Genomic DNA, 115,343 nt, shown 5'->3' with positions numbered 1-115,343 from the left:
CTTTTGCTTTTCATCTTCTGCTGATCTAATCTTCGAAAAAATAAAAACAAAGTGACCGGGAAGATCGGCGGAGGAATTCAATGAGATCGACTGCAATGGGTGCACCGGATCTGGTTGCACCATCACCTGCATCGCAACCGGATGGTAAGCCAGGGCCGGAATTCGGGCCGTGGCTGGAAAAGGCATCGATCCTGATCGTCGATGACGAGCCGGGCATGCGCAATTTCCTTGTCCGTACATTGGGGCCGCGCGCCAAGCGGGTGGAAGAAGCCGCCGATTGCGAAGAAGCGACCAAGCTTCTTGATCAGCATCATTTCGACGTCGTGATCCTTGATAACATCATGCCGGGCAAGTCCGGGGTTGAGTGGTTGACCGAGCAGCGCGAGATCGGCTTTTTTTCCGATGCCATCCTGATGACGGCCTATGCCGATCTGGATACCGCGATCAAGGCATTGCGTGCCGGGGCGGTTGATTTTGTCCTTAAACCGTTTCGATCCAACCAGATTTTGAATGCGGTGGCGCGCTGCCTTGACCGGATGCGGTTGCGGCGTGAAAACCATGTTTTGCGCCATGAATTGCGCGCAACGTCCGATCACGTCCTGTTACGCGACAAGCTGATTGGCTATTCAGCGCAAATCCAGGAAATCCGCGAAACCATTGCACGGGTGGCCCCCCTTCCGACATCAATCCTGATTTCCGGTGAAAGCGGCACGGGCAAGGAGGTTACCGCACGGTCATTACATGCGTTATCTGACCGGGCCGAAAAACCGTTCGTGCCGATCAATTGTGCCGCCATTCCGTCCGAGATGATAGAGGCCGAATTGTTCGGGCACCTGAAAGGGGCCTTTACCGGGGCGCAAACCACGCGCGACGGGCTTTTCATGCATGCGCAGGGTGGTACCCTGTTTCTCGACGAGGTCGGGGAATTGTCACTGGCGACGCAAAGCAAGCTTTTGCGCGCGATTGAAAGCCGCCGGATCCGCCCGGTGGGATCGGAGCGCGAGGCACCGGTCGATCTGCGGTTTATTTTTGCCACCAATGCCGATCTTGAGGCAGAGGTCGAAGCGGGCCGTTTCCGTGCCGATCTGTTTTACCGGATCAATGTCATGCATATCGCGATGCCGCCCCTGCGCGAGCGCGGGGATGACGTGCTTGAACTCGCCAGCCTGTTTATGAGCAAGCTGTCCAAGCAGCTTGGGGTGCCGCAAGTCGCGATGGATGGGGCGGTGCGTGCCGGATTGACGCGATATGACTGGCCCGGCAATGTGCGCGAATTGCGCAACCTTGTAGAACGCACCCTGATCCTTGGGCGGTTTCCGGTGGAATTCCGGGACGAGCAAGCCGGGATGGATGGCCATACCGATCAGGACGAGACGCTGGAGGAAATGGAACGGCGTCACATCATGGCGATGGTGCACAAGACCGGCGGCAATCGCAATGAAGCCGCGCGGCGTCTGGGGATATCGCGCAAGACGATTGACCGCAAATTTGCCGATTGGGCCGATTGATGCCGTGGCGGAGCCGCCGTACCAAACGCACCCGGTCCGTGCGATTCAAACTGCTGGCGATTGCGTTATTGCCGACACTGGTCATTTTGCCATTGCTTCTTGGCGTGATGATGGTGCGCTGGAACAGCAAGTTTGACGCGCTTTTGACATCGAAGGTCAATGGTGATCTGACGATTGCCCATCAATATTTTACCCATATTCTGGAAACCACTGGCGAGCAGATCGAGGCGCTTGGCCAGTCGGTGACATTTCGCGATGTGCTGGCATCGGGGGATCGGGCGCGGATTGATGATCTGTTGGCCACAAAGCAGGCCGAGCTTGGCCTTGATTTCCTGTATATCGCCAATCGGCAGGGGCTTGTATCGGGGGCGGCACCAAGGCAGGCCAACCCGCGGCTTGATGCAGACTGGCCGGTGATTTCAACCGCCCTTTCGGGGGCGTCCTTGACCGGGGTGGATATATTCGAGAATGCCGATCTGGCGGCGATTTCGCCCGGTCTGGCGGCGCGTGCAAGGCTTGATCTGGTACCAACACCCAATGCGGTGCCAACCACGCGCGATGCGGAAACGCGCGGCATGGTGGTGCATTCGGGAAGCCATGTATCCCTGCCGATGGAGGGTGCAGAAGGGATAGACGGCGCACTGGTTGGCGGCATATTGTTGAACCAGAACCTTGTCTTTATCGATACGATCAATGATCTGGTTTACCGCAAAGGCAGTCTTCCCGAAGGCAGCCAGGGCACGGCGACCCTGTTTCTCGACGATGTGCGGATCAGCACCAATGTGCGGCTGTTTGAAGGGCGGCGCGCGCTTGGCACACGGGTATCGGCGGCAGTGCGCCAGAATGTTCTGGAAGACGGCAAGGTGTGGCTTGATAGCGCGTTTGTCGTCAATGACTGGTATATTTCAGCCTATGAGCCAATTACCGACAGTTTTGGCAAGCGGGTCGGGATGCTGTATGTCGGGTTCCTTGAAGCGCCGTTTGCCCAGACGAAATATGAAAGCCTGCTGATTATCATTGCGGCGTTTCTGTTTGTCGCGACGCTGAGTGTTCCGATCTTCCTGCGGTGGGCGCGTGGCATTTTCAAGCCGCTTGAACGCATGACCCAGACGATTGCCCGGGTAGAAAGCGGCGACTTTGGCGCGCGGACCCATATCGATCAGGTGCAGGATGAAATATCGCTGGTGGCGGAACATCTTGATGATCTGCTTGATCAGGTGCAGGAACGTGACAAACGTTTGCGCGCCTGGAACGAGGAACTGAATGCGCGTGTCGATGCGCGTACCAGCGAACTTCGCGAAGCCAACCGCCAGCTTGAAGCGACAACCAAGCAATTGATCATGTCCGAAAAACTGGCGGCAATTGGCGAAATCACGGCTGGCGTCGCGCATGAGATCAACAATCCGGTCGCTGTGCTTCAGGGGAACCTTGATGTGGTGCGGGATCTGCTGGGTGAAAATGTGCGGCTGGCGGAAACCGAATTCCGTTTGATTGACGAACAGGTCAGCCGCATCAATCTGATTGTCACCAAGCTTCTTCAATTTGCCAAACCCGAAGAATATGCCGGATTTGTCGAGCGCCATTCGCCGGGCGAGGTGATTGGTGATTGCCTGCCACTGGTGCAGCACTTGTTGAACAAGGCCGATATCGAGGTATCACGCAAAAGTCTGGCCACGCGGCTTATCCTGATGAACCGGACGGAATTGCAGCAGGTGCTGGTCAATCTGATGGTCAATGCGCTGCATGCGATGCCCGACAGTGGTACGTTAACCCTGATTGACGAGGATTTTGACCAGAAAGGAAAACCCGGCATTCGCATTTCGATCCGCGATACGGGTACGGGCATGTCGCCCGAAATACTGGGCCGTATTTTCGATCCGTTCTACACGACCAAGCGCCGTGAAGGTACGGGGTTGGGGTTGTCGATCAGTAAAACCCTGATTGACCGACAGGGCGGAACCATGACGGTTGAAAGCGAACCAGGCAAAGGAACGTTATTCACCATCTGGTTGCCCGAGGCGGACTGATTATCCTGTCAGGGATTGGACATTTTGTCCGGATGGTGCATTGCACAGTAAAAATTTGTTGGACATTTTGTCCATGCGCGTGCGCCGCAATATTATGATTGTCTTTCCAAAACTTCCAGAAAATCAGGCAACAGACTGAATGGCATAGCAATTGCGACGCTGTGTTTTCCGGGTCTTGCCGATATGGCCATGCAGCATTCATCCGAAATTGGGGGGATGGGGCCACCGGATGAACATAATGCCGGGAGGAAAAACACAAATGTTTGATCGCCTTAAAAAAGAACATATCGTCGCAGGGGACGATTTCAACCGCTGGAAAGTCCCGCCAGCATCCATTGCCATCCATCTTTGCATCGGCTCGGTCTATGCCTGGTCGATTTTCAACCCGCCTTTGGTCAAGGAATTTGGCGTTGTTGCCGCAAGTTCCGGTGATTGGGGGCTGCAATCTGTCGTCTGGATTTTCTCGGTTGCGATTGTCTGCCTTGGTCTTGCGGCGGCATTCGGTGGCAAGTGGCTTGAAGAAGTCGGTCCACGTATGGTTGGCGTTGTTGCTGCCTGCTGCTGGGGCGGGGGCTTCATTATTGGTGGTCTTGGCATTGCCAGCCATCAGCTTTGGCTGGTTTATCTTGGTTACGGTGTGATTGGCGGGGCCGGTCTTGGTCTTGGCTATGTATCGCCGGTTTCAACGCTGATCCGCTGGTTCCCGGACCGGCGCGGTATGGCAACCGGTATGGCCATCATGGGCTTTGGCGGCGGGGCGATGATCGCAACACCGATCAAGGAAGGTTTGCTTTCATTCTTCTATAAGGTGCCGGAATATCTTGGCCCGGAAAGTGCTGTTAACCTGGTGACCGAAGGCGGCAAACGCATGGCCGAAGTCGGTGGCCAGATGGTCGAAGTCGTGATCGCAGGTGCGGCCCAGGTGGCATCGGCGCCGGTTCCGATCGAGGAAGGTGTTTATGTTGCGGGGACCGGTAATACTGGTGCATCGGCAACCTTCATCACGCTTGGTGTGGCTTATTTCATTGTCATGATCATTGCGGCATTCTCGTATCGTGTCCCGCGTGAAGGCTGGCTGCCGGCAGGCTGGACACCGCCAACGGGCGAAGAAGCCTCCAAGCGGATGATCACCCAGAAAAACGTCCATATCGATCAGGCACTTAAAACCCCGCAATTCTACATGCTGTGGATCGTTCTGTGCTTTAACGTGACGGCGGGTATCGGGGTGATTGGTGTTGCCAAAACCATGATGACGGAAATCTTTGGCAGCACGCTGCCGCTGATTGTCAATTCCGGTTTTGCTGCGACCTATGTCTTCATGATTTCGGTCTTTAACATGTGCGGCCGCTTCTTCTGGGCATCGACCTCGGACTATATCGGGCGGAAGAACACCTATTACTGCTTCTTCATTCTTGGCATCATCCTTTATCTGTCGATCCCGTATGCTGCGGGACAGGTCAGTGTGAACCCGGTCGTGACGTGGCTTGTGATGTTCTATGGCGCAACCATGATCATCTTCACCATGTATGGCGGTGGTTTTGCGACCATTCCGGCCTATCTTGCTGATGTTTTCGGTACCAAATATGTCGGTGGCATCCATGGCCGTCTTCTGACCGCATGGAGTGTTGCAGGCGTGCTGGGGCCGGTTGCCATCACCCAGTTGCGTCAGACCTCGGTCGGGAACTCGGTCAAGGAACTGGCAGCCAAGATTGATCCGGCAGCGTTTCAGGCAAAGTTCGGTGCCGGTATGGATCAGCTTGATCAGCTGATTGCTGCCAAAACCGTTACCATTGGCCGTCTGATGGAAATCGCCCCTGCCGGGACGGTTGATCCGACGCCGAGCCTTTATAACACCACCATGTATGCCATGGCGGCCCTGCTGGTGATTGGCCTGATTGCCAACGCACTGGTCAAGCCGATCCATGACAAGCATTACATGGAAACCACGGCCGAGCCTGCAAAGCCGACACCGTCAGGCCGCGAGGCAACGTCCGAAGCGTAGTGTACCGAACCCCGGAGCCGGTCGGCTTAACCCCGACCGGCGCCAAAGGGTCCGGGTATGTCTGTCCCCGGACCCGCCTGGACATGAAAGTGCATCAATGTCATGTCCGGTCCTGTTGCAGGATTAACCCTTCGGTATTTATGGCCTTTCGGGTTATCCTGCGATCAGGACATCCGCCCCGTAAATGGTGTCCATCAATCACATAAAGTGCGCCACCATATGGGGGTAACTCCGAAAGGCGCCGGATACGCCATGATCGACAAACTCGAAATGTTTATGGTGCTTGCCCGCGAGCAGCATTTTGGTCACGCCGCCGAGGAATGCGGGGTGACACAGCCAACCCTTTCCAGTGCCCTGCGCCAGCTTGAAGATCATTTGGGGGTGGTGCTTGTGCGGCGCGGCTCACGGTATCAGGGGTTAACGCCCGAAGGTGAACGGGTTCTGGAATGGGCGCGCCATATTGTCGGCAGTTCGCGGTCGATGCGCGATGAAATGCGCGCCATGCGGTTCGGTTTGACCGGACAGGTGCAGATTGCGGTGATCCCTACGGCACTTTCGATGGTGCATGAATTGACGACCCCGTTTCGCGAAAAGCATCCGGATGTGACCTTTGCGGTATTGTCGCGGACATCGACTGAAATACAGGCGTTGCTTGATAACCTTCAAATCGATGTCGGCATTACCTATCTGGATAATGAACCGCTTGGTCGGGTGACATCAATCCCGCTTTATTATGAACGCTATCACCTTGTGACGTCGAATTTCGATGATATCGGGGACCGCGAAAGCATCACCTGGCGGGAGGCGGCAGAGTTTCCGTTATGTTTGCTGACACCCGATATGCAGAACCGGCGGATTATCAATCAGCACCTGACCGAGGCAGGCGCGCGCGTTAGTCCGACGCTTGAAAGTGATTCGATGATTGCCCTGTTTACCCACGTTCATACGGGGAACTGGGCCAGCATCATGCCGGTCAAGATGGTCAAGGAATTCAGCATGCGTGATCGGGTCAAATCGATCCCGATTGTCGATCCCGATGCATCGCATCTGGTGGGCATGATTGCGGCGAAGCGCGAGCCAGCGACACCGGTTGTGTCCGCATTGCTGAAAGAGGCCAAACAGATTTCAGAACTTGAACTGGCCTGATAGCGGCTTGATAGGTTTTCGCTATCGCGTAACGGGATGCCTTTATTGAACCGGCGGCGGCAATCACCGACACTGGCTGGAATAACAAATAATTCAATAGACTGCTAAGTGAGAGAGGCTTGCATGTCTTTAACCGAGACGACCGAGGAAATATCCATCCGCGTCGGCACCATCTGTGATGGGCTGTCCGGACTTGAAGGCCCGCTTTTGCCGATCCTGCATGAGGTGCAGGAAGAATTCGGCTTTATTCCCGAAGGCGCGCTTCAGACCATTGCCAAAAAACTGAACCTTAGCCGGGCAGAAGTTCACGGGGTTGCCAGTTTCTATCATGACTTCCGGGAAGAAAAGCCGGGCAAACATGTGATCAAAATCTGCCGTGCCGAAGCCTGTCAGGCGATGGGGGCCGATGATGTCGGTGACCATGCGCGGCGCAAACTGAAAGTCGACTGGTCGGAAACGACCAGCGACAAGAATGTGACGCTGGAGCCGGTCTTCTGCCTTGGGCTTTGTGCCTGCGCACCGGCGGCCATGGTTGATGGCAAGGTTGTCGGCCGGGTAAACAAGGATCGTCTTGATCGCATCCTGAGCGAGGTGGGATCATGACAGTCAAGATTTACGTCCCGCTTGATTCCGGTTCTGTTGCCCTTGGTGCGGACGACGTGGCAAAGGCGATTTCCGCCGAAGCGATCAAACGCGGTGAAGATGTCCAGATCGTGCGTAACGGTTCGTTTGGCATGTACTGGCTGGAGCCGATGGTCGAGGTCGAAACATCGCGCGGGCGTCTGGCTTATGGCCCAATTGCGGTCGAGGATGTCGACAGCCTGTTTGACGCCGGTTTCCTGAACGGTAGTGATCATAAACGTTTCCTTGGCCACACGCAGGATATCCCGTTCCTGAAGGCGCAGACGCGCCTGACCTTCCAGCGGTGCGGCATTATTGATCCCGTGTCGCTTGACGACTATCGTGCCAATGACGGACTCAAGGGGCTTGAAAATGCCCTTGGGATGACGTCCGAGGATATCGTCAAGGCGGTTACGGATTCAGGCCTTCGCGGTCGCGGTGGTGCCGGTTTCCCGACGGGTATCAAATGGAATACCGTGCGTCAGGCGCCTGGTGATCAGAAATACATCGTCTGTAATGCCGACGAAGGCGACAGCGGCACGTTTGCTGATCGCATGATCATGGAGGGCGAGCCGTTTGTCCTGATCGAAGGGATGATCATTGCCGGTCTCGCGACCGGGGCGACCAAGGGATATGTCTATACCCGGTCGGAATATCCCGATGCGATACGCATCATGAACGAAGCGATAGAAGTCGCACGAGCAAACAAACTGCTGGGGCCCAAGGTTCTGGGATCGGATTACGCGTTCGACATGGAAGTCCGCATGGGGGCGGGGGCCTATGTCTGCGGCGAGGAAACCTCGCTTTTGAACAGCATGGAAGGCAAGCGGGGCGTTGTTCGCGCCAAGCCACCCCTTCCGGCCCTTGAGGGCTTTATGGGGCGTCCGACGGTTGTTAACAACGTTATCTCGTTGTGCTCGGTGCCGGTGATCCTTGAAAAGGGTGCGGAATATTACCGTGATTTCGGCATGGGCCGGTCGCGCGGGACCATTCCGATCCAGATCGCGGGCAATGTCAAACATGGCGGCCTTTATGAAACGGCCTTTGGCCTGACACTTGGTGAAATCGTTGATCAGATCGGCGGTGGCACGGCAAGCGGCCGCCCGGTCAAGGCGGTTCAGGTCGGTGGTCCGCTGGGCGCGTATTTCCCGCGCGACCTGTTTGACACGCCATTTGACTACGAGGCATTCGCCAAGGCGGATGGTCTGATCGGTCATGCCGGTGTCGTCGTGTTTGACGCCAGTGTCGACATGATGAAACAGGCCCGTTTTGCCATGGAATTCTGTGCGATTGAATCGTGTGGCAAATGCACGCCATGCCGCATCGGGTCAACACGCGGCACCGAAGTTGTCGACAAGATCGCACGCGGTGAAGATCCCGAAATGCAGAAGGAACTTCTGGCCGATCTGTGTGAAACGATGAAGTTCGGGTCGCTATGCGCGCTGGGCGGGTTCACCCCCTATCCGGTGATGAGCGCACTGACCCATTTCCCTGATGATTTCAAGCCCCATGCGCTTGATATAGCCGCGGAGTGAGAACGATGTCCTTGGTAAAAGAAGTCGACTACGGAACCCCCGCCGCCAAATCCGAAAAGACCGTGACGATCAATGTTGACGGATTTGATGTGACCGTGCCCGAAGGCACGTCGATCATGCGGGCCTCGATGGAGGCGGGTATTCAGGTACCGAAACTGTGCGCGACTGACATGGTCGATGCGTTTGGTTCGTGCCGCCTGTGTCTGGTCGAAATCGAAGGTCGCAACGGCACCCCGTCATCCTGCACGACCCCGGTCGCGGATGGCATGGTGGTCCATACCCAGACCGAACGGCTCAAGAAAATCCGCAAAGGTGTTATGGAACTTTATATTTCCGATCACCCGCTGGATTGCCTGACCTGTGCGGCGAATGGCGATTGTGAATTGCAGGATATGGCCGGTGCGGTTGGCCTGCGCGATGTGCGTTATGGTTATGATGGGGGCAACCACGTCAAGACCCGCCAGAATGGCGAAGAAAACCCGCGTTACATGGCCAAAGACGAGAGCAACCCGTATTTCACCTATGACCCATCGAAATGTATCGTCTGTTCACGTTGTGTGCGGGCATGCGAGGAAGTGCAGGGAACGTTTGCCCTGACGATTGAGGGACGCGGTTTTGAAAGCCGGGTGTCGCCGGGCATGCATGAAAACTTCCTGGATTCAGAATGCGTGTCGTGCGGTGCCTGTGTTCAGGCCTGCCCGACGGCGACGCTTCAGGAAAAATCGGTAATCGAAATCGGTCAGCCGGAACATTCGGTCGTGACCACATGTGCCTATTGCGGGGTTGGCTGTTCGTTCAAGGCGGAAATGCGTGGTGATGAACTGGTGCGCATGGTGCCTTATAAGGATGGCAAGGCCAATCGCGGGCATTCATGTGTCAAGGGACGGTTTGCCTATGGCTATGCCAGCCACAAGGACCGTATCCTCAACCCGATGATCCGAGAAAACACATCCGATCCGTGGCGCGAAGTCAGTTGGGAAGAAGCCCTTCGTTACACCGCCGATAAATTCCGTTCCATTCAGGAAAAATACGGCAAGGCCGCGATTGGCGGGATCACGTCATCGCGCTGCACGAACGAGGAAACCTTCCTTGTGCAGAAGCTGATCCGTGCCGGGTTTGGCAATAACAACGTTGATACCTGTGCACGTGTCTGCCATTCGCCCACCGGTTATGGCCTTAAGACCACATTCGGCACATCGGCCGGGACGCAGGATTTTGACAGTGTCGAGCACACAGATGTCGTGATCCTGATCGGGGCCAACCCGACGGACGGGCACCCTGTTTTTGCATCGCGCCTCAAAAAGCGGTTGCGTCAGGGGGCGGAACTGATCGTCATCGACCCGCGTCGTATTGATCTGGTGCGCACGCCGCATATCAAGGCCGCAGCCCATCTGGCATTGCGTCCGGGCACCAATGTTGCGGTTCTGACATCGCTTGCACATGTGATCGTGACCGAAGGCCTGTTTGACGAGGCGTTCATTCGCGAACGGTGCGATTGGGACGAGTTCCAGGATTGGGCAGCGTTTGTATCCGATCCGCAAAACAGCCCGGAAGAAGTCGAACGCCAGTCCGGCGTTCCAGCAGAAACCCTTCGGAAGGCAGCGCGTATTTTTGCCCGCGGCGGCAATGGTGCGATTTATTATGGACTTGGCGTGACCGAGCACAGCCAGGGGTCGACCACCGTGATGGCAATTGCCAACCTTGCGATGGCGACGGGCAATATCGGGCGTCCGGGCGTGGGGGTTAACCCGCTTCGCGGGCAGAATAATGTGCAGGGTTCGTGCGATATGGGATCGTTCCCGCACGAACTGCCGGGCTATCGTCATATTGCCGATGATGCGACGCGTGATGTGTTTGAAAAAATCTGGGGCGTCAAACTGGATGACGAACCGGGTCTTCGCATTCCAAACATGCTTGATGCTGCCGTCGAAGGCACATTCAAGGGTATCTATATTCAGGGTGAAGACATCCTGCAATCGGACCCGGATACCAAACATGTTGCCTCCGGTCTTGCCGCGATGGAATGCGTTGTGGTCCATGACCTGTTTTTGAACGAAACGGCAAATCATGCGCATGTGTTCCTGCCCGGTTCGACCTTCCTTGAGAAGGATGGGACATTTACCAATGCCGAACGTCGTATCAACCGTGTTCGCAAGGTGATGAGCCCGAAAAACGGCTTTGCCGACTGGGAAGTTACGCAAAACCTTGCCCGTGCGATGGGACTTGATTGGAACTATACCCATCCGTCGCAGGTGATGGATGAAATCGCACGGACCACACCAAGCTTCGCCGGGGTCAGTTATGACCTTCTGGAACGCGAGGGTTCTATACAGTGGCCGTGCAACGAGAAGGCCCCGCTGGGCACCCCGGTCATGCATATCGATGGCTTCGTGCGCGGCAAGGGCAAGTTTGTTGTGACCGAATATGTCGCAACCGATGAACGTACCGGTCCGCGCTTCCCGCTGTTGCTGACGACGGGACGTATTCTTTCGCAATACAATGTCGGGGCGCAGACCCGTCGGACGGCCAACAGCGCATGGCATAAGGAAGACCTGCTTGAAATCCATCCCCATGATGCCGAACAGCGGGGCATTCGTGAAGGGGACTGGATCCGTCTGGCATCGCGGTCGGGTGAAACGTCGCTTCGCGCGACGATCACGGACCGTGTTGCCCCCGGTGTGGTTTATACGACCTTCCACCATCCGGGCACGCAGGCCAACGTGATCACCACCGATTATACCGACTGGGCAACCAACTGCCCGGAATACAAGGTTACCGCCGTTCAGGTTACGCCCAGCAACGGGCCGACCGAATGGCAGGTGGAATATGACAAGCAGGCCGAACAGGCGCGCCGGATCCTTCCGCGTGTTAATGCGGCCGAATAGGTGCGAAACATTGCCCGGCTTCATGATAGGATATCATCATGAAACCGGGCGTTTTCGTCCGTAAATCAAGAATTCTGGCGGGAGTTTAAACGCCAATGGCACCTGACAAACTCGTCTATATGGCCAATCAGATCGCGACTTTTTTCAAATCCAAACCCCATGCCGAAGGCGTGGCTGGTGTGGCAGGGCATATCAGCGATTTCTGGGAACCACGGATGCGCAAGCAGCTTTTTGACATGATTGAAAGCGGTCATGAGGGCTTTCACCCGCTGGTGATCGAAGCTGCACCATCGATCCGCAAGGTCAAGCAACCAGCGTGACAGCAGAAATGACATCAGCAAACCGCATCATTGATGGTCGTGACCATGACCCGGCGCGTGCCGTTGTGCGCGGCGATGGCGGTGATGATGCGCCGATTATTCTGCAGCCAGAAATTCCGGCTGCCCTGACATTCAACGGTAAATCTCATGCCGTGATGATGGTATCACCCCACGATCTTGAAGATTTCATGATCGGTTTTGCCCTGTCCGAAGGCATAGCAGATCATGTCGGGCAGATCAGTTTGCGCGATGTGCGCAAAACCCTGCAGGGATATGTGATTGAGGCCGATCTGGATGAAGACATCCTTGACCGGCTTGAAGTCCGTCAGCGCACGCTTGAAGGGCGTTCGGGCTGCGGGCTTTGCGGGGTGCAGTCACTTGATGCGGTTGCGATGGACAAGATCGGCACCGTCGTGCCGGGTAATATGCCGCAGGATGTTGTTTTGCGCGCGATTGATGCTCTTCCCGATCATCAGACACGCAACCGCGAAGGTGGTGGGCTTTTGCATGCCAGTGCCTTTGTTGATGCGACCGGTGTCATTCGCATCGTTCGCGAGGATATCGGACGGCATAATGCACTGGACAAGGTTTTGGGGGCAGTGGCCCGTGAAGGCCTTGATAAAACGGGTGGGTTTATCCTGATGACCAGCCGCTGTTCTTATGAAATCGTCACCAAAACCGTGCAATGCGGGGTGGGCGGGCTTGTAACCCTTTCGGGGCCGACATTAACCGCGGTCAATCTGGCGCGGCAGGCGGGATTGACGATGATTTGCCGCGAACGGCGTGGGTTGTTCCGGCGTTTTGCCTGAACCCGATCGGTGCGCCGGATCAGTTAGACGGGATCAGGCCGAGGCGCGCGGAATGATCTGGAAACCGACATCAATGCTTCTGCTTGGTAATTCCTGATTGCCGATCCGGGCGACAAGGGCGTTGGCAGCCTGTGCGCCCAGATGTTTGCGATCGATATCGACCGTGGTCAGGGCCGGAAGGGTGAAGGCCGAAAAATCCTGATTGCCAAAGCCCATTACGGCAATATCGCCGGGGACGGATATGCCGCGTGACTGTGCCTCGATCAGAACCCCATGCGCCAGAAGATCCGAACTGCACATCACCAGACCATTACGAAAACCACCGTCAATTGCGCGTGCCAGTCCGTTGCGGCCACGTTCGATGGTTGCACCGCTTTCAAAACAGACAGCACCCGGTGTTGTGCCGGTCAGTTTTCCGAAACGGGTGCAGAATGCGTCCTTGCGGCGGAGGGCGCGTTCATCGCCCGCCGATACAGCGATGGCATTGCGATAGCCGCGTTCAAACGCGAATTGCGCCATCTCTTCGCCAGCCCGGATATGGGAAAAGCCGATACAGACATCAATCGGGGATTCCGTTGTATCCCACACTTCGATGACCGGGATGCCAGCCCCCAGCAACATCCGTTTGCAGCCTGATGAATGGTGGATACCAGTCAAAAGAATGCCATCGGGGCGGCGGCTGAGCATCGTTGTTAGAACAGCCTGTTCTTCTTCCTGTGAAAAGCCGGTTTCGGCCATAAGAACGTGGTAGCCCGACCCGCGAATGACATCGATGAAATTCTGCATCAGGTCGGAATAGATGACATTGGTAATCGATGGCACAAGGGCCGCGATCAACTGGCTGCGTTTGGATGCCAGGGCACCGGCCACCATGTTGGGAACATAGCCGGTCAGCTCAATCGCATCCTGAATGCGTTTAAGCGTGTTTGCCGAGACCTTTTTCGGATCATTCAGGGCACGCGAAACCGTCACCTGCGAAACACCAGCCAGCCGTCCCACAGTTTCCATGGTGACCGTGCCGGATTTCAGATCGCCATTTTTCAGGACGTCATTATGTTTCGGTACATTAAGCAAATCGGTTTCTCGTGACAGGTCAATCCGTTACGGATCATTCCGGATATCGGATCGGGGGAGCCCCGAATTCAAACATTACATAAGGCATTCATCGGGGGCAAGCCAGCCGTCCGTCAGCAAAGGCGACAGACGGCTGTGCTGGTGGTTAGCGCATTTTTTTGGTTTTGCGCGATACCATGATCGAAAAGCTGATCGACAGGGTAATCAGTACCCAAAGCAGAACCGCGATCCAGCTTTTGGTAAAGAAGATCGACAATGTGCCAAAAGACTCAAGGCTTTTGACGAAATAGATTTCTGCCGACGGGCCAAGAATGAAGCCGATGATAAAGGGTGCGATTTCAAGGCCGATTTTGTGTGCCAGATAACCAAACAGCCCAAAGATCAGTAGCGTCCAGACATCGAACATCACCCCGTAATTGATCGTATAGGCACCCACCACGCACATCATCAGGATGATCGGAAACAGGATGTTTTTCGGAACCGATACCACCTTGGCGATATGGCGGATGGCAAAGATCATTACGAGGAACATGACAAGGTTTGCCACCAGCATGGCGATGATCATTGCATCCCACGTCACCGGATTATTGCCGATAAAAAGCGGGCCGACCTGAATGCCCTGCAGGGTGAAGGCCCCGATCAGGATGGCTGTGGTTGAATCGCCCGGAATACCAAGTGACAGTAACGGCACCAGTGCCCCGCCGGTCAGGCCGTTATTGGCGCTTTCCGATGCAATCACACCGGCCGGTTCACCCTTGCCAAAACGTTCGGGATGGCGTGAAAAGTTCTTTTCCTGACTGTATGCTAGGATCGAAGCCGCACTGCCGCCGACACCGGGCAGAATGCCGACAAACGTACCAATCCCCGAAGACCGGATCAGATTGACGATTTGACCCTTGAAAACCGACAATCTGAACGGTTTGCCCTTGGCGATTTTTACACCCGAAAGTCCCTGTCCTTCGGGCATGCCGTTTTCGGCTTCGATCAGGATTGTTGCCAGACCGAACAGGCCTATCAGAACCGGCAAAAGTGAAAAGCCGCTTTCAAGGTAATATTCAAGAAATTCCGGGACGAGACGCAATTCGCCGTTACCGCCACGCGAAATGTCATAGGCACCGATCAGGCTGATGAAGATGCCCAGAACGCCGCTGAAGATGCCGACCAGAAGGCTGCTGCTGAGTGCTGCCATGACGGTAAGGGCGAAGAAGATGATCAGGAATTTTTCGATATAGGAAAACTTGATCGCGAAATCGGCAAGTGCCGGCGCAAACAGATAAAGTGCGGCGAGGCTGATCAGGCCGCCAATGACGGACGAGATGATGCCGATCTTGAGCGCATTTTCACCTTCACCGGCCATCGTCATCGGATAACCGTCAAGCGTAGTCGTGATCGATGAAGGAGTACCAGGGATATTGAGCAGGATCGCCGGGACAAGCCCGCCGGAAATTCCCCCGACATAAAGGCCAAGCAAAAGTGCCAGACCGTTTTCAAGCCCCAATGAATAGGTCAGCGGCAAACAGACTGCAACCGCCATGGTCGCTGTCATGCCGGGGATCGCGCCAAAGATGATGCCGATCACCGTGCCAACGGCAACAAGCGTAAAGAACAGCGGTGTCAGGATGGAAAGAAGATCCATGATAAATCTCTTGGGTCAATCCGCGCCTTGGTTCAGGACCTATGGCAGCGAGATATTGAAAAGTTCGGACAGGATGTACCAGACAAGGCTCGGCGCGATGATCGCATTCAGTCCCGCGATCAAAAGCTGTTTGCGCCCGCGTTCGTGCAGATACAGCACGCTCATGCCAAACAGATACGGGATCGAGCATAGGTAAAATCCAAGGCCGGTATTGGGAAACAGGTCACCAACCGCAGGCATCGCCAGAAAATAGACGACGGTTCCGGCAATCGTTCCGAAAAACCGCATATGGTCTATGCCAACCGGCCACCAAGGGCCATTGCCAACCGCGGCCAGCATGGTCTTGCCGCGCGTCACAAGGATGGCAACAAAAAGGATACCTAGGATGACGGCAATGATGGTCGGGAAAACGGTGTGTGATGTATCGAAATTGATCGACACACCAAGCAGGGAGTCTTGGGACATGGGACGCCTCCTTATTTCGCCTGTCTTTCCATCCATGTTGGGACAGCTGCGGCAAAATGCGAAATTCCGATCGGGTTCGGTGTTTCTGGCCGGGCAGGGCAGGCGAAACCGGCCCGAAACAATGTCCGGGCCGGATAATGGTCTTAGTTCGTGGCGATTGCGTCGATGATGTGACGGTAATCTTCACGCTTTGCCTTCAGATATTCCGTGGCTTCTGCCGACGGTTTGAAGTTCGGGATAAAGAAGGATGCCTTTTGGGTTTCCTGAATCTCGCCCGCAGCAAAGATTTCGGTCAGTGCCTTGTCGATCGTGGCAATCTGTTCCGGATCCATGTCCTTGTTGAACAGCAGGAAGAATTCCTTGTCGAAGGTGAAATCCTTTTTGCCATCCATGGTGACGCTGACATTCGGGGTGGTGAATGCCAGAAGTTCGTCACGCGTGGTGTCGCCCATGCCTTCCGGGTTTGCCTGTGCGATGGTTTCCTCGCGGGCGGTTAGCCAGATGAAGCGCATGGCTTTCTGGTCGTCTTCCGGAAGCTGGGTGAACTGTTCGTTGGCCTGGACCGAGCCATTGATCACGTCAGCCTGACCATCAAACAGCAGCTGGTTTTTATCGGCCTGCGAACCGGTATTGACCGGAACGATGTTTTCCTCGGCACCCGGATGCTGGATTTTCACGGCGTTCTTAAGTGCCGAGAAACCGATTTCCGAAACGCCACCGGCCTGAATGGCAACGCGGACACGCTGTCCGGCGGAGGCAGCGGCAATCACGTCTTCCATGGATTGCAGCGGCGAATTTTTAGCAACGAGATACGCATTGCCCGGGTTGATTGCGACGGTCGGGCCGACCTTGAAGTTTTCAAAGATGTCGTCGTAACCGCGAACGCCATACAGATGCGCAAGATAGGATTGATCATGGAAAATCATGATCGTGGTGCCGCGACTGTCACGTTCCAGCGCCTTGAAAGCTTCGCTGGCGCCGACCGCGTCAACCTTGACATTGATATCGAGTTTTTTGGAAAGCGCTTCGGCGATGATCGCGCTGTTCTGATAGGTGTCGCCACCGGTCGATTTGGAACCGATTACCATGCGGACATTGCCTGGCAGTTCCGATGCGCTGGCGAGAATCGGTGTTGCAACCATGGCAGCCAAACCGGCTGCGGTTGCTAGGGTTTTGAAAAGTCCGGTCATTGTTTCCTCCCGAATGACACGTTCCTGATCGTGGGCTCCTTGCCCGTAACAGCCCGGTCGGGGTGGTTCCCGAGGGCAGCACTTTGCTTGTTCTTGTTATTGTCACCTGTAATTTTTCAGGCAATATGAAAGCGCATACATAATTTCATACAAGTCGATTTAACTTCTGTCAATCCCGGAATGTTTGGTCTTTTTCTCTAAGCTTCATCTGGTGAAATACCTGTAAGATAACTTGACAACGGTCTTGTGTATGCGCATACATTGAATCATAAAGGAAATCGCATTGTCCTGTCGGTTCTGCATGTGCATAGTCAACTGACAGGGTGGATACACGGGAGGAACGCCATGTCCGAAAAACAAAAAAAATCTGCCGAAGATCTCAGAAGCGCGCGCTGGTTTGCGCCCGACGACTTGCGTTCGTTCGGGCATCGTTCGCGCCTGATGCAGATGGGCCTTGATCCGGAAGACTGGACCGGTCGTCCGGTTATCGGAATTCTGAATACCTGGTCGGAATTGAACCCGTGCCACGCGCATTTCCGCGAACGTTCCGGTGATGTCAAAAAGGGCGTGCATCAGGCGGGTGGTTTCCCGGTCGAGCTTCCGGCGATTTCGGTTGATGAATCTTTCACCAAGCCGACCTCGATGCTGTATCGCAACCTGCTGGCGATGGAGACGGAAGAAATGATCCGCTCCCACCCGCTGGATGGTGTGGTTCTGATGGGCGGTTGCGATAAAACCACGCCGGGTCTTGTCATGGGGGCGATTTCCGCCGGTGTGCCGATGATCTATCTTCCGGCTGGCCCGATGCTGCGCGGCAACTATGCCGGTAAAATCCTTGGTTCCGGGTCGGATGCCTGGAAATACTGGGATGAACGCCGTGCGGGTAACATCAGTGACGAGGAATGGGTGGGGGTCGAAGGCGGCATTGCACGTTCCTATGGTCACTGCATGACCATGGGCACCGCATCGACCATGACTGCGATTGCCGAAGCCATGGGGCTTTGCCTTCCCGGCGCATCGTCGATCCCGGCACCGGATGCCGGTCATATCCGCATGTCGACCCAGTGTGGCCGTCGCATCGTCGATATGGTCTGGGAAGATCTGACGCCCGAAAAAATCGTCACCCCGGCATCGGTTCGTAACTCTGCCGTCGTTGCCATGGCGACCGGCTGTTCGACCAATGCGGTGGTGCATCTTCTGGCGATGGCGCGCCGGGCCAGCATCAAGCTTGATCTTGATGATCTTGACGCACTTGGCCGCACCACGCCGCTGATTGCCAATATCCGCCCATCGGGCAAGGGCGATTACCTGATGGAAGATTTCTTCTATGCTGGTGGTTTGCGCGCGCTGATGGCGGAACTTGGTGACAAGCTTGACACAAGTGTTACGACGGTTACCGGCAGGACTCTCGGCGAAACGCTTGAGGGTGCGACTGTCTATAATGACGATGTCATTCGTCCGCTGTCCAACCCGGTCTATCACGAAGGATCACTTGCGGTTCTGCGTGGCAATCTGTGCCCGGACGGGGCGGTGATCAAACCGGCCGCCTGTGATGAACGGTTCCGCAATCATCAGGGTCCTGCCTTGGTGTTTGACAGCTATCCGGAAATGAAAAAGGCGGTTGATGATGAAAATCTCGATATCACGCCCGACCATGTGATGGTTCTGCGCAATGCCGGGCCGCTTGGCGGGCCAGGTTTCCCCGAGTGGGGGATGCTGCCAATTCCCAAGGCGCTGATCAAGCAGGGGCATCGCGACATGCTGCGCATTTCGGATGCCCGTATGTCGGGCACGTCTTATGGGGCCTGTGTGCTTCATGTTGCACCTGAAAGCTATATCGGCGGGCCGCTGGCACTTTTGAAAACCGGCGATATCGTCAAGCTTGATCTTGATAACCGTCGTCTGGACATGCTGGTGGATGAAGATGAACTCGAACGTCGTCGTGCGGCATGGCAAAAGCCCGAGGATCGCTATCAGCGCGGTTATGGCTGGATGTTTGGCAAGCACGTCACCCAGGCAAACGAAGGTTGCGATTTCGACTTCCTATCGCCCGATTTCGGCAAAACCGCGGGCGAGCCGGATATCTTCTGATCCGGTGATGATCGACTGATGACAAACAGGTGGCGCACCCATCGCGCCATCACCAACAGAATTCAGGGACTTTGACCAATGGCACTTTCCAAAGCCGATTTGCGTGGCGTGCTGTCCGGTATTTCCGGCATTCTTGTGACGCCTTATGATGAAAACGGCGATGTCGCGCCGAAAAAGCTTTCGCCGATTATTGACCGTGCGCTGACTGCGGGGGTTCATTTCCCGGTCGTAAACGGCAATACCGGCGAATTTTATGCCCTGACCACGGACGAGGCCATTACCATGGCCAGATCGGTTGCCGAAATGCTTGATGGTCGTGCGCCGATGCTGGCCGGGGTTGGTCGCGGCATTCGTGATGCGGTTGCACTGGCAAAGGCATCGGCAGAGGCCGGTGCCGAAGCGCTTATGATCCATCAGCCACCAGATCCCTTTGTCGCGCCGCGTGGTGTTGTCGACTATCTTAAACGCATTGCCGATGCATCGGATGGTTTGCCGATGATGCTGTATCTTCGCAACGATACGATTGGCACCAAGGCGATTGCCGATCTATGTGCTGTTGAAGGTGTTGCCGGTGTCAAATGGGCGACGCCAAATCCGATGAAGCTGGCCGAGGCGATTTCAGCCTGCGATCCTGATATCGTATGGGTTGGTGGTTTGGCCGAGGTTTGGGCGCCGACTTTCTATGCGGTGGGCGCGCGCGGCTTTACGTCGGGTCTGATCAATGTGTGGCCGGAACGTTCGATGGCGATCCATGCGGCCCTTGAAGGCGGCGATTACGAAACCGCCCGCAAACTGATTTCGGAAATGCGGGCATTTGAAGATGTCCGGGCCGAGGAAATGAATGGTACCAATGTGACCGGGGTTAAATCCGCGTTGCAGCTTCTGGGCAATGATTGCGGTCCGACGCGTCCGCCATCAGCCTGGCCACTGACGCCTGCGCAGCATGACAAGCTTGTCGGTTTCATGCGCGAAAACAAACTTGTGAAATAAGCGCCGGGATATCCCAGCGCAAAGGAGGCACCAATGTCCTATAATCTGACAGGAAAACATCTGATTGCCGGCCAGTGGGTGGCGGGCGAGCAGACCTTCCAGTCCGAACCGGCCCATGGTCCGGCCAATACGTTCCCGGTCGGCACCCCGGCCATGGTCGATCAGGCTGCCAAGGCCGCCGAGGAAGCATTCTGGTCCTATGGCTATTCCACCCGTGAAGAGCGCGCCAGGTTCCTGAATAAAATTGCCGATGAGATCGATGCCCGTGGTGCGGAAATCACCGAAATCGGTACCCAGGAAACCGGCCTGCCCGAAGCGCGCCTGAATGGTGAACGTGGTCGTACCGTCGGCCAGCTTCGCCTGTTTGCCAGCCATATCCTTGCCGGTGATTATCTTGACCGCCGTCATGACGAAGCGCTTCCGGATCGCGCACCCCTGCCGCGCCCGGACCTGCGTTTGATGCAGCGCCCGATTGGCCCGGTGGCGGTGTTCGGTGCGTCCAACTTCCCACTGGCCTTCTCGGTTGCTGGTGGTGATACCGCCGCCGCCCTTGCGGCTGGCTGCTCGGTTGTCGTCAAGGGGCATTCGGCCCATCCGGGAACCGGTGAGATTGTCGCACAGGCGATTGATGTTGCGGTCAAGGCATGTGGCATTCATCCCGGCGTGTTCAGCCTTATTCAGGGTGGCAAGCGCGATGTCGGCCAGAGCCTTGTGCAGCATCCGCTGATCAAGGCGGTCGGCTTTACTGGGTCGCTGGGCGGTGGTCGTGCGTTGTTCGATCTGTGCGCGCAGCGTCCGGAGCCGATCCCGTTCTTTGGCGAGTTGGGCTCGGTCAACCCGATGTTCCTGCTGCCCAAGGCCATGAGTGCCCGCACCGAAGAACTCGCCAAGGGCTGGGTCGGGTCGCTGACCATGGGGGCAGGGCAGTTCTGCACCAATCCGGGGATTGCGGTTGTTCTGGATGGTCCGGATGCCGATGCATTTGTCGAAACCGCCAGGGCGGGCCTTGGCGACGTGGCAGCGCAGACCATGCTGACCGATGGCATGGCCGATGCCTATCGTAGTGGGGCGAAACGCATTGCCGCGACATCGGGTGTCAAGGAAGTCCTGACCACGTCATGTGATCTTCGCAATGCGACGCCGTATCTGTTTGAAACGACCGGTGAAAACTGGCTGGCCAATCATGTGCTGGGTGAGGAAGTCTTTGGCCCGCTTGGCCTGATCGTCCGGGTCAGGGACATTGCCGAAATGCAGGCAATTGCCAAGGCGCTTGAAGGTCAACTGACCTGCACGATCCATATGGATGGCGGGGATGCGGCGGATGCGCGTTCGTTGCTGCCGATTTTGGAACGCAAGGCGGGGCGTATTCTGGCCAACGGCTTCCCGACCGGGGTCGAGGTTTCCGACACCATGGTGCATGGCGGACCATATCCGGCATCGACGAATTTCGGGGCGACATCGGTTGGTACCCTGTCGATCCGTCGCTTCCTGCGTCCGGTCTGCTATCAGAACATCCCCACCGATGTCCTGCCGGCTGATCTGGCCTGATCGCATGTCATTGATTTGCCGGGGTGATCGGACCCCGGCGCACCTACGGAGTTCATATAATGAGCGATTATGTCCTTGGCGACGCAACGCGCGAGAAGCTTAAGAAAGTCAGCACGGCCTCGCTTTGCACGGCCCTTTTCAAACGTGGCCTGCGCAATCAGTTTATTCAGGATGTCGGCCCGGTTGCGCCAAAAGGTGAAAACATGGTCGGGCAGGCTTATACCCTGCGTTATATTCCGGCCCGCGAAGACCGCAACCCGATCGAGGTTTTCCGCGATCCAAACCATCCGCAGCGTATTGCGGTTGAACAATGCCCAGCTGGTCACGTTCTGGTGATGGATAGCCGCAAGGACGCGCGCGCTGCGTCTGCCGGATCGATCCTCGTGACCCGCCTGATGAAGCGCGGCGTTGTTGGTATCGTTACCGATGGTGGTTTCCGTGATGCCGAAGGCATTGGCAAACTTGATATCCATGCCTATCACAACCGCCCGTCGGCGCCGACCAACCTGACCCTGCACGAGGCTTATGACCTCAACGTCCCGATCGGGTGTGGCGATGCGCCGGTTTTCCCGGGAGATGTTCTGGTTGGGGATAAGGATGGCGTTGTTGTCATTCCGGCCCATCTTGCCGACGAGCTGGCCGAAGAATGCGCAGGCATGGAGAGCTTCGAGGACTTCGTTCTTGAAGAAGTTCTGGCCGGCAAGCCGATCATCGGCCTTTATCCGGCGACCAAGGACGAAACCAAAGCCAATTATGAGGCATGGCGCAAAAAAACGGGTCGCTGATCCCGTTATGCTTTGCTGAATATCGTGTAAAGCCGCCCGTTTCGGGCGGCTTTTTGCATTTCGGTTTCAGGTGATCGATCCGGTCAGTTTGCCGGTGGATTGGCAAACATGCTTTCGTCATGGCGCAAAAGGCTTTGGCCGATTGCACCCTGCAACGCCAGATCCTTATCCCAGGGCAGGTGGATGATCTTTGGTCCGTTGCGAAGCTCGGGTACCTGTGCCTCGCGAAGGCCGCGTTCGATTTCGGGTTCCATCAGATCATAGGCGCGTGCGCCGGAACCGGTAATCAGGATGCGTTCCGGTCCCAGAAGGGCGATCAGATTGGCAATACCATATCCCAGTACCTTTCCGGCGTGGCGGAACAGATCGGCAAGGTCGTCGTGGCCGTCACGCGCCCGTCTGACCAGATCCATCATCTGTTTTTCACTGGGATGCAGACTGTTGGGATCGGGCAGGTCAATAAGGCCGCTGGCATCACGCAAAATGGCGTAATCCCCGATATAGGCTTCAATACAACCGCGTCGCCCGCAATTGCAAAGCGGCCCGTCGGGCTGGTATTTCATATGGCCAAATTCGGCGGCCGCGCCAAAATGCCCGTTATAGACCGTCCCGTTCAGGACAAGCCCCATACCGACACCATAGCCCAGCATGATCACGGCAAAATCGCCATTGCCGCCAAGATCGTTATTCTGGGTAATTGCGGTCGCAATACAGTTGGCATCGTTTGACATCTGGACAATCCCGCCAAAGCGTTCGCGTAACGGTTTGGTAATCGCGATGTGACGATTGCGAAGGGCTGGTGACCAGATAATTTCGCCGCTGTTGCTGTCGGCGACACCCTGTATGGCGATGCCGATCCCGATGGGCGGGTTTGGCGCGATATCGCGGTTATCGGTAATGAAATGATCAATCAGATCGTAAAGTGTCGTCACCAGCGATATTTCATCAAGATCGCGGGTATTGATGCTGTGCTGGATGCTGCGTTCAATCTCGCCCTTGAAATTGCCCAACGCGATTTCAACAAGATTGATGGTCAGTTTGACACCAATCACACTGGCTGCAGAGGGAACAAGATCAAGCAGAACCTTGGGGCGGCCACGTGTAGCGCTTTGGCTGCCATTACCATTTGCGCCGTTTGGTGTGCCCTGGGTTTCCTTGACCAGCCCCTGTGCAATCAGATCGGCGGTCAGCGAGGTAACGGTTGCCGGGCTTAATCCAGTGGCATTACCGATATCGATCCGTGCAGCCGGGCCATGGATACGCAGAAAGCGCAGAATGGCAATCTGGGACGGTTGGCGCGGAGTATCGTGATCGGTTCTACGGCTCATGGGCGGGGCCTGTTATTCTGCAAGGCGGGACCGGAACCGGGAGAAAACCGGGCTCCGGATAAGGGCATGTTTTTTACCGCTTTGGCAAGCTGGTGATGCACCGGGTTAAAGCAATCCGCGCGCGGCCAGATTGGTCATCAATGCCGTGATGCCAAAGGTCCAGGGCGCAATTGCGTCTGACCGATCGACCTGATTGCAAAGTTTGCCAAGGCAAGGGGTCGAAATGGTGACAAGGTCGCCCATTTCATGGGTAAAGCCCTTGCCCTTGCCGCCACGATCATCGGTGGGCGCAAACATCGTACCCAGAAACAGCATGAAGCCATCCGGATATTGATGATGTTTGCCGCATGCCTGTGCGGCGAGGCTTTCGGGTGAACGACTGATCTGGCTCATGGAGGAGCCAGCATCAAGGTGATAGCCATCCTGTCCGTCGACCGCCATTTTAAGATCGGCCTGCTTGACGGTTTCAAGCGTGAAATTACCATCAAAAATGCGGATGAACGGTCCGATGGCGCAGGAGCCGTTATTGTCCTTTGCCTTGCCCAGAAGCAATGCTGAGCGGCCTTCGACGTCGCGCAGGTTGACATCGTTGCCAAGGGTCGCACCGATGATTTTGCCCTTTGAGCTGACGGCGAGAACGACTTCGGGTTCCGGGTTGTTCCAGTTTGAAATCGGATGCAGGCCAACATGCGCGCCATGACCCACGGCCGACATCGGCGGGGATTTGGTGAAGATTTCCGCATCCGGGCCAATGCCGACTTCAAGATATTGCGACCATGCGCCTTTGCCGATCAGGACTTCCTTGATGTCCGCGGCTTTTTTCGATCCCGGTTCGATCTGTGACAGGTCATCGCCGATAATGCCGGTGATTTCGGTGCGGATCAGGTCGGCCTTGCTGGCGTCGCCGCGCGCCTGTTCTTCGATCACACGTTCCAGAAGGCTTGCGACAAAGGTGACACCGCTGGCCTTGATCGCCTGAAGATCATTGGGGCTGAGCAGATGCAAGGTTTGCGATCCTGCACCGGGCATGGATGCGGCAACAATGTCATCCAGGGTGCCGACCAGCGGGAAACCCGACGGGTTACGAAGCTGGGACACCAAGTCCTCGCGTTCGAGAAGCTGGCTGATCGTCGGGGCCAGTTTGCTGATATCGCGAAGGTTTCCCTGATCGACAACGACCGGGGTCGGGCCGGAAACGCGTGGATCCCAGACGCGACCAACCAAGATGGCATTGCCATGATCGTCGGGCAGAATATCGCGGGCGGTATTCGGAAAGTCGATAGTCATTCGGGAGCCTCTTTGTTCGGGGCGTTGGTGGCACCCGGCCCGGCCAGATGCATAAGATGTTCGGGCATTTTACCCAGAATGATCATGCCCAGAACATCGTCATGGGTGACATCCTTGGTCGGGACGGTGCCGACCAGCTTGCCGTTCTTCATAACATGCAAACGATCAGACAAATCAAACACATCATGAAGATCGTGACTGATCAACAAAATACCGAGCCCGTCACGTTTAAGCTGGGCAATCAGTTCGCCGACCATGCGGGTTTCATGAACGCCAAGTGCCGCGCAGGGTTCATCCATGATCAGGACGCGGGCTTCGAACAAAAGCGCGCGCGCAATCGCGACCGATTGGCGTTGCCCGCCCGAAAGGGCCGAAACCGGTGATGTGAATTTATGGAAATTCGGGTTCAGGCGATGCAGGACTTCGCGGGCTTTGTGTTCCATTGCCGCGTCATCCAGAAAGCCGAGCCTGTCGACGATTTCGCGACCCAGAAACAGGTTCTGTGCGGCGTCCAGATTGTCGGCAAGGGCCAGGTTCTGATAGATGGTTTCGATATTGTTGTCACGGGCATCGCGGGCGTTTTCAATCTTGGCTTCGCGGCCATCGACGATGATCTGGCCTGTATCGGCCTTATATGCGCCCGAAAGCACCTTGATCAGGGTTGATTTGCCTGCACCATTATGGCCAAGCACGCCAACCACTTCGCCGGGATAAAGATCGATGGAAACCCCGTCGACCGCCTTGACCCCGCCAAAGCTGATATGAATGTCGCGCATTTCGACCAGCGGGTTTTGACCGGTTTTGATATCGTTCATATCCCTATGCTCCTAGCTGGTCGGGGCGCTATAGCGACGGTGGAAATATTTGTCGCTGAACACGGCAAGGACAAGCACAAGGCCGATGACGATGCTTTGCAGCGATGTATCAACGCCCAGAAGCGCCATACCGCTTTGCAGGCTTTGCATCACTAGGGCGCCAATCAGCGCACCGTAAATGGTGCCAACACCGCCCGCCAGCGACGTGCCGCCAATCACAACCGCAGCAATCACGCGCAATTCGTCAAGCGTGCCAAGATCGTTGCCCGCCGATTGCAGGCGTGCCGAGGAAATCGCCGCACTGATCGCGCACAGGACACCCATCAGGGCAAAGACCGCAACCGTCATGCGTTTGACATTGATCCCGGCCAGTTCGGCTGCCTGCGGGTTGCCGCCCATGGCAAAGACATAGCGCCCGAACCGGGTGCGTTTGGCAACGATGGTCAGCACGATGGCGACCAGTGCCACAATCAGAAGCGGGATCGGAATGCCGTGCGAAATCACAAGGTTTTCTGCCGTTACCGGAATGCCGCGATCCTCAAGAATACGTTCGGCGGCGCGTTCGGGCAGGTGATAGGCATTTAGCGTGATGATCGCCACCAGAACCAGCCCGGCCTTGATCAGTGTATTGGTATATTCCGCCCAGATCGGTTTGACCGGGAACTGGAAGGAAAGCCTGCGGCGGCGTTCCATGATCGCGGCATAGATGATCGCGACAATCGCAATCGCGGCCACGATCCAGCTCCATGTGGCGCCAATCGTGCCTTCGATCCCGCCGCCAAGCAGCATGAAATTGTGATCGAGAGGAGCAACGGTACGCCCCTGTGTGACCCACCATGCCGCCCCGCGCCAGACCAGGAGCCCGCCCAGGGTTACGATAAAGGCCGGAACGCCAAGATAGCCAACGGCAAGCCCCTGAACGCCACCAATTGCAGCCCCGACGACCAAGCCGACAAGCAGGGTGATGATCCAAGTCATCGGATGATTGTATTCAAGGAATTGCGGCAGGAAGTCGGTTTGCACCACACCCATGATCATCGCCAGAACACCCAGCATCGCACCGACCGAAAGATCGATATGGCGGGTGACGATAATCAGGACCATCCCGCAGGCCATCACGGCAACAGAGGCGGTCTGGACCGACAGGTTAAAGATGTTTCGCGGGGTGATGAAGCGGCCGCCGGATGCGATATCAAAGCCGATCCAGATAACCAGAAGCACAACGGCGAGCCCCACAAGGCGGCGGTCGACTTCCATCTTGGCAAGTAGTCTTGTCATGTAAAATGCTCGTCAGGCAGCGGGGCCGGTCGAAAGGGTGCGGCCGGCCCCGGGGTTTAACAAGGTCGGAGGGAGGAAACCTGCCTAGTTACAGGCAGCGACCTTGCCGCTTTCAACCCCTTTGCAGACGACGTCTTTCGATACCCAGCCTGCTTCAATCACAAGATCAAGTTTGTTCTGGGTGATCGCCACCGGATCAAGGAAGTAGGATTTCATGGTGACGCCGTTCGGGCTGTTCCAGTCCTGGGTGCCTTCGACATCGCCAAGTTTTGCACCTTTTGCCAGCTCAACCGCGATTTCGGCTGCGCGCTGTCCCAGAAGGCGGGCATCTTTCCAGACCGAAACCGTCTGGGTGCCAAGAGCAACACGGTTAAGTGCGGCGTGATCACCATCCTGACCGGAAACCGGGATGCCCTGCATGCCCTGTGCCGAGAGGGCGGCAACCACGCCGCCAGCAGTGCCATCGTTCGAGGCGACAACGGCATCAACCTTGTTATCGGCAGCGGTCAGGAACTGTTCCATGTTGCGCTGGGCGATGGCTGGCTGCCAGCTATCGGTATAAGCTTCGCCGACGACTTTGATGTCGCCGCTATCGATAGCGGCCTGAAGGATTTCAAGCTGGCCTTCATGCAGGATATTGGCGTTCGGGTCGGTCGGTGCGCCCTTGATGAAGACGTAATTGCCTTTCGGCTGTTCGGCAAACACGGCTTCGGCCTGAAGACGGCCGACTTCCTTGTTGTTGAACGTAATGTAATAGGCGTTCGGGTCTTCGATCAGGCGGTCGTAGCCAACCACCGGAATGCCTTCATTGATCGCCTGTGTGACTGCAGCACCAATGGATGAGGAATCCTGTGCCAGAACGATAAGGGCATCTGCGCCACGCGAAATCAGGCTTTCGATATCGGAAAGCTGTTTGGACGGAGAGCTTTGGGCATCGGCACTGATATATTGTGCGCCAACTGCTTCAAGCGCCTTCACAATGGCGGCTTCGTCGGTTTTCCAGCGTTCTTCCTGGAAGTTCGACCAACTGACACCAACGATCAGATCGTCGGCAAAGGCGTTGGCGGAAAACAGCACGGCACCGGCCAGTGCGACCGAGGAGAGGAGTTTTTTCATCTGTTTCTTCCCTGAATGATATGTGTCTTGCAGTGACATTTATTTTTGTTGTCGAAAAAATGTTGACGCCTTCGATCCGTCCTGTCAAATTTTTTTTAATGAACAAATTAAAAATCTCGCTTTTCAGGCTCAAATCCATCATTGAACCGCACATTTGGTTGATTTTATGTGGATTTGAGTTGGTGCAGTGCAGCATTTAATTTGATAGTGAAAAATAAAAGATGAAAACAAGTCAGGGAACGTCATGACAGCGAGTTATCACGACATACAGGGCAAATCGGTTCTTGTGACCGGTGGCGCATCGGGCATTGGCGCTTCTATCGTCCGGGCTTTTTGTGTGCAGGGGGCGCGGGTCGGTTTTTTTGATATCGATGATGCTGCTGCGGCAAAACTGTGTGCCGAAATCGAACGCGATCTGGATGTGCGTCCGCATTACATGTCACTTGATCTGCGCGATCAGGCCCGGATTCCCAAGGCCGTTACCGAAATGGCATCGAAAATCGGCGTGATTGATGTGCTGGTCAATAATGCCGCGCGTGATGATCGCCACAGCCCCGAAGAAACCGGGCCGGATGAATGGCGTGACAAGCTTGATGTCAATCTGTCACACCAGTTTTTCTGTTCGCGTGCTGTGGCAAAGGGCATGGCTGAGAAGGGCCGGGGCAGCATCATTAATTTCAGTTCGGTAAGTTATTTGATGGGGCTGCCCGATCTGGTCGGTTATGAAACGGCCAAAGCCGGTGTGGTTGGCATGACGCGCGCACTGGCGCGTGATTGGGGTGCTGATGGTATTCGGGTCAATACGGTCATTCCGGGCTGTATCATTACCCAGCGACAGCTTGACCTTTGGATCAGCCCGGAAGATGAAGAGCGCATTCAGTCCGAACAATGCATCAAGCGTCGACTTGTCGGGGATGATGTTGCACAGATGGTGCTTTTCCTCGCATCTGACGTGTCATCGGCATGTTCGTCACAAAGCTTTATCGTCGACGGCGGACTTGTCTGATAGTCTGCCCAGAACGAAGTAACGTTACGCCATAATCGCCAGTATTCCGCAGCCCCGATATCCCGCAGTCAGAGTCGATCATGCCCCAATCCCGATCCATCCCCAATGCCATCACCATTGATGAAAAAGCCAATCCCTATCGCGACTGTATTCAGGGGTTGGCCAATCAGCCGATTACGGTTGTCCGTCTTTTGCGTGATGCGGTGAATGAAAACCCGGTTGTTGCCAGCGATCGGAAATTTGCGGTGCCCGAAATCCGCGATGTTGTCGGGCGGCTGGTGGAAAACCGGCCACGCATTGCGATTATCGGCGGCGCACCGGATCATCCTGCGCATTTGCTGGATCGGCCACAGGCCTTGATGGCGGCCATTCGTATCTGGGAAATGGGCGGGGTGCCGTTCCTGTTTCATGTACCGGTAATCTGCGATGGCACGGCGCAAAACAATATCGGCCAAAGTTATTCGCTTGCGTCACGCAACCATACGGCAGCGGCGGTCAATATTACCTTTGAAGGCCACAGTTATCATGCGGCTTATGTGATTGCCGGGTGCGACAAATCACCCGCCGCCGTTGTGGCCGGTTTGGCGGCGGCCGATCAGGCGCGGAAATATCGCGGTGATCAGGCCCCGGTTTGGGCGGTATTTGCCCCGTCCCACGTGCTGAAGGGGGGCGAAATTCCCGACGGCACCCGCCGGTTGCTTGATAAAATTGCTGATGACGCGGATCGTGCCGGGCATGATGACCTTGGTTCCGACATTCGTGAAAACATGCGCTATATCCTGCAATGCACATCGGATGAAGCCTTTGCCGGGTTGCTGGATCGTGCGCGGTTGCTGGGCATTATCGATGGCAAGATGGAACGCCGGGTTCTTGATGAGCTTGCCGGGGCGACCTGTGATTCCAAGGGGGGAATTTGCGCCTTTAACGGTACGGGCAATTCATCGCGGACGATGCTGGCAGCCTTTGGCCTGACACCACCCGAACTGGAGTTGCTGACCGATGTGCCGCCCTATGCAGCGGTGGCGGCAGGGATTGATGCGCTGTTTGGGGTGTTTAACAAGCCCGAATATGCGATCAGCAATCTGTTGAAACGCAACTTTGCCAATTTCGTCCGCATTCATAATGCCACGGGGTCAAGCAGCAACATGCTGCTGCATTTGCCCTTCATGATGCGCTATGCCGGGTTTGATGTGACGATTGATGATTATCAGGATGTGCGTCTTAAAACGCCGGTGCCGGAAATCTTTGCCCATAGCCTGACCGAAAACCGCGATACCTTTGTTCTGGCGCAGCAAATGGCCGAAGGCAAAAACCGCGGCATGGAAAGCATTTATCGGGTGCTTGCTGATCTAGGTGTGGCGATGGATTTGGATGCGCCGACCGTGCTTGGCAAAACATGGGGCGAACGGATTGCCGATCTTGAAAATCCCGTTGATCTGTCGCTGGGCGATAAGTCGGTTATCCGGGCAATACCGGTGCGCAAGCGGTCCGGTGTTGATGTTCTGACCGGCAGTTTCTTTGAAAATTGTGCGGTCAAGACATCGGGTATGAGCGACCATCTGATCGAACATTTCGACAATCACGTTTTCATCGTGCGCTATTACGAAAACGAGCATGTCTGCAACGCCGATTTTGCGTCGCCCGATCTGGTGACGCGTTTGATTGAAACCGATGGTGTGGACGAAGAACTGATTGCTGCCGTGGTCCGGCGCAATGGCGGCAACCGGGTTGATATGGATGCGCCCAAGGACATGCTGGCACAGGGGCATTTGTCCTTTGCCTTTGTCATTGGCGGGCAGGGGCCGGAAGCCTACGGCATGCCGGAAATGTTTTCGCCGTCACAGAACCTGCGCCACCATCGCATTCTTGAAGCATCCAGTATGCTGATCACCGATGGCCGTTATTCCGGCGTGACCAAGGGGGCCTGTATTGGTCATATGGTCCCGGAAGCATTTTCTGGTGGTGGCATCGGTCATTTGCGCGATGGCGATGTGCTGCGCCTTGATCTGACGAAAAATACGCTTGACTGGCTGGATCGTGACGCGTTCCTTGCCGGGACCGAAACCGTCGGAAGCCCGATTGATCTGGCGGATCGTGCACCGTTATTTGCCGAACGGCAAAAACGCATGGCCGCCCGTCAATACGATATCGCGGCCAGTAACGTGATGGATCATGTATCGAACGCGGCACGCGGGATTGTGCCCGGTGTGGTGGACCGCCGTGCGGTCAATCCGTGGCGAAACTGATACTCGCCTGACGATCAAATCCAGTGTCATACTTGCGATCCTGTGCCGCCCGGCTTTCGCCAAGCAGGATTGCGGTTGCGCATAATCCTGCCCCGAAAAGGATCAGGACATGACCTATATGGTGCGAAAGATTTTCAAAACGCATCATCTGTTTCCCTGTCTGGTGGTTGGTATCAGGCGGCTGAGGTATCCGGTGCCGGGCTGGTTTGGGCATTGGCCGGGGTGGCGTCGCCGCCCAGTGCCTGATAGAGCGTGATCAGATTGGTAATGCGATCAAGCTGGTTGGCCAGAACGGATTCTTCGGCCGTGCGTCTGGTTTCCTGCGCGTCCAGCCAATCCTGCATGGCGACTGCCCCTGATCGGAAACGGGTTTCATAAATCCGTTCGGCATTTCGTGCGGCGTCAAGCGCGGCTTCAAGCCGGGCAGCACGACGATCATACTGTGTGCGGGCCGAAAGAGCGTTTTCAACGTCGCTCATAGCTTCGTAGGCTGTCTGACGGAATTCGGCGACAGCCTGTTCATATTCGGCCTCGGATACCTTGATGTTGAGCTGCCCCTCGTTCCAGTTCAGGAACGGGAGGGCAAGGCTTGCGCCCAGCGTGCCGATTGGATTTTGCAAGAGGTTGCGCAACTGATCGCTGCTGGTGCCCAGATCGCCTGTCAGGGTCAGGGTTGGCAGCAAACTGGTTTTGACCGAATTCAAATCCGAAACGCTCTCCTTCAGGCGCAATTCCGCCGCCCGAACATCGGGCCGGCGCGACAGCAATTCGGATGGTAATCCAGCGGCCACATCGGGCAGGGCATCTGATGGCAATGTCGCGCGCGGGATTGCAATATCGCCCGGTGGGCGGTCAAACAGGATCGATAGGGCGTTTTTGGTTTCAGTCAGACTTTGTTCGATCTGGGTATAATCGGCCAACTGGCTTTCAAGGTTCTGGCGGGCTTCGAACAGTTCCAGCGATGATGTCGAACCGGACGCATACTGAACATCCACCAGATCAAGGGTTTGCTGAGCATAATCGATGCTGGCCTGTGCAATATCCAGTCGCTGCTGATAATAGACAGCCTGCCAATAAAGGGTGGCGGTGGTGCCGATCAGCGATAATGCCGTGCTTTCACGATCTTCAAGGGTCGCCAGTGCTTCCCAGCGGGCGGCGTCGTAATCATGGCCGAGCTTGCCCCAAAGATCGAGTTCGTAACTGATTCCCGCATTGGTGCCAAAGCTTCGCGTGCTGCCGTTATCCTCGTCCAGATCGCGCGAAACCGACGCATCCGCACCACCGGAAAAATCTGGATACAGGTCATCTTCGGCGAGGCCCGCAGTCAGTTGTGCCTTGCGAACCTTGATGGTGGCGGCAGCGAGATCGTTATTGCGTTCAAGTGCTCGGGCGATAAGTGCGTCAAGCTGGTCATCGCCGAAATTTTGCCACCAGTCTTGCGTGGCGGCGATGTCGGATGCGCGGCTGTTGTCCGATGTGGTGGCAGATCCGTTCCAGCTGTTTTCCGCCGCAATATCCGGACGGGAGTATCGTGTTTCGGTCAGGTTGCTGCATCCTGCGAGTGCAATCATCGACAGGATGGTTCCGGTTTTTAAAATCCGTGTGATCATTTTTGTATTCTCCGTCAATCGCGCGACAGGGCGTCGACCGGATCAAGCCGGGCGGCATTGCGGGCAGGCAGAAAGCCGAATGAAATTCCGATCAATGTGGCGCAGGCAAAAGCCGCGACAATCGAGGTTGTCGAATAGACCATTGAAAACGAGCTTCCCATCGCATCGAACAGAACCCCGATGCCAAGGGCTGTCAGAACGCCAAGCGCCCCGCCAAGGATACAGACCAGAACCGCCTCGATCAGGAATTGCCGAAGAATGTCGCTTTGACGTGCGCCGACCGCCATCCGTACCCCGATTTCACCGGTGCGTTCGGTAACCGACACCAGCATGATATTCATCACGCCAATGCCACCAACAATCAGGGAAATCACAGCAATCGACGAAATCAGAAGCGTCATGGTGCTGGTGGTCTTTTCGATGGTTTCACGGATGGTGTCGGTATTGATCGTGAAAAAGTCTTTCACGCCGTGTCGCCGGGTCAGAAGGGTTTCGATGTTCTGTTGCGCCAATGCGGTTTGGACTGCGTCATCAATACGGACGGTGATGCTGCTTAGGTAATTCTGGCCGAGAATTCGGGTCAGTGCGGTGGTGTAGGGAACCCAGATGTTCAGGCTGTCATTATTGCCAAATGTGCTGTCCTTTGGCGCGGTGACACCAATGATGCGTACCGGGACAGTGCCAAGGAAAATCACCTGCCCCAGCGGGTCTTCGCCATTGGGAAACAGCTTTTCGCGCGTATTGTCGTCAATGACCGCATCCTGGCTGCGTTTGTCGACGGCAAGGCTGTTAAACCAGATGCCATCGGCCATTTCATAGCCGCGCACCCGATAATAATCGGTGCCGACACCGGCAACAGTGGCATCCACTTCAATATTGCCATACCGCAGGGTGACGGTGCTTGAAACACGGGGGGTGACGCTGTCGACATAGTACTGGGTCGACAGCACATCGGCATCGGCCGCAGTCAATGTCCTGATCTGACTGGCATCGCGATCACCAAAATCCTTGCCGCGATTGACATCAATCGTATTGGTCGCGATTGAACTGATATCGGCAAGGATGCGATCCTGCGATCCTTGGCCAAGGGCTACGACCGACACCACCGATGCGATCCCGATAATGATGCCCAGCATCGTCAGAAAGGTCCGCAACCGGTGAGCATTCATCGCCACCAGCGCCATTTTGAATGCCTCGGTAAACCGGTCGATTTCGGCCCGAATGCGTGATGACCGATGGGTATGGTTTTCGACCTTTTTACCGGGACCGGATTGTATGAAGGCCTGCGTCTGGCGTTCATCACGGATGATTTCGCCGTCACGGATTTCAATGATGCGTTCGGCATGGGCGGCAACATCATGATCATGGGTGACCAGAATGACCGTATGGCCATCGCGATGCAGGTTGCGCAGCAGTTCAAGCGTCTGTGCACCGCTTTGGCTATCGAGTGCACCGGTTGGTTCATCGGCCAGAATGACGTCGCCGCCATTCATCAGGGCGCGCGCAATACTGACACGTTGCTGCTGCCCGCCGGAAAGCTGGCTGGGGCGGTGATGAATGCGGTCGCCAAGCCCGACACGGGTCAAGATATCCATTGCCCGGTCACGCCGTGTTTCGGCATCAAACCCGGCATAGATCGACGGGACTTCGACATTGCCAAGCGCGCTTAAATCCGACAGCAGATGATAGCGCTGAAAGATAAAGCCGAAATATTCGCGCCGAAGGGCGGCCAGTTCATCGGGTTCCAGATTGCCTGTCAGGCGGCCATTAACCCGGTATTCCCCGCCGGTCGGTCGGTCAAGACAGCCCAGAATATTCATCAGGGTCGATTTACCCGACCCGGAAGCGCCAATGATCGCAACCATTTCGCCGCGTTCAATCGTCAGGTTGACGCCCTTTAGCACGGCAATGCGATCCTCGCCCGTCGGGTAGTGCCGCCACAGATCGCGGATTTCGATCAGCGGGGTTTTGTGAGTGTTGCTCCCTATCTGGTTCATGATCAGAACATCCCCCCCGGGCCACGACGTATGGATTGGCTGGTGGCGACCACACCGCTGGTCGCGCCGATAACAATGTCGTCATTTTCGGAAATGCCACTGATGATCTGGGCGTTGATATTGGTGTTCATGCCGACCGTGACCGGCTTTTCAATCGTGTCACCTTTGTCGTTAAGAACCTTAACGGTATATAGCCCGTCCTTGTCCGGACCACTCAGCGCGGCGGACGGAATGATCAACGCATTTTCAACTTCGTTTAGTGTGATGGTGACTTCGGCTGTCATCCAGACGCGCAGGCGGTGATCCGGATTGGCGATGTCAAACAGACCATTGTAATAAACGGCTTCGTCATCGGTATTGTCGTCGTCATCCTCGATTCCGGTCGGGGCGGGTTCGATGGCGCGAAGGGTGCTTTCATAGCGCGTGTCGGGATCGCCCAGAATGGTGAAGCTGACCGGTTGGCCTTCACGAACGCGGATGACGTCGGCCTCGGATATTTCGGCCTCGACCGTCATGGTGTCGAGCTGTGCGAGTTTTATGATGGTCGGCGTGGATTGGGCGGCGTTCACGGTCTGCCCTTCCTTGACTGGCAGGGCAACAACCGTACCATCCATGGGGGCCAGGATTTTGGTATATCCCAGATCAATCTCGGCGGTATCAACGGCGATTTTTGCTTGATCGATTTGCGCGTTGAGCGCTGCGATTTCAGCCTTGGTCACATTAAGGGTTGCCTCGGCACTTTCGAAATCTTCCTGTGGCGAGGCATCAAGCGCACGCATCTTTTTCTGCCGTGCATAATCAAGTTCCGCCTGTTTCAGTTCGGCCTGCTTGGCGGCAAGCTGTGCCTTGATATTGGCAAGGGCGGCCTCGGCATCGCGCAAATCATTCTGTTGTGTTGATGGATCGATTTCGGCAATCAGATCGCCCTCCTTGATTTCATCACCGAGATCGACATGCAGTGCCTTGATCTGCCCGGACACCTGCGCGCCGACACTGACCAGTTTAGAGGCGGTGATGGTGCCACTTGCCAGAACCGTATCGGCAAGGTTGCCGATACGGGGTTTGGTGGTGACATAACCGGTTTTGGCTTCGGACGGGAACAGATAGGCCTGTGCCATCCATCCTGCTGCCAAGATGATGATCACGGCGATGACAAGGTTACGTGCGGTTCTGGATGATTTCTTCATCGGGCTTTCATGTCCTTGGATGAAACGCACCCGACGGCGAAAGGCAATTGAGCCATCGGGTATCCCAGACATAGCAACCCCTTTGTCAGAACGGGGTGAGGGGGATGAAAATGATCTGTAAGGAATGTGTAAAGTTCGCCATCCGTGCCTTTCGTCAGGCGTTTTAAGCGCTAGAATGTCATCATGAACAGGAATTAACCCGCATTTGAAAGACCCGGAAACCGTGACCAGAATTCTGCTTGTTGATGATGATGTCGAGCTCGGCACGATGCTGGGCGAGTATCTTGAAGGTGAGGGGTTCGAGATCGCCAACGCCTATAACGGCAAGGATGGCCTGCGTATGGCGCTGGATGGCGGGTTTGCAGTGGTGTTGCTTGACATCATGATGCCTGGCATCGGCGGGATTGAGGTGCTGCGCGAATTGCGCGCCAAAAGTCGGGTGCCGGTCATCATGCTGACCGCCAAGGGCGACGATGTCGACCGGGTTGTCGGGCTGGAACTGGGGGCGGATGATTACATACCCAAACCATACTATCCACGCGAGCTGGTGGCGCGCATTCGCGCGGTTCTGCGCCGGGCCGAACCGGTTGGCGAAAGCCGCCGAGATGCAGGCGGGCCGGACAATGGCGACGAAATCGTTCTTGGCAAATTGCGGCTTAATACCGCACGCCGGGTGGCGCAGTTTGATGGTCAAGACATGGAACTGACGGTATCGGAATTCAATCTTCTGGAAGTTCTGATGCGTGCCAGAGAACGGGCAATGTCAAAAAACGAGCTTTCGATGAAGGTGCTGGGCCGCCCGCGCGAGGTTTATGATCGTTCGATTGATGTCCATATGAGCAACCTTCGACAGAAGCTTCAATCTGTCAGTAACGATGTTGGCCTGATCGAAACTGTGCGCGGCTTTGGCTATCGTCTGAGGCAGGACATATGAGAGGACGGTTATTCTGGAAAATCCTGATCGGGTTTGCTTTGACCTTCATGGGGATCTGGCAGGGCGTGTGGCTTCTTTTTACGTTATATGGTGACCCACCCAAACCCTATCATGTCGGATATCTGCAGGAAACGGCACGCGGTTATATCGATACTGCTGTAAGTATTATCGAGGCCGAAGGTATTGGTGCGCTTGAGAAGGCGATTGCACACTGGCCCGACAATGAACGTGTCCGACTCAGTATCGAGCCGGATGCAAACCGCACCGACAGCTCCGTGCGCGGTTCCGTAACTGAAACATTCCCCCCCGTCCGGTTCGAGGAGATCCGCGAAAACGGGTTTCTGTCACGTGATGCGGTTAGCCCGGTCGGGTTGCTTGTGCATTTGAAGTTTGATGTGACCGATATCGTTGCGTCTATCCCGGAGCGGGGGCGGTTCAATGTGCCGACCCCGTTGGTGATTGCGGGCGTGCTGGGAGGGCTTGTGTTTAGTGGCGTGCTTGCCTGGTATCTGACCCGACCGATCCGCCAGCTTCAGGAAGGGTTCGAGCGACTGTCGACCGGGGATCTGACATGGCGACTGGGCGAAAAGATCGGCCGTAGACGTGACGAGATTGCTGATCTGGCGCGTGATTTCGATGTGATGGCCGTGCGATTGCAACAATTGATCGAGGCACGTGACCGCCTATTGAACGACGTATCGCATGAACTGCGGTCCCCGCTGGCGCGGATGCAATTGGCTGTTGGGCTAGCGCGCCAGAAACCGGAACGGATCGAAGGATCACTTGACCGGATTGAAAAGGAAACCATTCGTCTGGATGAACTGGTTGGTGAACTTCTGACCCTGTCGCGTGCGGAAAGCGGCGCCAGCCAGAACCAGACATGGCTTGATATTGACCATCTGCTGGGCCGTGTTGTTAGTGATGCCCGGTTTGAGGCCGAGGCGACCGGGATCAAGGTCCAGACAAACCTTGCGATTAAACGCAACTGGCACGGTGAAGTACCGGTGGTGGTCGGCAACGCCGAACTTCTGCGGCGGGCCTTTGAGAATATAGTGCGTAATGCCCTTCGTCATTCACGCGAAGGTCAACTTGTCCGGATTTCTGCCGAAGCAGATGCCAGTCGTAATGTTTTCTGCATCACCATATCCGATCAGGGGCCAGGCATTCCTGCTGAACAGCTTGAAAATATGTTTGAGCCATTCATTCGTGGGGAACCGGGGATAAACGGCGCCGGTTTCGGACTGGGTTTGTCAATTGCACGGCGCGCGATCAAGGCACATGGCGGGGAAATTTCCATTCGCAACCGGGATGGCGGTGGGCTGGATGTTTTGATTACTCTGCCATTTACCTTGCGCGTTGATGACGAATAAACAGATTGCTTCCATTTAACCCCTTGCGAAACCGGTACAATCCAATACCTCAACAGGGAAACAACCGGCGTCGCCGGAAAAATCGGATATCGACAAGGAGGACCATCATGACCAGCAAGCTGACCGTAACGACGCCAGACGGAAATTTCGATGCCTATGTCGCCATGCCTGCCAAGTTACCGGCACCGGTGGTGGTGGTTATTCAGGAAATTTTTGGTGTTAACGCCGTGATGCGGGGCATTGCCGATGACTATGCCAAGCAGGGATATATTGCGGTTTGTCCCGATCTGTTCTGGCGGATCGAGCCAGGGATCGAAATCACCGACAAGACCGAAGAAGAATGGAAACAGGCATTTGGCTATTATCAGGCATTTAATGTCGATAAGGGCGTCGAAGATATCGCCGCAACCATTCAGGCAGCGCGCAAGCTTGATGGCGCAAATGGCAAAGCCGGGGTTGTCGGTTTCTGCCTGGGCGGGCTTTTGACCTTCCTGTCGGCGACGCGCACCGATGGCGATGCGTTTGCGGTCTATTACGGCGGTGGGATGAACAATTATGTCGGCGAGGCCGGAAAGATCAAACAGCCGGTGATCATTCACCTTGCCGGGAATGATGAGTATATCCCCGCCGATGCGCAGGCGGTTATCAAGGACGCGCTTGATGATCATCCGTTGACAGAGCTGCATTTCTATCCAGGTCGTGATCACGCCTTTGCGCGTAAGGGAGGGGCGCATTACGACGAGAAGGATGCTGAAACCGCCAATTCAAGAACGGCCGAGTTTTTCAGCGCCAACCTTGCCTGACCTTATAAAAGATACCAGAAAGGGCCGCAAATATGCGGCCCTTTTGTTTTGGGGGGGGCGGATCGTTGCTGGACCGCATGTCAAATTATTTGTATGAGGAATGCAAATAGACCGATCATGGGAGGAAACAAAATGAAACTGCTGCGTTTTGGCGCTGTTGGTGCCGAAAAACCCGGATTACTGGATCAGGGCGGCGTAATCCGAGATTTGTCGGCGGTGATCGAGGATTTCAATCCAGATACCATTTCTGATGCCACCTTTGCCAAAATTGCCACCCTTGATCCGGCAGGCCTTCCAGTCGTCTCAGGCAACCCGCGGATCGGTGCCTGTGTTGCCAAACCGGGCAAGTTTATCTGCATTGGTCTGAACTATTCCGATCACGCGGCGGAAGCAGGCATGCAGGTGCCACCTGAACCGATCATCTTTTTCAAGGCAACGTCGGCAGTTTGCGGCCCGAATGACGATGTGGAAATTCCGCGCGGTTCGCAAAAATCCGACTGGGAAGTCGAACTGGGCATCGTGATCGGCAAGGAAGCCAAATATGTGACCGAGGCAGAGGCGCTTGATCATGTGGCAGGTTACTGTGTGGTCAATGATGTGTCCGAACGCGCATTTCAGCTTGAACATGCCGGGCAGTGGGTGAAAGGCAAAAGCCACGACACGTTTGGTCCGATCGGCCCGTGGCTGGTGACACGTGACGAGATTGCCGATCCGCAGAACCTGCGCCTGTGGCTGGAACTGAACGGCGAACGCGTCCAGAATGGCAGCACCGCAACCATGGTTTACGGCGTTGCCCATCTGATCAGCTATCTGTCGAAATTCATGACCCTGCAGCCGGGCGACATCATCACAACGGGGACCCCGCCCGGTGTCGGTATGGGCATGACGCCGCAGCGTTTCCTGAAACCTGGCGATGTCATGGAACTTGGCGTCGAGGGGCTGGGAAGCCAGCGTCAGAAAACCATTCAGGCCTGATGAGGCTTGCTAGCAAAATGAAAAGCCCCGCAGCATATGTTGCGGGGCTTTTTTGATGAATCAGCCTGCGGCCATGGCATCAAGTTCCTGTCGATGGGCATGAAGCTTGTGGAAAATGGCATAGCGCCTATCGTGGGCGTCCTTTGCGGTTTGGTCCGGCGCGTGGATGGTTTCCTTGCCAGCCATCCGGCGCGACGCAAGTGCAAGACCGCCTCCGGGATCAAGGGCCGCCGCACCCAACATCGCGGATCCCAGCAGGACCGGTTCGGCACAGTCGGACATCACGACATTGCAGCCGGTGACGTCGGCATAAAGTTTGACCAGAACCGGGCTTGCAGTGTGTCCGCCGCTTAGATGGATATGTTTGATGTCATAACCGGTCGCGTTCAGGGCATCAATGATATGGCGTGTGCCATAGGCAATGGCGCAGGCGGTTGCCCAGTAAAGGTCAAGGAAGCTTTCCTCGCTTTGATCAAGGCTTAGGCCCGAAATGACGCCAAGGGCCTCTGAGTCGGCAAGTGGTGACCGGTTGCCATGAAAATCGGGCAGAACATGTAGGCGCGGCGCAAGATCGGGTGTTTCCATCATCCGGTGCAAAAGTTTTTCGCCGGCAAGCTTGTGAGCATCGCGACCCATGGCATGCGAAAAAGGATGCATGGCAACAATGTGATCAAGCAATGCACCGGTTGCCGACTGGCCGCCCTCGTTAAGCCAAAGGCCCGGCGCAATCGCCCCGAAATAGGGGCCCCATACGCCCTTGATGAAGCGCGGTTCGGATGACAGCGCCATATGGCAGGTCGAGGTCCCGGCAATCATGGCGAACCGTTCATCCAGATTGCCATCCAGATATTCGCCAAGTGTGCCAAGGGCCCCTGCATGGGCATCAATCAAGCCTGCACCCGCGACGCAATCGGTGGTCAGGCCAAGTTCGGCCGCACTCTGTTCGGACAAATTGCCGATCAGATCGCCAACACCCAATGCCTTACGGTCAATTCTGGCCTTGCCGGGGAAATCATCAAGGCCTATCTGATGAAGAAATGCGCGATCCCATGGATCATCCTGATGGGCCAGATAGGTCCATTTGCAGGTTATCGTGCAGCAGGACCGCTTGTTGCTGCCGGTTGCGCGGAAAGACAGGAAATCGGCAAGGTCGTAAGCTGCACCCATTTTGTCCCAGTTCTGACGGTGGTGGCGTTTTAACCACATCAGTTTGGGCAATTCCATTTCGGGTGACATGGTGCCGCCGATATATTCAAGAACCTTTGCGCCGGTTTTTGTGCATTCTTCGGCCTCGCGGACCGCGCGGTGGTCCATCCAGACAATAACATCCCAGTTATCGCCGCCGTCTGGGGTGACACCAAGCGGACGGTTATTGGCATCGCGGATCACGAGCGAACAGGTGGCGTCAAACCCGATGGCTGCGACCTGATTGGCTGCGATGTTTGATTTTGCCAGCGCATCGCGAACCGACTGGCAAACCGATTGCCAGATATTTTCCGAGTCCTGTTCGACAAAATCGGGCTTTGGTTTGTTCATGGCAATCGCATGGGCGGCACTGCCGAGCAGTTTTCCATCCTGGCTAAACACGCCAGCACGTGCGCTTCCGGTGCCAACATCCACACCGATAATGACTTTGTCTGTAAGGCTCATATGGTATTCCTCCCGCGGGGCCGGTTGGCGGGAGCCCTGTATTTCATAGGCAAACCCGATCCCGGTTTTATGCATTCTTCGCGCGTGTTGGTCACCGCGATAAATTCGTGCTGTATGTAATTGAGCAAAAGTGCATCGATTGGTCAAATGTTCATTTTGATTGACGATGACATTCGCGATTGTATAGGCTTTTGTGATCAAACCCAACGAAGCCAGGTTCAACATGGCCCCCGGAAATGTCCAAGATAACGCCCGTAACCCGGCGTCGGCTCCGATCATGACCGGCAAGGATGTCGTTCTTTTCGATTGTGACGGCGTTCTGGTCGACAGTGAACCTATTTCGCTGGCGACGCTTGTCGATGTGCTTGATCATTATGGTGCACCGCTTGATCTTGCCGAAGTTGCCGCCCGTTTTACCGGGCGATCAAGTGCGGCACCGATTGAACATATCCGTAGCGAAACCGGACGGGATATCACCGCAGAATTCAAACCGTTCTTTTATGAACGGCTGTTTGCCCGCTATGACGTCGAATTGCAGAAAACAAACGACATCGAGGATGTCTTGACTGCATTGCGCCGCCGAAATGTCGCGTTTTGCATTTCATCAAGCAGTTCGGTGCAGCGCCTTGAACGCACGATGGCGGTTACCGGCCTTGGTCACTGGTTTGGTACCGACATCTATAGTGCGGATTTCGTCAAGAACGGCAAACCAGCACCTGATCTGTTTTTATATGCCGCCGATAAAATGGGCTTTCGCCCGGAACAGGCGGTGGTGATCGAGGATTCCGTTGCCGGGGTCAAGGCCGCGGTGGCCGCAGGCATGACCTGTATTGGTTATGTCGGTGGCGGGCACTACGCGGAAGATCGCAAAATTGCCGCAGCCCGGCTTTACGAAGCCGGGGCTGACGTGGTTTTTGATGGCATGCATGATATCGCAGCCCTGATTAGTCAGGGCTGATTTTATCTAGCGTTGACGCAGAAGGCTTTGATAACGGGCCTGACTTTGGCTGAGATGTTCGCGCATTGCCGTGCGGGCGGTTTCGGCATCGCGCGCGGCAATTGCATCAAAGATGCGATGATGTTCGGCCAGAATTTTCTGCATGTAGTTTTTCTGGTCTTCGACCTCTGGCGGACGGCGGCGCAATTGCGCGCGCGGGATGGTTTTATCGCCCAGATGTTCAAGGAACTCGACATAGCGCCGATTGTTTGTCGCATCTGCAATGGCGCGGTGGAACTCGAAATCGGCCTTTTCTGTCGGATTGCCGCGTTCGAACTGGTCGGTCATTTCCTGCAGGGCTTCGTAGATTTTCGCCTGCTGTGCCGCCGAACTTCGCGCACAGGCAAGACCGGCTGCCTCGATCTCGACCGCCATGCGCAGTTCAAGAATTTCCAGAACATCGGAAATCTGCGCGGAATCGACAGCAAAGATTGCGCTACCCAGTTTGCGTGGGCTGGGGGCGAGCACAAACACACCGGCTCCCTGGCGCGGTTCAAGCAAACCGTCGGCCTTTAGGGCTGCGATGGCCTCGCGCACGACCGTGCGACTGACGCCGAATTGTTCGGTCAGCACGGGCTCGGTCGGCAGTTTACTGCCGGGGGTGCGCATGCCGCTTTCAATTTCGTGTCGCAGGCTTGCAATGACCTTTTCGGTCAGGGAAACTTTGCGTGGTGCATTTCGCGCGGCGTTGTTGCTCATTTTCTTGCTCTGCAAATCCGCTATGATCGGAACCAGATGTTAATAATGACAAACTTAACATCCTGAAATAGTCCTACGATGTTGGTGACGGAAAGTCATCATATGATTTTGATATAGTGACGAGGCGACGATAATGGCCAAAACGGCCGAAGCTGAATATCGCTGGAACAGCGGCCCTTTCAAGGTCGGGATTGTGCCCCGTGGTGGCGCCATTTCAAGGATCGACTGGGTACATCCCGACGGCAACGGGGTGATCAACCTTTTGCGCCCGATTGACGACTATGCCCTGACATCGGGTAATCCGTCGCATCTGGGATGTTTTCCGATGGTGCCGTTTGCCAACCGGCTGGGTTATGCCCAGTTCGAATTCGACGGCAAAACCATCAATGTTCCGGCCAACCGGGCACCGGACCCGCATGCAATTCACGGATTTGGAATTTCCAGTGTCTGGGACATAGAACGCCCGACAGTTGATACCATCCGCTTCAATCACAAACATGACGATCCGCAGACGGGTTTTTGTTATGTTGCCTGGCAACAGATCAAAGTTGCAAACGATACCATTTCAATCGAAATCGGCGTGCGTCATCTGGGAAAGGGACCGATGCCTTATGGGATCGGGTTGCATCCATGGTTCCCCGGCGGCGAAAGCGCATGGGTGCAGTTTGTCGCGACCGACTGTTTTAGCACGGATGAGGGAAAATTGCCGACCACGCGCACGGTGATTGATCTTGGGCGTGACTTTGCCGATGGCAAGATGATCCGCCATCACAAGGGGCTAGATGTTCATTATATCGGCTGGAACAAACAGGCGGAAATGGTCTGGGCAGACCGGCAGTTAAGCCTGCTTCTGGAGGCCAGTGACACTTTGTCGAATCTGCAATTCTATATCCCGGAAAACGGCCAGACATTCTGTGTCGAGCCGGTGTCGCATGTACCAAACGTCCATAACCGTCCGGAATTCAAGGAATTCGGCGATGTCAGGGTGCTTGGCTATAACGATACGCTTTCTGGCGTCATGACCCTGACACCAGGCCTTTTGACCGGATCGGATAATGGCCTTGTCGATGATCACGAGGAACCGGTCGGCAGGCGGGATTATTCACTGGTCGACTGATTGCTTCCCCTTTACCCCTTCAGAATTTGCCGATAAAACTTACAAGTAAGAATGACAAGATGACAAGTTGATGGGGATTGGGGAAATGACCGGCTTGCAGCTTAAAATACAGAAGCGTGAAAAGCTTGCGGATCAGCTTTATGGGCAAATTCTGGAACAGATTGTATCTGGCAATCTGTCCGAAGGGGCAAAGCTGCCCTCTGAAAATGAAATATGTGCGTCTTTTGGTGTGTCACGGCCCGTGGTACGTGAAGCGCTGCGTAAATTGCAGTCTGACGGGTTGGTTTATGCCCGCCAGGGGGTTGGGTCTTTTGTCAAGAAACGTCCGCCACAAGGGTTGATCGAGTTTGGCGGCATCAATGATGTAGCGGGGTTGCTGCGCTGTTTTGAGGCCCGCATCGCGATCGAGGCGGCAACTGCACGCATGGCGGCGGAACGTGCCACGCTGCGCCATCATCGCGATATCGAACGCGCGCTTAAAATGCTTGAACAAGGCATTGCAGCCGGTGACATCGCTGATCAGGCCGATTTTGAATTTCATATGTCAATCGCGCGCGCCAGCGGAAATGATATTTTTGTCACCATGCTGACGTCGCTGCATGGCGTGATTGCCAAAACCATGAATGTCGCGCTTAACATCACCCGTACCGGATCGGCTGACCGGGTGAAAAAGGTTCTTTTAGAACATCGCCAGATTTATGATGCGATCCGCGGGCAGGACGGCGAGAGCGCGGAATTGCTGATGCGTTATCACCTTCATCAGGCCCGTCAGCGGGTAACCGACCATGCGCGTGATATGTAAAGTCGCGGCTATCACGCACAGAACATCCTGTAAAGTTTCCACGCAAATTTGTTGACAAGTGCCCCCGTGCGCCTGCACACAAGTCATATGACGAATTGCGTCGGGAAGAATACAGGAACGGATCATGTCAGGTGATATTTCAGCCATACAGCAGCCCCGCATTCTGCTGGAGGAACGGTTTGAACTGGGCGAATGCCCGAACTGGGACGGAGATAACAGCCGCCTTTACTGGGCTGATATCATTGGTCAGAAAATCCATGCACTTGATATCGAAACCGGGCAGCGCCACAGTTGGTCATTCGAGAGCGAAGTCGGCTGTTTCGGTCTGACCGATCAGGGGCGTCTGGTTGTGGCGCTGAAAAGTGACATTGTCCTGTTTGATCCGAAAACCGGTGAGCGCGAAAAACTGGCGGTTGTTGACAGCGACAATGACATGAGCCGCACCAATGACGGCAAGATCGGCCCGGACGGGGCGTTCTGGGTCGGTACCATGGATCAGAACATCGACAAGCAACCGGTAGCATCGCTTTATCGTGTGACCGGTAAAGGGCAGGTCGAACATAAGGCTGGAGGGATCAAGATTTCCAACGGTCTGGCTTGGTCGCCCGATGGACGGATCATGTATCACTCGGATTCTCGCGGGCCGTGGGTCAATCGCTGGAACTTTGATGCCAAAACCGGCGCGATTGGCAATTGCCAGCGTTTCCTTGATCTTGATGACACGGTCGGGCGTCCGGATGGTGCCGCGGTTGACATGGAAGGCTGCTATTGGAGTGCGGGTGTTTCGGCGGGCAAACTGAACCGTTTTGCCCCTGATGGCACATTGTTGCTATCTATTGACATGCCGATGCCAAATCCCACCATGCCGTGCTTTGGCGGGGCGGATATGAAAACGCTTTATGTCACCAGCCATATGGAAAACTACCCTGCGGAGAAACGCGATGAATTCCCCAATGCGGGCAAGCTTGTCATGTTGCGTGTCGATGTCGCCGGTGTGCCGGTCAATCGGTTCCGCGAAGGCGGATAAGATATAAGACCTGAATCAAAAGGGCCGTGCAGTTTGTTCTGCACGGCCCTTTTTCTTTTAGTTTTCCGGATGCCTTATCCGGTTTTGATGGTTGCGTGTGCTGTGCCGATGCCATCAAAGATTGCCTCGATCCGGCCATGGCTGGTCAGGGTCGGTACCGCACAGGCCCCGGTGGTGATGACGTCACCCGCCTTTAAATGTGTGCCGCGTTTGGCAAGGAAACCGGCGAGATAAGCCAAGCCGCCAAACGGATCAGGCCATGCGGCGGGATCGCTGTTCTGGGCGAGGATTTTGTCATCCGATCTTGTTTCGACCGGGACATTCAGAAACGCCATGTCTCGCCAGTTGGTGATTTCCGGGCCTAGCACCAGATAGCCTGTCGAGTTCAGATCGGCCAGTGTTGCAACCGGTCCCTGTCTTTCATGATATCTGCGGTCCGCGATTTCGATTGCCAGATGCACGCTTTTGATGTGGTCCAGAACCGTATCAATGGTGGCGTTGCCATCGGGCGTGCTAGCCATGACCACGGCAATCTCGGCCTCGATATTTGGGAAATGAACATCATTTGTGGTGATGGTCGCCCCGTTTTCGATGATCCGGCCATCCAGCAACGGCCCGACCAGCGGCCCTTCAATCCCAAGCCCTGCCTGTGCAGCGCGTGTCGCGACCGAAAGCTTCCATCCGGTTTGCTTCGCGCCAGTCAGGGCAAGAGTGGCTTGCTGTATCTCGTAGGCAGTATCGAAGTCGACCGGACTCGCGTCTGCGGGCAGGGGATCTATCAGAATGTTTTGCTTAAACGCATCGGCCAGAATCCGGCTTGCCTTGGTGATGTCGGTCATTTTCCGCGCGCATCCTTCTGTTTTTGCGATGTTTTCAGCAGCGTAGCGGCATGAAAGCATAAAGTCATCATATCAATTGTCGGGAGTCGTGGATTTGCAGTGTCAAACCCGTTGATATGATGATTTGGTAGAAGGGGCGGTATGGGTCAAATTCCCGGTAAATCGCTGTTTTCTCGCTAGACTAAAGTTTGTGAGTAATATGATTGACATAATGATATGATGAATTTATAGAATCATCATAGGTTATGTCGCCGATTTATGAATTGAAGGACGATTTATGCATTATCAGGATCTGAAAACGGCAATTGGTGCCGGGCTTCTTTCTTTCCCGGTTACGCCGTTCAAGACGGATGGTTCGCTGGATATGGATACCTACCGTACACATGTTGGCTGGCTGGCCCAGTATCCGGCAGCAGCGCTGTTTGCGGCCGGTGGCACAGGCGAATTTTTCTCGCTGACCCCGGCGGAAGTCGTTCAGACCGTCCGCGTTGCCAAGGAAGTTGCCGGTGATACCCCGATCATTGCCGGTTGCGGTTATGGTACGGCAATGGCCGTCGAACTGGCGCGCGAATGTGAAAAGGCCGGTGCGGATGGTCTGCTTCTGCTGCCGCAGTATCTGGTTGGTGCCCCGCAGGAAGGCCTGTATGAGCGCGTCAAGGCGGTTTGTAATGCGGTGAGTATCGGTGTGATTGTTTACAACCGCGACAACTCGATCCTGTCTGCCGAAACGCTTTCGAAATTGTGTGACGAGTGTCCCAACCTGGTCGGCTTCAAGGATGGGCACGGCGATATCGAACTGGTAACGCGCGTTTGTGTCACGATGGGGGATCGTCTTTCCTATATCGGTGGGATGCCGACAGCCGAAGTTTTTGCCAAGGCATACAAGGCGGCGGGTGTGACCACCTATTCGTCGGCGATCTTCAACTTCCTGCCCAAGCAGGCATTGGAATTCTATGACGCGCTAACAACTGACGACGATGCGACGATGAACCGCATCCTGACCGATTTCTTCTATCCGTATCTTGCGGTGCGTGATCGCGGCACGGGTTATGCCGTGTCGATCGTCAAGGCAGGGATGCGCGTTATTGGCCGTGATACCGGCCCGGTTCGCAGCCCCCTTACCGATCTGAGCGGTGAAGAACATGACATGCTGGCTGACGTTATCCGTAAGGCGTTCGGCGAGGACGCACTTAAGGCTGCCTAAGCTTGACGACCCCGGCAGGTGGCTTCTGCCGGGATTACCTCTGTGACGCCGCAAAAGCAAATGGCGCGCAAAACTCGGCTGTTAGAAAACCATTACTTGTTGTTACAAGTGACAAGATGTAAGGTTTTCTGACAACAACTGGTCCCATCAGGGAAAACAAGACTTTAACGTTGAATGACATAAAGTCACGGGAGGAATATCAATGAACAAGTTTATGAAGACCACCACACTGACACTTGCCGCAGCGGCAATGTCGGTCGCCTTTGTCGCCGGTGCGCAAGCACGCGAATGGCGCGGCTGGAACATCCATCCGGCAGACTATCCGGTTTCGACCGGGATGGAAGAATTTGCCCGTCTGATCAATGAAAAATCCGGTGGCGACCTTGAAGCCAAGGTTTATCACGGCGGCGTTCTGGGCGATCAGCCCGATGCCATTCAACAGGTTCGCCTTGGCGGTCTGGACTGGGCTGTTTTCAACCTCGGCCCACTCGGTGAAGTTGCGCCTGAAGCAAACGTTGTTTCGCTGCCTTTCATCTTCAAAAACGTCGATGCCATGCATGAAGTCATGGACGGTCCGGCAGGTCAGCAGATCGCAGACGGCCTTGCCGAAGCAGGTCTTCAGGCTCTTGGCTGGTACGATTCCGGTGCGCGTTCCTTCTATAACACCAAGCATCCGATCAACACGCCCGAAGATCTCAAAGGTCTTAAATTCCGCGTGATGAGCAACGATTTGTATGTGCAGATGGTTGCAGCCCTTGGTGGCAACGCTACCCCGATGCCGTATGGCGAAGTTTATCAGTCGTTGAAAACCGGTGTTATTGATGGTGCGGAAAACAACTATCCGTCCTATGACAGCTCCGGCCATTTCGAAGCTGCCAAATACTATTCGGTGACCCAGCATCTGATCCTTCCGGAATGCCTGTGCGTCAACAAGGCGCTTTATGACGGTCTGTCAGATGACGAGAAAAAAATCCTTCAGGAAGCCGCTGATGAGTCGGTCAAGGTTCAGCGCGCTGCCTGGGCAGAACGTGCAGAAAAGTCCAAAGAGAAAGTTGTTGCAGCCGGTATCGAAGTGAACGAAGTCGCCGACAAGGCAGCGTTCCAGGATGCGATGCAGCCTGTCTATGACAACTTCATCAAAGCCAATCCGGATCTGGCCGATCTGGTCAAGGCGATCCAGGACGCCCAGAAATAATTGATCAAGACATAGAAGGGCGGCGACATTTTCGCCGCCCTTCTTTACGCTTGTATCCGGTCTTTTTGTTAATCCATTTCTGGCGGCGTGCGAATGCTTTCACAACTCACCGGGATGCTTGACCGTTTGGGTGGCGGACTAGCCAAAATCCTTAATCTGATCGGTGGAATTGCGCTGGTAGCGTTGATCCCCAGTTTTGCCTGGCTGGTTTTCGGGCGTTATGTCCTTAACGAAACCCCGACCTGGGTCGAACAGATTTCCCTGATCCTGATTGTTCTGATTACTTTTCCGGTTGCTGCGGCCTGTATCCGTGACAACAGCCATCTTTCGGTATCGTTTTTCCGCGATGCATTACCGCCCAAGGCCGCGGCTGTTTTGGCGTTGATCAGTTATGCGGCCATGGTGGTATTCGGTTTTTACATGTTGGTAGGCGCATACGATCTGGTTGTTTTCAACTGGGCCAAAAGCATGCCGATCATCCACGTTCCCGACGGATTGCGATCCATTCCGATGCTGGTCTGTGGCGGGGGTATCGTATTTTACAGCCTCGTGCATATCCTTAAAATCATCACGGGCTGGAAAACCATCGCGCATAGCCGGTTTTACAGCGACGAATTGCTTGATAAGGACACTGAATAAATGGGCATGACCATTCTTTTGGGCCTGTTTGCCACTGGTATTGTCATTGGCATGCCCGTTGCCCTTGCACTTGGTATTGCGGCCCTTGCGACCTTTTTCTTCGAAGGTCTGCCAACCCTGATCGCGTTTCAGCGTATCGGTTCGGGCATCAGTGCCTTTTCGCTTCTGGCCATTCCGTTCTTTATCTTTGCCGGTGAACTGATGCTTCATGGCGGGATTGCCAACCGGCTGGTGCAGTTTGCAACCGCACTGGTCGGCAGCCGCCGCGGCGGACTTGGCATTGTGAACGTGTTTTCATCGATGCTGTTTGGTGGCATTTCCGGATCGGCCGTAGCCGATACCTCTGCACTCGGCTCGATCCTGATCCCGGTGATGAAAAAGGAAGGCTACCGTGCCGATTATGCGGTCAACGTTACGGTGACCTCGTCGATCGCGGGTATCATGATCCCGCCCAGCCATAACATGATCCTCTATGCGGTTGCGGCCGGTGGCGGGATTTCGATTTCCAAGCTGTTCATGGCGGGACTGGTGCCGGGCATCATCATGTGCCTGCTGATTGGCCTTGCGACATGGCTTGTGGCGATCAAGCATGGCTATCCGGCTGTACCGTTTCCGGGATGGCGGGTTGTCGGGGTTACGGCCATTCGCGCCATTCCGGGCTTTTTCACCGCCGTCATTATCGTCGGCGGTGTATTGAGCGGTGTGTTCACAGTGACGGAATCCGGTGCCATCGGTGTGGCCTATGCGTTGATCATTACCGGGCTTGTCTATCGCGAACTGAACTGGGCCGGGTTTGTTGCGGCGGTCAAACAATCGGCGAAGACTACGGCCCTTGTTATGCTGCTGGTCGGATGTGCGTCGGCCTATGGCTATATGCTGGCGTTTTATCAGGTACCCGATGCATTGGCGCATGCGATTACATCCGTCACCGATAACCCGATCATGGTTCTGTTGCTGATCAATGTCATGCTGCTGATTGCCGGCATGATCATGGATATGGCCGCATTGATCCTGATCTGTACGCCGATCTTCCTGCCGCTGGCGACCCAATTCGGCATGGACCCGATCCAGTTCGGTATGGTGCTGATGATGAATTTGGGGCTTGGCCTTTGTACGCCACCGGTCGGCTCCTGCCTGTTTGTCGGTTGCGCGATTGGCGGGGTGAAGATCGAAAAGGCCGTCATGACGATCTGGCCGTTCTATCTGGCGATCCTGACGGCGCTTATGCTGACAACCTATGTACCGGCGATTTCCCTGACGCTGCCGAACCTTGTGTTTGGCGGGGGCTGATTGCGGACCAAGATGACTTCAAAGAGGAAGACGATGAAACGTTTGCTGATTACCGGTGCTGCCGGCAACCTTGGAAAAATCCTGCGCGAGGGGCTTAAAGGCTATGCCGATGTCCTGCGCCTTTCGGATATCGCACCGATGGACCCGGCCGGTCCGGGCGAGGAAGTCGTGCCGTGCGATCTTTCGGATCGGGCGGCTGTGCATGAACTGACCAAGGATTGCGACGGGATCATTCATCTGGGCGGAATTTCGATTGAGGCCGCATTTGATGACCTGCTGCAGGCCAATTTCCTTGGCACCTATAACCTTTATGAAGGTGCGCGCAAAAATGGCAAGCCGCGCATCCTGTTTGCCAGTTCGAACCACGCCATCGGGTTCCACAAGCGCACGACCAAGCTTGATGACAAATCCGAACTACGCCCCGACAGCCTTTATGGTGTCACCAAATGCTATGGCGAGGCATTGGCAAGCTATTACTACGACAAGTTCGATGTCGAAACCGTCTCACTTCGCATCGGGTCGTGCTTTGAAAAGCCGCGAGATCGCCGGATGCTGTCGACATGGATGAGCCCGCGCGATTTTATTTCCCTGATGAAGGCGGTATTTGATGCGCCGATGACTGGCCATCTAGTGATGTATGGTGTGTCGAACAACCGGACGAAATGGTGGAGCAACGACCACGCCGACCTGATCGGCTGGCAGCCGCAGGACAGTTCCGATATCTTCCGCGAAGAAATCGAGGCAGCCTTCCCGGCTGAGGATCGCCATGATCCGGCTGTGATCTATCAGGGCGGTGGTTTTGCCGCCAAAGGCCACTTCGAAGACTGATCCTTGATTTTTGTTATGCATATAAAGGGCCGCATAAGCGGCCCTTTGTTGTTTTTGGTGAAAAAACGCTGCTGCATTTCGTCTATGAGATAATGACCAGTTACTTTCGGCATGAGGAAATTGATGTTCAGATCAAGCTCGTTGACGGATGATATTATACTGTTCGAGATGGTTGACGCGCAAAGTTCTGCCGATGGGGAGAGCTATATCAGGGCTCTTTACGTACTATCGGCCCGAACGGAACCGGTGATATTGATCATGCTTTTTACCGGGCATGTCGAGCAGGATCACGAAACCCGCAAACAGGCGGCGCTTTGGTTCAGGCAGAACCGAGACCGGTTGCCGTGCTTCGCCAAGGGACTGATACAGGTGGAGCCGGATCACGAACATGACCATGTCGAAGAGGTCGAGAACAGCAACTTTGCAAGAATGCTGCCCTTTCCCCTTAAACATGCGCATAGCTTTGACGAGGCCTATGCACTGGCGAAGAACTGGCCGAAGACCTAGCGTTTGCGGATTGCCAGAAACAGGAAATACGCCGTTCCGATCAGGGCGGCGATCAGGCCGGTTGGTAACTGCTGGGGATAAAGCATATTTCTGGCCATCCATTCGGCAATCATCATCACATTCGCCCCGATCAGAACTGCGCCCAGCAAATGCCCCCCCGCAAGCCGGTAACCGGCAATCCGTGCGAGATGCGGTGCCATCAGCCCGACGAAGCTGAGCGGTCCGACAAGCAGCGTTGCACTGGCGGCAAGGATGGCGGCAAGCAGCATGATGAAGAACTGGAAACCTGAAATGCCAAGGCCAAGCGAGGTGGCCTGATCATTGCCAAATGACGCCAGCTCAAGCGGGCGGCGCACCGCAATCACCACAACCAGCAAGGCTGCGGTGACCCCCGCGACGATCAGGACTTCGTCCATGCGGGTGAAATAGGTTGTGCCCGCCAGCCACGAAATCAGCATTGATGTTTGCGTGCCACTGCGGGTCAGCGCAATACGAACAATCGCGCCCAAAATGGCAGTTAAGGCCAGGCCGTTTAGCAACAGGTAATGCGGGGCGTGGGTGAATTTCCGGCATAGCAGTAGCAGGACGATCAGCGAAATGATCCCGCCGGCAGCACCGACAAACATCAGTTCGGCACGTTGTCCGAAGCCAAAGAAAACAAGGGCGATGATCATGGCGAGTGCGGTGGCAGAACTGACGCCGGTGATTTCCGGGCTGGCCAATGGGTTGCGCCCGACGCGCTGAATTAACGTGCCTGAAACTGCGAGAGCCGCGCCGCAAATGATCGCGGCAAAGGTCCGTTCGGAACGTTGGAGGACGATGTCATGGAAGCTTTCACCACCAGTCAGAAATACGAAATCATGACCGTTAAACGACACAAACAAGGATAAGCCCAATCCTGTAACCAGCCCTAATACCAGCAGGCGGCTCAGCAGATTTTTCGAGACAATATGCTGATCTGGATGATGGTCCTCGCTTTGTTGGCCGGGCATGATCCGGGCCTTGCGCAGGATCAGTATGATAAATGGCGCGCCGATCAAGGCAGTGGCTGCACCAGTTGGAACGATGTCGCCATCAAGCCCGTTCATCTGCCGGACAATAAAGTCGATACACAATAATGCAAAGCCGCCGGTCAACAGCGAATAGATCATCAGATCGCGCGAACGTGTCAGACCGGCAATACGCAGGGCGGCAGGGACGGCCAGACCGATAAAACCGATCAACCCGGCAGCCGAAATGACCGATGCGGTGATGAAAACGGCAAAGCCCAGGATCAACAGCCGCAAGATGGTGACGCGAGCACCAAGCGAGCTTGCGGTGTCGTCGCCAAGGGCAAGAAGATCAAGCGGGCGCGAGAGAAGCAGAACAACAGCAACACCGACCAGCAGGCGGGGCAAAACAAACTGCGTTGAGTCCCAGCCGTTTTGCGCGAGGTCACCCGCCCCCCACATGAATACCGATTGCAGATACTGTTCGTTAAACAGCAGAAAAATCTGCGTACCCGATTGCAGCATCAGATTGATGATCATCCCGGCCAGTATCAGCCAAAGCGTCGCATTGGCGCGCCGCGATGCAATCAGGTAAACCGCGCCAAGGGCGATCATGCCACCGGCAAGGGCCGCGACTTCCTTGAACGGGGCGAGTGCCGCCGGGGCCAGAAGCAGGAAAACCGTCAGGGCAAATTCAACACCTGCACCGACACCAAGGGTCGTCGGTGATGCGAGCGGATTACGCAATACCGTCTGGATCGCTGCCCCGGCGAGGGCCAAACCGGCACCACAGATAAAGGCCATTGTGATCCGGGGCAGGGTGCTGAAATGAAACAGGATCTGATCGAAATCAGTTTCGTCGGGATGAAACAGCACATTCATCCCGGCCCCCTTTTGAAGGAACGGCCAAAGATCATTGATCAGGATTGCAACCGAACAGATTGCAAGTGCAAGGCATAGGAGCGCCGGGCCGCGATAGAAAAACCGGCTTATGTCACGGCTCGTTTCGCCGCTCATTTAACCGGGCCACTTTCCATGCTTTCGGCAAGAAGCCGGGCAAAGCGCAGGGCGGATGGCATGCCGCCATATGCCCAGACGACAGGCAGTTCGTAAACCCGGTCGTTGCGAACGAAATCAAGGATTTTCCACACCGGCGATGCCCAGACCTTTTCGCGGATCACATCGGGTACCGGGTTCAGGTACACCAGCGTATCCTGTGCACGCGGGCCAAGGATTTCGACGCCCCCCTTGGCAAAGCCCCAATTGTTGACCGGACCCTGATAGGCCAGTGGTAGATCCATTTTCGCCAGGACGGTGCCGGGCAGGGACGATTTGCCATAAAGCCCGATATGGCTTTCGGATACGAACTGGGTGATTGCAAGGGCGCGGCCCGGCGGCATGGCAGCCCGGATGCGAGCACCATATTCAGCGAATTTGTCATCGGCATCGGCAAGCCATGCGGCGGCTTCTGCCTCGCGCCCAGTGGCTTTGGCGAGTGTATCGAAAAGTTTACGGGCTTCGGGCAGGGCATCGCGGTTGTTGTTATAGATCGACAGAACAATGGTTGGGGCGATGGCATTGAAATTGTCATATGCCATTTCAATATCCTTGCTGATCACGATCAGGTCGGGCTTGGCATCGCGCAGGGCTTCGATATTGGGGGCCGCGCGCTGGCCGATGTCGGTAAAGTTTTCGGGAAGGTCAGGTTTGGCAACCCAATCAAGATAATCGTCGGGATCGGCAATCGCGACCGGATCAAGCCCAAGAGCAATGACCGTTTCGGTCGTGGCCCAGTTCGTTACCGCAACGCGTTTTGCCGGTGCGTCAAGGGTCAGTGTGCCGCGTTCATGCTCAATCGTGACAGGTTCGGCGATTGCCCTTTTGGGTGCAAGAGGTGCGGTCAAACCGGCGATCACTGACAGGCAAAGAAACAGGTATCTGGTCATTTCGATTTACGATCCGTGTGCGTCGGTGATGGCGTCGGCAAGCTGTTCGGCAAAACGTACTGCTGACAAAAGTCCACCGAATGTCCAGCTTGTCGGGACTTCATAAACGGTATTTTGCCGGTTGAACGGTAATGCTTTCCAGACCGGGGAGCCAAACAGTTTGGTTTTGACAGCCGCGGGTGTCGGTTCGATATAGGCGAAGTGGGTCGGGCCAAGTTTGGCCAGGTCACCAATTTCGCCGTTGCTGAACCCCCAGCCATTGACCGGGCCGGTCCAGGTATTGGCAAAACCCATCCGCGCCAGCGTCGATCCGAAAAGCGATGTGGTGCCGTGAATGCGGAAATGGGCATCGTCGAGGATGCGCACGACCGCGAATTTCGCATCGTCGCCAACCGCCTTGCGGATGCGATCGGCGGCGGTAGCAATACGTTGATTGGCAGATGCGATGATTTCTTCGGCTTTGTCACTACGCCCGGTCAGTTGGCCGACATTGCGCATCAGGTCTTCGGCCCTGTCGAGAGCAGGCTGGTCGGTGTTATAGATCGAATAGACCATGGTCGGCGCGAAGGCCGAAAGTTTGTCATAGGCCATGGCGACGTCGCTGCTTATCAGGATGACTTCGGGGCGGCTGTCGCGCAGGGCTTCAAAATTCGGGGCCATGCGGGTGCCAAGATCGACAAACTCGGCGGGCAATGCCGGTTCGACCACCCATTCGCGATATCCGTCAGCCTCGGGTATGGCGACCGGGTCAATGCCAAGGGCCAAAACCGTTTCGGTCAGTGACCAGTTCGATACGGCAATCCGGTTCGGTGGGGTCGCAAAATTCACCGTTCCCATTTCGTGGGTATAGGTTTCAGCCAGTGCGATTGACGGGGCGATGGTCGGGGCAAGGATGCCGGTAGCAATCACGCAGGAACAGGCGATTGAAGCGATCAGGCGGTTTCGCATGGTCAGGACCCTAAGCAATGTAGCTGACATAATGAGCGGATTCCGGCAGGCGGATCACCCCGATTTCGGTTTGGAAAATATCGCGAAGCGTATCGGCCTGCATGAAATCGCTCGCTGTTCCCTGCCAGCAGGTGCGACCGCCACGAAGGGCGAGGATATGATCAGCAAAGCGCCCCACCATGTCGATATCATGCAGAACCGCAATCACGGTCAGACCGATTTCTGATTTAAGATTGGCGACAAGTTGCAAGATGTCGCGTTGATGTCCGACATCAAGGGCAGATGTCGGTTCATCAAGCAGCAGAACCGGTGCATCCTGGGCAAGCAGCATGGCAAGCCAGACGCGTTGGCGTTCCCCGCCCGAAAGGCTTGCGACAAAGCGGTCGGCAAAATCGGTAACGTGGGTCATTTCCATGGCGCGTTCGATTTTTTCGTGATCGTCCGACCGATAGCGGCCAAAGGCCCCGCGCCAAGGGTAGCGGCCAAAGGAGACCAGTTCGCGCACGCTGAGATGGGCAGGCACAATCGGGCTTTGCGGCAGGTAGGCGACCTTGCGGGCGAAATCACGCGTGCTGTGCGTATCAAGGATTTGGGTATCCAGTGTGATCTGGCCGGATACAGGTTTGTTTTTCCGCGCCAGCAATTTCAAAAGCGTGCTTTTACCCGATCCGTTATGTCCGACAATCGCGCTGAATTCGCCGGTTGGGAAGGACACCGAAATATCGCCCAGCAGCGTTTTCGGGTTCTTGCCTTCGCTTTGGAAGGAGACATTTTTCAGATCGAACATTGGGCGGAAACTCGCAAGAATTCGGTGCCGTTGCAAAATCGCGGATCGCATCCGGCAAAGCAGGCTGCATGAATATGAGAATGCCTATCAATAACCTGATAAAAATGCAACCGAGTTGCGATTGCATTTTGTGGCAAAAGTAAATCATCATACAAAATGACTTTTCAGATTTGGCCTTTCGCGATAGCAATAGACATAATGGTTTCCCTGCACCGGATCGCGGTCGAACGGTCGTCCGGTCTGCATTAAAGGGAAGGGTCAAAACGGGGGAAACCCGCCAAAATATCAGGGAGATATCATGTCCAAAGTCAAAACGGTCCTACCGAATTTGCGCTGTACGCTGGGCGAGGGACCGCATTGGGATGCCGGGGATGGCGTTCTTTACTGGGTGGATATTGTTGGTAAAACCGCATTCGCATTGCGCCCGCGTGATGGCGGTTCGCGAAGCTGGACGTTTGATCAGCCGGTATCGGCGATTGTGCCCCGCACAGGCGGCGGACTTTTAGTGGCACTGGCCGACGGTTTGGCATTTCTGGATGCCGAAAGCGGGCAGACGACGCCGTTTGTTGCCCCGGATGCCGATCATCCCGGCAATCGGTCAAACGAGGCGCGGGTTGATCCGGCAGGACGATTCTGGCACGGGACCATGCAAAACAATATCGGTCCGAATGGCGAAGACCTGCCGGTGACGGTATCGACAGGAACGTTGAACCGTGTCGCACCGGACGGCGACATCAAACGCTTTGTCGCCGATATCGGGATTTCGAACACGTTGCTGTGGTCTTCTGATGGTACAAAGATGTTCTTTGGCGATACGATCAGGAACACACTGGATGTTTATGATTACGACATGGCAACCGGCACGCCGTCCAACCCCAAGCCGTTCTTTGGCCCGCATGAGCGGGGCAACATGGACGGATCGGCGATGGATGAGGATGGCTATATCTGGAATGCGCGCTGGGGCGGGAGTTGTTTGATCCGGTTTGCGCCTGATGGCTCGGTCGATCGTATCGTCGAACTTCCGGTGACGCAGCCGACGAGTTGTGTGTTTGGCGGGCCGGACCTTAAAACACTTTATATCACGTCGGCATCCGTCGGGCTTACCGGTAATGGTAACGAGCTTGAAGGCGCGTTGCTGTCGATTGAAACCGATGTGGCGGGGCAGGGCTGTACCCGGTTCGCCGGTTAGGCGGGTATCGAGTTGAGGGGCTGCAGGCCGTTTTGCAGCCTGCCGTTGCCTTGATGAAATAACATAACTTTAATCAGTAATTTTGCCGATTTTTGGCCTTGGTTTTCTTGTTGTTTGCGGTCACGATTGCGAACGGGGGACTACACCCAATAATAACTTGAGCAAACTGAGGCCAGAATGAAACTCTCTTCATGGATTTGGGGAAGGTTGCAGTCGGTATTGATGATCGGGCTTCTGGTCCTGGTCACGGGCTGTGCCGGACTGCAATCCAATCAGGACCGGGTAACCGGCACCGTCGTTTTCCGCGAAAGAATTGCCCTGGCACCAAAAAGTGCAAATCTTGTCGTGCGACTTCTTGACGTATCAAAGGCTGACGCGCCGTCGACCGAAATTGCATCCATAACCCATCCGGCGACCAATCCGCCAATGGTGTTTATCCTGCCTTATGACGCCAAACAGATTGATCCACGCCATCGTTACGTGATCGAGGCAAAGATTGTAACCAAGAATGGCGATCTTCTGTTTCGCAATGATCAGGCATATCCCGTGCTGACCAATGATGCGCCCGATGATGTCGAAGTGATGGTCAAACGCGCCGGGCCGGGATCAGCGGCGGCCGCGCGCAATGGCGGCAGTTCGGATGTTGAACGCGATGTTGCCGCGATCGAGGCACGTCTGCCCGATCTGCGGATGATCCCGGGCAGTTATAGTGCCGGGGACAGCAAGGCGACATTCAAGGCCTATGTTACTACCGATGGGCAGCCTGTCTATGTGGAGGAACATCGCGATCTTGGGGATTATGGCAAGTCGGATGTCAAATTCTATTATCGCAATGGCAAACTTCTGCGATTTGTTGAAGATGCCAATCGCACAAATTTTGGCGGAGCAAGTGACGGTGATGTGCTGAACTTTACGCTTAATCTTGATTTTGCCATGGGCCGATTTGCCGGGGGATCGAAAACCGTCAATGGCGTACCTGGCACCCCGGACGAGCACGAAGTCAGCGGGGCGATGGCGCAAAGCAAGGTCGCATTAAGCCGGATCGAGGCCGCCCTTGGTGAAGCTGCAATGGCACCGGTTACCGGGCGCCAGACTTTTGTCTGCGAGGATAAAAGCCGGTTCTATGCCACTTTCGAGGGGCGCAAGGGAGAGGCGGTTATTGAATTTCTTGGCCGTGAGCCGCTTGTCCTGAACATCAAGCGGACCGGTTCCGGGTATGAATATGCCAACGAGATGTATTCAATTCGTGGCAAGGGGCAGGAAGCGATCTGGACCGGGCCGAGTGGTTCGACCAAATGTGCGGTTTCTGCCGAAATTACCGGGCTTGCCCTTGCCCCCGGCGATTTTCCGGTCGTTGATATCACGGAGCTTGAAAAACCGGAAAATCCGGAATGGACCCGCTTCATCAACGAACTGATGCCCGCAATCAATTCCTGCCTTGCGGTATCAAGCGGTGATCTGACATCGGTTCTGAAAGCCTGGCCGTTGAACCATGGCATGGTCGGCGTTCGCACGATCAACAGCAATGGCGGGCGCTATGACTGCCTTGCGCCGACCGACGGGCTTGGCGAAGTTCATACCGAACTGGTCGAGGCCAACACCAACCGCCTGCCCGGGGAGGGCAATGTACGTTTCACCCCGGCAAGTGGGGCCTATCCCGGCGGGGAATGCTTCAGCCACCAACGGCTTGAACATAACGGCATCTTTATCGGCTGGCTGTCGCGTAACAACTGCACGAGCTGATGGCCGAAAGTCCCTAACAGAAAAGCCCCGCAGCACTGGCTGCGGGGCTTTTTTCATCAGATCACGGTCGCTTAATCAATGTGCCAACTCAATGTGTCATCTGGCCGGTTGCCCGAAGGATGCCCGTGGAACCCGAAAGGGCATCACCATTGCCAAGATTGATGCCAAGGAACCGGTGGCGATCAAAATGGCCGGGCATCAAAAGCCCGTTGGCAGGGGCCGCATGGAAGCCGAAGCGCGCGTAATAATCCGGATCGCCGACCAGCAGAACCGACTTGTGCCCGGTTGACTGTGCAGCATTCAGTGCCGCATACATCAAACCCGCACCAACGCCCGAGCCGCTATAGGCCTTTTCAACCGCAAGCGGCCCCAGCAACAGCGAAGACCCGCTGTCACCGGCTTTGACATTCCACAACCGAACCGTACCGATCATGTGTTTGCCGTCGTGGGCGACAAACGCCAGACCGTCAGCCGGAAGGCGGCCTCGGCGCAGCAATTCAGACGATTTCTGAAAGCGCGCCGGACCCATGACGCGATCAAGCAGCTTTTCACGTTCGACGTGCGAAAGGCTGTTTTCGCGATCAATCACGATCATAGAAGCGATCCCTAGATCACATAGGCGGTCAGCGGTGCGAAACCGTTGAACGCCACCGAGGCATAAGTGGTGGTATAGGCACCGGTTGCTTCGATCAGAACCTCGTCACCGATGGTCAGCGCAATCGGCAGATCATAGGGTTTCTTTTCGTAAAGCACGTCAGCCGAATCACAGGTAGGACCTGCAAGAACGCACGGTGCAACATCGCCACCGTCATGGATCGTGGTGATCGGATAACGGATTGCTTCGTCCATGGTTTCGGCAAGGCCGCCGAATTTACCGATATCGAGGTAAACCCAACGTACCGGATCATCGGCATGTTTGCGCGAAATCAGAACGACTTCGGCTTTGATCACGCCTGCATCACCAACCATGCCACGGCCCGGTTCGATGATGGTTTCGGGCATGTGGTTGCCGAAATGTGTGTGAAGCGCGTCGATGATTGCAGCACCGTATGCTTCGGTTGCCGGAACGTCGCGCAGATAACGGGTCGGGAAACCGCCACCCATATTGACCATGCGAAGGACAATGCCCTTTTCGGCAAGGGTACGGAAAATCGACGAGGCTTCTGCAAGGGCTGTGTTCCAGGCATCAAGATTGCACTGCTGCGATCCTACATGGAAGGAAACGCCGTATGCGTCCAGACCCATGTGATGGGCATGCTGAAGAACTTCAAGCGCCATGCTCGGCGCGCAACCAAATTTGCGCGACAGCGGCCATTCGGCACCCTCGCCATCGGTCAGGATGCGGCAGAATACACGCGAAGCCGGGGCGACACGGGCAATCTTTTCGACTTCTTCGACGCAATCAACGGCGAACAGGCGAACACCCAGCGCGTACGCACGCGCAATGTCGCGTTCCTTCTTGATGGTGTTGCCAAACGAAATACGCTCCGGGCTTGCACCTGCGGCCATCGCCATTTCGATTTCAGGCACGGATGCAGTGTCGAAGTTGCTGCCAAGATCGGCAAGCAGGCTGAGCACTTCCGGTGCCGGGTTTGCCTTGACCGCATAGAAAACACGGGAATCCGGCAGGGCACGGGTGAAGGTTTCGTAGTTGCGCTGAACTACGTCAAGGTCGACAACCAGGCACGGACCTTCCGGTCGGTTCTGGGCGAGAAAATCGATAATACGCTGCGTTGCCATTGGGGCGTTCTCCCATTCCACGATATGGCAGCTTGCGGTACCTGATGCGTTTAGGCGCGGTGGAGGCGCAGTAACGCGGACTACCGACAGGCTGATAAGCTCCGGTGCCTACCGGAACTTGCGAAACTTTTTGCCTCGCTATGGATGGGAGTTTCCCGTCCGCACGTAGGGCAATGATGGTGTGCCTCTTCAGTGTCGGTGGTATTTGGACAACCACCTGAGACCAAAAAAGCCCTACACCGTCGTTGCTTTAAGTAAGTCCTACGGGTTCCATCTAGCAGGACCACCACAGGCACGTGCGACTTTGGGCAAGTCGCGATGTACGCCTGTTGAACCCCGCGTGCAAGTGAAATTTTATGGCGTTTTGTCATGAGACAGCCGCAGAAACGTCGAACAATTCATATTGCTTCGCACAAAATGGCGCGAATGGCCGTTTTTTGAATTGGCAAGAACGTGATTTATCGGATTTCAACATGGGGCATTGCAATTTGTGCATATCCCGCAGGGTGCCCGAGATGAGATTGACCGTGTCAAATTACCAGAGTAGCGATAAATAACAGGCGGCTATTGCGCGCCGAATTTAAACAGGATGGCACAGATTGGATTGGCTGGTTGTTGCCGTATTTGGCGGCGTCTATATCGGCATGGCGCTGGGGCGTTGGCCGGGGCTTGCGATCAATCGCACGGGGATTGCGCTGATCGGGGCGCTGGTCCTGCTGCTAAGCGGGGCGGTTGACGGGGACGCGGCACTCGCATCGGTCGATTTCGCGACACTTTCGGTTTTGCTGACATTGATGGTGTTGTCATCGCAATATGCTGCCAGCGGTTTCTTTGACTGGATCGGCAACCGGATCACCCATCTTGATTTGACCCCGCGCGGGCTTCTGGCGGGGGTAATTGCAATTTGCGGCGGCCTGTCGGCGGTGATGACCAATGATGTTGTCGTCTGGGCGGTGACGCCGATCCTGATACAGGGCGTGATGGCGCGCCGTCTTGATCCGCGTCCCTATGTGATTGCCGTGGCGTGTGCTGCCAATGCAGGATCGGCCGCGACCCTGATCGGTAATCCGCAGAACCTTATGATTGCCGAATTCGGGCAGCTTGATTTTACCGCCTTTCTTCTGGCGTGTGGTGTGCCTGCCCTGATCGGACTTTTGATTGTGTATGGCGTGATCGCCTATGGTCCGATGACGCGGGCCGCGTTTGATCAGGTGCCAGATGGCTCCGCACTGGACGAAGGCGGTCCGATCAAGCTTGACCGACCGATGCTGGTCAAGGCGGTGGCAGCGACAATTGCGGTAATTGCGATCTTTATCTTTGTCGAGGACCGCGCCCTTTGGTCATTGCTGATTGTGGCCGTTTTGTTGCTTAGCCGAAGGCTTGGTACTGATCAGGTGCTGGGCCGGGTCGACTGGCATTTGCTGGCTCTATTTTGCGGTCTGTTCATAGTTACCGGGGCAATGGCCGGGGATGATGCGATTGCTACGTTTTTCCGCGATGCGCTTTCAGGGCTTCGGATTGATAACCCGGCGGTGCTGGCCACCCTTTCGCTTGCGGGAAGTAACACAATTGGCAATGTGCCGCTGGTGATGATGTTGCTGTCTCTTGGCCCGGATTGGACGCCCAAACTGTTACACGGGCTTGCGGTTTTCAGCACATTGTCGGGCAACTTTTTAATTGTCGGTTCGGTTGCCAATATCATTGCGGTCGAACAGGCCCGTGCCGCCGGTATTACTATCGGCTTTGGTGATTATGCCCGGATCGGCATCCCGGTTACCCTGATCAGCCTTGCGTTTGCGTGGGGCTGGATCATGATGTTTGTTTGAATGGATTTATGATGACCAAGATTAAAATCACCGCAGGCCCGTTCACCTTTGATGGTGTGCTTGAAATCGCCAAGGCGCCGCAAACCTGCAAGGCATTCATGGATCGCATGCCGTTTGAAAGCAAAGCCGTGCATGTCCGCTGGAGCGGCGAGGGTGTATGGATGCCGCTTGGCGATTATCAGTTTGGTGTTGGTTATGAAAATCACACCAGTTTCCCGGCACCGGGCCAGATTATTCTATATCCCGGTGGCATCAGCGAAACCGAAATCCTGTTGGCCTATGGCGGCGTTCATTTCGCATCGAAAGTCGGGCAGCTTGCCGGCAACCATTTCATCACGGTTACCAGCAATCTTGAAGACCTTGAAAAGCTCGGCAAGATGACGCTTTGGGAGGGGGCACAACCGATCCGGTTTGAGATGGCGTAATAATATTCAGGGTGTGAAGCGGCACACTCGCTTATGAGGCCAGCCTGATCTAGAACACTTTTTATCTTTGGGACAGGCAGGCGAGTGCGGACGTGTTTGAAACAATCAATCTTTGGATTCAGGATCACCAGCAACTGGTCTATAGCCTGATCTTTACCTATTGCGTGAGCAAGGCCAGCATCCTGCCGGTTTTTGTCGGTATCTTTGTCGTGTCCGAAAGTCTTCTGATCGGTCCATCCATGATCGCGATGATTTCCGGCGCATTTCTCGGGGACATGGTAAGGTTCTGGCTGGGCCGGAAATATGGCGATGCGATTGTCAGAAAGCTGCCAGAGTCATTTTCAAAGTGGCTGGGCAAAACCATGCGCCTGTTTGAGCATTATGGCGTCGCCTATATCATGCTGTGTCGCTATCCCAACACCATCCGCTCTATCAGTGTGTTCCCGGTCGGAATGAGCTCAATGTCGTTCATGCGGTTTCTGCCGCTGAGTATCGCATCGATCCTGATCTGGATCGGGTCGTTCTTTGCACTCGGATATGTCTTGGGCGAGGGGATGTCGGAACTGCTGGAACGCAATCTGACGCTGCTTAGTCCGATCCTGCTGATTGTGTTTCTCGGGCTTGGCTGGTTTGGTCTGCGTCGGATCGACAAGCTGGAGCAACAGGCCGAAAAGGCCATCAAGTAGCCCAAAAGAAAACGGCAGCCACATTGGGCTGCCGTTCCTGTATCCGGGCGTTGTGAATGCCTATTCAGCGGCAATCGTCTTGCCGTCTTTTTCCAGCATTTCACCCTGTTTGCGTTTGGCAAGGATTTCGCGGGCTTTGGCGTAGCTTTCATCGTGCCAGAAGATCAGGCAGCCGTTACAGCCACGGCCGCAGCATCCTTTGGTACCGACACGAGGTGTGCGGAAAGAGCGTTCTTTCTGGCGGTCATCAAGGGCGGTCTGAAGCGCTTCGCGTTTGGCGTCATAGCGTTCTTCGTTGCCTTTGCCCATTTCGATCTTGTGGCCTTCCTGATCAAGTTTCAGGCGTTGCCATTCGTCTTCGGACAGGGCCTTTTCCTTGCGCACGATGGTCATCGGCAGGATTTCGCGCTTAAGGAATTCCGGATCTTCCTGTTCAAACAGGGAGAACGGCAGGCGGATGCGCGGATGGGTGTTGGCATGAACCGCTTCGCCGACCTTGCCGGTGGCAGCATCAATGAATTCATACATGCGGATGAAAACGGTCTGGCGCGAGCGCGGCGGGACGATTTCGATCACGTCACCGGGCAGCATGCGGTTTTTGACCGACATGATGAAGGCGTCGTCTTCGACTTCCTCGATCATCCCGGCAAATTCCCAATCGGACACATTGGTATTGCTGTCATAGCCATGTGCATAATTGGTCAGACGGCCATCATGGAACGCCAGCGTATAGCCACGGTTCGGGATGGTCGCCAGTTCCTTCATATATTCTTCGGCAGACCAGTTTTCCGGGTCTTCATACCAGTCATCAATCGCCATGCGATACGCACGTGCAACGAGGCCTGCGTAATAAGAGCTTTTGCCGCGGCCTTCGACCTTGAGGCTGTCGACACCGATTTTCAGGTAATCTTCAAGCTTCGGCATGATGCAAAGATCACGCGAGTTCAGGATGTAGGAACCGCGTTCGTCTTCCTGAATTTCCATCAGTTCGCCCGGACGCATGTCTTCTTCAAGGAAGAAGTCAAACATTTCGAGGTTTTCCTCGGTCAGTTTGAGTTCCTTGACCGTGCCGTCCTTGAGCTTCATGTGGACTTTGTATTTCCAGCGGCACGAATTGGCACATGCGCCCTGATTGGCGCCGCGTTCGGCCATGAAGTTCGACAGCAGGCAACGCCCGGAATAGGTCATGCACATCGAGCCATGCACGAAGGCCTCGATCTTGATGTCCTGGCATTTGGCGCGGATTTCGGTCAGTTCCTCATACGATACCTCGCGGCCCAGAACGACCAGTTTGGCGCCGATGCTTTGCCAGAATTTGACCGACTGCCATGAACAGACATTGGCCTGTGTCGAAACATGCAGGTCAAGTTCCGGGGCATGTTCACGGACAAACATGAAAACACCGGGATCGGCAACGATCAGCCCGTCCGGACGGACCTTGCGCACGGTGTCAACATATTCCGGCAGCTTGTCGATATCCTTGTTATGCGAGAATAGGTTCAGCGTCAGATAAACGCGAACGCCATGTTCATGGGCAAATTCGATCCCTTCGACCACATCATCAAGCGACATCTGGCTTTTGACCCGAAGCGACAGGTCGGGCGTGCCCATATAAACCGCGTCAGCCCCATAAAGGACGGCGACTTTCAGTTTTTCGAGCGAGCCGGCGGGCATCAGCAATTCGGAACGACGCGATTGATTACTCATCACTTGCGGGTCTTTTCTTTTGGGTACGGGAATCTCTCTGTCCGTCGGAATTCAATGATCCGGCGGTGAATTTGCGCGTGTCATATCACAATCGCACAACGCTTGCCGATCAAAATCGCACATTTCACCGTAATTGCAAAGCAGACCCGATGACCGGCAGCCATGAATGGCTTGCATAAGGGATGTGAAATCATATGACTTGTGGTCATTTGTGAATTTAATATATATTACTTACTATATATCAACCGATCTACTTTGACAGAGGCACCCATTGGCGTCTTTTAGCGATCCAAAACAGAATATCGGCTTCCTGATGAAGGACGTGACCCGCCTGATGCGGCGTAATTTCATGCGTCATGCTGGTGATTTCGGCCTGACGCAGGCGCAGATGCAGGCCATGGCCTATGTCGCGCGCAAGGAAGGCATCCGGCAGGTCGCCTTGGCAGAAATGCTCGAAATCCAGCCCATCACGACGGCGCGTCTGATCGACAAGCTGGTCGAGGAAGGGCTGGTTGAACGCCGTCCGGACCCCGATGATCGTCGTGCGGTGCAGCTTTATGTAACCGCAAAGGCAACCGAGTTGCTGGAACGGATCATGGTTGTTGCGGCATCTGCCCGCGAAGAGGCGATGATCGGTATCACGCCGGAAATGCAGGAAATGCTGATTTCCGTTCTTGGAAAGATGCATGAAAACCTGATGGTGGCCGAACCGCCACAGAAAACGCCCGAAAGCGCCCCCACCAAAACGAAAAAGTCAAAAGACTGAAGCAAGGCCCTGTATCATGACTGAGAAAAATGAAAATGCTGGCGCATCTGCTGGTAACGAACAGAATGTTGCCAAACGCAAGAAGCACTGGTTGCGTCCCGTATTGCTTCTGGCCGGACCACTTGCGGTGATTATCGGCGGGGCATACTGGTATTATTCCGGCGGGCGGTTTGTCGGCACGGAAAACGCCTATATCCATGCCGATATGGTTGCGATCAGTCCGCAGATTGACGGACCGATCAGCGAAATCCTGATCCATGAAAACCAGCGGGTGGAAAAGGGAGACGTCTTGTTTCGCATTGATCCGCGCCCCTATCAGATTGCAGTTGAACGTGCACATGCCAACCTTGCCGCCACTGCGCAGGAGATTGAGGCGCTGAAGCAAAGCTATGAAGAGCTTCAGGGCAGTCTTGAACTGGCGAAGATCAATCTGGATTTTGCCAAAAAGAAATATGACCGGCAGGCGGCATTGCGCAAAAGCAATGTCGCGTCGCAGGCATCCTTTGATGAAGCCCAAAATGCGCTTTTGGCAGCAAAGCAGCGCATCGTCCTTGATCAGCGGGCGATGAAAACCACGTTGGCGAAGCTCGGCGGAAATTACGACACACCGATTACGGATTTGCCGCAATATCAGCAGGCCAAATACGCGCTTGATCAGGCCGAACTTGATCTTGCCCATACCGAAATTACCGCCCCGTTCCGCGGTGTGATCAGCAACAAACCCGAAGAAGGTGCCTATGCCAAGGCAGGGCAGGCGATGGCGAGCCTTGTTTCGAGCGATGCCGTATGGATTGATGCCAATTTCAAGGAAGTTGATCTGACTTATCTTGAACCGGGACAGGAAGCCGAGATTTCGGTCGATGCCTATCCGGGCAAGGTCTGGCACGGTGTGGTTCATTCGGTTGCCCCGGCTACCGGTGCAGAATTTTCGGTGATTCCAGCCCAGAATGCGACGGGCAACTGGGTGAAGGTCGTGCAACGGGTCCCGGTGCGGATCGCCGTTGACATTGAAAATGGCGGTCCTGAATTGCGGGCTGGCATGAGCACCGAGATCGAGGTGGATACCCATCACAAACGCGAACTGCCGGCCTTTGCCGCCGCCGCACTTGGCTGGATCGGGATCAATCAGGCCGAAGCTGGTACCGAAGGGGCCGTGCAATGAATGCAGCCGCCACGGCGGCCAGCGAGACCACGCCGCTTGAACGCGGTCTGACCACCGTTTCGATCATGCTTGCGACGATCATGCAGGCACTTGATACCACTATTGCAAACGTTGCCCTGCCGCATATGCAGGGTAGTATGGCCGCCACCCAGGATCAGATTTCCTGGGTGCTGACATCCTATATCGTTGCCGCCGCGATCATGACGCCACCGACGGGCTTTCTGGCGTCACGGTTTGGTCGCAAGAAGTTGTTTCTGGTGTCTGTCACCGGTTTTACCATTGCCTCCATGTTGTGCGGGGCGGCTGTTTCCCTGCCGGAAATGGTTGTGTTTCGCTTGTTGCAAGGTGCATTTGGTGCCGGGTTGGTTCCGCTGTCGCAGGCAGTTTTGCTTGATACATACCCCAAAGAAAAGCATGGCTCGGCCATGGCGATGTGGGGCATGGGTGTGATGCTAGGCCCGATCCTTGGACCGACACTGGGCGGGTATTTGACCGAGTATTACAATTGGCGCTGGGTGTTTTACATCAATCTGCCCGTTGGTCTTTTGGCCCTTGGCGGGATCATGGCCTTTGTGCCCGAAACCGATAAACGAAAAGGGCTTTCATTTGACTGGTTCGGCTTTGCGTTGCTGAGCCTTTCGATTGGCGCGTTGCAGATGATGCTTGATCGCGGGGAAAGCCAGAATTGGTTTTCGTCGTCGGAAATCCTGATTGAAACGGCCTTGGCGGCGGTGTGCCTTTATATGTTCATCGTGCATATGTTTACGGCCAGAAATCCGTTTCTGGAGCCGGGGCTGTTTGCGGACCGGAACTTTGTTATCGGGTTGTTCTTTATCTTTATCGTCGGTGTGGTGTTGCTTGCGACATTGGCATTATTGCCGCCGTTCTTGCAAAATCTGATGGGATATCCGGTGGTGACGGCAGGGATGCTGCTTGCGCCGCGCGGGGTTGGCACGATGATCGCCATGATGCTTGTCGGGCGGTTGATCGGCAAAATCGATATCCGGATTCTGATCCTGTTTGGCCTGTTCATGACAGCCTTGTCACTTTACCAGATGATGGGCTTTACGACCGAGGTCAGCGAATTCACGATCATCCGCACCGGGATCATTCAGGGGATCGGGCTCGGCTTTATTTTCGTGCCGCTCAGCACGATTACCTTTGCCACCCTTGATCCGCATTATCGGACCGAGGGTACGGCGATGTTCAGCCTGATGCGCAATATCGGATCAAGCATCGGCATTTCAGTGATGACCACGATGCTGACGCAGAATACGCAGGTAATGCATGCAAGCCTCGCTGCGACCCTGACGCCATTCCGGATGGCGTTGCAAAGCCCGTGGCTGCCCGAAACTTGGGACTGGCAGAGTGCGACCGGTGCAGTCACCCTTAATCAGGTTGTGACAGCACAGGCCAATACGGTTGCCTATCTGAATGATTTTCAGGCGATGATGTGGATCGTGATTGCAGTGGTGCCCTTGCTGCTTTTGATGCAGGGGCCAAAGCGCAAGGCGCCGTCTCGTGACGAGCATATGGAAGTTATGGAATAGGCCAAATCAAGCCCCCTGCGCGAAAGGCAGGGGGCTTTTGGTTTGATCGTGGGTCAGGCTTCTGCTTCGGCAGCAGCAGATTTGTCGACTTTGCGGATTTCGCCACGGTCGATTTTGACCCAGTATTGGTCCACTTCGCCGCGTACGACCGACATCAGCAGATAAAGGCCAATGACGTTCGGAATGGCCATGGCAAAGATCATGGAATCTGAGAAGTCAATCACGGGACCGAGGCTCATGCTTGCACCCACAATGACACACAGGCAGAAGAACAGCTTGAAGATGATCTCCTTGCCTTTGCCTTCTCCCACAAGATAGGTCCAGGCTTTCAGGCCGTAATAGGACCATGACAGCATGGTTGAAAAGGCAAACAGGACCACGGCAAGTGCCAGTACCAGCGGGAACCATGTAAAGGCTGATGCAAATGCCGCCGATGTCAGTTCAACACCGGTCAGGCCGGAATTGAGTTCGCCGCTGATGGTAATGACAAGGGCGGTCATGGTGCAGATCACAACAGTATCGATAAACGGTTCAAGCAGGGCGACATAACCTTCTGTCACCGGTTCCTTGGTGCGAACTGCCGAATGGGCGATGGCAGCTGAACCAATACCGGCCTCGTTGGAAAAGGCTGCACGTTTAAAACCCTGGATCAAGGCCCCGACAACGCCACCGGCCACACCGGCCCCGGTAAAGGCACCGACGAAAATGTCGCTAAACGCCTGACCGACCATGCCGATATTGCTGATGATAATAACCAGCCCGGCGGTGACATAAATCACCGCCATGAAAGGCACGATTTTTTCGGTGACCTTGGCAATCGATTTGATGCCGCCAATGATGACCGAGCCAACGATGACGGCCATGATCAGGCCGAATAGCCAGCCGCTTCCGGCAAGGAAGCTGTTTTCACCACCGGTAACATTGACGACCTGCTGGAAGGCCTGATTGGCCTGAAACATGTTGCCGCCGCCAACGGCACCACCGATGCAGCAGATCGAAAAGAGGATAGCGAGCGCCTTGCCCAATCCGGGTTTGCCTTTTTCGGCCAATCCCTTGGACAGGTAATACATAGGCCCGCCCGATACGCGCCCATCGGGATATTCATTGCGATATTTGACCCCTAATGTGCATTCGGTGAATTTCGACGCCATGCCCATCAAACCGGCAAGAATCATCCAGAATGTCGCCCCCGGTCCGCCGATGGAAACCGCGACGGCAACACCGGCAATATTGCCAAGGCCAACGGTACCTGACAGGGCTGTTGCCAATGCCTGAAAATGCGAAACTTCGCCCGCGTCATCGGGATGTGAATAATCACCTTTCACCAATGCAATCGCATGGCCGAATTTGCGGAATTGCACGAAGCCGAAATAAAGCGTGAAAATAGCGGCGGCAATTACAAGCCAGCCGACGATCAGCGGGAAATCATTCCCCGCGATGGGGACGGAATAGAAAATTGTACCGGCAATGACATTTGAGATCGGCGCAACGGTTTCGTTGATGCGCTGGTCAAGCGACCCTTCCTGCGCCATCGCCATGAAGGGGAAAATAGTCGCCGTTATGCCCGCGGCCCACGCCGGGACTCTGTACTGGCAAGACATGAGAACTCTCCGATTTTGATTGTTTTATGTTTTTGACTGCAAACCCGGTGGTGTTCAGGGCACCACGGTAACGGGCACGGGACTGGCCTGAACCAGTGTCAGGGCAAGGCTGCCCAGTAATCGCGCGCCAAGGGCTGTGCCGCCCTTTCGGCCAAGGACGATCTGTGTGGCTTTCTTTTCCTTGGCGATCTGGCAGATCAGTTCGCCGGAATGGCCGTATCTGACCTCGTAGGTCATTGGGATATTGCGGTCGGTAAAAACACGAAGTGCCGGGGCAAGGGTGGCCTCGGCACGGGAAAGTTCTTCGGTTCGGCGTTGATGGCGTTCTTCAAGTTCCTGGGCCGACAGAAAGCTGTATGGCGACCATTCCAGAACATAGATGACATGTACCGGGCATCCTTCGGCGGCGGCCCGGTTGGCGGTAAATTGAACCGCGCGGTCTGCTGCCTCTGTCCCGTCATAGCCAATCAGGATCGGCTTCACGGATGGTGTCTGTGACATGGTGAAGTCCCTTTTTGCGATAGTTGTTCGTTGTCGGTTTTCCACTCCCGTTACGCCGGACTTGATCCGGTCTTGCCGACATCCGCTGGTCGCTGATGCCTGTGCGACCCGGGCCAGCGGTTTGCTGCCGTTGGTTAATGATACGACTTTATGACAGGTGGTTTTCCCCAAAGTTGATTTGATCGATGGGTAATTTCACTTATTATTTTAGTTGTAATAGGAAATTTAATTACATTAGAGGTGCCAAATGGGTGTTTTGGACAAGATTGATCTGGCGGTTCTGCGCGAAGTTGCTGTGAATGGCCGGATTACGGTTACGGATCTGGCGCATCGCGTCGGACTATCGAAAACACCCTGTGCCCTGCGTCTGCGACGGCTGGAAGAAAGTGAACACATCCTTGGTTATCGGGCGATCCTTCATCCGGAAAAAATGGGGGCGAGCCATATTGCGTTTGTTCAGGTGATCCTGACCGATACCAAGACCGAGGCGCTTAATGCATTCAACAAGGCCGTGCGGGATGTGCCTGAAATAGAGCAATGCCACATGATCGCGGGGGCGTTTGATTACCTGATCAAGGTGCGCAGTCGCGATATTGGTGATTATCGACGTGTGCTGGGCGAGAAGATTTCCGAACTGCCATATGTGTCGCATACATCGACCTTTGTTGTGATGGAAGCAGTCAAGGACAGCTATTCGTTATAACCTTCTGGCTTTCTGGCGACGAAAGCGCAAAAGCGACAGAAATGCAGGATAAAACTGCAAGTTTAATAACCTGCATTTTTAATCTTGACCAAATGATCAGGATTGGACATGCTGTATCTGTCAGAGAGAGGCATCTGTACGTGCAATCAACCGGGAAAACCCGAACTCCATAAAAGCGCGGCAGATCGAATACTGGGAACAGTTCGGCGATATGCCGGACGGATACGCCAAGAATGTCATTGATAGAAGACCCAGAGTTGGTCGGGCCCGCCCGTCCGCATACGCCATAAATCCATCCGAAGCTTTTTTAAGGCTTCCAAGGGCGGCTGGTTTTTTGAGAATGCCATTCTTGTTTGTCTCTCGCTGACGCCAGGAGAGGACGCCTTTTTGGCAGGGAGACAAAACATGACCATCTTGCAGGGCAAGCAAGTTTCGAAATCAGGTGCGATCCATGGCTCGGGTCATATCGGCCATAATGATACCGATGACGGATTTTCCGATCTGCATCCGGCCTATTCCACCTTGCAGGCCATGGCCGAAAGCAATCGCTGCCTGTATTGCTATGACGCGCCATGCGTTACAGCATGCCCGACATCAATTGATATTCCGGGCTTTATCCGCAAAATCAGCACCGGCAACCCGGACGGGGCGGCCAAAACCATCCTGGCGGCCAACATCATGGGGGGCACCTGTGCACGTGCCTGCCCGACGGAAGTGCTGTGCGAACAGGCCTGTGTGCGTAATGTGTCCGAAGATGTCGCCGTTGAAATCGGTAGCCTGCAACGTTTTGCGGTTGATCATCTGATGGCGCGGGCTGATTTGCCGCATCCATTCAAACGTGCACCTTCGACTGGCAAGCAGATTGCTGTGGTCGGCGCTGGTCCAGCGGGGCTTTCGTGCGCACATCGGGCGGCGATGCTGGGCCATGATGTCACGGTGTTCGAAGCCAAGGCGAAGCCGGGCGGGCTTAATGAGTATGGTCTTGCAGCTTACAAAATGACCAATGATTTCGCCCAGCGCGAGGTTGAATTCCTTTTGGGCATCGGCGGCATCCGGATCGAATATGGCAAGGCGCTTGGCCGTGACATTACGCTTGGGGCTTTGCGTGACGGATATGACGCCGTGTTTGTCGGTGTGGGGCTTGGTGCGACCAACGAGCTTGGCCTGCCGGGCGAGGCATTTGACGGTGTAGATGATGCGATTGCCTTTATCGAGCAGCTTCGTCAGACCGAACCGAAATCCGATATGCCGGTTGGCAATAATGTGATCGTGATTGGTGGTGGCAACACTGCAGTTGATGCCGCCATTCAGGCCAAACGCCTTGGTGCCGACGAAGTCACATTGGTCTATCGCCGTGGGGCCGAACATATGTCGGCGACCGAATATGAACAGGAACTGGCCAAGATCAATGGCGTGGTTGTGCGCCACTGGGCCAAGCCGATTGCGATCAAGGCCAATGGTAAACTTATCGGAATGGAGTTCGAGAAAACGGAACTTCGGGACGGCAAGCTTGTCGGTACTGGCGAGAAGTTTGAAATCCGCGCCGATCAGATCCTGAAGGCCATCGGTCAGAAAATCAAAACAGATGACCTTGCCGGAATGGAAATTGCCGGGGGCAAGATTGTGGTCGATGAAAATTACCAGACAACAGCCTCTGGCATCTTTGCCGGTGGGGACTGCATCAAAAGTGGCGAGGACCTGACAGTTCAGTCGGTCGAAGACGGCAAACAGGCCGCGATTGCCATCGATGCGTTCCTTAAAACCGCATAAGCCAGAAAGGGAGAGAGAAAATGGCTGATCTAAGCTGCAAAATTGCCGGGATTGATTCACTCAACCCCTTCTGGCTGGCCTCCGCACCGCCGACCGACAAGAAATACAACGTTGTTCGCGCATTTCAGGCCGGATGGGGCGGGGTTGTCTGGAAGACGCTGGGGATTGATCCGCCAGTGGTTAACGTATCGTCGCGCTATGGCGCGCATCATGACCAGAACCGTCGTTTGCTTGGTATCAACAATATCGAACTGATTTCCGACCGGCCGCTTTCGGTCAATCTTCAGGAAATCCGAGAATGTCGTAAAGAATATCCCGACCATGTGATCATCGGATCGATGATGGCCCCGATTGAAGAACGGGCATGGAAGGATTTGGCACAACAGATCGCCGAAAGCGGCGTGCACGGGATAGAACTTAACCTTGGCTGCCCGCACGGCATGTGCGAGCGCGGCATGGGATCGGCCATCGGGCAGGTGCCTGAAATGGTCGAACAGGTCACCCGCTGGGTCAAGGATGCGGTCGATATTCCGGTCTTTACGAAGCTGACGCCAAACATCACCAATATCCTGTGGTCGGCGGAGGCCGCGTTAAAAGGCGGGGCGGATGCCGTGTCGCTGATTAACACCGTTAACTCGATCATTTCGGTCGATCTGGACAGCATGGTTCCCGAGCCGATGGTTGATGGCAAGGGAACGCATGGCGGTTATTGCGGATCGGCGGTAAAGCCGATTGCGCTTAACATGGTGGCCGAAATTGCCCGCACGCCGGAAACCCGCGATCTGCATATTTCCGGCATCGGCGGGATTACCACATGGAAAGACGCTGTTGAATTCATGGCGTTGGGGTCAAACGCGGTGCAGGTCTGCACGGCTGCGATGATTTATGGTTTCCGGGTTGTCGATGATCTGATTGATGGCATGAGCCAGTGGATGGATGACAAGGGGTACACCAGTGTCGAACAGTTCACGCGTGCGGCCGTGCCGCAGGTCGCGAACTGGAACGAGCTTAACATGAATTTCGATACCAAGGCGGTGATCAACCCCGACAATTGTATCGAATGTGGTCGTTGCCACATCGCGTGCGAGGATACATCACATCAGGCGATTGCGATGAATGTCAAGGAAGACGGGCACCGTGAGTTTGTTGTCATCGACGAGGAATGTGTTGGTTGCAACCTTTGCTATCACATTTGTCCGGTGCCTGATTGCATCACCATGGAACCGGTCAAAACCGACAAGCCTTACATGACCTGGCCGGAACATCCGTTAAACCCGATGCGGCAGGCTGCCGAGTAATCCCAAGCCGGAAGACAGACAAAAGGATATCTAAATGACCGTTCAACCAAGTGTGCGCAATCTGTCGATCAATGGCGACCGGCTTTGGGACAGCCTGATGGAAATGGCAAAGATCGGCAAAACCGCCAAGGATGGCGTTTGCCGATTGGCGCTGACCGATCTGGATCGTGAGAGCCGAGACTTGTTCATCAAATGGTGCAAGGCCGAGGGTTGCACGATCCGCATCGACAAGATGGGCAATATCTTTGCGCGCCGTGAAGGACGCAATCCCGATCTGCCGCCGGTGGTGATGGGAAGCCATCTGGACAGCCAGCCGACAGGGGGCAAATATGATGGTGTTTATGGCGTGCTTTCGGGGCTTGAAGTAATCCGGGCTCTGAACGAAGCCAAATACGAAACCGAAGCACCTCTTGAAGTCGTTTGCTGGACCAACGAAGAAGGGTCGCGCTTTGCCCCGGCGATGGTCGCATCGGGCGTGTTTGCTAAGGTTTTCGACCTTGAATACGGTCATTCACGGGCCGATGTCGATGGCAAGACGATGGGCGAGGAATTGAAGCGTATCGGCTATCTTGGCGATGACGAAGCCACGATTGATGCCCATCCGATGGGGGCCTATTTCGAGGCACATATCGAGCAGGGCCCGATCCTTGAAGACGAAGGCAAGGATATCGGCATTGTTACCGATGCACAGGGGCAGCGCTGGTATGAAATCAAATTCACCGGTGTCGAAGCACATGCTGGACCGACCCCGATGAAAACCCGTAAGGATGCGTTGCTGGGGGCGGCCCGGGTGGTTGATCTGGTCAACAGGATCGGTCTGGATCGATCCCCACTGGCCTGTGCCACGGTTGGCATGATGCAAATCCATCCGAACTCACGCAATGTTATCCCGGGTGAGGTGTTCTTTACCGTTGATTTCCGCCATCCAGATGACGCGGTCCTGGCCGATATGGATAAGGCTCTGCGCGATGGTGTTGATAAAATTGCCTCCGAAATCGGCCTTAAAATCGAGTTTGAGCAGATTTTCTATTACGCGCCGGTTCCGTTTGACAAAACCTGCGTCGACGCGGTTCGCAATGCCGTTGAAATCGGTGGATATTCCGCGCGCGAGATTGTGTCGGGTGCGGGGCATGATGCCTGCTATCTGGCGCAGGTGACCCCGACCGCGATGATTTTTATCCCGTGTGTCGATGGTATTTCCCATAACGAGATCGAGGAAGTTCACAAGCACTGGTCAGATGCGGGAGGGCAGGTTTTGCTACATGCCGTTCTGGCCAAGGCCGACGAGACGATCATGGCACAATCGGTTTAGACCGATATCAACTACCTCCCATGAATACTCCAGACTGGACCGGCCTCTGTGCCGGTCTTTTTTTGTCAGTTGCTGTTAGATTTGGGCAGGTGAAAGGCAACCCATTCGGAAAGCTGCCCGCTGTCGTTCAGTTCAGTGATCAAGCTGTTGATCCGGGCGACATGCCGCACGCACGGGCTGCTGCGCGAAAACATGAATTGAACTTCGTTCACGGCCAGTGGTGGTTCAATGGCAATAACCTGTTGGTCGATGCCGTCAATCGCGACATTGGCCATGCCGTCATATCGCCCGAGCAATACATAATCGACCCGCCCGTTCATCAGGATATCGAATATGCGGTTGCCGGTTGGTGAATAAATCATGTCGAGCCTATCGGTGGCAAACCGGTCAATGAAATCGCCGTAGCTTCCGCCTTGGGGGCGCGCACCGCTGTGACCGATGAGGCTGTCTATGCTGTGAACTGAAAATTGCCGGTCAACATGCTGAAAGACCATCACATCATCGGATGCATAGGGAAGGGAATAGATGAAAGTCATCGCGCGTTCGGCCGTGTAATAGGCACCCGCCATCACATCGATTTCACCGGCTTCGAGCATCTGGATCGACCGGTTCCATGGGACTTCAAGATGCACTTTCAGACTGATACTATTTTCCTGCGTGTATCGACGCAGGATATCAATCGAAATACCCTGCGCGTGGCCGTTACTGTCTAAGTAAGAGATCGGTTCCCATCCTGCGGCACCGCCAACAACAATCTGTTTGCAGGCATCAGATGCTGCATGGGCATGATTGATAATTGCGGACAGGACAATGCAAGTCAGGACAAGCATAGGCATGACGCCCAATCGGATCGCGTAAAAGAATACGCGTTGAAAATACATGCTTACCCCCGTTGAAAACCGATCAGTGTTTGTCGATTTCAGATTTGGAAGCAGAGTATCTTTTACAACTATTCGTTAGTGTGGGGGACGGGCAGGCAGCTTTGTTGCGCCGGTTGCCTTTAAGACAGGCCAACACCCTTTAGAATGATGCGCACGACATTTTCCTTGGCCTCTGCGAATTGGGTATCCGACAGCGGTTGATCGTTGTTGAAGATTTCAATCTGGCGGGCAAAGTCGGCGTAATGCTGGGTCGTGGCAAAGATCATATACATCAGCGAGTACGGCTCGACCTTGTCCATTTTCCCCTCGGTGATCCAGCGATTGATCACCACTACACGGCTATCAAGCCAGTTTTTGACAGTGGTTGAAATGTAATCGGATGAAAATTTTGCCCCACGGATGATTTCATGCGCCCAGACGCGTGAACCATGCGGGCGGGCACGCGACAAATCCATCTTGGCTTCAATATAGCCGCGCAGGATTTCGGCCGGGTCGGAACTATTTTCAAATGTCATTGCTGCTTCAAGCCAGTGATCGCAGATGTCTTCCATGATACGGCGATAAAGGGCTTCTTTGGTGCTGAAATAGTAATGCACATTTGCCTTGGGCACATTGGCAATTTCGGCGATCCGCGCGGTGGTTGCTCCCTTGAAGCCGTAATCGGCAAAAACCAGTTCGGCAGCGGCGAGAATTTGCTCTTCGTTTTCCTGACGAATGGCGGCCTTGTGTGCACCGTTCAGTCCGGATTTGATTGCAGTCATCGACGTTCCCCGAAATTGCGTCATTTATCTTGACCGTTTGGTCAGGTTAAAATAATCTCTACTTTAGATACTAAAAAGCAAGCTTAAAATACGCGCCAAACCAACCGGGTATGTCCAAAATTTTGAACAACACCGGTGAAAGATAAACAGAAATTCGGTGCCGTAAACAAAAATCAGGGTCGCTGAAATGGCATTTGGCAGTCGAAAATTCGAAACCAGTTCCCGGTGACTTTAAAGCGCTAGTGCATGGGAGATTCCCGTGCTAACGATTTTTTCTGCACCCTTATCAGGTGTAGTCCAAACTGCCCTATGTGCGACATATCGCTCAGTCGGGGCGGTCTGGCTATTTAATAAAGTCGGACATTGATTTGGCCCGCCAAAACGATGTCAGGGAAGCACAAGAAAGGTACGGGAGACCTTTTTATGACAGCCACCACGAAAATCAGCCGACCGAACGATCTTTCGGCATTCTGGATGCCGTTTACGGCGAACCGCCAGTTCAAGCAGGCCCCACGCATGCTTGTCAGCGCGGAAGGCATGTATTACCAGACCGATGACAACCGCCAGATTCTGGACGGTACTGCAGGGCTTTGGTGCTGCAACGCTGGTCACAAGCGCCCCAAGATCGTCGAGGCGGTCAAGGCACAGATGGACGAACTGGATTATGCCCCGGCATTCCAGATGGGGCATCCCAAGGCGTTCGAGCTTGCCAGCCGTCTGGCGCAGCTTATGCCGGGCGATCTGAACCATGTTTTTTATACCAATTCCGGATCTGAATCGGTTGAAACCGCGCTTAAGATCGCGATTGCCTATCACCGGGCACGAGGGGACGGTCAGCGGACCCGATTGATCGGTCGTGAGCGCGGCTATCACGGTGTCAATTTCGGCGGTATTTCGGTCGGTGGTATTTCTGGTAACCGCAAAACCTTTGGCCAGATGCTGGGCGGGGTTGACCATATCCGTCATACCTATCTGCCTGATGAAAACGGTGTTACCCGTGGCATGCCGGAACACGGTGCGTTTCTGGCCGATGATCTGGAACGCATTTGCGCGCTGCATGATCCGTCAACCATCGCGGCCGTTATTGTTGAGCCGGTCGCAGGGTCGACCGGTGTTCTGATCCCGCCAAAGGGCTATCTGGAACGCCTGCGCGAGATATGCACCAAGCATGGCATTCTTCTGATCTTTGATGAAGTCATTACCGGTTTCGGTCGCCTTGGCGCGCCGTTTGCGGTGGATTATTTTGGTGTTCAGCCGGACATGGTAACGACGGCAAAGGGGCTTACCAACGGCACGATCCCCATGGGAGCGGTTTTCGCCACTGACGATATCCATGACACGTTCATGACCGGTCCGGAAAACATGATCGAGCTGTTCCATGGCTACACCTATTCGGGCAACCCGGTTGCCTGTGCGGCGGGCCTCGCGACGCTTGAAACCTATGAGGAAGAAGGCCTTTACACCAAGGGGCAGGAACTTGGCCAATATTGGGAAGATGCGGTTCACAGCCTGATTGATCTGCCGAAGGTCAAGGATATCCGTAATCTTGGTCTGATCGGTGCGATCGAACTTGAAAGCATCGAAGGCTTCCCGACCAAGCGGGCCTTTAGTGCATTCCTCAAGGCGTTCGAGAAGGGCATCCTGATCCGCACCACGGGCGATATCATTGCGCTTTCACCGCCGCTAATTATTGAAAAATCTCATATCGATCAGCTGTTTGGCACGCTGCGCGAAGTGTTGAAGGAAATTGACTAAGGACTGATTCCAGCTCTGCCCCATTGCGGGCAAGGTAGGCGAAAGCTGTTGGGAAACGTTACGTTTCACGATTTTCCGGTTTGCGTCCCATCATGGGAATTGGGGGCGCAGACCGGACCAAGCCACAAGATCGGCAAAAGTCGGCACATGGCACATATCAGATCAAGGAGGTATCTCGGATGTCTATGCTGAGAGGCGGACTGATTCAGATGAGCCTTAAGGGTTCAACCGAACAGTCGCCGGACGAAATTCGTCAGGCCATGATCGACGCGCATCTGCCCTATATCGAAGAGGCAGGGCGGCAGGGCGTGCAGGTTTTGTGTTTTCAGGAAGTGTTTACGCAGCCCTATTTCTGCCCCAGCCAGGACAGGAAATGGTATGACGCGGCCGAAGAAATCCCGAACGGCCCGACCACGCAACTGATGTGTGAACTGGCCAAGAAACACAAGATGGTCATCGTCGTTCCGATCTACGAGCAGGAAATTACCGGTGTGTATTACAACGCCGCCGCCGTGATTGATGCCGACGGGACCTATCTCGGCAAATATCGCAAAACCCATATCCCGCAGGTTGCCGGTTTCTGGGAAAAGTTTTTCTTTAAACCGGGTGTTTCGGAGTGGCCGGTGTTTGATACCCAGTATTGCAAGCTTGGCGTTTATATCTGCTATGACCGGCATTTCCCCGAAGGCTGGCGTGCACTGGCGCTTAATGGCGCTGAATATATCGTCAATCCGTCAGCAACGGTGGCTGGGCTTTCGGAACATCTGTGGAAGCTGGAACAACCTGCATCGGCGGTTGCCAACGGATGTTATATCGGGGCAATCAATCGTGTTGGCCGCGAAATGCCTTGGGATATCGGTGAGTTTTACGGCCAAAGCTATTTCGTCAATCCGCGCGGCGTGATCGAGAAGGAAGCATCGCGCGATCAGGACGAACTGATCGTGCATGACATGGATATGTCCATGGTGCGTGAAGTCCGGAACACATGGCAGTTTTTCCGGGACCGTCGGCCTTCGACTTATACCCGCCTGACCGACGGCAACTGAGATTTTAACGGCGAACGGAGCATGTGCCCCGCTCGCCGTTTTGCTTTGACCGACATTTTATATTCCGGCGCCAAATGACCGGGCAAAAGACAAGTCGGCAAGGTTCAGGGCAACGACCCTGAGGGAGGCTTTAGAGAGACATTCGATCAGGGGATACCCCATGACGTTAAAAGCAGTCGTCAATAATGTGGCGCAAATGCCCGCATCCGCCGACGCAGTTGTTGATATTCAAAAACTGTCGTTGACCTTTCAAACCGCTGACGGGCCGGTCTATGCCCTGTCCGACGTTGATCTGACGATTGAACGTGGTGATTTCGTTTCCTTTATCGGCCCGTCGGGCTGTGGCAAAACCACGCTCTTACGAGTGATTGCCGATCTGGAGAAAGCCACGGGTGGTGATATTTCGATCAACGGTGTTTCGCCGCAGGAAGCGCGTGAAAACCGTGCCTATGGCTATGTGTTTCAGGCCCCGGCATTGCTGCCATGGCGTTCGATTGAACGCAATGTGACCCTGCCGCTGGAAATTATGGAAATCCCCCGCGAAGAACGGATCAAACGGGGGCACGAGGCACTAAAACTTGTCGAACTGAACGGGTTTGAAAAGAAATTCCCGTGGCAGCTCTCGGGCGGGATGCAGCAACGTGCATCGATTGCGCGCGCGCTAAGCTTTGATGCCGATCTGCTTCTGATGGATGAGCCGTTTGGGGCGTTAGATGAAATTGTCCGCGATCATTTGAATGAACAGCTTCTGAAACTATGGGCCCGGACCAACAAGACGGTTGCCTTTGTCACCCATTCGATCCCCGAGGCAGTTTACCTGTCGACCAAGATCGTTGTGATGTCGCCAAGGCCGGGCCGGATCATTGATGTGATCAAAACCGATTTTCCGAAGGATCGCGGTCTTGATATCCGCGAAACACCAGAATTCTTGGAAGTAGCCCATCGTGTGCGTGAAGGGCTGCGGGCAGGGCATAGCTATGACGAGTAATGCCGCAACGATGAATGGTGCGATGGGTGGTGCGTCGCTTTGGTCGCGTTTGATGTCCGGGCAGGCTGGCCCGGTGACGGTGGTTCTGATTGCGCTGTTTGTCATCTGGTATGTCGGGGCGGTGTTCATGAACGCGCCGACCCAGATTGATCGCTATAACCGCGCCGGCGAAACCTGGACAACGACGCGCTTGATCGAAGATACGATGGCACAGGAACGGCCGATCCTTCCTGCCCCCCATCAGGTCGCGCAGGAAATGTATAAAACCATTTTTGCGACTTCGATCACGTCCAAACGGTCGCTGGTTTACCACACATGGGTGACGCTTTCATCGACCCTGCTGGGGTTTGTGATCGGTACAGCACTTGGCATTTTGCTGGCGGTCGGGATCGTTCATGTGGTGACACTTGAAAAAAGCCTGATGCCGTGGGTGATTTCATCCCAGACCATTCCGATTCTTGCCATTGCCCCGATGATCGTCGTTGTGCTCGGCGCGATTGGACTTAAGGGACTGGTGCCAAAGGCAATCATTTCGACCTATCTGTGTTTCTTCCCGGTGACGATCAGCATGGTCAAGGGCCTGCGTTCGCCGCAGGTGATCCAGCTTGATCTGATGCGGACCTATAACGCATCGAAATGGCAGACTTTCTGGTCGCTTCGCCTGCCATCGGCGATGCCTTATCTGTTTGCCAGTCTGAAGGTTGCGATTGCGATCAGTCTGGTGGGGGCAATTGTCGGTGAATTGCCGACGGGGGCGCAGGCCGGGTTGGGCGCGCGTCTTCTGGCCGGGTCGTATTACGGGCAAACCATCCAGATCTGGTCGGCATTGCTGACCGCGGCCTTTGTTGCCGCGATCATGGTGGTGATGGTTGGATGGTGTGAACGCCGTGTACTTGCCAGAATGGGAGTACGCGGATGACCAATATCAAACTTGATAAATTCTGTCTGGTTGCTGCGATTGCTGCCCTTTTGGCTTTGATCTTTCCGTTAACCGGAATTGATTCCGACAGCGGCAAACAGATCGCCTTTGTCAGCGACATTCCCGGAATTGCCGTTGCAATGGCGCTGTGTGTGATCACTGGTGCTGCCTTTACCTGGCTTGGTGTTGGTCGCATTCAGTATGCGGCAATCATTCTGGCGGTGGCGGTATTTGGCTGCTGGCAGGCGATTGGGGCGCTTTATGGTCAAGGGGTTGCCGGACATGCAGGAACCGGGTTCTGGCTGTTCATCCTGTCGCTTTGGGCGTTTATCTGGCGGGGGATTGATGTGGTTGCGCGTTATCGCAGCCTTGAAATGGCGAAACAGCAATCAGCCAATATTCTGGTGCCGATCGCGTTTGGCGTCTGGTTGCTGTTCCTTTGGGAAGTGATCGTGGCTGGTTTTGGCGTGCCGCAGGTTTTACTTCCTGCGCCAAGTGCCATTGGGCTTCGTTTCATCAGTTCGACCGACATTCTGGCTGCCGATTTCCATCAGACCTTCATCAAGGCCGTGATCAGCGGCTATGTGATTGGCTGCGGCAGTGCCTTTATCGTTGCGATTGCAGTCGACCGGGTGCCGTTCCTGAAACGGGGGCTTTTACCGCTGGGCAATATGGTGTCAGCGTTACCGATCATCGGTGTGGCGCCGATCATGGTGATGTGGTTCGGGTTTGACTGGCAATCGAAGGCGGCGGTGATTGTGATCATGACCTTCTTCCCGATGCTGGTGAATACCGTGACTGGATTGAACGCGGCAGGTGCGCTTGAGAAGGACCTGATGGCAACGTATGCGTCGGGTTACTGGTCAACCCTGTTCCGGTTGCGGTTGCCAGCAGCGATGCCGTTTGTCTTTAACGCACTTAAAATCAATTCCACGCTGGCGCTGATTGGTGCCATCGTTGCCGAATTTTTCGGCACCCCGATCGTTGGCATGGGTTTCCGTATCTCGACCGAAGTCGGGCGGATGAATGTCGATATGGTCTGGGCGGAAATTGCATTGGCGGCCCTGGCGGGGACCGCCTTTTACGGAGCTGTGGCCTACGTCGAAAGAAAGGCGACGTCATGGCATCCGTCATTTCGGGTACGTCGCCATTAAAGGCATCAAAAGACGGCCCGTCGGGAGGACTTGACAATAACCTGAGGAGACATCGACGAATGAAGAAAGTATTTGCGACTGCGTTAGGGTTAAGTGTCGGTTTGACATCGCTCTCGGCGATGGCGGCGGACGAAGTCACCCTGCAGCTTAAATGGGTAACCCAGGCACAGTTCGCCGGTTACTATGTGGCGCTTGACAAGGGCTTTTACGAAGAAGCCGATCTTGACGTCACGATCAATCCGGGCGGGCCGGATATTGCCCCGCCGCAGGTTATTGCCGGTGGTGGTGCGGACGTGATCGTCGACTGGATGCCATCCGCACTGGCGTCGCGTGAAAAGGGTGTTGCATTGGTTAACATTGCGCAGCCCTTTGCCAAGTCAGGCATGATGCTCACCTGCCTTAAGGAGACCGGTGTTGAAAGCCCGGATGATTTCCCGGGTCGTACGCTTGGCGTCTGGTTCTTTGGCAACGAATATCCTTTCTTAAGCTGGATGTCGAAGCTTGGCATTCCGACCGATGGCGGCGAAAAAGGCGTTACGGTTCTTAAGCAGGGCTTCAACGTTGATCCGCTGCTGCAAAAGCAGGCCGATTGCATTTCGACCATGACCTATAACGAATACTGGCAGGTTATCGATGCCGGTATCACTGAAGATCAGCTTAAGGTCTTCAAATACGAAGATCAGGGTGTCGCGACCCTTGAAGACGGCCTTTATGTTCTTGAAGACAATCTGAAGGACGAGGCTTTCGTCGACAAGATGGGGCGCTTTGTTGCTGCAAGCATGAAGGGCTGGCAGTGGGCGAAGGAAAACCCGGAAGACGCGGCGATGATCGTTCTGGATAACGATGCAACCGGTGCCCAGACCGAAAAACACCAGATCCGCATGATGCAGGAAATCGCCAAGCTGCTTGATGACGATGGCAAACTTGACGAGGCGGCCTATCAGCGCACCGTGGATAGCCTTCTGTCGGGCGGTTCCGATCCTGTTATCACCAAAGAGCCGGAAGGCGCATGGACCCACGCCGTTACCGACAAGGCGTCAATGTAACGATCCGATCCCCCGGCAGGTGCAAAAATCCTGCCGGGGGGCAAACCATCTGACGAAACTGAAAACGGGCAGGGATGCCGGGGCCTTTCCCGCAACTTTCCGGACCCTACGACAGACTGACAGACAAGGAGCCACCCATGTCCATGGTTATTCGTGGCGGAACAATCGTTACCGCCGATCTGACATACAAATCCGATATCCTGATTGAAGATGGCAAGATCGCCGCGATCGGTCAGAACCTGACCGGGGACAAGGTTGTTGATGCCGACGGCTGCTATGTCATGCCCGGCGGGATTGACCCGCACACTCATCTTGAAATGCCCTTTATGGGCACTTATTCCGAAGACGATTTTGAAAGCGGTACCAAGGCAGCGGTTGTCGGTGGTACGACGATGGTTGTCGATTTCTGCCTGCCTGCACCCAATCAGTCGCTGCTTGAAGCGCTTCAGGCGTGGGATAACAAATCGACCAAGGCGGTTTGCGATTATTCGTTCCACATGGCAATCACCTGGTGGGGCGAGCAGGTCTTTGACGAGATGAAAATCGTTGTCGAGGAAAAGGGTATCAACACTTTCAAGCATTTCATGGCCTATAAGGGCGCGTTGATGGTTGATGATGACGAAATGTTCGCATCTTTCTCGCGCTGTTCGGAACTTGGCGCGATGCCATTGGTGCATGCCGAAAACGGCGATGTGGTTGCGACCCTTCAGCAACGTTTGCTTGATGCGGGCAATAACGGGCCCGAGGCACACGCCTATTCCCGGCCTGTCGATGTCGAGGGCGAGGCGTGCAACCGTGCGATCATGATTGCCGATATGGCGAATGTGCCGCTTTATATCGTGCATGTGTCCTGTGAACCGGCACACGAAGCCATTCGCCGCGCGCGAGCCAATGGTAAACGCGTGTTTGGCGAACCGCTGATCCAGCATCTGATTCTGGATGAAAGTGAATATGCGAACGCGGACTGGGATCACGCGGCCCGCCGCGTCATGTCCCCGCCTTTCCGCAGCAAACTGCATCAGGATGGTCTGTGGAACGGTCTGGCATCCGGTAGCCTGCAGGTCGTCGCAACCGACCATTGTGCCTTCACAACAAAGCAGAAACGCATGGGCGTTGGTGATTTCACCAAAATCCCAAACGGGACTGGTGGTCTTGAAGACCGCATGCCGTTGCTGTGGACCTATGGCGTGAATACCGGACGTCTGACGATGAATGAATTCGTGGCAGTGACTTCAACCAATATTGCCAAAATCCTGAATGTCTATCCGCGCAAGGGCGCAATCCTTGTGGGTGCTGATGCGGACCTTGTCGTCTGGGATCCGAAGGCATCGAAAACCATCACTGCCAAACATCAGCAGTCTGCCATCGATTACAACGTGTTCGAAGGACATGAAGTCACCGGTCTACCGCGCTACACCATCAGCCGTGGCCGGATTGCCGCCGAGGAGGGCGTTGTCGTTGGCAAATGCGGTGATGGGGAGTTCATCCCGCGTGAACCGTATCCTGCGGTCAACAAGGCGCTGTCGAAATGGAAGGAACTCACGTCTCCGCGCAAGGTGGAACGCAGCGGAATCCCAGCAGGCGTGTGATTTAGTCCGTACCCAAGGGGATTTGGAAAACGGGCGGCTTGAGGGCCGCCCGTTTTATTCAGGCAGGTTGGAAAAGCTTTAGCCCGATAATTCCTGCAAGGATCAGGCCGATGGACATGATCCTTGCAAAGCTAAGGGCTTCGCCAAGGACGATTATGCCAAATATCACCGCGCCAACCGCACCGATCCCGGTCCATATCGCGTAAGCGGTGCCAAGTGGAATGCTGCGCATGGCAACGGTCAGAAGCCAGAAGCTTCCGGCCATGGTAATCAGGGTGAAAATTGTCGGAACGGGTCTGGTAAAGCCATCGGAGTATTTAAGGCCAGCAGCCCAACAAACTTCGAGAATTCCAGCCAAAAGCAATGCAATCCAAGCCATAACGGCCTCCTGGTTCAAAGGGGCCGTCCCCGGTCGTCATCATCAGGCGTATTCGGTCGTCCGATCGCGTGACAGCCAAGCTGTCATTGTCTTTGCCCCCGATATAGGGGCAAAATACCCCCACGGCAAATGCCCCGTCGGCAATGCTGCCATGCCATCCTGATCAGAATAAACGGACGTAATCCCGCCGATGTCAGCCAAAGCAAACAGCATATCCAATCACCCGAAAGTCGCCGGATTGATCTTGGCCGGGGGCGAGGGGCGACGTATGGGCGGGAACAAACCGTTTCGTGAACTGGCAGGTAAGCCATTGATTGCGCATGCGATCAGCGCAGCCGCCCGGCAATGCAACCATCTGATGATTTCAAGTAACCAAGACGCATCGTTGTTTGCAGCATTCAATTTGCCGGTCATTCTGGACAAACCCGAAACGGGGCACGGGCCGTTGGGCGGTATTCTGGGGGGATTGTCGGCATTGCCCGATGATATCGACTGGCTGGTCTCGTTCCCGGTCGACTGCCCGATTGTGCCCGATGATATGGCCCTGCAATTGATCAAGGCTGCGACAGATGCGGGAAAAAAAGCAGCCTTTGCCAGTCATGCCGGGCGGCATCATTATCTGTCGGCCGTTTGGCATCGTGATACGGGCGAGATCATTATGCGTCAATTGGCGGCAGATGACCGCCGTGTTGGCGGGGCCTTGCACGTTGCCAATGCTGTTGTCGTCGATTTCCCGGTTGAACCGGGGCAAAGTACGCCCTTTATCAATATCAATACACCAACCGACCTGAATGCAATGGATGCCGTTCTGGCAGGCCTGATCAATCTGTCTGATCGATAATCAGCGAACGGCACAGGGGCGCCAAGGCTTCCATGCTTTGTAATCGGCAAAGAAGTCAGACAGGAACTGGTCGACATTGGCCCGGTTTTGCGCGCGTGCAGCAGGTTTAAGGTCCTCGTCATATTTCGCGCAGGTCCGCTCGACCGCCATGCCGATTTCTTTCCAATCGACATTGGCCGCATGGCCGGGCAGGCCGGATGCGATTGCACACCAGCCGACAGCCCCGACGCGGTCATCCTTTTCGCGCGAAATTTCGGCAAGATAGGCGGCAGCACGAAGTTCGCCTTTTTCAGCCGCGGCGGAAAGATAGCTGATGCGGTCTTCGTCGTTTTCGGCAAAGCGGGTGGCAAGCAGGGTTGCCGCCCGCGGGTCGCCTTCGTTCCAGGCATCCGTCAGGAGTTCTTTTGCATGCGCCTTGTCACCTTGGTCAATCGCATCAAGGGCAAGCCACAGCATGGCCTGTGTCTGTTTTTGTTCGGCGGCGGTCATGTAAAGCGACTTGATGTTTTCCTTATCACCATTCGTTGCTTCCAACCGGCGGGCAAGAACCATGCTGGCGTCGGGTTGGGCGTTATTGGCGGCGGATTCCATCATGGCCCAGCCAGCAGTCTGATCGGTTGGTACACCGATGCCGTTGATTATCTGGCAGGACAGCAGATATTGCGCGGTGGCATTGCCTTGTTCGGCAAGCGGCGCAAAGGTTTTGGCCGAGGATTCGAAATTGCCGTGACGATAGGAATTCACCCCTTCATCAAGCGGGGAAGCGGCAGTTGCCGTCGCCATCAGGCACAGTGTGACGCCTGCCGTGACGGCCGAGAATTTCAGGATATGCGCGATCGAATTTTTCATGCTGTTTCCTGTGTATCGTTTTTTGTTGGTTAATGAAACCGGACGAAAAAATTCCGGGACCCGACCGTGACGTTCGGGGGAAGGGCATCCTTATCGGGCCCCGGATAGGTGCGCTCACGGGAGGGAGGCTTCATTGATGGTTTCATTGCCTTGCTGTCGTGTTGCTGCCGTTTGCTCGGACCGGATGGAGTCAAGGAAGTCGCGCACGCGTTTCCCGAGGTCGTCCGATTGATGACGCAGGCGATCTGTTGCCTGACGCAGGCCATCGACGGCCTGCAGATTGTCGCCTGCGGCGGTGCTGACCTGTGCAATCGTTGCATTCATTTCGCTGGCGGCGGTGGCGGATTGTTCGACGTTGCTGGCGATTTCGGCGACAAATTCCTGCTGTTCGTCGACGGCCGCCGACATTTCGCCGACCGTTTCGTGAATGCCGGTGATGCTGTCGCGGATGGTGGCGATGGCCTGTACCGCGACACCGGTTGTTGTCTGGATACCGGTGATGCGCTGGGCAATCCGGTCGGTTGCCGTGCCGGTCTGATTGGCAAGGTTTTTGACCTCTTGTGCGACGACTGCAAAGCCTTTGCCCGCGTCGCCTGCACGGGCGGCCTCGATTGTTGCATTCAGGGCCAAAAGGTTGGTCTGGGCGGCGATATCCTGAATAAGGTTAAGGATTTCACCGATTTCCTGCGCGCCGGTTTCAAGTTCGTGCATGGTGTCGCTGGTTTGACGGGCAGCATCGACTGCGTTGGTCGCAGCATTCACCGACTGCTGGGCATGAAGGCCGGTATCGCGCACGCGTTCGGACAGCGATTGCGCTGCATCCGAAACGGACGCCATATTGATCGATATTTCCTCGGACGCACCGGCAACGCCAGTGGCATTGCTAGATGCGATTTCGGCCTGTTCACGCACCTGATTGGATGTTGTCTGGATGTTTTCGGCTTCGCGTGACACATCCTTTGCTACCTGCATCACCGATGCCTCGAACGCGTCGGCCAGTTCCAGCATGGCGCGGCGACGTTCGGTTTCGGCGATTTCGCGTTCGCGGGCGACATTTTCCTCGGCCCGCTGGGCGGCAAGGCTTGTTTCGCGGAACTGGCCGAGAATTTCGGCCATGCGACCGATTTCATCGCGACCGGTATCGCGAACCTCGGTCGAAAGGTCGCCATTCGCCACACGGCGCATGCCGTCAATTACGCGGAGCAGACGTTTGATCAGGTTACCCCGGACATAGAAAATCAGGATCAGAAGCGAGATCACCAGAACCGCAATACCGATCAGGGCAATCACCTGCTGATCGCGAACCACCTGCGACAGGGCATTCGCTGCACTGTTATCGACCTCAAGACGTTTGGCATCGACCAGTTGTTCGATGGATGCGCTCAGCGCTTCGGCGCTGGTCAGGGTCGCATCAAGGGTTTGCTCGGTTTTGTACTGATTATCCCATTCGGTTTCACGCAGATCAAAAACGCTGTCTTTGCCAGCACCATAAACCAGCAATGCCTCGGCCAGTTTTTTGATCTGGGTGCCATCATTGTTATCAGGCAGTTTTTCCAGTGCGTCCGAAATGCGAAGCTCCGCCCAGCTCCACTGATTGCGGACCTCGTCCATGGCATCGCCTTCTGGCACGGCGATGGCCGCGGTCAGCATGCCGAATGCAAGGTTCACATTGGCGCGGATTTCCGAAATTAGCTGGGAAAATTTGATGGTTTCTTCAAGTTCGCCCGCTGCATCGCTGTTGCCCCCGGCAATACGCGATATGCCGCGCGATACATCGATATCGACAACCTCGACCAGCGGATTGATGAATTCCGAAAGGTCGCTATAGGCAAAGACCATATCAAGAGTCAGATCACCACGCTGCCTTTCAAGTTCAAGCCGCTGCATGGTCAATTCATGAAGCGTATTACGGCGGGTAACAATATCGTCAAGCTGTGCGGTCAGGGTTTCAATCGCATCGACGGCAACGGTTTGTGTAGGCTCCCCGATCTGCTCCTGCGCTTGATCAGGATTCTGATCCGGTATTTCGGTGTTACCTGCATTTGCGTCAGCTTCGGCATCCGCCGCGGCGACGGGCAGCATCAGGGGTTCCGGATTGGTTACGGCAATTTCGCCAAGGCGGGTGCGGGCATCACTGATCAGGGCATCAAGGCGTGCCTCAGTTTCAGCCAGTTCATCGGCATTGCGGGATGTGGCCAGAACCGGTGCCTGAGCCGCCAGTCCAACACCATCCATGGCAAGTTCCATCTGCCGGATGATTGAAGGCAGGCTGTCGGTGGTGATGTCGGCGACAAGCGCACGACTATTGCCAAACGAGATCCAGGAAACCACCGATGAAATACCGGCCAGTACCAGAATCAGGGCAAAAGAAGCCATGAGCCGACCTTGAATGCCAAGGCCAGCGCGACGTTTTTTAATCGCGGTATTCACTGTTTCCTCCCTGTCTTGCCCGCCATGAGCCAGACATTCCCCTTACGGGGTCTTGCATCCGGTTTGCCAGATGTCCCGGGTTTTTATCGATCCATAAAGCTGGATCGTGCTTTGAAATCGGTATGAACAAATAAGTTGTCGGAAAAATCGGCGGGACGGCCGGGGATGATAGATCATCCCCGGCACCCCCAGTTGTGTGGCCAGGATTATTTCTGGGCCGCACTCCATTCCGCAATCAGATCGTCGTATTTGACGGTCTCACCCTGCGGTTTTTCGTTATCAAGTTTCGGCTTCGGAGCACCGGGCTGGTCGAACCAGTACTGTGCATCCTGTTCCTCGTTCAGTTTCGGTGCGCATTCGCCACCGATGCCTGCACGTTCAAGACGTTCCAGAACGCGGTCCATTGCCGTTGCAAGGTTATCCATGGCTTCCTGCGGGGTCCGTTCGCCGGTTACAGCTTCGGCAACATTCTGCCACCAGAGCTGAGCCAGTTTCGGGTAATCCGGAACGTTGGTACCGGTCGGCGACCACTGGACGCGAGCCGGGGAACGATAGAATTCAACCAGACCGCCCCAGTTCGGCGCGATGTCACTCATGGCCTGGGTATCCAGGTCAGACTGACGGATCGGGGTCAGACCGGTCAGGGTCTTTTTCAGCGAGGTTGTTTTCGAGGTCACGAACTGTGCGTACAGCCATGCTGCCTGACGGCGTTCCGGCGGGGTGGACTTCATGAGAGTCCAGGAACCCACGTCCTGATAGCCGAGCTTCATGCCTTCTTCCCAGTACGGGCCGTGCGGCGAAGGTGCCATACGCCATTTCGGCGTGCCATCTTCGTTCACAACCGGGGTGCCTTTTTTCGCCATGTCGGCGGTGAAGGCGGTGTACCAGAAGATCTGCTGGGCGATCTGGCCCTGTGCCGGAACCGGGCCGGCTTCGCCAAAGGTCATGCCGGCCGCTTCTGGCGGGGCATAGGCTTTGAGCCAGTCGATGTATTTGGTCAGAGCGTAAACAGCCGCCGGGCCGTTTGCCGCACCACCACGGGTCACGCTGGAACCTGCAGGTGCGCAGCCTTCAACGCGAATACCCCATTCATCAACCGGAAGACCGTTCGGGATGCCCTTGTCACCAGCGCCAGCCATCGAAAGCCACGCGTCAGTGAAGCGCCAACCCAAGGACGGGTCTTTTTTGCCGTAGTCCATGTGACCATAGACTTTTTTACCGTCGATTTCTTTCACGTCATTGGTGAAGAATTCGGCGATGTCTTCGTATGCCGACCAGTTGACCGGAACACCCAGGTCATAGCCGTATTTGTCCTTGAACTGCTTCTGCAGGTCTTCACGCTGGAACCAGTCATAGCGGAACCAGTAAAGGTTCGCGAACTGCTGGTCGGGAAGCTGATAAAGTTTGCCATCCGGACCGGTGGTGAAGGACAGGCCGATGAAGTCTTCAAGGTCGAGTGTCGGCGAGGTAACGTCCTTGCCTTCGCCAGCCATGAAGTCGGTCAGCGGAACGACCGCATCGTAACGCGAATGCGTGCCGATCAGGTCGGAGTCATTGATGTAGGCGTCATAAATATTACGACCGGACTGCATTTGGGTCTGCAGTTTTTCGATCACGTCGCCTTCACCGATCAGGTCATGGGTCAGCTTGATCCCGGTGATTTCCGAGAAGGCCTTGGCCAGAACCTTGCTTTCATATTCGTGCGTGGTGATGGTTTCGGACACCACGTTGATTTCCATGCCGCGGAACGGCTCGGCTGCCTTGATGAACCATTCGAGTTCGGCCATCTGGGCATCTTTATCAAGGCTCGACGGCTGGAATTCGCTATCGATCCATTTTTTTGCCGCGTCGGTGTACTGGTCTGCTGCTGCCGGATTGGCAAAGACTGCAAGACCGAGTGCGACCGCAACTGCACTGCCTTTAATAATGGCAGAGGAGCCTTTGGCTTTGACGATCATGTCGTTCCTCCCTGGTTGTCTTCCATTGCACTTCCGGAAAAATCCGGTTCACCAGCGATGGGGGAAGACAGTACCCGTCGTGGTGAATGACGACAGGAACGGCACCGTTGCAGGACACGGCACCGCTCCGGATTATTCAGCCCCAACGCATCACGATGATGAGCCAGAAAAGGGCAACGATTGATGCGATCCAGATGGCGGCATCGCTAAATGCCATAAAGCCAAGATGGATATAGGCCGCACCAAGCAAACCGATGAAAAGGCGATCCCCGCGGGTTGTCGTCAGGGGTAAAAAGCCCCGGCGTGGAACAGTCGGCGAGACTGCCTGCCATATTCCCATTCCGATCAGCATCAGGATGATGCAGGAGAAGAACACGGCGGTAATCGGGGTCCAGGCCATCCAAGTCATTGTTTTATTCCTTCCTGTTTTCCGATTACACACGACCCATCGCGAAGCCCTTGGCGATGTAGTTGCGAACGAACCAGATCACCAACGCGCCAGGCACGATTGTCAGAACACCCGCAGCCGCCAGAACACCCCAATCAAGCCCCGACGCCGATACGGTACGGGTCATGGTGGCCACGATCGGTTTGGCATCGACCGACGTCAGGGTGCGTGCCAGTAACAGTTCAACCCAACTGAACATAAAGCAGAAGAAGGCCGTCACACCGATGCCCGAACGGATCAGCGGAATGAATATCGTGGTGAAGAAGCGCGGGAAGGAATAACCGTCGATATAGGCGGTTTCGTCGATTTCCTTTGGAATACCCGACATGAAACCTTCGAGGATCCAGACCGCCAGCGGCACGTTGAACAGGCAATGTGCAAGCGCCACAGCGATATGGGTGTCGAACAGGCCGACACTTGAATAAAGCTGGAAAAACGGCAGCAGGAACACGGCAGGCGGTGCCATGCGGTTGGTCAGAAGCCAGAAGAACAGATGCTTGTCACCCGTGAAGTTATAGCGGGAAAAAGCATATGCCGCGGGCAGGGCAACCAGAAGCGAGATCACAACGTTGATCCCGACATAGATCATCGAGTTGATATAGCCTGAATACCATGCCGGATCGGTCAGGATGGTCGCATAGTTCGCCAGTGTCGGATTATCCGGGAACAGGGTCATTGCGCCCAGGATTTCCGAATTGGTCTTGATCGACATGTTGAACAACCAATAGATCGGCAGCAACAGGAACACGATATAAAGAAGAAGTGCGATATGACGTTTCTGGAACCGCATTTTATTGTTCCTCCCGCTTTCCGGCGTTCATCACGACGGTATAGAAAACCCAGCAAACCAGCAGAATGATCAGGAAGTAGATCAGCGAGAATGCCGCAGCCGGACCAAGGTCGAACTGACCCACAGCAATCGTGACCAAAAACTGGCTGAGGAATGTGGTAGCCGTACCTGGCCCGCCGCCCGTAAGCACGAAAGGCTCGGTATAGATCATGAAGCTGTCCATAAAGCGCAGCAGAACACCGATCACGAGAACCGACTGCATTTTCGGAAGCTGGATAAACCGGAAAACGGCCCAGTTTGATGCACCGTCGATCTTGGCAGCCTGATAATAGGCATCAGGGATCGAACGAAGACCGGCATAGCACAGCAGGACAATCAGGCTGGTCCAGTGCCACACATCCATGACAAGAACGGTCACCCAGGCATCCATCGGGTTCTGGCTGTAATTATAGTCCATGCCAATCATGTTGAGTGCATAACCGCCAAGACCGATATCGGCACGACCAAAAATCTGCCAGATGGTGCCGACCACGTTCCATGGAATAAGCAACGGCAAAGCCAGAAGAACCATGCAGGCCGAAACGCCCCAGCCTTTGCGTGGCAGTGTTAACGCTATGCCGATACCCAGCGGAATTTCGATGAACAGCACACTGCCGGTATAGATGATCTGACGGATCAGGGCATCGTGCAGGCGGCTGTCTTCAAGGACCTGACGGAACCAGTCCGCCCCGACAAAGAAACGGGTTTGCGGATCGAAAATATCCTGAACCGAATAGTTCACAACCGTCATCAGCGGAATGATTGCGCTGATTGCGACGATAAAGAAGACCGGCAGGACGAGGAACCATGCCTTATTGTTGGTAATCTTGTTCATTTCCCCATCCCCCTCATGCGACCAGCTGGCTGTCGGCGTAAAGCTTGGTCCATTCCGGTGCGAACCGGAGGATGCCGTTTTGGCCGGTGATCTGCTGATCTTCGCTGACCTTGACCTTCATTTCGGACGAGCCGAACCGGGTGGTTGCGATCTTGTATTGGCCGAGGTCTTCGATCTTGACAATATTGACTTCGATCCCGTTATCGCCTTCGGAACCGCTGTCGGTTTCGATGCGCAGGAATTCGGGACGGATGCCAAGTTCAAACTGCCCGGATGCCTTGGAAACGGCTTCCATGTGACGATCCGAAAGGGCGATGCGTTTGCCATCAATCCAGGCCGCACCGGCATCGATATTACACGGCATGATATTCATGCCCGGGCTTCCGATGAAGTAGCCGACAAAGGTATGGGCCGGATTTTCAAACAGTTCCTGCGGGGTCCCAAGCTGCACGACCTTGCCGCCATACATGACGACGACCTTATCGGCAAATGTCAGGGCTTCGACTTGGTCATGGGTCACATAGACCATGGTCGGGCGCAGTTTGTTGTGAATTTCCTTGAGCTTGCGGCGCAGGACCCATTTCAGATGCGGGTCGATCACGGTCAGCGGTTCGTCAAACAGGATGGCCGAAACATCGTCGCGAACCAACCCGCGGCCAAGCGAGATCGTCTGCTTTTCATCCGCACCCAGACCACGCGCCTTTTGCTTCAGCTTGCCGGTCAGGTCGAGCATTCCGGCAATTTCGCGCACCCGTTCATCAACCCGTTTGGGATCAACACCGCGGTTACGCAGCGGAAAGGCAAGGTTTTCGTAAACGGTCATGGTGTCGTAAATGACCGGGAATTGGAAAACCTGCGCGATATTGCGTTCTTCGGGGGCCAGTTTGGTGACGTCCTTGCCATCAAACAGGACCTGTCCCTCGGACGGGGTCAGAAGGCCGGAAATGATGTTAAGCAAAGTCGTCTTGCCGCAGCCCGACGGGCCAAGAAGGGCATAGGCCCCGCCATCTTCCCAGACATGTTCCATGCGGCGAAGGGCGTAATCCTCGTCCCTTTTGGGTTCGGGGAAATATGAATGCGCAAGGCTTTTAAGATCGATACGTGCCATTTTAATTCTCCAACCTCAGGCGGCCTTGCCGTTTTGAATTTCAACAGGCGGTGCCGCCACAAGGCGATCATTGGCGTCATAGGCAAACAGACGTTTGGGATCGACATAGAAGGTGGCCGCCTCGCCAAGCCGCGGGTTGTGCACACCTTCTTCCTGAATCACCCAGGAAACGTCGTTGAAATGAACATGGACAAAGGTTTCCGAGCCGGTGATTTCAGCCAGTTCAACCTGGCCCTGCATTGCAACGCATTCGGCACTGGTCTGATCGACCGACAGGTGATTGGCGCGAACCCCGATGGTGTATTGTCCATCGGTAAGGGCTGAAAGATGACCGCTCAGCGGGACCTGATGGCCGCTTGCCAGATAGAGAGCACTATCACGGACCTCGGCCTTGACGAGATTAATCGGCGGATCGGAAAAGATCAGGCCGGTCTCGACAAAGGCCGGATTGTGATAAACCTGTGTGGTCGGGCCAAACTGGGTTACGCGGCCTTCATGCATCACCGCACATTTGCCACCCAGCAAAAGGGCTTCCATCGGCTCGGTGGTGGCGTAAACGACAATGGTGTCACGTTCCGCCAGAAGGTTCGGGATTTCCTCACGCAGTTCTTCGCGCAGTTTGTAGTCAAGGTTGACCAGCGGCTCGTCAAGCAGAAGCAGGGTGCAATCCTTGACCATGGCGCGCGCCATCGCTGTGCGCTGTTGCTGACCGCCCGAAAGTTCCTGCGGCAGACGATCAAGCAGATGTTCGATATGCATCAGTTCGGCGGTGGATTTTACGCGACGTTCGATTTCAGCCGCGTCGACGCCCTGCAATTTCAGGGGGGACGCGATATTGTCATAGACGCTCATCGACGGATAATTGATGAACTGCTGATAGACCATCGCGACGTTGCGTTTCTGAACGGGCATGCCGGTGACATCGTTGCCATCGACCAGAATGCGCCCGCTGGTTGGTGGTTCAAGACCTGCCATAATGCGCATCAGCGTCGTTTTGCCCGCCAGGGTCCGCCCGAGAAGGACGTTAAATGATCCCGGCTCAAGCGACATCGACACGTCGTCGATGTGGGTTTCCCCTCCCACGGTCTTGGTTATGTTTTCAAGCGTAAGGGTCATTTCACATTTGTTCCTTCGCCCGTTTTCACGGCGTTATTCGATTTGGTTTCAGTTGCAAACCATTGCGCAATGGCGGTCTGAGCATCCTTTGACAGATGCAGGCCGAGTTTGGATCGGCGCCACAATACGTCATCGGCAGTACGTGCCCATTCCTGATCCGCCAGATAGCGCAGTTCGCATTCGTAAATATCATCGCCAAGATGCGTACCCAGCCCGGAAAGGTCGGATGCATCGCCAATGATGGTGTGGGTCAGTGTGCCGTAGTTTCGCACGTAGCGGTAGAGTTGAGCCACCGGAATCCACGGAAATTTCTTTTGCATTGCAGCAAGATAGCTTTCGAAATCGCCATTTGGCATGTCGCCGCCCGGAAGGGCGACGCTATCGGTCCAGCGATCATCTGCAATCCCGAGATATGGGGAAAGTTTGCTCATCGCTGATTCAGCTAGCTTGCGATAGGTGGTGATTTTGCCGCCATAAATGTTCAGAAGCGGCGCACCCTTGTCGCCATTATCAATTTCAAGAACATAGTCGCGCGTGACCTGGGATGCGTCTTCGGATCCGTCGCCATAAAGCGGACGAACGCCGGAATAGGACCAGGCGACATCGGTTGGCGAGATTTTATGCGCGAAATAGGTATTGGCCAGTTCGCACAGATAGCTGATTTCATCTGCGCTGATCGCAACCTTTGACGGATCGCCTTTATAATCGCGGTCCGTGGTGCCGATCAGGGTGAAATCCTGTTCGTAGGGGATGGCAAAAACGATACGGCCATCCGGATTCTGGAAAATATAGCAGTAATCATGGTCAAACAGCTTGGGCACCACGATGTGGCTGCCCTGAACCATGCGAATACCCTGTTTCTTTTTGGCTTCGACACGTTTTTCAAGGACTTCCGCACACCAAGGACCGGCGGCATTGACCAGCGACCTAGCTTTGACTGTGTGTTCGCCGGCATTGTCCCGAACAATGACAGACCACAGATCGCCCTCGCGTCTGGCGGCAACACATTCGGTTCCGACCCGGATGTCTGCACCGCGATTACGTGCATCCATCGCGTTAAGGACGACAAGACGGGCATCCTGCACCCAACAATCGGAATAGACGAATGCCTTTTCCATGCCGGCAATCAGCGGCGCACCGGCGACATGCTGCTTCAGGCGGATACCTTCCGAACCGGGAAGTTTTTCGCGGCCGCCAAGGTGATCATACAGGAACAGACCCAGCCGGATCATCCAGGCCGGACGCAATCCTTTGACATGGGGTAGAACGAAACGAAGAGGCCAGATAATGTGCGGGGCGGCGTTCAAAAGCACTTCGCGCTCGATCAGGGCCTCACGCACAAGGCGGAATTCGTAATGCTCAAGATAACGCAACCCGCCATGGATCAGCTTTGTGCTGGCCGATGAAGTCGCACTTGCAAGGTCGTTCTTTTCGCAAAGAAAAACCTTGAGGCCACGGCCGGACGCATCACGCGCAATGCCTGCGCCATTGATGCCACCGCCAATGATGGCAATGTCGTATGTTTCTGAATTGAGCAACCGCTTCCTCCCTGATTGCTCTGATTTGTGACAGATGTTCTCAACTGTCATTCTGTTCTTTCAAAAACGTTACGAACCGCCCAAAATAATTGCAAGCGAAAATTATGAAGAATTTTAATTTTCGATAACGAAATAAGGATGCAGGGTTATAATGGGTTGTAATATATGGGTTCTTTGTGGCTGATAGATTTATTTTGTTTCCGGCGGAATGATCAGCTCGAAACGATTTGCTCCGGGAAATTGACCAGAATCGTTTGAAACCGAAAAAAATGAATGCAGCCATCTGTTCCCTCAAGGCATAAGATTGCGGCCTTAAATCACGCGAAACTTGCCTTATCCGAGTGGGGTGGATGGGGAAAACAACCGTTTATCGGCTGGTTCTGCAAAAAGCCGCGCCATATCAGAAACCAGACGCAATCTTGTTGCAAAGCATTGCACGCAAAGTGTTTGCGATTGCCAAATGGGCTTTTTCCTTGCGAAGATGTGGCAACCACCACGGATCGAACTAGATGATGGTCATGACTTTCATGCTTCGATCCCAAAGCAAAATTCCGGAGGCATTCCCATGGTTTCTCTAAAAGACCCGTCCTTATTCACTCAGCAGGCTTATATCGGCGGTGAATGGGTTGACGCCCCAGACGGCAAAACTGAACAGGTTACCAATCCTGCGACGGGCGAAGTGCTTGGCACGGTGCCGGTTCTGGGTCGTGATGCAGTTGCCCACGCGATTGAAGTTGCCGAAAAGGCGCAAAAGCAGTGGAAGAAACGCACTGCCAAGGAACGGTCGGCCATTCTGATGAAATGGTACGACCTGATGATGGAAAATCAGGAGGACCTTGCGCGCCTGATGACGGCCGAACAGGGTAAGCCGCTTGCAGAATCGCGCGGTGAAATTGCCTATGCCTCGTCCTTCCTGCAATGGTTCGCCGAAGAAGGCAAACGCATCTATGGTGACGTCATTCCGACCTTCGCACCCGGCCGCCGTGTTGTCGTTTTAAAAGAACCGGTTGGGGTTTGTGCCGCGATCACACCTTGGAACTTCCCGACCGCGATGATCACCCGCAAGGCCGCACCGGCATTGGCCGTTGGCTGTGCGATGGTTGTCAAACCAGCGATGGAAACACCGTATTCTGCCCTTGCGATGGCGATCCTTGCCGAACGCGCCGGTTTGCCCAAGGGGCTTTTGTCGATTGTGACCGGGGACGCCAAAACCATCGGTGCCGAAATGACCGAGAACCCGATTGTACGCAAACTGACCTTTACCGGTTCGACCGCTGTTGGCCGTTTGCTGATGCGTCAGTGCGCCGACACTGTCAAGAAAATCAGTCTTGAGCTTGGTGGTAATGCGCCGTTCATTGTTTGCGAGGATGCAGATGTCGATGCTGCGGTCGAAGGGGCGATTGCCTCGAAATACCGCAATAGCGGCCAGACCTGTGTTTGTGCCAACCGTATCTTTGTTCATGACGCGGTTTATGACGAATTTGCCGAAAAATATGCTGCCAAGGCATCGGCAATGAAAGTGGGCGATGGCACCGAAGAAGGCGTTGTTCTTGGTCCGCTGATTACGGAAAAGGCTGTCGAGAAAGTCGAAAATCAGATTGCCGATGCGCTTTCCAAGGGCGGTCGGGTTTTGACCGGTGGCAAGCGCCACGCAAAGGGCGGCAGTTTCTTCGAACCGACCGTGATTGCCGATGCCAACCGCGACATGCTGGTCTTCCGCGAGGAAACTTTCGGCCCGATGGCACCGCTGATCCGCTTCCACAGTGATGATGAAGTGCTTGAAATGGCCAACGATTCCGAGTTCGGCCTGGCATCGTACTTCTATTCGCGTGACATCAGCCGTATCTGGAAGCTTGCCGAAGGCCTTGAAACCGGTCTGGTCGGCGTCAATGCCGGTGTGATTGCGACCGAAGTTGCCCCGTTTGGCGGCTACAAGCAGTCAGGCATCGGCCGCGAAGGTTCAAAATACGGGGTCGAGGATTACCTTGAAGTCAAATATGTCTGCATGGCAGGCATCGATGATTAAGGCATTTTCGGATTTCCGAAACGAAAAAGGCGCTGTCACTTCGACAGCGCCTTTTGTTTCTGCATGAAATCGCAACGTTATGCTGCGTTATCCTGCTTTTTCTCGTCATCGGCTGTGATCGACTGGACCGAGCCATCCGAAAGTTCAGACTGAAGGGCTGTGAAAACATCGAACATATTTGGGTTGAAGGCAATTTCGGCCTGCATGCGATCACGTCGTTCTGACGGTGTTTCTTCACCATTGTTCTGCTTGTTGGCAAGTGTTGCGCCATTCAGCTTTTCCTCGATCGCATCAGCAATCGTTTTTTCGATGGCCTGACGTTCGGTTGCGCCCATCTTTGCTAGGCTTTCCTCATCAAGGCCCATCGATTGCAGGATCTTGCGGCGCATCTCTTCGATCTTGCGCTCTTCAAGTTCCTTCACATAGGTCGTGAAACCGTGTTCCTTGATGTAGGCGATGTCGGCATTTTTTTCCTTGTCCTCTTCGGGCAGGGGCTGACTGTTCGAGGCAATGGTTTTTGCCGCCGCATAGGTGCTTTTCGCACTGGATGCGATGTTGCTGATGCTCATCAGGGTGTCATATATCGCCATCCCGATCCTCCATGGGAAAATAATGCCGGTAAAAAGAAATCATGGGATCGCAGGTTGCAAATCTCGTGCCGCGATTTATCGGACAACTTTACCGGTCAAGAGCAACCAGCGTATCAAGCATTCGGTTAGCCGTCTTGCCGTCCCAGCCGACAGGCCGGAAAGGAACTGGTGGTGCTGTTCTGTTCGTAAGGTTGGTGGCGGTTTGGACCAGATCTGCCGGTTCGCAAAGTTCCAGCGCGGACGCTTCAAGTGCAGTCGCGCGTTCCGTGGTCGGTCGCAAAATGCATCCCGCCTTGCCGAGCCACGCGCATTCATCAATTATTCCGCCGGAATCCGTTATCACATAGCGTGCGGTAACAAGAGCCGCCAGAAAATCGGGATAGAGCATCGGCGCTACGATCTTGATGTTTCCGGCATCGCGGATGCGACGCCAAAGGCCGCTTTGCGCAAGGGCGCCTTGCGCACGCGGATGAAGGGGCCAGATGATTGGGGTTTCATGGGAAAGGTCGATAATTGCATCAATGATCGAAGACAACCGCACAATATTGTCGATATTTTCCGCACGGTGCAGCGTCAATAGAACCGGACCCGTTTGCACCGATGGAGACCAGATCGCCGTTGTTGATCCGCCGAAGCGAAGCATCGCATCAATTACGATATTACCGACATTATGAATGCCTTTAGCATTGATGCCTTCGCTATGGAGGTTGTTGGCTGCGGCTTCATCCGGGGCCCAGTGCATATTGCACAGGCTGTCAATTTCTGTCCGGTTGGCCTCTTCGGCAACGGCATCAAACCCACCGCGCAATCCAGCTTCAAGATGAATTAGGTAAACGGAACTCCTTTTGGCGGCGCGCGCGACACCCAAAGACCCGTTAACATCGCCAATGACAATTGTCGCCTGTGCTGGTGACTGGCAAAGCATCCGGCAATAGGTGTCATCTGTATTCTGAACAAGCATATCCCGGCTATTTCCGGATTGCCCGATTCCAAGCCGGATTTCAGGGGTTGGTAAACCAAGCGAAAGTCGCAAGCCTTCGGAAAGGGCGGAATCCCAATGTTGGCCGGTATCAACCAGACGTAGGATAAAGGGCAGATCGTCACGCTTTTTCTGCCACGCCAGATAAAGAGCCGCAGCCTTGATCAGATTGGGCCGGGTACCATAGACCAGATCGATGATCATTGCGGCGTTTTTCCTGATGAATGCTCAAACCGGGTTGGCGTGTGGTAAGGTGTTGTCTTCTATATCATTTTGACGAAACTGTTGCCAAATGGGATAGGGTGGATGACAAAAAATCTGATAAAATTTTCGAAAACGAATTGTTTTTTGGTGCGATTTTTTTCTAAATAGAAACACAAAATCAGTTGAACCAGCCGAATGCGCGGTGACAATCAGGTGCCGCAAAGGGCTGTGAGGGTACGGCAGACCAACTGTCGGCTTGGGAGGAAACAGAAATGACCGATACACGCTACATTCTGGCGATTGATCAGGGAACCACCAGTTCACGCGCCATCGTTTTCGATGCCAATGGTAGATCTGTGGCCGTCGCGCAGCAGGAGTTCCCGCAGCATTTTCCCAATAGCGGCTGGGTCGAACATGATCCCGAAGACCTTTGGGATACAGTTGTGGCCGTTTGTCGCGAAGCCCTGTCGCGGGTCGATATTGCCAATGTCGCGGCGATTGGCATCACCAACCAGCGTGAAACCACGGTGGTCTGGGATCGTAAAACCGGGAAGGCGGTTTATAATGCCATCGTCTGGCAGGATCGACGTACCGCCGCACTTTGCCATGATCTGAAACGGCGCGATCCGGAACTCGAAACGGATGTGAATAATCGAAGCGGGCTTTTGATCGACCCTTATTTTTCGGCGACGAAGGTTGCGTGGATACTTGATCATGTAACCGGTGCGCGGGCCCGCGCCGAACAGGGCGACTTGGCGTTCGGTACGGTCGACTCCTTCCTGTTGTGGCGTTTGACTGGGGGCCAGTCGCATGCGACGGATGCGACCAACGCCGCGCGTACCAATCTTTTTAATATTCGCGACAATGCCTGGGATGATCGGTTGTGCGAAATCTTCCGTGTTCCCAAGCGCATGCTGCCGGAAGTCAAGGATTGTGCTGCCGATTTCGGAATGGTGGATCCCGATATCTTCGGGTGTGAAATCCCGGTGCTTGGTATGGCAGGCGACCAGCAGGCGGCAGCATTCGGCCAATGCTGCTTTGAACCGGGCGACATCAAAAGTACCTATGGCACCGGTTGCTTTGTGATCCTCAATACCGGGGACGAGGCCGTGACGTCACAGCACCGTTTGCTGACCACGGTTGGCTATCGTTTGAATGGCAAAACCAGCTATGCCATCGAAGGGGCGATCTTTGTTGCCGGAGCGGCGGTGCAGTGGTTGCGCGACGGACTTGGAATCATCAAGTCGGCCGCCGAAAGCGAAGGGTTGGCCAAATCGCTTGATGACAATCACGGGGTTTATCTTGTGCCGGCCTTTACCGGACTTGGCGCGCCTTATTGGGATCCGGATGCGCGCGGTGCCATTTTCGGGCTGACCCGCGATACCGGTCCGCGCGAATTCGTCCGTGCTGCACTTGAAAGCGTTTGTTATCAGACCTTTGATCTGTTTGAAGCCATGGCCGCAGACGGTGTTTCACCCAAAGCCGTTCGGGTTGATGGTGGTATGGTCGCCAATGACTGGCTGTGCCAGTATCTGTCCGACATTCTGGATGTCCCGGTTCAGCGACCGGTGGTGACGGAAACGACCGCCCTTGGTGCGGCGTATCTTGCCGGTTTGCAGGCGGGGATCTATCGCGATCTCGGCCATATTGCCGAAAACTGGCACATGGACGCGGAATTCAAACCGAAACTTGAAGGTGGTCGTCGCAATCATCTTTTGGCCGGTTGGAAAAATGCGGTCAAACGGGTGATGACGGATCAGGATTGATCCGGCAGGGCTGCATCAGCCGGTTTTACGGGCTGGTCATTGTCGAAATTGCTTTGTAAGATCGGGACGGTACCGTGCGGTACCGTCCTTTCTTTTTGCGGGATGTTCTCCCGTGTTTTCATGGAACTGCTGCTATTGATTACTGGTGCGACCCTATGGGGCCGTCATCAGGCGGCTGGGGGAAAAGATGCTTGATCTGATCGTTGGAAAAGTCGGACCTGTTTTTTTGACGATCCTGTGCGGTTATCTTTTGACCCGGTTTCGCGTCATCAGCCGCGAGGGCATTCCATTCCTTGCCCGCCTTGCAATGAGCGCCTTTATCCCGGCAATGCTGTTTCAAACCCTGTCGCAATCGGACATCAGCGCACATTTCGACTTACGTTTATGGGGCAGTTATTATGCCGGAGCCCTGCTTAACTTTGTTCTGGTGTTTATGGTTGCGCGTGCATGGCTGAAGGCCAGAACGGACGAGGCGGCAATCACCGCAATGGGGGGGGGGTTCTCAAATATTGTGTTACTCGGCATCCCGCTGGTTCAGGCTGTATACGGTGAAGAGGGGCTTGTACCGCTTCTGATTATCCTGTCGATCCATCCGCTGACTTTGCTGGGATTGACTGTGATGATCGTTGAAGGTTCGCGTTCCAGCGGTGGGCATTGGTTACCAAATGTCGCTGGCAGTGTGGCTAGGGTGCTGCGTAATCCGATTATTGTTGCGATTATTCTGGGTGTGCTGGCGTCCCTGATTGATCTTCGATTGCCCGAAATGATTGATGGAACGTTGGAACGTTTCCGGACCGCGGGCCCGACGATTGCATTGTTGCTGGTCGGGGCCGGGCTTTATGGTCAGTCGGTTCGCGGCAATATGTCTGCAAGCATGTTGTGCACGGTTGCAAAAATGTTCGTGCAGCCTGTTCTGGTGTTCCTGGTTGCGCATTTTGTTTTCGATCTGCAGCCGCTGTGGCTGACAATTGTGGTGCTGATTGCGGCCCTTCCCGCCGGAGCCAATGTGGCAATCATTGCCGGCAGCTATAATATCTGTATCGACCGTTCTTCGACCACGATCCTGATTACAACGCTGATTAGTGTGATCACACTGCCGCTTATTGTGCTTTACGCCGGTCCGTATTGATTATCACCACTCGCGGCACCAAGGATCTGATCCATCAGATGTATTTCTGCGTCGATACCGGGGATGCGAGGATCGTGGCTTCCTGACTTAATTGTATCGAGGAAGGCGGCAATGGCATCGTCATGGCCCTTGTCCGGGCTGGCGAATAGTGGTTTTCGCAGGATTGTCGTGCCATTTATCACCAGTTTTCGCCAATCGTTCATGATTGCGGCAAAGCCCGGTGCAGATACTTCCAGAACTTCCTTTGGCGTATTCCTTCGGGCGGCACGCAGATAGGAAACTTCGCCGCGCGATCCGTCGGCGAAGGTCAGATGCCAAATGCTGTCTCCGGCTTCGCGGTCAATCCAGTCGCATTGCAATCGGAGCAGTTCAGTTTCGGCAAGGGTTGAAATCAGATCGATGAAATGGCTGATTTCGCCGATTGTTCGTCCGCCCTGTCCCTGTCGGTTAAGCCAGTGGTCGGTGGGGATAGGAGTAGAACGAACCTGATAGCGAAACTGTATTTTACCTTTTGGCAGATGCTTTTTCAGCATTGCCGCCATGGGGGTGAAGCGCCTGTTATGCCCGACCATGAAGATTTGCGGGCTATTTTGTTTCGCAACTTTCCTCAGGGCTTCAAGCTGTTCCCGGCTGACGCAAAGCGGTTTTTCCAGCCAGACATGTTTCCCTGCATTTAATGCCTTGCAGGCAAGGTCGGCATGACTGTCATGGCGGGTGGCAATGAAAAGCGTGTCGATATCCGGACTTGCAAGAATGTCTTCGGCAGAGGAGAGTGCGGTCGCATCGGGAAATTGACGCCGGATCGCAAGGGCCGAGAGGCCGGACTGCGAAACGACGGCCTTGATTGTGATATCCTCTTGTCGTCTTAGTCGCGGCAGCAAGGTATTGACCATATAATTTCCGGCACCGATCAATCCGATCCCGATTGTGCTGTTGCTGGCGGCATTGATCTGCGCTGCCGGTTTATATGCTTTGGGGCGGTTATCGACATTCTGATACCGGATGACGGTTGCCATCATTGACGGGGAGTCAAGAAAATCGGCTGCATCTTCCAGATCAATCTGCTGCGAAACAAGCGGGGTCGGGTTCAGTTTGCCGCTTTCAAGAAGGGCGAGGGCCGCTTGCATGTTACGTTTCACGGTCCAGCGCACGTGGCCGATCGGGTAATCCTGTCCTAATTGCTCGTAGTTCGGGTCATATCGGCCCGGACCATAGGATCGCACCTGCCGTATGGTGATTTCCTTGCGATATATAATGTTCCGGGATGCCTTCGGGGTGATGTCTCCGACACAGACAATGATGCCGCGATCCCGGCAAAGTCGCGCCGCAGCTTCAATTATGGTGCTGGTTTCATTGCCGCTGGTGCAGATCAAAACAGCATCAAATTGATCCGCTGGCGTGTTCCGGATTTCCGCATACGAGTTGCTGGCTCCGCTTGCCATCGCCATCTCCCGGCGTTCCGGGACGGGTTCTATCACGGTTACAATTGCGCCAGCCGCAATTGCCGTTTGGGTCACCAACTGGCCGATAAGCCCGCATCCGACCACGGCAACCCTATGCCCGATAACAAGCTCGCCTTGCCGAACGGCATGCAGGGCAATGGCGTAAAGGGTGGCAAAGGCGCCTTTTTCGCTGCTAACTGCATCCGGGACAGGGCAGGCCAGGTTGCGCGGAACAATATTGTATTCGGCATGGTTCGCATGGCCCAAACCAGCACAGGCAACACGCTGCCCGATATCAAATTCAGTGACATCCTGGGCCATCGCCACAACGACCCCGCAACTGGCATATCCGGTCCCCATCGGCCTGTCGAGCCGCCCCCTTACGGCATTGATCGTTGCCAATACCCCGTCGCGGCGAAACTTTTCAATGGTCAATGCCACCAGATCCGGCCGTTGCCATGCCTTGCGTATAAGGGGTGCTTTGGTTTCGTCTGCCTGCTGCCTTTCGGTGCCTGTGCTGATGACGGATATTTCGGTGCGGACCATGATGGTGCCGGGCGACAGAGCGGGTATGGGACAATCAGTAACAGCAATTCGTCTTTCACCGGGAAAGCGTAACAACGCCCGCATGTCTGTCATAATATCGTCCCGATACACGTTATGGATGAAATATATGCAGGAATTAAATCATATCGGTTTGTGCAGGTCGATGCTGCTATCGCCTGATCACGTGTTTGATTTGGACTTTTTTCCTTGTTTCAAATTAGTGGTTGCCCTTCGGATTTGAAATTTGTATACAATATACATATATGCAATCGAGGCCTGTAAATATACGGGTTTTGGTGATCAAACGGTCTGACCCGATAGTGGGGCACGCGACCAAATCAGGAGGTTACTTTCCATGCAGGTAAACTGGACTGGCGTATTCCCCGCCGTTGCCACCCAGATGAATGAAGATGGTTCAATCGATTACGATATGACCGCTCACCAGATTGAAGCACTGATCAAGGCCGGTGTTGACGGCCTCGTCATGTTGGGCTCGGTTGGCGAGAACGCAGCCCTTGAGCCGGAAGAAAAAATCGCGGTTCTGAAGCTTGCTGTTGAAGTTACCAATGGTCGTATACCGGTTTTGTCGGGTGTTGCTGAAAACTCGACCCAGGCTGCCATTCGTTATGTTCAGAAATGCGAGGAGCTTGGTGCTGACGGCCTGATGCTTCTGCCGGGTATGATCTATACCGCCGATCCGCGCGAAAATATCGAGCATTTCCGTTCGGTCGCGGCCAAGACCAAGCTTCCGATCATGATCTATAACAACCCGGGTGCCTATCGCATCGATATCAAGCCGGAAGAATTCAACCAGCTTGCCGATGTGAAAAACCTGGTCGCGATCAAGGAAAGCTCAGGCGATCCGCGTCGTATTACCGACATCTATAATGCCTGTGGTGATCGTTTCGTTCTGTTCTGCGGCATGGATGACCTTGTCATGGAAACCCAGGTTCTGGGTGCTGTTGGCTGGATTTCCGGTTTTACCGACGCCTTCCCGCAGGAATCGGTAGCACTTTGGAAACTGCTTTCCGAAGGAAAATACAAAGAAGCTCTTGAAATCTATCGCTGGTTTACCCCGGTCCTGCACATGGATGTTCATGCCAAGCTTGTTCAGTATATTAAACTGGCACAGGAAATGACCGGCGTGGGCAAGGCCCATGTCCGTGCTCCGCGTCTGCCGCTGGTTGGCGAGGAAATGGAGCGTATCCGCGCAACGATCCAGAAAGCCATCGATACACGCCCGAAACTTTAATTCGGTTTGCAATCAACGCATTCATTGCATCCGACCTGCAAGGCGTGATTGCATCTGTGTCTGATTTGATGGCAACAGTGAACTCCCCTCCGATTTTCGCAGGGGAGTTTGCTGCCATCTGACACCAGACAAAAAACAAAGACAAAAGTGCACACCAAAAGGCAGGGCTCCAGAATATGTCAAAACCTTCTTCTGCTTCACAATCTTCCGCGCAGGCAAGCCGGCATGCTGTTGTCGTTGGTGCAGGGATCATTGGCGTCAATGTTGGTTTGGCTCTTTTGAAGCAGGGCTATGACGTCACGATTGTCGATCGCGCGGAGCCGGGGATGGGAGCATCTTTCGGCAACGCTGGCGGAATTGCGGTTACGGAATGTGCGCCGATCGCCATGCCGGGTGTTTGGGCAAATGTGCCCGGCTGGCTTATGGACCCATTGGGACCACTTTCGGTGCGCTGGTCTTATTTGCCTAAAATGATGCCCTGGCTGATCCGTTTTCTGGCCGCCAGTTCTAAAAGCCGGGTGGAGCAGATTGCGAGCGAACTTGCCGCTATTCTTAACCGGGCCTGGGAAGATTACGATCCGGTGATCGCAGAAACAGGTCTTTCCGATGCGATATTTAAAAAAGAAGGCGCCATGGGTGTTTATCGCAGCGAGAAAACACGCCGCGATGCCGAATATGGAATTGATCTTCGCCGTCGTAATGGTGTCAAAATTCGTGACCTAACCAAGGACGAGGTCATGGATATTGAGCCTGATCTTGCCCCAATCTTCGCCTGCGGCGTGATGGAGGAGGACTGGGGCCGGGTTCTTGACCCGTTCCGAATTGTTACCGGCTTTTACAAGCATTTTCTGGAACGTGGAGGGAAGTTCCAGAATGCCGAGGTTACCGATTTCGTTTACCGCGACGGCAAACCGCGTGCCGTGATAACGGTACAAGGCGATCAGATTACCTTCGACAAGATTGTCATTGCTTGTGGCGCATGGTCAAAAACGCTGGCCAAACGACTTGGCTCCTCTGTGCCTCTTGATACCGAGCGCGGCTATAATACAACAGTGCCCTATAATGGTGTCAGGCTGTCGCGCATGGTCATTTGTGCTGATGACAGCTTTGTTCTGACCCCGATGGAAATGGGTATTCGTGTGGGTGGTGCCGTTGAACTTGGCGGGCTGGTTGCCGCCCCCAATTATAATCGCGCCAAGGCTCTTTTTGCCAAAGGCAAAGAAGTTCTTCCGAAGCTCAGCGCCGAAGGCGGCACCGAATGGATGGGCTTCCGTCCCTCAATGCCGGATTCCAAACCGGTGATTTCGGCAAGCCCCAAACATGAAAATGTCTTCTTCGCATTCGGTCACGGTCATCTTGGCCTGACCATGGCGGCCACCACCGGACGGCTTATTGCCGATTTGGTGAGTGATGCGACTGCCCCCATTAACATGACCCCGTATCGTATTGATCGTTTCCAAGGATAAGGCCGCACCAAATGGCAAAACACAGCTTCTTCTGTATTGATGGACATACCTGCGGCAATCCGGTGCGTGTGGTTGCGGGCGGCGGACCAAAGCTTGAAGGTGCAAACATGCTCGAAAAACGGGCGCATTTTCTAGCGGAATATGACTGGATCAGGACCGGGTTGATGTTCGAGCCGCGTGGCCATGACATCATGTCGGGCTCGATCCTTTATGAACCGACGCGCGACGATTGTGACGTTGCCATCCTGTTTATCGAAACATCCGGCTGCCTGCCGATGTGTGGTCATGGCACGATCGGAACGGTCACCATGGCGATCGAGGAAGGTCTGGTAAAGCCCAAGACCCCGGGCGTGCTGCGCCTTGAAACACCGGCCGGTCTTGTGATTGCCGAATATAAACAGGTTGGCGATTACGTGGAATCGGTCAAACTGACCAATGTGCCATCCTTCCTTTACAAAACCGATATCGAGGTCGACTGTCCCGATCTCGGCCTGATCAGAGTGGATGTCGCCTATGGCGGGAATTTCTACGCGATTGTTGAGCCGCAGGAAAACTTTCGCGATATGGCCGACTACACGGTAGGTGATTTTCAGCGTATCAGCCCGGAACTTCGCCGCCGTCTGAACGAGGTGGCCGAGTTCGTTCATCCTCTTCACCCCGATATCAAGGGCCTGTCACATATACAGTGGACAGGCAAGCCGACCCAGCCTGACAGCACCCATCGCAATGCGGTGTTTTATGGCGACAAGGGGATTGACCGTTCACCCTGTGGAACCGGCTCATCCGCCCGTCTGGCACAATTGGTCGGCAAGGGGCAATGGGACCCGGCGCATGAGCTGGTCCATGAAAGCATTATCGGGTCGCAGTTCCGTGTCACCGTCGTCGAACAGACAAAAGTTGGAGACTATGACGCGGTGGTGCCGGGGATCGAAGGCTGGGCACGCAAGCATGGCTACAATACGATTTTCATCGATGATCGTGATCCTTACGCACATGGATTTATCGTGAAATAGGCGTTTGGTCGGGGCCGGTTTCTATTGGCAAACCCCTGATGCCGTAGCGGCATGATTGCAATTGTATTGCGCCTAAACCAACGCATCGGTATGACTAGAAAAAGGGGGCGGTGACGTTTGGGGATATGAAGCCGGGCCCGATACCGCACAGGACAGATAAAAAGAGCCAAAATGACCGCATCACCGCGTTTTACCCGCCGCACCATTACCGATCAGGTAACCGAAGATTTGCGCGCCCGCATTCTGTCGGGTGATTTCCCGGCCGGGTTCCAGTTGCGTCAGGATGCGATTGCTACCGAATATAATGTCTCGCGCATTCCGGTTCGCGAGGCTTTGCAACGTCTGGATGCCGAAGGTCTGGTATCGTTCCAGCCGCATAAGGGCGCGATTGTTGCTCATCTCTCGCTTGACGAGATCGAAGAGCTTTTTGAAGTTCGCAAAATGCTGGAATGTGAATTGCTGCGTCATGCGGTGCCGCGACTGACACCCGAAGACATCAAATCGGTCGAAGATATTCTGGCTGTTTATGATGAATCTTTCCGGTCGGGTGATATTTCGAAATGGGGCGAACTTAACCGCGAATTCCACGATCGGCTATATCGTGCGTCGAACCGGCCCAAGACGCTCGAAATCATCCGCATGATTGGCAACAATACGGTCCGCTTTACACAGGCACAGCTTGCTCTTTCCGGGGCAACTGATCGGGCAGAACGGGAACATCACCATATTCTTGATGCCTGCAAGGCGCGTGATGTTGACTATGCGGTCGAACTCCTCGAAGCCCATATCGAAAATTCGAAAAACAGCCTGATCGAATGCCTGCGCGGCGCACGTGCCAGCGAAGGCGCTCCGAACTGACGACAAGATCATTGTATTCTATAACAAAGGGACGCAGGCTTTTGCCGCGTCCCTTTGCACTTTCAGTCGCAAGAAATTTGCGAACTAGCGGACAATAAAACCGCGTCCGATTTCATCATCTGTATCGTGCCAGAAACTGGCTTCACCGCTGTAATGTGCCTTGCCCGATACTTCGGCAATGATTGCCGGATAAGGCCCGCATCTGGTTGTGTCCAAAACGCGACCCTTAAAATCTGACCCGATGACACTTTCAAATGTTCTCGTTACACCGGTTGGGATCAGTCCTTTGGCATGGTGAATGGCAAGCCGCGCGCTGACGCCCGACCCGGTTGGACTGCGATCAACCTGATTGTCGGCAAAGACACATATATTACGTGTTGGCTCTTTGGCAGGTGCATCTTTGCCATCGGTCAAGATGGCACCATACAGAAATGCCAGATCATCATGATCGGGATGGTTTAGCGTGATACTGGCATTCACCGCGCTGCATACGGACTGCGCAAGATCGATCAGGTCGCGCACCGGTGAAGACCCGACCTCAAGGCCGAATTTCCCGGCATCCAGAACGGCATAGAATGCACCGCCATATCCAATATCTGTTTTGAATGCCCGGCCGTCGGCAAGCGCCAATTCAACATCTGCAGCAAACATGAATGACGGAACAGATTTGAAACGGACGGCACCACTTTTCCCATTGGTCACCGATACTTCGGCACGTACCAGCCCACAGGGGCATTCAATATTAACCGGCGTTATCGGTTCGACAGGCGCGACCAATCCGTAATCAACGGCATATCGGCCAAGGGCGACGATGGCGTGGCCGCACATGGTCGAATAGCCTTCATTATGGATGAACAGAACCGCCAGATCGGCTTCGGGGAGGCTGGGCTCGACCAGAATGGCGCCATACATATCGTAATGACCGCGCGGCTCGAACATCAGAAACCGCCGCAGATGATCAAGTTTGTCGCGGGCATATCGACGCTTGGCCAGAATATCGTCGCCCGGAATCGCCGGATAACCCGATGTGATGATCCGAAGCGGCTCGCCGCCGGTATGCATATCAATGACTTTGATAGGGGATTTCCGGTTGGGCAGGGGCGGTTTGGAGGTCATCTGGCGACTCATTTTGGTGTTCTGCAAATTTTTAAAGGAAATTCAGGGTCGGATTCCGGCTGAAGTCAGGCGCTTTGTCTGGCACGACATATCTATCTTAGCGGCCTTGAACATGCGCGCAATAGCGCCGCACCCGGATTTTGGCGTCAGGCTCGGCCTTGCAGGTCATAAAAGTGAAACCTATATGTGGTTTCGCGCAAAAATTTTGCGTCTCGCACTTTCTGTCATTTTTTCTTAAAAAAGGTGTTTACAGGTCCGGCGAGGGGCCCTATAACCCGCCTCCACCGACGGGGTGCGGCGCCAAGGAGACGGCGACGCGGACTGTGAGGTGAAGGGCTACGGCTCTAGAGTTCTTTGACATTGTTGATCAGTAGGAAGGGATGCGCGGGCAGCGTTATGGCGCAAAAGTCTGTGCATCCTGGAGACGACGGACTGATTTGGTTTAGGCCAGATTGGTTT

At 54.9% G+C, this 115,343-nt stretch carries 97 protein-coding genes; 56 read left to right on the top strand and 41 right to left on the bottom strand.

The features are described from left to right. Positions 1 to 80 precede the first annotated feature (80 nt). The 9 genes from J7395_RS17290 to fdhD all read left to right on the top strand — a co-directional run bounded on the left by J7395_RS17290 (position 81) and on the right by fdhD (position 12,853). The gene (locus J7395_RS17290) at positions 81 to 1,508 is read left to right on the top strand and encodes a sigma-54 dependent transcriptional regulator (RefSeq protein ID WP_209222698.1); all 1,428 of its coding nucleotides are present in this window, start codon (positions 81 to 83) and stop codon (positions 1,506 to 1,508) included. Then, a complete protein-coding gene (locus J7395_RS17285; protein ID WP_209222696.1) occupies positions 1,508 to 3,535 on the top strand; it encodes a HAMP domain-containing sensor histidine kinase in 2,028 nt (675 codons plus the stop codon). Before J7395_RS17290 ends, J7395_RS17285 begins: the two co-directional genes overlap by 1 nt. A gap of 259 nt (positions 3,536 to 3,794) precedes the next feature. Continuing rightward, positions 3,795 to 5,537, top strand: a complete 1,743-nt coding sequence (locus J7395_RS17280; protein ID WP_209222694.1) for an OFA family MFS transporter — start codon at positions 3,795 to 3,797, stop codon at positions 5,535 to 5,537. Positions 5,538 to 5,789: 252 nt separating this feature from the next. Then, positions 5,790 to 6,683, top strand: coding sequence for a LysR family transcriptional regulator (locus J7395_RS17275; protein WP_062953567.1), 894 nt, complete (start codon positions 5,790 to 5,792; stop codon positions 6,681 to 6,683). A 123-nt stretch (positions 6,684 to 6,806) separates the two neighbouring features. Next, positions 6,807 to 7,286 (top strand): formate dehydrogenase subunit gamma, encoded by a 480-nt coding sequence (locus tag J7395_RS17270; protein ID WP_114109948.1) that lies wholly within the window; start codon positions 6,807 to 6,809, stop codon positions 7,284 to 7,286. Beyond that, a complete protein-coding gene (locus J7395_RS17265) occupies positions 7,283 to 8,839 on the top strand; it encodes an NADH-quinone oxidoreductase subunit NuoF (RefSeq protein ID WP_209222691.1) in 1,557 nt (518 codons plus the stop codon). Before J7395_RS17270 ends, J7395_RS17265 begins: the two co-directional genes overlap by 4 nt. Before the next feature lie 5 nt (positions 8,840 to 8,844). After that, the gene (gene fdhF / locus J7395_RS17260) at positions 8,845 to 11,724 is read left to right on the top strand and encodes a formate dehydrogenase subunit alpha (RefSeq protein ID WP_209222688.1); all 2,880 of its coding nucleotides are present in this window, start codon (positions 8,845 to 8,847) and stop codon (positions 11,722 to 11,724) included. A 95-nt stretch (positions 11,725 to 11,819) separates the two neighbouring features. Further along, positions 11,820 to 12,044 (top strand): formate dehydrogenase subunit delta, encoded by a 225-nt coding sequence (locus J7395_RS17255; protein WP_062953571.1) that lies wholly within the window; start codon positions 11,820 to 11,822, stop codon positions 12,042 to 12,044. 8 nt (positions 12,045 to 12,052) lie between these two features. Continuing rightward, on the top strand, positions 12,053 to 12,853 hold the full coding sequence (fdhD, locus tag J7395_RS17250) for a formate dehydrogenase accessory sulfurtransferase FdhD (protein ID WP_209222686.1): 801 nt from the start codon (positions 12,053 to 12,055) through the stop codon (positions 12,851 to 12,853). A 33-nt stretch (positions 12,854 to 12,886) separates the two neighbouring features. On the opposite strand, the gene J7395_RS17245 is transcribed toward fdhD, so the two are convergent. From J7395_RS17245 to J7395_RS17230, 4 genes are all read right to left on the bottom strand, one after another. Then, positions 12,887 to 13,927 (bottom strand): LacI family DNA-binding transcriptional regulator, encoded by a 1,041-nt coding sequence (locus J7395_RS17245; protein ID WP_247742256.1) that lies wholly within the window; start codon positions 13,925 to 13,927, stop codon positions 12,887 to 12,889. Between the two features lie 145 nt (positions 13,928 to 14,072). Then, positions 14,073 to 15,563 carry a tripartite tricarboxylate transporter permease gene (locus J7395_RS17240; protein ID WP_209222684.1) on the bottom strand — a complete coding sequence of 497 codons (1,491 nt, stop codon included), beginning with the start codon at positions 15,561 to 15,563 and terminating at the stop codon, positions 14,073 to 14,075. A 39-nt stretch (positions 15,564 to 15,602) separates the two neighbouring features. Beyond that, positions 15,603 to 16,028 (bottom strand): tripartite tricarboxylate transporter TctB family protein, encoded by a 426-nt coding sequence (locus J7395_RS17235; RefSeq protein WP_114109952.1) that lies wholly within the window; start codon positions 16,026 to 16,028, stop codon positions 15,603 to 15,605. 143 nt (positions 16,029 to 16,171) lie between these two features. Further along, entirely contained in the window at positions 16,172 to 17,218 is a 1,047-nt protein-coding gene (locus J7395_RS17230) for a hypothetical protein (protein WP_209222682.1), read from the bottom strand. Positions 17,219 to 17,563: 345 nt separating this feature from the next. Between J7395_RS17230 and araD the strand changes: the two genes are divergently transcribed. The 4 genes from araD (at position 17,564) to J7395_RS17210 (ending at position 22,632) form a co-directional block, all read left to right on the top strand. Then, entirely contained in the window at positions 17,564 to 19,309 is a 1,746-nt protein-coding gene (araD, locus tag J7395_RS17225; RefSeq protein WP_209222679.1) for an L-arabinonate dehydratase, read from the top strand. A 78-nt stretch (positions 19,310 to 19,387) separates the two neighbouring features. Next, on the top strand, positions 19,388 to 20,299 hold the full coding sequence (locus J7395_RS17220) for a dihydrodipicolinate synthase family protein (RefSeq protein WP_062959043.1): 912 nt from the start codon (positions 19,388 to 19,390) through the stop codon (positions 20,297 to 20,299). A gap of 33 nt (positions 20,300 to 20,332) precedes the next feature. Next, the gene (locus J7395_RS17215) at positions 20,333 to 21,847 is read left to right on the top strand and encodes an aldehyde dehydrogenase (NADP(+)) (protein ID WP_209222677.1); all 1,515 of its coding nucleotides are present in this window, start codon (positions 20,333 to 20,335) and stop codon (positions 21,845 to 21,847) included. 59 nt (positions 21,848 to 21,906) lie between these two features. Continuing rightward, complete coding sequence (locus J7395_RS17210) at positions 21,907 to 22,632, top strand: ribonuclease activity regulator RraA (RefSeq protein ID WP_062959041.1); 726 nt, start codon at positions 21,907 to 21,909, stop codon at positions 22,630 to 22,632. Between the two features lie 83 nt (positions 22,633 to 22,715). Here the strand turns inward: J7395_RS17210 and J7395_RS17205 are convergent, their stop codons facing one another. The 5 genes from J7395_RS17205 to xylF form a co-directional block, all read right to left on the bottom strand. Beyond that, entirely contained in the window at positions 22,716 to 23,960 is a 1,245-nt protein-coding gene (locus J7395_RS17205; protein ID WP_209222675.1) for an ROK family transcriptional regulator, read from the bottom strand. A gap of 105 nt (positions 23,961 to 24,065) precedes the next feature. Then, complete coding sequence (locus J7395_RS17200; protein ID WP_209222673.1) at positions 24,066 to 25,247, bottom strand: fumarylacetoacetate hydrolase family protein; 1,182 nt, start codon at positions 25,245 to 25,247, stop codon at positions 24,066 to 24,068. Further along, entirely contained in the window at positions 25,244 to 26,062 is an 819-nt protein-coding gene (locus tag J7395_RS17195; RefSeq protein ID WP_170954231.1) for an ATP-binding cassette domain-containing protein, read from the bottom strand. The genes J7395_RS17200 and J7395_RS17195 overlap by 4 nt, the downstream gene beginning before the upstream one ends. Before the next feature lie 12 nt (positions 26,063 to 26,074). Next, positions 26,075 to 27,340 carry a sugar ABC transporter permease gene (locus J7395_RS17190; protein WP_209222671.1) on the bottom strand — a complete coding sequence of 422 codons (1,266 nt, stop codon included), beginning with the start codon at positions 27,338 to 27,340 and terminating at the stop codon, positions 26,075 to 26,077. Positions 27,341 to 27,424: 84 nt separating this feature from the next. Further along, positions 27,425 to 28,456 carry a D-xylose ABC transporter substrate-binding protein gene (gene xylF / locus J7395_RS17185; protein WP_209222669.1) on the bottom strand — a complete coding sequence of 344 codons (1,032 nt, stop codon included), beginning with the start codon at positions 28,454 to 28,456 and terminating at the stop codon, positions 27,425 to 27,427. Between the two features lie 244 nt (positions 28,457 to 28,700). On the opposite strand from xylF, the gene J7395_RS17180 reads away from it, so the two are divergent. Both J7395_RS17180 and J7395_RS17175 read left to right on the top strand, forming a co-directional pair. Then, entirely contained in the window at positions 28,701 to 29,462 is a 762-nt protein-coding gene (locus J7395_RS17180) for an SDR family NAD(P)-dependent oxidoreductase (protein WP_209222667.1), read from the top strand. Between the two features lie 80 nt (positions 29,463 to 29,542). Continuing rightward, the gene (locus tag J7395_RS17175; protein ID WP_209222665.1) at positions 29,543 to 31,708 is read left to right on the top strand and encodes a dihydroxy-acid dehydratase; all 2,166 of its coding nucleotides are present in this window, start codon (positions 29,543 to 29,545) and stop codon (positions 31,706 to 31,708) included. On the opposite strand, the gene J7395_RS17170 is transcribed toward J7395_RS17175, so the two are convergent. The 4 genes from J7395_RS17170 to J7395_RS17155 are packed head-to-tail and all read right to left on the bottom strand — an operon-like array spanning position 31,689 to position 36,502. Further along, the gene (locus J7395_RS17170; protein ID WP_156484580.1) at positions 31,689 to 31,856 is read right to left on the bottom strand and encodes a hypothetical protein; all 168 of its coding nucleotides are present in this window, start codon (positions 31,854 to 31,856) and stop codon (positions 31,689 to 31,691) included. The two genes, J7395_RS17175 and J7395_RS17170, sit on opposite strands and share 20 nt — an antisense overlap. 25 nt (positions 31,857 to 31,881) lie before the next feature. Beyond that, positions 31,882 to 33,318, bottom strand: coding sequence for an efflux transporter outer membrane subunit (locus J7395_RS17165; RefSeq protein ID WP_209222663.1), 1,437 nt, complete (start codon positions 33,316 to 33,318; stop codon positions 31,882 to 31,884). A 14-nt stretch (positions 33,319 to 33,332) separates the two neighbouring features. Beyond that, positions 33,333 to 35,315 (bottom strand): MacB family efflux pump subunit, encoded by a 1,983-nt coding sequence (locus J7395_RS17160; protein WP_209222661.1) that lies wholly within the window; start codon positions 35,313 to 35,315, stop codon positions 33,333 to 33,335. Positions 35,316 to 35,317: 2 nt separating this feature from the next. After that, complete coding sequence (locus J7395_RS17155; RefSeq protein WP_209222659.1) at positions 35,318 to 36,502, bottom strand: efflux RND transporter periplasmic adaptor subunit; 1,185 nt, start codon at positions 36,500 to 36,502, stop codon at positions 35,318 to 35,320. Positions 36,503 to 36,725: 223 nt separating this feature from the next. Here J7395_RS17155 and J7395_RS17150 point away from each other — a divergent pair, with 223 nt between their 5' ends. From J7395_RS17150 to J7395_RS17135, 4 genes are all read left to right on the top strand, one after another. Then, complete coding sequence (locus J7395_RS17150; RefSeq protein WP_220150749.1) at positions 36,726 to 37,436, top strand: response regulator transcription factor; 711 nt, start codon at positions 36,726 to 36,728, stop codon at positions 37,434 to 37,436. After that, on the top strand, positions 37,433 to 38,806 hold the full coding sequence (locus J7395_RS17145; RefSeq protein WP_209222657.1) for an ATP-binding protein: 1,374 nt from the start codon (positions 37,433 to 37,435) through the stop codon (positions 38,804 to 38,806). Before J7395_RS17150 ends, J7395_RS17145 begins: the two co-directional genes overlap by 4 nt. 107 nt (positions 38,807 to 38,913) lie before the next feature. Next, positions 38,914 to 39,609, top strand: a complete 696-nt coding sequence (locus J7395_RS17140; protein WP_209222655.1) for a dienelactone hydrolase family protein — start codon at positions 38,914 to 38,916, stop codon at positions 39,607 to 39,609. Positions 39,610 to 39,741: 132 nt separating this feature from the next. Beyond that, the gene (locus J7395_RS17135) at positions 39,742 to 40,584 is read left to right on the top strand and encodes a fumarylacetoacetate hydrolase family protein (RefSeq protein WP_209222653.1); all 843 of its coding nucleotides are present in this window, start codon (positions 39,742 to 39,744) and stop codon (positions 40,582 to 40,584) included. Between the two features lie 60 nt (positions 40,585 to 40,644). On the opposite strand, the gene J7395_RS17130 is transcribed toward J7395_RS17135, so the two are convergent. Next, positions 40,645 to 42,234, bottom strand: a complete 1,590-nt coding sequence (locus J7395_RS17130) for an FGGY-family carbohydrate kinase (RefSeq protein ID WP_209222651.1) — start codon at positions 42,232 to 42,234, stop codon at positions 40,645 to 40,647. A gap of 277 nt (positions 42,235 to 42,511) precedes the next feature. On the opposite strand from J7395_RS17130, the gene J7395_RS17125 reads away from it, so the two are divergent. Further along, complete coding sequence (locus tag J7395_RS17125; RefSeq protein ID WP_247742255.1) at positions 42,512 to 43,192, top strand: HAD-IA family hydrolase; 681 nt, start codon at positions 42,512 to 42,514, stop codon at positions 43,190 to 43,192. 6 nt (positions 43,193 to 43,198) lie between these two features. Here J7395_RS17125 and J7395_RS17120 read toward each other — a convergent pair whose 3' ends face one another. Further along, positions 43,199 to 43,930, bottom strand: a complete 732-nt coding sequence (locus J7395_RS17120) for a FadR/GntR family transcriptional regulator (RefSeq protein ID WP_062950776.1) — start codon at positions 43,928 to 43,930, stop codon at positions 43,199 to 43,201. A 133-nt stretch (positions 43,931 to 44,063) separates the two neighbouring features. Here J7395_RS17120 and J7395_RS17115 point away from each other — a divergent pair, with 133 nt between their 5' ends. The 3 genes from J7395_RS17115 to J7395_RS17105 all read left to right on the top strand — a co-directional run bounded on the left by J7395_RS17115 (position 44,064) and on the right by J7395_RS17105 (position 46,876). After that, positions 44,064 to 45,047: an aldose 1-epimerase gene (locus J7395_RS17115; protein ID WP_209222647.1), complete on the top strand. Its 984-nt coding sequence runs from the start codon at positions 44,064 to 44,066 to the stop codon at positions 45,045 to 45,047. 85 nt (positions 45,048 to 45,132) lie between these two features. Then, positions 45,133 to 45,849 (top strand): FadR/GntR family transcriptional regulator, encoded by a 717-nt coding sequence (locus tag J7395_RS17110; protein WP_082824712.1) that lies wholly within the window; start codon positions 45,133 to 45,135, stop codon positions 45,847 to 45,849. Between the two features lie 124 nt (positions 45,850 to 45,973). Then, positions 45,974 to 46,876: an SMP-30/gluconolactonase/LRE family protein gene (locus J7395_RS17105; RefSeq protein WP_209222645.1), complete on the top strand. Its 903-nt coding sequence runs from the start codon at positions 45,974 to 45,976 to the stop codon at positions 46,874 to 46,876. Positions 46,877 to 46,950: 74 nt separating this feature from the next. Here the strand turns inward: J7395_RS17105 and J7395_RS17100 are convergent, their stop codons facing one another. After that, a complete protein-coding gene (locus tag J7395_RS17100) occupies positions 46,951 to 47,715 on the bottom strand; it encodes a fumarylacetoacetate hydrolase family protein (RefSeq protein ID WP_209222643.1) in 765 nt (254 codons plus the stop codon). A gap of 277 nt (positions 47,716 to 47,992) precedes the next feature. Here J7395_RS17100 and kdgD point away from each other — a divergent pair, with 277 nt between their 5' ends. The 6 genes from kdgD (at position 47,993) to J7395_RS17070 (ending at position 53,378) form a co-directional block, all read left to right on the top strand. Next, positions 47,993 to 48,919, top strand: coding sequence for a 5-dehydro-4-deoxyglucarate dehydratase (gene kdgD / locus J7395_RS17095; RefSeq protein WP_209222641.1), 927 nt, complete (start codon positions 47,993 to 47,995; stop codon positions 48,917 to 48,919). Positions 48,920 to 49,121: 202 nt separating this feature from the next. Next, on the top strand, positions 49,122 to 50,114 hold the full coding sequence (locus J7395_RS17090; RefSeq protein ID WP_062950788.1) for a TRAP transporter substrate-binding protein: 993 nt from the start codon (positions 49,122 to 49,124) through the stop codon (positions 50,112 to 50,114). Positions 50,115 to 50,207: 93 nt separating this feature from the next. Beyond that, entirely contained in the window at positions 50,208 to 50,753 is a 546-nt protein-coding gene (locus tag J7395_RS17085) for a TRAP transporter small permease (RefSeq protein WP_062950793.1), read from the top strand. After that, entirely contained in the window at positions 50,754 to 52,043 is a 1,290-nt protein-coding gene (locus J7395_RS17080) for a TRAP transporter large permease (RefSeq protein ID WP_209222639.1), read from the top strand. Between the two features lie 33 nt (positions 52,044 to 52,076). Continuing rightward, positions 52,077 to 52,871 carry an NAD(P)-dependent oxidoreductase gene (locus tag J7395_RS17075; protein ID WP_062950797.1) on the top strand — a complete coding sequence of 265 codons (795 nt, stop codon included), beginning with the start codon at positions 52,077 to 52,079 and terminating at the stop codon, positions 52,869 to 52,871. 141 nt (positions 52,872 to 53,012) lie between these two features. Next, on the top strand, positions 53,013 to 53,378 hold the full coding sequence (locus J7395_RS17070; RefSeq protein ID WP_247742254.1) for a hypothetical protein: 366 nt from the start codon (positions 53,013 to 53,015) through the stop codon (positions 53,376 to 53,378). On the opposite strand, the gene fhuB is transcribed toward J7395_RS17070, so the two are convergent. The 4 genes from fhuB to J7395_RS17050 are packed head-to-tail and all read right to left on the bottom strand — an operon-like array spanning position 53,375 to position 58,048. Next, positions 53,375 to 55,384, bottom strand: coding sequence for a Fe(3+)-hydroxamate ABC transporter permease FhuB (gene fhuB / locus J7395_RS17065; protein WP_209222635.1), 2,010 nt, complete (start codon positions 55,382 to 55,384; stop codon positions 53,375 to 53,377). The genes J7395_RS17070 and fhuB overlap by 4 nt on opposite strands. Further along, positions 55,381 to 56,313 (bottom strand): iron-siderophore ABC transporter substrate-binding protein, encoded by a 933-nt coding sequence (locus J7395_RS17060; protein WP_209222633.1) that lies wholly within the window; start codon positions 56,311 to 56,313, stop codon positions 55,381 to 55,383. The genes fhuB and J7395_RS17060 overlap by 4 nt, the downstream gene beginning before the upstream one ends. Positions 56,314 to 56,319: 6 nt before the next feature. Next, on the bottom strand, positions 56,320 to 57,291 hold the full coding sequence (locus J7395_RS17055) for an iron-siderophore ABC transporter substrate-binding protein (protein WP_247742253.1): 972 nt from the start codon (positions 57,289 to 57,291) through the stop codon (positions 56,320 to 56,322). Beyond that, on the bottom strand, positions 57,272 to 58,048 hold the full coding sequence (locus J7395_RS17050; RefSeq protein ID WP_209222630.1) for an ABC transporter ATP-binding protein: 777 nt from the start codon (positions 58,046 to 58,048) through the stop codon (positions 57,272 to 57,274). Before J7395_RS17050 ends, J7395_RS17055 begins: the two co-directional genes overlap by 20 nt. Positions 58,049 to 58,346: 298 nt before the next feature. Between J7395_RS17050 and J7395_RS17045 the strand changes: the two genes are divergently transcribed. Both J7395_RS17045 and J7395_RS17040 read left to right on the top strand, forming a co-directional pair. Further along, complete coding sequence (locus J7395_RS17045) at positions 58,347 to 59,237, top strand: SMP-30/gluconolactonase/LRE family protein (RefSeq protein ID WP_062958534.1); 891 nt, start codon at positions 58,347 to 58,349, stop codon at positions 59,235 to 59,237. Positions 59,238 to 59,414: 177 nt separating this feature from the next. Then, positions 59,415 to 60,980: a YbaY family lipoprotein gene (locus tag J7395_RS17040; RefSeq protein WP_247742252.1), complete on the top strand. Its 1,566-nt coding sequence runs from the start codon at positions 59,415 to 59,417 to the stop codon at positions 60,978 to 60,980. Between the two features lie 88 nt (positions 60,981 to 61,068). Here J7395_RS17040 and J7395_RS17035 read toward each other — a convergent pair whose 3' ends face one another. Continuing rightward, positions 61,069 to 61,575 carry an N-acetyltransferase gene (locus J7395_RS17035; RefSeq protein WP_114109979.1) on the bottom strand — a complete coding sequence of 169 codons (507 nt, stop codon included), beginning with the start codon at positions 61,573 to 61,575 and terminating at the stop codon, positions 61,069 to 61,071. An 11-nt stretch (positions 61,576 to 61,586) separates the two neighbouring features. Further along, the gene (locus J7395_RS17030; protein ID WP_062950811.1) at positions 61,587 to 62,720 is read right to left on the bottom strand and encodes a type III PLP-dependent enzyme; all 1,134 of its coding nucleotides are present in this window, start codon (positions 62,718 to 62,720) and stop codon (positions 61,587 to 61,589) included. 599 nt (positions 62,721 to 63,319) lie between these two features. Here J7395_RS17030 and J7395_RS17025 point away from each other — a divergent pair. From J7395_RS17025 to J7395_RS17015, 3 genes are all read left to right on the top strand, one after another. Continuing rightward, positions 63,320 to 64,546, top strand: coding sequence for an SLC13 family permease (locus J7395_RS17025; RefSeq protein WP_114109980.1), 1,227 nt, complete (start codon positions 63,320 to 63,322; stop codon positions 64,544 to 64,546). 8 nt (positions 64,547 to 64,554) lie between these two features. Further along, positions 64,555 to 64,971 (top strand): DUF3830 family protein, encoded by a 417-nt coding sequence (locus J7395_RS17020; RefSeq protein ID WP_247742251.1) that lies wholly within the window; start codon positions 64,555 to 64,557, stop codon positions 64,969 to 64,971. A gap of 92 nt (positions 64,972 to 65,063) precedes the next feature. Next, positions 65,064 to 65,657, top strand: a complete 594-nt coding sequence (locus J7395_RS17015; RefSeq protein WP_097053706.1) for a DedA family protein — start codon at positions 65,064 to 65,066, stop codon at positions 65,655 to 65,657. Positions 65,658 to 65,717: 60 nt separating this feature from the next. On the opposite strand, the gene J7395_RS17010 is transcribed toward J7395_RS17015, so the two are convergent. Continuing rightward, entirely contained in the window at positions 65,718 to 67,364 is a 1,647-nt protein-coding gene (locus J7395_RS17010; RefSeq protein ID WP_209222628.1) for a U32 family peptidase, read from the bottom strand. A 271-nt stretch (positions 67,365 to 67,635) separates the two neighbouring features. Here J7395_RS17010 and J7395_RS17005 point away from each other — a divergent pair, with 271 nt between their 5' ends. The 3 genes from J7395_RS17005 to J7395_RS16995 are packed head-to-tail and all read left to right on the top strand — an operon-like array spanning position 67,636 to position 70,842. Beyond that, positions 67,636 to 68,130 (top strand): MarR family transcriptional regulator, encoded by a 495-nt coding sequence (locus J7395_RS17005; protein WP_209222626.1) that lies wholly within the window; start codon positions 67,636 to 67,638, stop codon positions 68,128 to 68,130. Positions 68,131 to 68,146: 16 nt separating this feature from the next. Further along, positions 68,147 to 69,292 carry an HlyD family secretion protein gene (locus J7395_RS17000; protein WP_209222624.1) on the top strand — a complete coding sequence of 382 codons (1,146 nt, stop codon included), beginning with the start codon at positions 68,147 to 68,149 and terminating at the stop codon, positions 69,290 to 69,292. Continuing rightward, positions 69,289 to 70,842 carry a DHA2 family efflux MFS transporter permease subunit gene (locus tag J7395_RS16995; RefSeq protein WP_062958542.1) on the top strand — a complete coding sequence of 518 codons (1,554 nt, stop codon included), beginning with the start codon at positions 69,289 to 69,291 and terminating at the stop codon, positions 70,840 to 70,842. Before J7395_RS17000 ends, J7395_RS16995 begins: the two co-directional genes overlap by 4 nt. A gap of 53 nt (positions 70,843 to 70,895) precedes the next feature. Here the strand turns inward: J7395_RS16995 and J7395_RS16990 are convergent, their stop codons facing one another. Both J7395_RS16990 and J7395_RS16985 read right to left on the bottom strand, forming a co-directional pair. Beyond that, positions 70,896 to 72,443, bottom strand: coding sequence for an alanine/glycine:cation symporter family protein (locus tag J7395_RS16990; RefSeq protein WP_247742250.1), 1,548 nt, complete (start codon positions 72,441 to 72,443; stop codon positions 70,896 to 70,898). A gap of 54 nt (positions 72,444 to 72,497) precedes the next feature. Then, positions 72,498 to 72,944: a universal stress protein gene (locus J7395_RS16985; RefSeq protein ID WP_062958544.1), complete on the bottom strand. Its 447-nt coding sequence runs from the start codon at positions 72,942 to 72,944 to the stop codon at positions 72,498 to 72,500. 247 nt (positions 72,945 to 73,191) lie between these two features. Between J7395_RS16985 and J7395_RS16980 the strand changes: the two genes are divergently transcribed. From J7395_RS16980 to J7395_RS16965, 4 genes are all read left to right on the top strand, one after another. After that, entirely contained in the window at positions 73,192 to 73,647 is a 456-nt protein-coding gene (locus J7395_RS16980; protein WP_062950827.1) for an Lrp/AsnC ligand binding domain-containing protein, read from the top strand. A gap of 405 nt (positions 73,648 to 74,052) precedes the next feature. Then, entirely contained in the window at positions 74,053 to 75,417 is a 1,365-nt protein-coding gene (locus tag J7395_RS16975; RefSeq protein ID WP_209222622.1) for an NAD(P)-dependent oxidoreductase, read from the top strand. Between the two features lie 20 nt (positions 75,418 to 75,437). Next, on the top strand, positions 75,438 to 76,715 hold the full coding sequence (gene preA, locus J7395_RS16970) for an NAD-dependent dihydropyrimidine dehydrogenase subunit PreA (protein ID WP_114122803.1): 1,278 nt from the start codon (positions 75,438 to 75,440) through the stop codon (positions 76,713 to 76,715). A gap of 34 nt (positions 76,716 to 76,749) precedes the next feature. Beyond that, positions 76,750 to 78,027 (top strand): Zn-dependent hydrolase, encoded by a 1,278-nt coding sequence (locus J7395_RS16965; RefSeq protein WP_209222620.1) that lies wholly within the window; start codon positions 76,750 to 76,752, stop codon positions 78,025 to 78,027. Positions 78,028 to 78,092: 65 nt separating this feature from the next. Here the strand turns inward: J7395_RS16965 and J7395_RS16960 are convergent, their stop codons facing one another. Beyond that, positions 78,093 to 78,908 carry a transporter substrate-binding domain-containing protein gene (locus J7395_RS16960; RefSeq protein WP_209222617.1) on the bottom strand — a complete coding sequence of 272 codons (816 nt, stop codon included), beginning with the start codon at positions 78,906 to 78,908 and terminating at the stop codon, positions 78,093 to 78,095. 119 nt (positions 78,909 to 79,027) lie between these two features. Continuing rightward, entirely contained in the window at positions 79,028 to 79,669 is a 642-nt protein-coding gene (locus J7395_RS16955) for a TetR/AcrR family transcriptional regulator (RefSeq protein WP_062958548.1), read from the bottom strand. 423 nt (positions 79,670 to 80,092) lie between these two features. Between J7395_RS16955 and J7395_RS16950 the strand changes: the two genes are divergently transcribed. The 7 genes from J7395_RS16950 (at position 80,093) to hydA (ending at position 88,166) form a co-directional block, all read left to right on the top strand. After that, positions 80,093 to 81,424, top strand: coding sequence for an aspartate aminotransferase family protein (locus J7395_RS16950; protein ID WP_062950835.1), 1,332 nt, complete (start codon positions 80,093 to 80,095; stop codon positions 81,422 to 81,424). 179 nt (positions 81,425 to 81,603) lie between these two features. Then, a complete protein-coding gene (locus J7395_RS16945; protein ID WP_209222616.1) occupies positions 81,604 to 82,470 on the top strand; it encodes a nitrilase-related carbon-nitrogen hydrolase in 867 nt (288 codons plus the stop codon). Positions 82,471 to 82,666: 196 nt separating this feature from the next. Continuing rightward, entirely contained in the window at positions 82,667 to 83,458 is a 792-nt protein-coding gene (locus J7395_RS16940) for an ABC transporter ATP-binding protein (protein WP_062950904.1), read from the top strand. Next, entirely contained in the window at positions 83,448 to 84,377 is a 930-nt protein-coding gene (locus J7395_RS16935) for an ABC transporter permease (protein ID WP_062950841.1), read from the top strand. Before J7395_RS16940 ends, J7395_RS16935 begins: the two co-directional genes overlap by 11 nt. Further along, positions 84,374 to 85,531 carry an ABC transporter permease gene (locus J7395_RS16930; protein WP_209222613.1) on the top strand — a complete coding sequence of 386 codons (1,158 nt, stop codon included), beginning with the start codon at positions 84,374 to 84,376 and terminating at the stop codon, positions 85,529 to 85,531. Before J7395_RS16935 ends, J7395_RS16930 begins: the two co-directional genes overlap by 4 nt. Before the next feature lie 59 nt (positions 85,532 to 85,590). Next, on the top strand, positions 85,591 to 86,577 hold the full coding sequence (locus J7395_RS16925; RefSeq protein ID WP_062950845.1) for an ABC transporter substrate-binding protein: 987 nt from the start codon (positions 85,591 to 85,593) through the stop codon (positions 86,575 to 86,577). A 137-nt stretch (positions 86,578 to 86,714) separates the two neighbouring features. Beyond that, positions 86,715 to 88,166 (top strand): dihydropyrimidinase, encoded by a 1,452-nt coding sequence (gene hydA / locus J7395_RS16920; protein WP_209222611.1) that lies wholly within the window; start codon positions 86,715 to 86,717, stop codon positions 88,164 to 88,166. Between the two features lie 58 nt (positions 88,167 to 88,224). On the opposite strand, the gene sugE is transcribed toward hydA, so the two are convergent. Further along, positions 88,225 to 88,545, bottom strand: a complete 321-nt coding sequence (gene sugE, locus J7395_RS16915) for a quaternary ammonium compound efflux SMR transporter SugE (RefSeq protein ID WP_209222609.1) — start codon at positions 88,543 to 88,545, stop codon at positions 88,225 to 88,227. A 190-nt stretch (positions 88,546 to 88,735) separates the two neighbouring features. On the opposite strand from sugE, the gene mobA reads away from it, so the two are divergent. Next, positions 88,736 to 89,386 (top strand): molybdenum cofactor guanylyltransferase MobA, encoded by a 651-nt coding sequence (gene mobA / locus J7395_RS16910; RefSeq protein ID WP_209222606.1) that lies wholly within the window; start codon positions 88,736 to 88,738, stop codon positions 89,384 to 89,386. Here mobA and J7395_RS16905 read toward each other — a convergent pair whose 3' ends face one another. The 9 genes from J7395_RS16905 to glpD form a co-directional block, all read right to left on the bottom strand. After that, positions 89,387 to 90,235 (bottom strand): sel1 repeat family protein, encoded by an 849-nt coding sequence (locus J7395_RS16905; RefSeq protein WP_209222604.1) that lies wholly within the window; start codon positions 90,233 to 90,235, stop codon positions 89,387 to 89,389. Positions 90,236 to 90,349: 114 nt separating this feature from the next. Next, positions 90,350 to 92,611 (bottom strand): methyl-accepting chemotaxis protein, encoded by a 2,262-nt coding sequence (locus tag J7395_RS16900; protein WP_209222602.1) that lies wholly within the window; start codon positions 92,609 to 92,611, stop codon positions 90,350 to 90,352. Positions 92,612 to 92,871: 260 nt separating this feature from the next. After that, a complete protein-coding gene (locus tag J7395_RS16895; RefSeq protein WP_097053690.1) occupies positions 92,872 to 94,623 on the bottom strand; it encodes an ABC transporter substrate-binding protein in 1,752 nt (583 codons plus the stop codon). 136 nt (positions 94,624 to 94,759) lie between these two features. Continuing rightward, positions 94,760 to 95,032, bottom strand: a complete 273-nt coding sequence (locus tag J7395_RS16890) for a DUF2160 domain-containing protein (protein ID WP_062950857.1) — start codon at positions 95,030 to 95,032, stop codon at positions 94,760 to 94,762. Positions 95,033 to 95,057: 25 nt separating this feature from the next. Next, the gene (locus tag J7395_RS16885; RefSeq protein ID WP_007091527.1) at positions 95,058 to 95,861 is read right to left on the bottom strand and encodes a carbohydrate ABC transporter permease; all 804 of its coding nucleotides are present in this window, start codon (positions 95,859 to 95,861) and stop codon (positions 95,058 to 95,060) included. 1 nt (position 95,862) lies between these two features. Then, positions 95,863 to 96,735: a sugar ABC transporter permease gene (locus tag J7395_RS16880; RefSeq protein ID WP_062950865.1), complete on the bottom strand. Its 873-nt coding sequence runs from the start codon at positions 96,733 to 96,735 to the stop codon at positions 95,863 to 95,865. A 13-nt stretch (positions 96,736 to 96,748) separates the two neighbouring features. After that, positions 96,749 to 97,843 (bottom strand): ABC transporter ATP-binding protein, encoded by a 1,095-nt coding sequence (locus J7395_RS16875; protein WP_209222600.1) that lies wholly within the window; start codon positions 97,841 to 97,843, stop codon positions 96,749 to 96,751. 15 nt (positions 97,844 to 97,858) lie between these two features. Further along, positions 97,859 to 98,959, bottom strand: a complete 1,101-nt coding sequence (locus tag J7395_RS16870) for an ABC transporter ATP-binding protein (RefSeq protein ID WP_114109998.1) — start codon at positions 98,957 to 98,959, stop codon at positions 97,859 to 97,861. Next, entirely contained in the window at positions 98,956 to 100,497 is a 1,542-nt protein-coding gene (glpD, locus tag J7395_RS16865) for a glycerol-3-phosphate dehydrogenase (RefSeq protein ID WP_209222598.1), read from the bottom strand. The genes J7395_RS16870 and glpD overlap by 4 nt, the downstream gene beginning before the upstream one ends. Positions 100,498 to 101,062: 565 nt before the next feature. On the opposite strand from glpD, the gene J7395_RS16860 reads away from it, so the two are divergent. Then, complete coding sequence (locus J7395_RS16860) at positions 101,063 to 102,523, top strand: NAD-dependent succinate-semialdehyde dehydrogenase (RefSeq protein ID WP_114109999.1); 1,461 nt, start codon at positions 101,063 to 101,065, stop codon at positions 102,521 to 102,523. Positions 102,524 to 102,600: 77 nt separating this feature from the next. Here the strand turns inward: J7395_RS16860 and J7395_RS16855 are convergent, their stop codons facing one another. Then, entirely contained in the window at positions 102,601 to 103,113 is a 513-nt protein-coding gene (locus tag J7395_RS16855; RefSeq protein ID WP_062950875.1) for a hypothetical protein, read from the bottom strand. 88 nt (positions 103,114 to 103,201) lie between these two features. Next, complete coding sequence (locus tag J7395_RS16850) at positions 103,202 to 104,296, bottom strand: UDP-N-acetylglucosamine 2-epimerase (RefSeq protein WP_209222596.1); 1,095 nt, start codon at positions 104,294 to 104,296, stop codon at positions 103,202 to 103,204. A gap of 272 nt (positions 104,297 to 104,568) precedes the next feature. Here J7395_RS16850 and glpK point away from each other — a divergent pair, with 272 nt between their 5' ends. Together glpK and J7395_RS16840 are read left to right on the top strand one after the other, a co-directional pair. After that, positions 104,569 to 106,062 (top strand): glycerol kinase GlpK, encoded by a 1,494-nt coding sequence (gene glpK / locus J7395_RS16845; protein ID WP_209222594.1) that lies wholly within the window; start codon positions 104,569 to 104,571, stop codon positions 106,060 to 106,062. A 187-nt stretch (positions 106,063 to 106,249) separates the two neighbouring features. Beyond that, the gene (locus J7395_RS16840; protein ID WP_209222592.1) at positions 106,250 to 107,191 is read left to right on the top strand and encodes an AEC family transporter; all 942 of its coding nucleotides are present in this window, start codon (positions 106,250 to 106,252) and stop codon (positions 107,189 to 107,191) included. Here the strand turns inward: J7395_RS16840 and J7395_RS16835 are convergent. Next, entirely contained in the window at positions 107,173 to 109,272 is a 2,100-nt protein-coding gene (locus J7395_RS16835; protein WP_209222590.1) for a bi-domain-containing oxidoreductase, read from the bottom strand. The genes J7395_RS16840 and J7395_RS16835 overlap by 19 nt on opposite strands. Before the next feature lie 262 nt (positions 109,273 to 109,534). Between J7395_RS16835 and J7395_RS16830 the strand changes: the two genes are divergently transcribed. The 4 genes from J7395_RS16830 to J7395_RS16815 all read left to right on the top strand — a co-directional run bounded on the left by J7395_RS16830 (position 109,535) and on the right by J7395_RS16815 (position 113,768). After that, positions 109,535 to 110,431, top strand: a complete 897-nt coding sequence (locus tag J7395_RS16830) for a dihydrodipicolinate synthase family protein (protein WP_062958565.1) — start codon at positions 109,535 to 109,537, stop codon at positions 110,429 to 110,431. A 176-nt stretch (positions 110,432 to 110,607) separates the two neighbouring features. After that, positions 110,608 to 111,897: an FAD-binding oxidoreductase gene (locus J7395_RS16825; protein WP_209222588.1), complete on the top strand. Its 1,290-nt coding sequence runs from the start codon at positions 110,608 to 110,610 to the stop codon at positions 111,895 to 111,897. 11 nt (positions 111,898 to 111,908) lie between these two features. Then, positions 111,909 to 112,910 carry a 4-hydroxyproline epimerase gene (locus J7395_RS16820; RefSeq protein WP_209222586.1) on the top strand — a complete coding sequence of 334 codons (1,002 nt, stop codon included), beginning with the start codon at positions 111,909 to 111,911 and terminating at the stop codon, positions 112,908 to 112,910. 171 nt (positions 112,911 to 113,081) lie between these two features. Then, a complete protein-coding gene (locus tag J7395_RS16815) occupies positions 113,082 to 113,768 on the top strand; it encodes a GntR family transcriptional regulator (RefSeq protein WP_114110005.1) in 687 nt (228 codons plus the stop codon). Between the two features lie 84 nt (positions 113,769 to 113,852). Here J7395_RS16815 and J7395_RS16810 read toward each other — a convergent pair whose 3' ends face one another. Continuing rightward, positions 113,853 to 114,896 carry a proline racemase family protein gene (locus J7395_RS16810; protein WP_247742249.1) on the bottom strand — a complete coding sequence of 348 codons (1,044 nt, stop codon included), beginning with the start codon at positions 114,894 to 114,896 and terminating at the stop codon, positions 113,853 to 113,855. Between the last annotated feature and the right edge of the window lie 447 nt (positions 114,897 to 115,343).

This window comes from Thalassospira sp. A3_1 (assembly GCF_017744215.1).
Classification (GTDB): Bacteria; Pseudomonadota; Alphaproteobacteria; order Rhodospirillales; family Thalassospiraceae; genus Thalassospira; species Thalassospira lucentensis_A.
Note: the sequence above shows the minus strand (reverse complement) of the source record. Positions and strands in the feature narration are given on the sequence as shown.

Coding starts and splice junctions, on each gene's coding strand:
- J7395_RS17290 (WP_209222698.1), top strand. CDS start 81: ATGAGATCGACTGCAATGGGTGCACCGGATCTGGTTGCACCATCACCT.
- J7395_RS17285 (WP_209222696.1), top strand. CDS start 1,508: ATGCCGTGGCGGAGCCGCCGTACCAAACGCACCCGGTCCGTGCGATTC.
- J7395_RS17280 (WP_209222694.1), top strand. CDS start 3,795: ATGTTTGATCGCCTTAAAAAAGAACATATCGTCGCAGGGGACGATTTC.
- J7395_RS17275 (WP_062953567.1), top strand. CDS start 5,790: ATGATCGACAAACTCGAAATGTTTATGGTGCTTGCCCGCGAGCAGCAT.
- J7395_RS17270 (WP_114109948.1), top strand. CDS start 6,807: ATGTCTTTAACCGAGACGACCGAGGAAATATCCATCCGCGTCGGCACC.
- J7395_RS17265 (WP_209222691.1), top strand. CDS start 7,283: ATGACAGTCAAGATTTACGTCCCGCTTGATTCCGGTTCTGTTGCCCTT.
- fdhF (WP_209222688.1), top strand. CDS start 8,845: ATGTCCTTGGTAAAAGAAGTCGACTACGGAACCCCCGCCGCCAAATCC.
- J7395_RS17255 (WP_062953571.1), top strand. CDS start 11,820: ATGGCACCTGACAAACTCGTCTATATGGCCAATCAGATCGCGACTTTT.
- fdhD (WP_209222686.1), top strand. CDS start 12,053: ATGACATCAGCAAACCGCATCATTGATGGTCGTGACCATGACCCGGCG.
- J7395_RS17240 (WP_209222684.1), bottom strand. CDS start 15,563: ATGGATCTTCTTTCCATCCTGACACCGCTGTTCTTTACGCTTGTTGCC.
- J7395_RS17235 (WP_114109952.1), bottom strand. CDS start 16,028: ATGTCCCAAGACTCCCTGCTTGGTGTGTCGATCAATTTCGATACATCA.
- J7395_RS17230 (WP_209222682.1), bottom strand. CDS start 17,218: ATGACCGGACTTTTCAAAACCCTAGCAACCGCAGCCGGTTTGGCTGCC.
- araD (WP_209222679.1), top strand. CDS start 17,564: ATGTCCGAAAAACAAAAAAAATCTGCCGAAGATCTCAGAAGCGCGCGC.
- J7395_RS17220 (WP_062959043.1), top strand. CDS start 19,388: ATGGCACTTTCCAAAGCCGATTTGCGTGGCGTGCTGTCCGGTATTTCC.
- J7395_RS17215 (WP_209222677.1), top strand. CDS start 20,333: ATGTCCTATAATCTGACAGGAAAACATCTGATTGCCGGCCAGTGGGTG.
- J7395_RS17210 (WP_062959041.1), top strand. CDS start 21,907: ATGAGCGATTATGTCCTTGGCGACGCAACGCGCGAGAAGCTTAAGAAA.
- J7395_RS17205 (WP_209222675.1), bottom strand. CDS start 23,960: ATGAGCCGTAGAACCGATCACGATACTCCGCGCCAACCGTCCCAGATT.
- J7395_RS17200 (WP_209222673.1), bottom strand. CDS start 25,247: ATGACTATCGACTTTCCGAATACCGCCCGCGATATTCTGCCCGACGAT.
- J7395_RS17195 (WP_170954231.1), bottom strand. CDS start 26,062: ATGAACGATATCAAAACCGGTCAAAACCCGCTGGTCGAAATGCGCGAC.
- J7395_RS17190 (WP_209222671.1), bottom strand. CDS start 27,340: ATGACAAGACTACTTGCCAAGATGGAAGTCGACCGCCGCCTTGTGGGG.
- xylF (WP_209222669.1), bottom strand. CDS start 28,456: ATGAAAAAACTCCTCTCCTCGGTCGCACTGGCCGGTGCCGTGCTGTTT.
- J7395_RS17180 (WP_209222667.1), top strand. CDS start 28,701: ATGACAGCGAGTTATCACGACATACAGGGCAAATCGGTTCTTGTGACC.
- J7395_RS17175 (WP_209222665.1), top strand. CDS start 29,543: ATGCCCCAATCCCGATCCATCCCCAATGCCATCACCATTGATGAAAAA.
- J7395_RS17170 (WP_156484580.1), bottom strand. CDS start 31,856: ATGATGCGTTTTGAAAATCTTTCGCACCATATAGGTCATGTCCTGATC.
- J7395_RS17165 (WP_209222663.1), bottom strand. CDS start 33,318: ATGATCACACGGATTTTAAAAACCGGAACCATCCTGTCGATGATTGCA.
- J7395_RS17160 (WP_209222661.1), bottom strand. CDS start 35,315: ATGAACCAGATAGGGAGCAACACTCACAAAACCCCGCTGATCGAAATC.
- J7395_RS17155 (WP_209222659.1), bottom strand. CDS start 36,502: ATGAAGAAATCATCCAGAACCGCACGTAACCTTGTCATCGCCGTGATC.
- J7395_RS17145 (WP_209222657.1), top strand. CDS start 37,433: ATGAGAGGACGGTTATTCTGGAAAATCCTGATCGGGTTTGCTTTGACC.
- J7395_RS17140 (WP_209222655.1), top strand. CDS start 38,914: ATGACCAGCAAGCTGACCGTAACGACGCCAGACGGAAATTTCGATGCC.
- J7395_RS17135 (WP_209222653.1), top strand. CDS start 39,742: ATGAAACTGCTGCGTTTTGGCGCTGTTGGTGCCGAAAAACCCGGATTA.
- J7395_RS17130 (WP_209222651.1), bottom strand. CDS start 42,234: ATGAGCCTTACAGACAAAGTCATTATCGGTGTGGATGTTGGCACCGGA.
- J7395_RS17125 (WP_247742255.1), top strand. CDS start 42,512: ATGACCGGCAAGGATGTCGTTCTTTTCGATTGTGACGGCGTTCTGGTC.
- J7395_RS17120 (WP_062950776.1), bottom strand. CDS start 43,930: ATGAGCAACAACGCCGCGCGAAATGCACCACGCAAAGTTTCCCTGACC.
- J7395_RS17115 (WP_209222647.1), top strand. CDS start 44,064: ATGGCCAAAACGGCCGAAGCTGAATATCGCTGGAACAGCGGCCCTTTC.
- J7395_RS17110 (WP_082824712.1), top strand. CDS start 45,133: ATGACCGGCTTGCAGCTTAAAATACAGAAGCGTGAAAAGCTTGCGGAT.
- J7395_RS17105 (WP_209222645.1), top strand. CDS start 45,974: ATGTCAGGTGATATTTCAGCCATACAGCAGCCCCGCATTCTGCTGGAG.
- J7395_RS17100 (WP_209222643.1), bottom strand. CDS start 47,715: ATGACCGACATCACCAAGGCAAGCCGGATTCTGGCCGATGCGTTTAAG.
- kdgD (WP_209222641.1), top strand. CDS start 47,993: ATGCATTATCAGGATCTGAAAACGGCAATTGGTGCCGGGCTTCTTTCT.
- J7395_RS17090 (WP_062950788.1), top strand. CDS start 49,122: ATGAACAAGTTTATGAAGACCACCACACTGACACTTGCCGCAGCGGCA.
- J7395_RS17085 (WP_062950793.1), top strand. CDS start 50,208: ATGCTTTCACAACTCACCGGGATGCTTGACCGTTTGGGTGGCGGACTA.
- J7395_RS17080 (WP_209222639.1), top strand. CDS start 50,754: ATGGGCATGACCATTCTTTTGGGCCTGTTTGCCACTGGTATTGTCATT.
- J7395_RS17075 (WP_062950797.1), top strand. CDS start 52,077: ATGAAACGTTTGCTGATTACCGGTGCTGCCGGCAACCTTGGAAAAATC.
- fhuB (WP_209222635.1), bottom strand. CDS start 55,384: ATGAGCGGCGAAACGAGCCGTGACATAAGCCGGTTTTTCTATCGCGGC.
- J7395_RS17060 (WP_209222633.1), bottom strand. CDS start 56,313: ATGACCAGATACCTGTTTCTTTGCCTGTCAGTGATCGCCGGTTTGACC.
- J7395_RS17055 (WP_247742253.1), bottom strand. CDS start 57,291: ATGTCAGCTACATTGCTTAGGGTCCTGACCATGCGAAACCGCCTGATC.
- J7395_RS17050 (WP_209222630.1), bottom strand. CDS start 58,048: ATGTTCGATCTGAAAAATGTCTCCTTCCAAAGCGAAGGCAAGAACCCG.
- J7395_RS17045 (WP_062958534.1), top strand. CDS start 58,347: ATGTCCAAAGTCAAAACGGTCCTACCGAATTTGCGCTGTACGCTGGGC.
- J7395_RS17040 (WP_247742252.1), top strand. CDS start 59,415: ATGAAACTCTCTTCATGGATTTGGGGAAGGTTGCAGTCGGTATTGATG.
- J7395_RS17035 (WP_114109979.1), bottom strand. CDS start 61,575: ATGATCGTGATTGATCGCGAAAACAGCCTTTCGCACGTCGAACGTGAA.
- J7395_RS17030 (WP_062950811.1), bottom strand. CDS start 62,720: ATGGCAACGCAGCGTATTATCGATTTTCTCGCCCAGAACCGACCGGAA.
- J7395_RS17020 (WP_247742251.1), top strand. CDS start 64,555: ATGATGACCAAGATTAAAATCACCGCAGGCCCGTTCACCTTTGATGGT.
- J7395_RS17010 (WP_209222628.1), bottom strand. CDS start 67,364: ATGAGTAATCAATCGCGTCGTTCCGAATTGCTGATGCCCGCCGGCTCG.
- J7395_RS17000 (WP_209222624.1), top strand. CDS start 68,147: ATGACTGAGAAAAATGAAAATGCTGGCGCATCTGCTGGTAACGAACAG.
- J7395_RS16995 (WP_062958542.1), top strand. CDS start 69,289: ATGAATGCAGCCGCCACGGCGGCCAGCGAGACCACGCCGCTTGAACGC.
- J7395_RS16990 (WP_247742250.1), bottom strand. CDS start 72,443: ATGTCTTGCCAGTACAGAGTCCCGGCGTGGGCCGCGGGCATAACGGCG.
- J7395_RS16985 (WP_062958544.1), bottom strand. CDS start 72,944: ATGTCACAGACACCATCCGTGAAGCCGATCCTGATTGGCTATGACGGG.
- J7395_RS16980 (WP_062950827.1), top strand. CDS start 73,192: ATGGGTGTTTTGGACAAGATTGATCTGGCGGTTCTGCGCGAAGTTGCT.
- J7395_RS16975 (WP_209222622.1), top strand. CDS start 74,053: ATGACCATCTTGCAGGGCAAGCAAGTTTCGAAATCAGGTGCGATCCAT.
- preA (WP_114122803.1), top strand. CDS start 75,438: ATGGCTGATCTAAGCTGCAAAATTGCCGGGATTGATTCACTCAACCCC.
- J7395_RS16965 (WP_209222620.1), top strand. CDS start 76,750: ATGACCGTTCAACCAAGTGTGCGCAATCTGTCGATCAATGGCGACCGG.
- J7395_RS16960 (WP_209222617.1), bottom strand. CDS start 78,908: ATGTATTTTCAACGCGTATTCTTTTACGCGATCCGATTGGGCGTCATG.
- J7395_RS16955 (WP_062958548.1), bottom strand. CDS start 79,669: ATGACTGCAATCAAATCCGGACTGAACGGTGCACACAAGGCCGCCATT.
- J7395_RS16950 (WP_062950835.1), top strand. CDS start 80,093: ATGACAGCCACCACGAAAATCAGCCGACCGAACGATCTTTCGGCATTC.
- J7395_RS16945 (WP_209222616.1), top strand. CDS start 81,604: ATGTCTATGCTGAGAGGCGGACTGATTCAGATGAGCCTTAAGGGTTCA.
- J7395_RS16940 (WP_062950904.1), top strand. CDS start 82,667: ATGCCCGCATCCGCCGACGCAGTTGTTGATATTCAAAAACTGTCGTTG.
- J7395_RS16935 (WP_062950841.1), top strand. CDS start 83,448: ATGACGAGTAATGCCGCAACGATGAATGGTGCGATGGGTGGTGCGTCG.
- J7395_RS16930 (WP_209222613.1), top strand. CDS start 84,374: ATGACCAATATCAAACTTGATAAATTCTGTCTGGTTGCTGCGATTGCT.
- J7395_RS16925 (WP_062950845.1), top strand. CDS start 85,591: ATGAAGAAAGTATTTGCGACTGCGTTAGGGTTAAGTGTCGGTTTGACA.
- hydA (WP_209222611.1), top strand. CDS start 86,715: ATGTCCATGGTTATTCGTGGCGGAACAATCGTTACCGCCGATCTGACA.
- sugE (WP_209222609.1), bottom strand. CDS start 88,545: ATGGCTTGGATTGCATTGCTTTTGGCTGGAATTCTCGAAGTTTGTTGG.
- mobA (WP_209222606.1), top strand. CDS start 88,736: ATGTCAGCCAAAGCAAACAGCATATCCAATCACCCGAAAGTCGCCGGA.
- J7395_RS16905 (WP_209222604.1), bottom strand. CDS start 90,235: ATGAAAAATTCGATCGCGCATATCCTGAAATTCTCGGCCGTCACGGCA.
- J7395_RS16900 (WP_209222602.1), bottom strand. CDS start 92,611: ATGGCTTCTTTTGCCCTGATTCTGGTACTGGCCGGTATTTCATCGGTG.
- J7395_RS16895 (WP_097053690.1), bottom strand. CDS start 94,623: ATGATCGTCAAAGCCAAAGGCTCCTCTGCCATTATTAAAGGCAGTGCA.
- J7395_RS16890 (WP_062950857.1), bottom strand. CDS start 95,032: ATGACTTGGATGGCCTGGACCCCGATTACCGCCGTGTTCTTCTCCTGC.
- J7395_RS16885 (WP_007091527.1), bottom strand. CDS start 95,861: ATGCGGTTCCAGAAACGTCATATCGCACTTCTTCTTTATATCGTGTTC.
- J7395_RS16880 (WP_062950865.1), bottom strand. CDS start 96,735: ATGAACAAGATTACCAACAATAAGGCATGGTTCCTCGTCCTGCCGGTC.
- J7395_RS16875 (WP_209222600.1), bottom strand. CDS start 97,843: ATGGCACGTATCGATCTTAAAAGCCTTGCGCATTCATATTTCCCCGAA.
- J7395_RS16870 (WP_114109998.1), bottom strand. CDS start 98,959: ATGACCCTTACGCTTGAAAACATAACCAAGACCGTGGGAGGGGAAACC.
- J7395_RS16860 (WP_114109999.1), top strand. CDS start 101,063: ATGGTTTCTCTAAAAGACCCGTCCTTATTCACTCAGCAGGCTTATATC.
- J7395_RS16855 (WP_062950875.1), bottom strand. CDS start 103,113: ATGGCGATATATGACACCCTGATGAGCATCAGCAACATCGCATCCAGT.
- J7395_RS16850 (WP_209222596.1), bottom strand. CDS start 104,296: ATGATCATCGATCTGGTCTATGGTACCCGGCCCAATCTGATCAAGGCT.
- glpK (WP_209222594.1), top strand. CDS start 104,569: ATGACCGATACACGCTACATTCTGGCGATTGATCAGGGAACCACCAGT.
- J7395_RS16840 (WP_209222592.1), top strand. CDS start 106,250: ATGCTTGATCTGATCGTTGGAAAAGTCGGACCTGTTTTTTTGACGATC.
- J7395_RS16835 (WP_209222590.1), bottom strand. CDS start 109,272: ATGACAGACATGCGGGCGTTGTTACGCTTTCCCGGTGAAAGACGAATT.
- J7395_RS16830 (WP_062958565.1), top strand. CDS start 109,535: ATGCAGGTAAACTGGACTGGCGTATTCCCCGCCGTTGCCACCCAGATG.
- J7395_RS16825 (WP_209222588.1), top strand. CDS start 110,608: ATGTCAAAACCTTCTTCTGCTTCACAATCTTCCGCGCAGGCAAGCCGG.
- J7395_RS16820 (WP_209222586.1), top strand. CDS start 111,909: ATGGCAAAACACAGCTTCTTCTGTATTGATGGACATACCTGCGGCAAT.
- J7395_RS16815 (WP_114110005.1), top strand. CDS start 113,082: ATGACCGCATCACCGCGTTTTACCCGCCGCACCATTACCGATCAGGTA.
- J7395_RS16810 (WP_247742249.1), bottom strand. CDS start 114,896: ATGAGTCGCCAGATGACCTCCAAACCGCCCCTGCCCAACCGGAAATCC.